The 114,045-nt window shown below is 67.2% G+C and carries 104 protein-coding genes, 3 tRNA genes and 3 pseudogenes (2 of these 110 running past the window's edge); 54 read left to right on the top strand and 56 right to left on the bottom strand.

Translation table 11 applies throughout. The annotated features are described in order from the left end of the window. Positions 1-541: the 3' portion of a group III truncated hemoglobin gene (locus GEM_RS07830; protein ID WP_014896874.1), read on the top strand. The gene continues 20 nt to the left of window position 1, outside the view; the window shows 541 of its 561 coding nt (coding positions 21-561); its start codon lies off the left edge, out of view; its stop codon occupies positions 539-541. A 51-nt stretch (positions 542-592) separates the two neighbouring features. Here GEM_RS07830 and GEM_RS07825 read toward each other — a convergent pair whose 3' ends face one another. The 6 genes from GEM_RS07825 to GEM_RS07800 all read right to left on the bottom strand — a co-directional run bounded on the left by GEM_RS07825 (position 593) and on the right by GEM_RS07800 (position 6,959). After that, positions 593-1,069, bottom strand: a complete 477-nt coding sequence (locus tag GEM_RS07825) for a molybdenum cofactor biosynthesis protein MoaE (RefSeq protein ID WP_014896873.1) — start codon at positions 1,067-1,069, stop codon at positions 593-595. Between the two features lie 10 nt (positions 1,070-1,079). Further along, positions 1,080-1,337, bottom strand: coding sequence for a molybdopterin converting factor subunit 1 (gene moaD / locus GEM_RS07820; RefSeq protein WP_014896872.1), 258 nt, complete (start codon positions 1,335-1,337; stop codon positions 1,080-1,082). A gap of 19 nt (positions 1,338-1,356) precedes the next feature. Further along, entirely contained in the window at positions 1,357-2,604 is a 1,248-nt protein-coding gene (gene glp / locus GEM_RS07815) for a gephyrin-like molybdotransferase Glp (RefSeq protein ID WP_014896871.1), read from the bottom strand. Positions 2,605-2,872: 268 nt separating this feature from the next. Continuing rightward, positions 2,873-4,324 (bottom strand): threonine synthase, encoded by a 1,452-nt coding sequence (thrC, locus tag GEM_RS07810; RefSeq protein ID WP_014896870.1) that lies wholly within the window; start codon positions 4,322-4,324, stop codon positions 2,873-2,875. A 14-nt stretch (positions 4,325-4,338) separates the two neighbouring features. After that, a complete protein-coding gene (locus tag GEM_RS07805) occupies positions 4,339-5,667 on the bottom strand; it encodes a homoserine dehydrogenase (protein WP_014896869.1) in 1,329 nt (442 codons plus the stop codon). Between the two features lie 53 nt (positions 5,668-5,720). After that, positions 5,721-6,959, bottom strand: a complete 1,239-nt coding sequence (locus GEM_RS07800) for a pyridoxal phosphate-dependent aminotransferase (RefSeq protein WP_014896868.1) — start codon at positions 6,957-6,959, stop codon at positions 5,721-5,723. Between the two features lie 316 nt (positions 6,960-7,275). Between GEM_RS07800 and GEM_RS07795 the strand changes: the two genes are divergently transcribed. From GEM_RS07795 to GEM_RS07755, 9 genes are all read left to right on the top strand, one after another. Beyond that, positions 7,276-7,650, top strand: coding sequence for an Mth938-like domain-containing protein (locus GEM_RS07795; RefSeq protein ID WP_014896867.1), 375 nt, complete (start codon positions 7,276-7,278; stop codon positions 7,648-7,650). A 124-nt stretch (positions 7,651-7,774) separates the two neighbouring features. Beyond that, complete coding sequence (locus tag GEM_RS07790; protein WP_014896866.1) at positions 7,775-9,451, top strand: glycosyltransferase family 39 protein; 1,677 nt, start codon at positions 7,775-7,777, stop codon at positions 9,449-9,451. Positions 9,452-9,464: 13 nt separating this feature from the next. Further along, positions 9,465-9,836 carry an EamA family transporter gene (locus GEM_RS07785; protein ID WP_014896865.1) on the top strand — a complete coding sequence of 124 codons (372 nt, stop codon included), beginning with the start codon at positions 9,465-9,467 and terminating at the stop codon, positions 9,834-9,836. Between the two features lie 138 nt (positions 9,837-9,974). Further along, on the top strand, positions 9,975-11,126 hold the full coding sequence (locus GEM_RS07780) for a DegT/DnrJ/EryC1/StrS family aminotransferase (RefSeq protein ID WP_014896864.1): 1,152 nt from the start codon (positions 9,975-9,977) through the stop codon (positions 11,124-11,126). A 6-nt stretch (positions 11,127-11,132) separates the two neighbouring features. After that, a complete protein-coding gene (locus tag GEM_RS07775) occupies positions 11,133-12,170 on the top strand; it encodes a glycosyltransferase (RefSeq protein WP_014896863.1) in 1,038 nt (345 codons plus the stop codon). Next, positions 12,167-13,114, top strand: coding sequence for a formyltransferase (locus tag GEM_RS07770; protein WP_014896862.1), 948 nt, complete (start codon positions 12,167-12,169; stop codon positions 13,112-13,114). Before GEM_RS07775 ends, GEM_RS07770 begins: the two co-directional genes overlap by 4 nt. Next, complete coding sequence (locus GEM_RS30900; protein WP_014896861.1) at positions 13,111-14,166, top strand: bifunctional UDP-4-keto-pentose/UDP-xylose synthase; 1,056 nt, start codon at positions 13,111-13,113, stop codon at positions 14,164-14,166. The genes GEM_RS07770 and GEM_RS30900 overlap by 4 nt, the downstream gene beginning before the upstream one ends. 12 nt (positions 14,167-14,178) lie before the next feature. Then, complete coding sequence (locus tag GEM_RS30895; RefSeq protein ID WP_014896860.1) at positions 14,179-15,075, top strand: polysaccharide deacetylase family protein; 897 nt, start codon at positions 14,179-14,181, stop codon at positions 15,073-15,075. 107 nt (positions 15,076-15,182) lie between these two features. After that, positions 15,183-15,644 (top strand): peroxiredoxin, encoded by a 462-nt coding sequence (locus GEM_RS07755; protein ID WP_014896859.1) that lies wholly within the window; start codon positions 15,183-15,185, stop codon positions 15,642-15,644. A gap of 192 nt (positions 15,645-15,836) precedes the next feature. On the opposite strand, the pseudogene GEM_RS32500 reads toward GEM_RS07755, so the two are convergent. Next, positions 15,837-16,081: pseudogene (locus tag GEM_RS32500) on the bottom strand (hypothetical protein); the annotation flags it as partial. Here GEM_RS32500 and GEM_RS07750 point away from each other — a divergent pair. Beyond that, complete coding sequence (locus GEM_RS07750) at positions 15,977-17,788, top strand: PhoH family protein (protein ID WP_014896858.1); 1,812 nt, start codon at positions 15,977-15,979, stop codon at positions 17,786-17,788. The pseudogene GEM_RS32500 and the gene GEM_RS07750 overlap by 105 nt on opposite strands. 235 nt (positions 17,789-18,023) lie before the next feature. Further along, a complete protein-coding gene (locus tag GEM_RS07745; protein WP_014896857.1) occupies positions 18,024-19,085 on the top strand; it encodes a C40 family peptidase in 1,062 nt (353 codons plus the stop codon). Positions 19,086-19,203: 118 nt separating this feature from the next. Here GEM_RS07745 and GEM_RS07740 read toward each other — a convergent pair whose 3' ends face one another. From GEM_RS07740 to GEM_RS07695, 10 genes are all read right to left on the bottom strand, one after another. After that, the gene (locus tag GEM_RS07740) at positions 19,204-20,214 is read right to left on the bottom strand and encodes an inorganic phosphate transporter (RefSeq protein ID WP_014896856.1); all 1,011 of its coding nucleotides are present in this window, start codon (positions 20,212-20,214) and stop codon (positions 19,204-19,206) included. A gap of 10 nt (positions 20,215-20,224) precedes the next feature. Then, the gene (locus tag GEM_RS07735; protein ID WP_014896855.1) at positions 20,225-20,851 is read right to left on the bottom strand and encodes a DUF47 domain-containing protein; all 627 of its coding nucleotides are present in this window, start codon (positions 20,849-20,851) and stop codon (positions 20,225-20,227) included. A 138-nt stretch (positions 20,852-20,989) separates the two neighbouring features. Continuing rightward, complete coding sequence (locus GEM_RS07730; protein WP_014896854.1) at positions 20,990-22,372, bottom strand: replicative DNA helicase; 1,383 nt, start codon at positions 22,370-22,372, stop codon at positions 20,990-20,992. A gap of 139 nt (positions 22,373-22,511) precedes the next feature. Continuing rightward, positions 22,512-22,964, bottom strand: a complete 453-nt coding sequence (rplI, locus tag GEM_RS07725) for a 50S ribosomal protein L9 (protein WP_014896853.1) — start codon at positions 22,962-22,964, stop codon at positions 22,512-22,514. Between the two features lie 27 nt (positions 22,965-22,991). Next, complete coding sequence (gene rpsR, locus GEM_RS07720) at positions 22,992-23,267, bottom strand: 30S ribosomal protein S18 (RefSeq protein ID WP_006486248.1); 276 nt, start codon at positions 23,265-23,267, stop codon at positions 22,992-22,994. Positions 23,268-23,271: 4 nt separating this feature from the next. Then, positions 23,272-23,571 (bottom strand): primosomal replication protein N, encoded by a 300-nt coding sequence (priB, locus tag GEM_RS07715; RefSeq protein WP_014896852.1) that lies wholly within the window; start codon positions 23,569-23,571, stop codon positions 23,272-23,274. A gap of 40 nt (positions 23,572-23,611) precedes the next feature. Next, complete coding sequence (gene rpsF, locus GEM_RS07710) at positions 23,612-23,986, bottom strand: 30S ribosomal protein S6 (RefSeq protein WP_006755436.1); 375 nt, start codon at positions 23,984-23,986, stop codon at positions 23,612-23,614. Positions 23,987-24,235: 249 nt separating this feature from the next. Beyond that, on the bottom strand, positions 24,236-25,129 hold the full coding sequence (locus GEM_RS07705) for an anti-sigma factor family protein (protein WP_014896851.1): 894 nt from the start codon (positions 25,127-25,129) through the stop codon (positions 24,236-24,238). Continuing rightward, entirely contained in the window at positions 25,119-25,760 is a 642-nt protein-coding gene (locus GEM_RS07700; RefSeq protein WP_014896850.1) for an RNA polymerase sigma factor, read from the bottom strand. The genes GEM_RS07705 and GEM_RS07700 overlap by 11 nt, the downstream gene beginning before the upstream one ends. 161 nt (positions 25,761-25,921) lie before the next feature. Further along, a complete protein-coding gene (locus tag GEM_RS07695; protein ID WP_014896849.1) occupies positions 25,922-26,833 on the bottom strand; it encodes a LysR family transcriptional regulator in 912 nt (303 codons plus the stop codon). 171 nt (positions 26,834-27,004) lie between these two features. On the opposite strand from GEM_RS07695, the gene gcl reads away from it, so the two are divergent. The 5 genes from gcl (at position 27,005) to lysM (ending at position 31,469) form a co-directional block, all read left to right on the top strand. After that, entirely contained in the window at positions 27,005-28,780 is a 1,776-nt protein-coding gene (gene gcl / locus GEM_RS07690) for a glyoxylate carboligase (RefSeq protein WP_014896848.1), read from the top strand. Positions 28,781-28,823: 43 nt separating this feature from the next. Next, entirely contained in the window at positions 28,824-29,633 is an 810-nt protein-coding gene (hyi, locus tag GEM_RS07685) for a hydroxypyruvate isomerase (RefSeq protein ID WP_011657073.1), read from the top strand. 42 nt (positions 29,634-29,675) lie between these two features. Continuing rightward, positions 29,676-30,569: a 2-hydroxy-3-oxopropionate reductase gene (locus GEM_RS07680; protein WP_014896847.1), complete on the top strand. Its 894-nt coding sequence runs from the start codon at positions 29,676-29,678 to the stop codon at positions 30,567-30,569. Between the two features lie 292 nt (positions 30,570-30,861). Then, a complete protein-coding gene (locus GEM_RS32160) occupies positions 30,862-30,987 on the top strand; it encodes a hypothetical protein (protein WP_272148369.1) in 126 nt (41 codons plus the stop codon). Positions 30,988-30,998: 11 nt separating this feature from the next. Continuing rightward, complete coding sequence (gene lysM / locus GEM_RS07675) at positions 30,999-31,469, top strand: peptidoglycan-binding protein LysM (protein WP_014896846.1); 471 nt, start codon at positions 30,999-31,001, stop codon at positions 31,467-31,469. An 89-nt stretch (positions 31,470-31,558) separates the two neighbouring features. Here the strand turns inward: lysM and GEM_RS07670 are convergent, their stop codons facing one another. Then, positions 31,559-32,581 (bottom strand): asparaginase, encoded by a 1,023-nt coding sequence (locus GEM_RS07670; protein WP_014896845.1) that lies wholly within the window; start codon positions 32,579-32,581, stop codon positions 31,559-31,561. Positions 32,582-32,853: 272 nt separating this feature from the next. Between GEM_RS07670 and GEM_RS07665 the strand changes: the two genes are divergently transcribed. From GEM_RS07665 to GEM_RS07655, 3 genes are all read left to right on the top strand, one after another. Then, positions 32,854-33,144, top strand: a complete 291-nt coding sequence (locus GEM_RS07665) for a PsiF family protein (RefSeq protein ID WP_014896844.1) — start codon at positions 32,854-32,856, stop codon at positions 33,142-33,144. A 332-nt stretch (positions 33,145-33,476) separates the two neighbouring features. Next, positions 33,477-33,926, top strand: a complete 450-nt coding sequence (locus GEM_RS07660) for a membrane protein (protein ID WP_014896843.1) — start codon at positions 33,477-33,479, stop codon at positions 33,924-33,926. A gap of 229 nt (positions 33,927-34,155) precedes the next feature. Beyond that, a complete protein-coding gene (locus tag GEM_RS07655) occupies positions 34,156-34,743 on the top strand; it encodes a YSC84-related protein (protein ID WP_014896842.1) in 588 nt (195 codons plus the stop codon). Positions 34,744-34,842: 99 nt separating this feature from the next. Here GEM_RS07655 and GEM_RS07650 read toward each other — a convergent pair whose 3' ends face one another. From GEM_RS07650 to mltG, 9 genes are all read right to left on the bottom strand, one after another. After that, complete coding sequence (locus tag GEM_RS07650) at positions 34,843-35,907, bottom strand: glycosyltransferase family 4 protein (protein ID WP_014896841.1); 1,065 nt, start codon at positions 35,905-35,907, stop codon at positions 34,843-34,845. A 244-nt stretch (positions 35,908-36,151) separates the two neighbouring features. After that, positions 36,152-37,330: an AAA family ATPase gene (locus tag GEM_RS07645; RefSeq protein ID WP_014896840.1), complete on the bottom strand. Its 1,179-nt coding sequence runs from the start codon at positions 37,328-37,330 to the stop codon at positions 36,152-36,154. Between the two features lie 33 nt (positions 37,331-37,363). Next, positions 37,364-38,536 carry a mechanosensitive ion channel family protein gene (locus GEM_RS07640; protein WP_014896839.1) on the bottom strand — a complete coding sequence of 391 codons (1,173 nt, stop codon included), beginning with the start codon at positions 38,534-38,536 and terminating at the stop codon, positions 37,364-37,366. A 96-nt stretch (positions 38,537-38,632) separates the two neighbouring features. Continuing rightward, entirely contained in the window at positions 38,633-38,989 is a 357-nt protein-coding gene (locus GEM_RS07635; protein WP_014896838.1) for a Rap1a/Tai family immunity protein, read from the bottom strand. 88 nt (positions 38,990-39,077) lie between these two features. Continuing rightward, on the bottom strand, positions 39,078-39,785 hold the full coding sequence (locus GEM_RS07630; RefSeq protein WP_014896837.1) for an ankyrin repeat domain-containing protein: 708 nt from the start codon (positions 39,783-39,785) through the stop codon (positions 39,078-39,080). Positions 39,786-39,829: 44 nt separating this feature from the next. Further along, complete coding sequence (locus GEM_RS07625) at positions 39,830-40,609, bottom strand: TatD family hydrolase (RefSeq protein WP_014896836.1); 780 nt, start codon at positions 40,607-40,609, stop codon at positions 39,830-39,832. Positions 40,610-40,688: 79 nt separating this feature from the next. Beyond that, entirely contained in the window at positions 40,689-41,717 is a 1,029-nt protein-coding gene (locus tag GEM_RS07620) for a DNA polymerase III subunit delta' (RefSeq protein WP_014896835.1), read from the bottom strand. A gap of 19 nt (positions 41,718-41,736) precedes the next feature. After that, positions 41,737-42,357, bottom strand: coding sequence for a dTMP kinase (gene tmk / locus GEM_RS07615; RefSeq protein ID WP_014896834.1), 621 nt, complete (start codon positions 42,355-42,357; stop codon positions 41,737-41,739). Beyond that, positions 42,357-43,376 carry an endolytic transglycosylase MltG gene (mltG, locus tag GEM_RS07610; RefSeq protein ID WP_014896833.1) on the bottom strand — a complete coding sequence of 340 codons (1,020 nt, stop codon included), beginning with the start codon at positions 43,374-43,376 and terminating at the stop codon, positions 42,357-42,359. The genes tmk and mltG overlap by 1 nt, the downstream gene beginning before the upstream one ends. 77 nt (positions 43,377-43,453) lie before the next feature. Between mltG and GEM_RS07605 the strand changes: the two genes are divergently transcribed. Together GEM_RS07605 and GEM_RS07600 are read left to right on the top strand one after the other, a co-directional pair. Next, a complete protein-coding gene (locus GEM_RS07605; protein WP_014896832.1) occupies positions 43,454-44,488 on the top strand; it encodes a YgfZ/GcvT domain-containing protein in 1,035 nt (344 codons plus the stop codon). A 76-nt stretch (positions 44,489-44,564) separates the two neighbouring features. Further along, positions 44,565-45,410: an NRDE family protein gene (locus GEM_RS07600; RefSeq protein ID WP_014896831.1), complete on the top strand. Its 846-nt coding sequence runs from the start codon at positions 44,565-44,567 to the stop codon at positions 45,408-45,410. A gap of 16 nt (positions 45,411-45,426) precedes the next feature. Here GEM_RS07600 and GEM_RS07595 read toward each other — a convergent pair whose 3' ends face one another. The 4 genes from GEM_RS07595 to GEM_RS07580 form a co-directional block, all read right to left on the bottom strand. Beyond that, positions 45,427-45,867: a GNAT family N-acetyltransferase gene (locus GEM_RS07595; RefSeq protein WP_014896830.1), complete on the bottom strand. Its 441-nt coding sequence runs from the start codon at positions 45,865-45,867 to the stop codon at positions 45,427-45,429. Positions 45,868-45,901: 34 nt separating this feature from the next. Next, entirely contained in the window at positions 45,902-46,861 is a 960-nt protein-coding gene (locus GEM_RS07590) for an alpha/beta hydrolase (protein WP_014896829.1), read from the bottom strand. A gap of 147 nt (positions 46,862-47,008) precedes the next feature. Continuing rightward, positions 47,009-47,488 (bottom strand): PaaI family thioesterase, encoded by a 480-nt coding sequence (locus tag GEM_RS07585; protein ID WP_014896828.1) that lies wholly within the window; start codon positions 47,486-47,488, stop codon positions 47,009-47,011. After that, the gene (locus GEM_RS07580) at positions 47,485-47,799 is read right to left on the bottom strand and encodes a Dabb family protein (RefSeq protein WP_014896827.1); all 315 of its coding nucleotides are present in this window, start codon (positions 47,797-47,799) and stop codon (positions 47,485-47,487) included. The genes GEM_RS07585 and GEM_RS07580 overlap by 4 nt, the downstream gene beginning before the upstream one ends. Positions 47,800-48,052: 253 nt before the next feature. Between GEM_RS07580 and GEM_RS32155 the strand changes: the two are divergent. Continuing rightward, positions 48,053-48,388: pseudogene (locus tag GEM_RS32155) on the top strand (hypothetical protein); the annotation flags it as partial. 113 nt (positions 48,389-48,501) lie between these two features. Here the strand turns inward: GEM_RS32155 and GEM_RS07575 are convergent. The 5 genes from GEM_RS07575 to GEM_RS07555 form a co-directional block, all read right to left on the bottom strand. Continuing rightward, the gene (locus GEM_RS07575; RefSeq protein ID WP_014896826.1) at positions 48,502-49,902 is read right to left on the bottom strand and encodes a GGDEF domain-containing protein; all 1,401 of its coding nucleotides are present in this window, start codon (positions 49,900-49,902) and stop codon (positions 48,502-48,504) included. A gap of 315 nt (positions 49,903-50,217) precedes the next feature. Then, positions 50,218-51,396 (bottom strand): acetyl-CoA C-acyltransferase, encoded by a 1,179-nt coding sequence (locus tag GEM_RS07570; protein ID WP_014896825.1) that lies wholly within the window; start codon positions 51,394-51,396, stop codon positions 50,218-50,220. Positions 51,397-51,445: 49 nt separating this feature from the next. Further along, on the bottom strand, positions 51,446-52,078 hold the full coding sequence (gene pncA / locus GEM_RS07565; protein ID WP_014896824.1) for a bifunctional nicotinamidase/pyrazinamidase: 633 nt from the start codon (positions 52,076-52,078) through the stop codon (positions 51,446-51,448). Positions 52,079-52,121: 43 nt separating this feature from the next. After that, positions 52,122-54,206, bottom strand: a complete 2,085-nt coding sequence (locus tag GEM_RS07560) for a 3-hydroxyacyl-CoA dehydrogenase NAD-binding domain-containing protein (protein WP_014896823.1) — start codon at positions 54,204-54,206, stop codon at positions 52,122-52,124. A 182-nt stretch (positions 54,207-54,388) separates the two neighbouring features. Next, positions 54,389-56,032, bottom strand: a complete 1,644-nt coding sequence (locus GEM_RS07555) for a 3-(methylthio)propionyl-CoA ligase (protein ID WP_014896822.1) — start codon at positions 56,030-56,032, stop codon at positions 54,389-54,391. A 153-nt stretch (positions 56,033-56,185) separates the two neighbouring features. Between GEM_RS07555 and GEM_RS07550 the strand changes: the two genes are divergently transcribed. From GEM_RS07550 to GEM_RS07530, 5 genes are all read left to right on the top strand, one after another. Next, entirely contained in the window at positions 56,186-57,754 is a 1,569-nt protein-coding gene (locus GEM_RS07550) for a protein adenylyltransferase SelO (protein ID WP_014896821.1), read from the top strand. A 38-nt stretch (positions 57,755-57,792) separates the two neighbouring features. Beyond that, positions 57,793-58,224 carry a peptide-methionine (R)-S-oxide reductase MsrB gene (msrB, locus tag GEM_RS07545; RefSeq protein WP_014896820.1) on the top strand — a complete coding sequence of 144 codons (432 nt, stop codon included), beginning with the start codon at positions 57,793-57,795 and terminating at the stop codon, positions 58,222-58,224. Between the two features lie 124 nt (positions 58,225-58,348). Next, positions 58,349-58,879, top strand: a complete 531-nt coding sequence (locus GEM_RS07540) for a septation protein A (protein WP_014896819.1) — start codon at positions 58,349-58,351, stop codon at positions 58,877-58,879. Position 58,880: 1 nt separating this feature from the next. Beyond that, entirely contained in the window at positions 58,881-59,189 is a 309-nt protein-coding gene (locus GEM_RS07535) for a BolA family protein (protein ID WP_014896818.1), read from the top strand. Between the two features lie 18 nt (positions 59,190-59,207). Next, the gene (locus tag GEM_RS07530; protein WP_014896817.1) at positions 59,208-59,990 is read left to right on the top strand and encodes a peptidylprolyl isomerase; all 783 of its coding nucleotides are present in this window, start codon (positions 59,208-59,210) and stop codon (positions 59,988-59,990) included. A gap of 204 nt (positions 59,991-60,194) precedes the next feature. Here GEM_RS07530 and GEM_RS07525 read toward each other — a convergent pair whose 3' ends face one another. Together GEM_RS07525 and purL are read right to left on the bottom strand one after the other, a co-directional pair. Next, a complete protein-coding gene (locus tag GEM_RS07525) occupies positions 60,195-60,734 on the bottom strand; it encodes a GNAT family N-acetyltransferase (protein WP_014896816.1) in 540 nt (179 codons plus the stop codon). Continuing rightward, positions 60,734-64,798, bottom strand: coding sequence for a phosphoribosylformylglycinamidine synthase (purL, locus tag GEM_RS07520; RefSeq protein WP_014896815.1), 4,065 nt, complete (start codon positions 64,796-64,798; stop codon positions 60,734-60,736). The genes GEM_RS07525 and purL overlap by 1 nt, the downstream gene beginning before the upstream one ends. A gap of 329 nt (positions 64,799-65,127) precedes the next feature. Here purL and GEM_RS07515 point away from each other — a divergent pair, with 329 nt between their 5' ends. The 3 genes from GEM_RS07515 to pgi all read left to right on the top strand — a co-directional run bounded on the left by GEM_RS07515 (position 65,128) and on the right by pgi (position 69,763). Beyond that, complete coding sequence (locus GEM_RS07515; RefSeq protein ID WP_014896814.1) at positions 65,128-66,432, top strand: FAD-dependent oxidoreductase; 1,305 nt, start codon at positions 65,128-65,130, stop codon at positions 66,430-66,432. 52 nt (positions 66,433-66,484) lie between these two features. After that, a complete protein-coding gene (locus tag GEM_RS07510) occupies positions 66,485-68,029 on the top strand; it encodes an NAD(P)H-hydrate dehydratase (RefSeq protein ID WP_014896813.1) in 1,545 nt (514 codons plus the stop codon). Positions 68,030-68,140: 111 nt separating this feature from the next. Beyond that, positions 68,141-69,763: a glucose-6-phosphate isomerase gene (gene pgi, locus GEM_RS07505; RefSeq protein WP_014896812.1), complete on the top strand. Its 1,623-nt coding sequence runs from the start codon at positions 68,141-68,143 to the stop codon at positions 69,761-69,763. A gap of 76 nt (positions 69,764-69,839) precedes the next feature. Here the strand turns inward: pgi and GEM_RS07500 are convergent, their stop codons facing one another. Further along, positions 69,840-70,541, bottom strand: a complete 702-nt coding sequence (locus tag GEM_RS07500; protein WP_014896811.1) for an ABC transporter ATP-binding protein — start codon at positions 70,539-70,541, stop codon at positions 69,840-69,842. Here GEM_RS07500 and GEM_RS07495 point away from each other — a divergent pair. Further along, a complete protein-coding gene (locus GEM_RS07495) occupies positions 70,540-71,214 on the top strand; it encodes an arylesterase (protein WP_041490478.1) in 675 nt (224 codons plus the stop codon). The two genes, GEM_RS07500 and GEM_RS07495, sit on opposite strands and share 2 nt — an antisense overlap. Before the next feature lie 81 nt (positions 71,215-71,295). Here GEM_RS07495 and GEM_RS07490 read toward each other — a convergent pair whose 3' ends face one another. The 7 genes from GEM_RS07490 to tig all read right to left on the bottom strand — a co-directional run bounded on the left by GEM_RS07490 (position 71,296) and on the right by tig (position 80,129). Continuing rightward, positions 71,296-73,230: a SurA N-terminal domain-containing protein gene (locus tag GEM_RS07490; RefSeq protein WP_014896809.1), complete on the bottom strand. Its 1,935-nt coding sequence runs from the start codon at positions 73,228-73,230 to the stop codon at positions 71,296-71,298. Between the two features lie 321 nt (positions 73,231-73,551). Continuing rightward, a tRNA-Asp gene (locus GEM_RS07485) sits at positions 73,552-73,628 on the bottom strand. A gap of 23 nt (positions 73,629-73,651) precedes the next feature. After that, a tRNA-Val gene (locus GEM_RS07480) sits at positions 73,652-73,727 on the bottom strand. A gap of 204 nt (positions 73,728-73,931) precedes the next feature. Next, positions 73,932-76,355, bottom strand: coding sequence for an endopeptidase La (gene lon / locus GEM_RS07475; protein WP_014896808.1), 2,424 nt, complete (start codon positions 76,353-76,355; stop codon positions 73,932-73,934). Positions 76,356-76,552: 197 nt separating this feature from the next. Continuing rightward, positions 76,553-77,824 (bottom strand): ATP-dependent Clp protease ATP-binding subunit ClpX, encoded by a 1,272-nt coding sequence (gene clpX / locus GEM_RS07470; RefSeq protein WP_014896807.1) that lies wholly within the window; start codon positions 77,822-77,824, stop codon positions 76,553-76,555. Positions 77,825-77,988: 164 nt separating this feature from the next. Then, positions 77,989-78,642, bottom strand: coding sequence for an ATP-dependent Clp endopeptidase proteolytic subunit ClpP (gene clpP / locus GEM_RS07465; RefSeq protein ID WP_006496351.1), 654 nt, complete (start codon positions 78,640-78,642; stop codon positions 77,989-77,991). A gap of 140 nt (positions 78,643-78,782) precedes the next feature. Beyond that, positions 78,783-80,129, bottom strand: a complete 1,347-nt coding sequence (gene tig, locus GEM_RS07460; RefSeq protein WP_014896806.1) for a trigger factor — start codon at positions 80,127-80,129, stop codon at positions 78,783-78,785. A gap of 401 nt (positions 80,130-80,530) precedes the next feature. Between tig and GEM_RS07455 the strand changes: the two genes are divergently transcribed. Together GEM_RS07455 and GEM_RS07450 are read left to right on the top strand one after the other, a co-directional pair. Further along, positions 80,531-81,676 carry a glycerate kinase gene (locus tag GEM_RS07455; RefSeq protein ID WP_014896805.1) on the top strand — a complete coding sequence of 382 codons (1,146 nt, stop codon included), beginning with the start codon at positions 80,531-80,533 and terminating at the stop codon, positions 81,674-81,676. Between the two features lie 62 nt (positions 81,677-81,738). Next, complete coding sequence (locus tag GEM_RS07450; RefSeq protein WP_014896804.1) at positions 81,739-82,188, top strand: MarR family winged helix-turn-helix transcriptional regulator; 450 nt, start codon at positions 81,739-81,741, stop codon at positions 82,186-82,188. Positions 82,189-82,408: 220 nt separating this feature from the next. Here the strand turns inward: GEM_RS07450 and GEM_RS07445 are convergent, their stop codons facing one another. Together GEM_RS07445 and GEM_RS07440 are read right to left on the bottom strand one after the other, a co-directional pair. Then, complete coding sequence (locus GEM_RS07445; RefSeq protein ID WP_014896803.1) at positions 82,409-83,407, bottom strand: 2-dehydropantoate 2-reductase; 999 nt, start codon at positions 83,405-83,407, stop codon at positions 82,409-82,411. A 100-nt stretch (positions 83,408-83,507) separates the two neighbouring features. Next, the gene (locus GEM_RS07440; RefSeq protein WP_014896802.1) at positions 83,508-84,653 is read right to left on the bottom strand and encodes a helix-turn-helix transcriptional regulator; all 1,146 of its coding nucleotides are present in this window, start codon (positions 84,651-84,653) and stop codon (positions 83,508-83,510) included. A gap of 303 nt (positions 84,654-84,956) precedes the next feature. Here GEM_RS07440 and GEM_RS07435 point away from each other — a divergent pair, with 303 nt between their 5' ends. The 5 genes from GEM_RS07435 to GEM_RS31775 all read left to right on the top strand — a co-directional run bounded on the left by GEM_RS07435 (position 84,957) and on the right by GEM_RS31775 (position 89,099). Continuing rightward, positions 84,957-86,003, top strand: coding sequence for a porin (locus tag GEM_RS07435; protein ID WP_014896801.1), 1,047 nt, complete (start codon positions 84,957-84,959; stop codon positions 86,001-86,003). Between the two features lie 22 nt (positions 86,004-86,025). Next, a complete protein-coding gene (locus tag GEM_RS07430) occupies positions 86,026-87,243 on the top strand; it encodes an MFS transporter (RefSeq protein ID WP_014896800.1) in 1,218 nt (405 codons plus the stop codon). A 22-nt stretch (positions 87,244-87,265) separates the two neighbouring features. Beyond that, positions 87,266-88,375, top strand: coding sequence for a class II histone deacetylase (locus GEM_RS07425; RefSeq protein WP_041490631.1), 1,110 nt, complete (start codon positions 87,266-87,268; stop codon positions 88,373-88,375). Between the two features lie 101 nt (positions 88,376-88,476). Continuing rightward, positions 88,477-88,707, top strand: a complete 231-nt coding sequence (locus GEM_RS07420; protein ID WP_014896798.1) for a hypothetical protein — start codon at positions 88,477-88,479, stop codon at positions 88,705-88,707. 116 nt (positions 88,708-88,823) lie between these two features. Then, a complete protein-coding gene (locus GEM_RS31775) occupies positions 88,824-89,099 on the top strand; it encodes a hypothetical protein (RefSeq protein ID WP_014896797.1) in 276 nt (91 codons plus the stop codon). Between the two features lie 166 nt (positions 89,100-89,265). On the opposite strand, the gene GEM_RS07410 is transcribed toward GEM_RS31775, so the two are convergent. Further along, positions 89,266-89,352, bottom strand: a tRNA-Leu gene (locus GEM_RS07410). 238 nt (positions 89,353-89,590) lie between these two features. Between GEM_RS07410 and hpnD the strand changes: the two genes are divergently transcribed. Then, on the top strand, positions 89,591-90,424 hold the full coding sequence (hpnD, locus tag GEM_RS07405; protein ID WP_014896796.1) for a presqualene diphosphate synthase HpnD: 834 nt from the start codon (positions 89,591-89,593) through the stop codon (positions 90,422-90,424). Positions 90,425-90,448: 24 nt separating this feature from the next. On the opposite strand, the gene GEM_RS07400 is transcribed toward hpnD, so the two are convergent. From GEM_RS07400 to GEM_RS07390, 3 genes are all read right to left on the bottom strand, one after another. Next, positions 90,449-91,669 carry a DUF1501 domain-containing protein gene (locus GEM_RS07400; RefSeq protein ID WP_014896795.1) on the bottom strand — a complete coding sequence of 407 codons (1,221 nt, stop codon included), beginning with the start codon at positions 91,667-91,669 and terminating at the stop codon, positions 90,449-90,451. Positions 91,670-91,736: 67 nt separating this feature from the next. Next, complete coding sequence (locus GEM_RS07395; protein ID WP_014896794.1) at positions 91,737-93,239, bottom strand: DUF1800 domain-containing protein; 1,503 nt, start codon at positions 93,237-93,239, stop codon at positions 91,737-91,739. Positions 93,240-93,372: 133 nt separating this feature from the next. Next, positions 93,373-93,651, bottom strand: a complete 279-nt coding sequence (locus tag GEM_RS07390) for a hypothetical protein (RefSeq protein WP_014896793.1) — start codon at positions 93,649-93,651, stop codon at positions 93,373-93,375. Between the two features lie 258 nt (positions 93,652-93,909). Between GEM_RS07390 and ompR the strand changes: the two genes are divergently transcribed. The 4 genes from ompR (at position 93,910) to GEM_RS07370 (ending at position 97,388) form a co-directional block, all read left to right on the top strand. Beyond that, positions 93,910-94,644 carry a two-component system response regulator OmpR gene (gene ompR / locus GEM_RS07385; protein WP_004192636.1) on the top strand — a complete coding sequence of 245 codons (735 nt, stop codon included), beginning with the start codon at positions 93,910-93,912 and terminating at the stop codon, positions 94,642-94,644. A 40-nt stretch (positions 94,645-94,684) separates the two neighbouring features. Further along, positions 94,685-96,046 (top strand): ATP-binding protein, encoded by a 1,362-nt coding sequence (locus GEM_RS07380; protein ID WP_014896792.1) that lies wholly within the window; start codon positions 94,685-94,687, stop codon positions 96,044-96,046. A gap of 189 nt (positions 96,047-96,235) precedes the next feature. Continuing rightward, positions 96,236-96,784, top strand: a complete 549-nt coding sequence (locus GEM_RS07375) for a peroxiredoxin (protein ID WP_014896791.1) — start codon at positions 96,236-96,238, stop codon at positions 96,782-96,784. Positions 96,785-96,860: 76 nt separating this feature from the next. Next, entirely contained in the window at positions 96,861-97,388 is a 528-nt protein-coding gene (locus GEM_RS07370; RefSeq protein WP_014896790.1) for a carboxymuconolactone decarboxylase family protein, read from the top strand. Between the two features lie 176 nt (positions 97,389-97,564). Here the strand turns inward: GEM_RS07370 and ispF are convergent, their stop codons facing one another. Continuing rightward, positions 97,565-98,050, bottom strand: a complete 486-nt coding sequence (gene ispF / locus GEM_RS07365; RefSeq protein ID WP_014896789.1) for a 2-C-methyl-D-erythritol 2,4-cyclodiphosphate synthase — start codon at positions 98,048-98,050, stop codon at positions 97,565-97,567. A gap of 28 nt (positions 98,051-98,078) precedes the next feature. Next, positions 98,079-98,789 carry a 2-C-methyl-D-erythritol 4-phosphate cytidylyltransferase gene (gene ispD / locus GEM_RS07360; RefSeq protein WP_041490477.1) on the bottom strand — a complete coding sequence of 237 codons (711 nt, stop codon included), beginning with the start codon at positions 98,787-98,789 and terminating at the stop codon, positions 98,079-98,081. A 108-nt stretch (positions 98,790-98,897) separates the two neighbouring features. Here ispD and mfd point away from each other — a divergent pair, with 108 nt between their 5' ends. The 4 genes and pseudogenes from mfd to GEM_RS07340 all read left to right on the top strand — a co-directional run bounded on the left by mfd (position 98,898) and on the right by GEM_RS07340 (position 105,371). Then, positions 98,898-102,368: a transcription-repair coupling factor gene (gene mfd, locus GEM_RS07355; protein WP_014896787.1), complete on the top strand. Its 3,471-nt coding sequence runs from the start codon at positions 98,898-98,900 to the stop codon at positions 102,366-102,368. Between the two features lie 96 nt (positions 102,369-102,464). Further along, positions 102,465-103,685 (top strand): acetylornithine deacetylase, encoded by a 1,221-nt coding sequence (gene argE / locus GEM_RS07350; protein WP_014896786.1) that lies wholly within the window; start codon positions 102,465-102,467, stop codon positions 103,683-103,685. 60 nt (positions 103,686-103,745) lie between these two features. Then, positions 103,746-104,765: a threonine/serine dehydratase gene (locus GEM_RS07345; protein WP_014896785.1), complete on the top strand. Its 1,020-nt coding sequence runs from the start codon at positions 103,746-103,748 to the stop codon at positions 104,763-104,765. A gap of 184 nt (positions 104,766-104,949) precedes the next feature. Beyond that, positions 104,950-105,371, top strand: a pseudogene (locus tag GEM_RS07340) (DUF3574 domain-containing protein). Positions 105,372-105,457: 86 nt separating this feature from the next. On the opposite strand, the gene GEM_RS07335 reads toward GEM_RS07340, so the two are convergent. Beyond that, entirely contained in the window at positions 105,458-107,977 is a 2,520-nt protein-coding gene (locus tag GEM_RS07335) for a penicillin-binding protein 1A (RefSeq protein ID WP_014896783.1), read from the bottom strand. A 441-nt stretch (positions 107,978-108,418) separates the two neighbouring features. Between GEM_RS07335 and GEM_RS07330 the strand changes: the two genes are divergently transcribed. From GEM_RS07330 to GEM_RS07315, 4 genes are all read left to right on the top strand, one after another. Next, a complete protein-coding gene (locus GEM_RS07330; RefSeq protein ID WP_014896782.1) occupies positions 108,419-109,099 on the top strand; it encodes a PspA/IM30 family protein in 681 nt (226 codons plus the stop codon). A gap of 78 nt (positions 109,100-109,177) precedes the next feature. After that, positions 109,178-110,350 (top strand): tetratricopeptide repeat protein, encoded by a 1,173-nt coding sequence (locus GEM_RS07325; RefSeq protein ID WP_014896781.1) that lies wholly within the window; start codon positions 109,178-109,180, stop codon positions 110,348-110,350. A gap of 230 nt (positions 110,351-110,580) precedes the next feature. Next, positions 110,581-111,012: a large conductance mechanosensitive channel protein MscL gene (mscL, locus tag GEM_RS07320; protein ID WP_014896780.1), complete on the top strand. Its 432-nt coding sequence runs from the start codon at positions 110,581-110,583 to the stop codon at positions 111,010-111,012. 342 nt (positions 111,013-111,354) lie between these two features. Then, entirely contained in the window at positions 111,355-111,801 is a 447-nt protein-coding gene (locus GEM_RS07315) for a hypothetical protein (protein WP_027784713.1), read from the top strand. A 77-nt stretch (positions 111,802-111,878) separates the two neighbouring features. Here the strand turns inward: GEM_RS07315 and GEM_RS07310 are convergent, their stop codons facing one another. Beyond that, positions 111,879-112,772: an NAD(P)-dependent oxidoreductase gene (locus tag GEM_RS07310; RefSeq protein WP_041490476.1), complete on the bottom strand. Its 894-nt coding sequence runs from the start codon at positions 112,770-112,772 to the stop codon at positions 111,879-111,881. A 131-nt stretch (positions 112,773-112,903) separates the two neighbouring features. On the opposite strand from GEM_RS07310, the gene GEM_RS07305 reads away from it, so the two are divergent. After that, positions 112,904-113,113 carry a dodecin gene (locus tag GEM_RS07305; protein ID WP_014896778.1) on the top strand — a complete coding sequence of 70 codons (210 nt, stop codon included), beginning with the start codon at positions 112,904-112,906 and terminating at the stop codon, positions 113,111-113,113. Between the two features lie 215 nt (positions 113,114-113,328). Further along, positions 113,329-114,045 carry the 5' portion of a LysR substrate-binding domain-containing protein gene (locus GEM_RS07300; RefSeq protein WP_006490213.1) on the top strand. The gene runs 213 nt beyond the window's last position, so only the first 717 of its 930 coding nucleotides appear in the window; the start codon lies at positions 113,329-113,331; its stop codon lies off the right edge, out of view.

The following is a 114,045-nucleotide window of genomic DNA, read 5'->3' as shown; positions in this document are numbered from 1 at the left end:
GCCCGATACCGCGCCGGCCCGCCCGCGCGACGCCGAACCGACCGAAGACAACATCCGCGACCTCGTCTACGCGTTCTACGATCGGGTGCGCGCCGATCCGCTGCTCGGGCCCGTGTTCGACGCGAAGCTGGACGGCCGCTGGGACGACCATTTGCCGAAGATGGTCAGCTTCTGGTCGAGCCTCGTGCTCGGCACCAAGGGCTATCGCGGCAACGTGCAGCAGGCGCACCAGCCGCTCGACGGGGTCGAGCCCGCGCATTTCAGCCGCTGGCTGTCGCTGTTCCTAAAGACCGTCGAGGCGCGCTACACGCCGCCCGCGGCCATCCGCTTCATGGAACCGGCGCTGCGGATCGCGCAGAGCCTGCAGTTGAGCCGCTTCGGCTGGGATTATCAGGTTCCGCCCGAGCAGCAGGCACTGCTCGATGCGATCGCGCCGCGCCGCCGCGACGCGGGCGACGATCCGCACGCGCTGCCGTCACGCGCCCGCGGCGAACCGTTTCCGACCCGGATCATCGGGCGCAGCACCGATCCGGACGCCTGACGCGACGATCAGGCGCCTGCGGCACATCGCCGCATGCGCCGAACGCCGTGCTCAACGCGGCGTGTTGCCGGATTCGATGCCCCAGCGCGCGAGCGCGGCATCGTCGGTGCTGCGAGCGTCGACCCAGCGCTCGCCGTCCGGCGTCGTTTCCTTCTTCCAGAACGGCGCCTCGGTCTTCAGGTAATCCATCACGAACTCGCACGACGCGAACGCGTCGCCGCGATGCGACGCGACCGTCGCGACCATCACGATCTGGTCGAGCGGCAGCAGCCTGCCGACGCGATGCACGATCGCGACGTCGATGCCGGGCCAGCGGCGGCCAGCCTCGACGGCGATCTTCTCGAGCGCCTTCTCGGTCATCCCCGGATAGTGCTCGAGCTCCATCGCGGCGACGGAATCGCCTTCGTTCAGGTCGCGCACCGTGCCGACGAAGCACGCGACCGCGCCGATCCTGGGATTGCGCGCGCGCAATGCCGCCACTTCGGCGTTCAGGTCGAAGTCGTCGGTCTGGATTCGTATTGTCGCCATCGCCCGGCCCTCAACCGCCCGTCACCGGCGGAAAGAACGCGACCTCGCAGCCGTCGGTAAGCCGCGTGCCGGGGTCGGTCATCTCGTGATTGCACGCCATCCGCAACGCGCGCCCTTCGGCGAGCGTCTCGGCCCACGCGCCGCCGCGCAGGCGCAGCCACGCGCGCACGTCGCCGACGGTCGTCACGCCGTCCGGCACGTCGGCCTGCTCGTCGGACACGCCCAGCGCCTCGCGCACGCTTGCAAAGAACTTCAGCTGAATCTTCATAGGTCGGGAAGCCGTCGCGTTACGACAGCAGTTCGGAAAACGGAATGAAACGCACGGTCTCGCCTGCGCTGATCGCGTGCTGCGGCGGATTGTCGATCAGGCCGTCGCCCCACACCGTCGACGTCAGCACCGCCGAGCTCTGGTTCGGGAACAGATCCAGGCCGCCGGCCGCATTGACGCGCGCCCGCAGAAATTCGTTGCGCCGGTCGCCCTTGCTTTGCGAAAAGTCCGCGCGCAGCGACAGCGCGCGCGGCGCGACGTCGCGCACGCCGGACAGGCGCAGCAGGAACGGCCGCACGAACAGCAGGAACGTGACGAAGCTCGACACGGGATTGCCGGGCAGCCCGATGAAATGCGCGTCGGGGCGCTCGTCGCCGCGGCGCACCGCGCCGAATGCGAGCGGCTTGCCGGGCTTCATCGCGATCTGCCACAGCGCGAGCCGCCCTTCGGCCTCGACGGCCGGCTTCACGTGATCCTCGTCGCCGACCGATACGCCGCCGCTCGTCAGGATCACGTCGTGATCGCGCGCGGCCTCGCGCAGCGTGTCGCGGGTCGCGGCAAGCGAGTCGGGCACGATGCCGTAGTCGGTCACGTGGCAGCCGAGCCGCTCCAGCAGCCCGCGCAGCGTGAAGCGGTTCGAGTTGTAGATCGCGCCAGGCTTCAGCGGCTCGCCCGGCATCGTCAGTTCGTCGCCGGTGAAGAACACCGCGACGCGCAGCCGCCGCGCGACCGCCAGCTGCGCACAACCGACCGACGCGGCGAGGCCGAGCGCCTGCGGCGTGAGCCGCGTGCCGGCCGGCAGGATCACCGAACCCTGGCGGATGTCCGCGCCCTGCGCGGTGATCCATTCACCGGCTTTCGGCGTATGCAGGATCTCGACCGCGTCGCCATCGGCCGACGTCTGCTCCTGCATCACCACGGCATCCGCGCCGGGCGGCACCGTCGCGCCGGTAAAGATCCGCGCGGCCGTGCCCGCCGCGAGCGGCGCGGCCGGATGGCCGGCCGGGATCCGCTGCGACACGGGCAGGCGCCGCTCGCCGTGCAGCAGGTCGGCGACGCGCACCGCATAGCCGTCCATCGCGCTCGTATGCATCGGCGGCACGTCGAGCGACGAACTCACGTCGGCCGCCAGCACGCGGCCGAGCGCATCCAGCGTGGCGACGGTTTCGGCGCCGGGCAGCGGCTTCGCGGCGTCGAGCAGTGCGGCGAGCGCTTCGGCGGTCGACAGCATCGGCGCGCGCGGCGCCGCGGGATTCGGGTTCGACATCGATGGAATCGGGGATCGTTGGATTCAATACGTCATTGTAGCGACGCCGTCGCGCGGACGCGCGATATGACCGACATGCGAAAACTGTGATCGGCGCGAACGCACGGCACTGGCACTTGTTTCGCAGGGCATCGGACGGCAGGCGGAACGCAGGCGCGCGCCAGGCCGCCGCCGCGGCCGCCACCAAACAAAACGGCCGGAACCCCGATCCGTGCGACGAATCGGCATTCCGGCCGTCCTGTGACACCGGGCGTGGCCCGGCGCTACGTTACGCGCCCGTATGCGCGGCGATGAAGTCCTTCACCTGCTGCGCGTCGGCCTTCACGACCTCGAAACGCTGCGGCAGCGCCTCGAGCCCGTCGAATGCGGCCGGCCGCTCGGCTTCGCGATCGAGCGCTTCGCGGATCGTCTCGCCGAACTTGATCGGCTGGGCCGTCTCGAGCACCACCATCGGCACACCCGCGTCGAGATGCTCGCGCGCGACCTTCACGCCGTCGGCGGTATGGGTATCGATCATCGTGCTGTAGCGCGCGAACACGTCGCGGATCGTCGCGATGCGGTCCGTGTGGCTGCTGCGACCCGACACGAAGCCGAATTCGGCCACGCGCGCGAAATCGCCGCTCGCCGCGAGGTCGAAGCCGCCCTTCTCCTCGACGTCGCGGAACAACTGCATCACGCGGGCCGGATCGCGTCCGAGCAGGTCGAACACGAAGCGCTCGAAGTTCGACGCCTTCGAGATGTCCATGCTCGGGCTGCTCGTGTGATACGTGTTTTCGGCGCTGCGCACGCGATACGCGCCGGTGCGGAAGAACTCGTCGAGCACGTCGTTCTCGTTGGTCGCGACCACCAGCTTCGCGATCGGCAGCCCCATCATCCGCGCGATGTGGCCCGCGCAGACGTTGCCGAAGTTGCCCGACGGCACCGTGAACGACACGCGCTCGTCGTTCGACTGCGTCGCCGCGAAATAGCCCTTGAAGTAGTACACGACCTGCGCGACGACGCGCGCCCAGTTGATCGAGTTGACGGTGCCGATCTTCTGCTGCGCCTTGTACGCGTGATCGTTCGAGACGGCCTTCACGATGTCCTGGCAGTCGTCGAACACGCCTTCGACCGCGAGGTTGAAGATGTTCGGATCCTGCAGGCTGAACATCTGGGCCGTCTGGAACGCGCTCATCTTCTGGTGCGGCGACAGCATGAACACGCGCACGCCGGCCTTGCCGCGCATCGCGTACTCGGCCGCGCTGCCCGTGTCGCCCGACGTCGCGCCGAGGATGTTCAGCGCTTCGCCGTGCTTCGCGAGCGTGTACTCGAACAGGTTGCCGAGCAGCTGCATCGCCATGTCCTTGAACGCGAGCGTCGGGCCGTTCGACAGTTCGAGCAGCGACAGCGCCGCGCCGTTTTCGGTGCCGAGCGTTTTCAGCGGCGTGATGTCGGACGCGTTCTCGCCGTGGCGCGTGTTGCTGTACACGGCAGCCGTGTACGTGCGGCGCGTGATCGCGCGCAGGTCGTCGGCCGGCACGTCGTCGCAGAACTTCGACAGGATCTCGAAGGCGAGATCCGCGTACGACAGCGCGCGCCAGCGCGCGAGCTCGTCGGCGGAAACCTTCGGATACTCGGCCGGCAGGTACAGCCCGCCGTCCTTCGCGAGACCGCCGAGCAGGATGTCGGAGAACGTATGGCGCTCGCCGATGCCGGCGCCGCGCGTGGAGATGTAGTTCATGTCGTTCCTGGTCCTCAGTTCAGCGCTTCCATGCGCAGCTTCGTCACCTTCGAGACCACCGTCGGCAGGCTCTCGATCTGCGCGATCGCCGCGTTGACGCGCTTCTCGAGCGTCTCGTGCGTGATCAGGATGATGTCGGTTTCGCCGTTCGCGTCGTCGACCTGCTCCGATTCCTTCTGCAGCAGCGCGTCGATCGAGATGCCCGTTTCGGCGAGGATGCGCGTGATGTCGGCGAGCACGCCCGTCTGATCGGCCACGCGCAGGCGCAGGTAGTAGCCGCTCGTCACTTCCTCGATCGGCAGGATCGGCGTGTTCGACAGGCTGTCGGGCTGGAATGCGAGATGCGGCACGCGATGCTCGGGGTCGGCCGTATGCAGGCGCGTGACGTCGACGAGATCCGCGACGACCGCCGACGCGGTCGGTTCCGCGCCCGCGCCCTTGCCGTAGTACAGCGTCGTGCCGACCGCGTCGCCGTGCACGACGACCGCGTTCATCGCGCCCTCGACATTCGCGAGCAGGCGCTTCTCGGGAATCAGCGTCGGGTGCACGCGCAGCTCGATGCCGTTCTCGGCGCGGCGCGTGATGCCGAGCAGCTTGATCCGGTAGCCGAGCTCTTCCGCGTAGCGGAGGTCAGTCGCGTCGAGCTTGCTGATGCCTTCGACGTACGCGCGGTCGAACTGGACCGGCACGCCGAACGCGATCGCGCTCATGATGGTCGCCTTGTGCGCGGCGTCGACGCCTTCGATGTCGAAGGTCGGATCGGCTTCCGCATAGCCGAGCTCCTGCGCGGCCTTCAGCGCGGTCGCGAAGTCGAGCCCGCGGTCGCGCATTTCCGACAGGATGTAGTTCGTCGTGCCGTTGATGATGCCCGCGATGTACTGGATGCGGTTCGCGGTCAGGCCTTCGCGCAGCGCCTTGATGATCGGGATGCCGCCGGCGACGGCCGCCTCGAACGCGACCATCACGCCTTTTTCGCGCGCGGCCTCGAAGATCTCGGTGCCGTGCACCGCGAGCAGCGCCTTGTTCGCGGTCACGACGTGCTTGCCGTTCGCGATCGCGCGCAGCACGAGCTCGCGCGCGATGCCCGTGCCGCCGATCATCTCGGCGATGATCGAGATCGACGGATCGTCGACGACCGCATTGAAATCGTCGGTGATCTGCGCGGCGCCGGCGTCACCGCCGAGCGCAGCCTGCGCCTTGGCCGGGTTGCGCACTGCAATGCGCGCCACCTCGATGCCGCGCCCCGCGCGTCGCTTGATTTCTTCCTGGTTGCGGCGCAGCACCGTGAAGGTGCCGCTGCCGACGGTGCCGAAGCCCAACAGGCCAACTTTGATCGGTTCCATGCTGCGTGTGATCGATGAGTAAGAATGAATGAATGCCGTGTGATCCTGCCCGCTCAGACCGAATGGCGCTTGCGGTAGCCGTCGAGGAAGCGCGCGATCCGGTTGATCGAATCGGTCAGGTCGTCGAGGTTTGGCAGGAACACCACGCGGAAGTGATCCGGTGCCGCCCAGTTGAAACCCGTGCCCTGCACGAGCAGCACGCGCTCCTCGAGCAACAGGTCGAGGATGAACTGCTGGTCGTTCTGGATCGGGTAGAGCTTCGGGTCGAGGCGCGGGAACATGTACAGCGCGGCCTGCGGCTTCACGCAGGTCACGCCGGGAATCGACGTAAGCATGTCATACGCGAGTTCGCGCTGCTTGTACAGGCGCCCGCTCGGCACGATCAACTCGTTGATGCTCTGGTAGCCGCCAAGCGCCGTCTGGATCGCGAACTGCCCCGGCACGTTCGCGCACAGGCGCATCGACGACAGGATCCCGAGCCCCTCGAGGTAATCCTTCGCGCGCCGGCGGTTGTCGCCGCCGAGGCCCGATACCGCCATCCAGCCCGCGCGATAGCCGCACGAGCGATAGCTCTTCGACAGGCTGTTGAACGTGACGGTGATCACGTCCTCCGACAGCGAACCCAGCGCCGTGTGCTCGAGCCCGTCATAGACGATCTTGTCGTAGACCTCGTCGGCGAACACGATCAGCCCGTACTCGCGCGCGATTCCGAGCAACTCGAGCAGTAATTCGTCGGAATAAAGCGCGCCGGTCGGGTTGTTCGGGTTGATCACGACGATCGCCTTGGTGTTCGGCGTGATCTTGCGGCGGATGTCGTCGAGGTCGGGCATCCACGCGTTCTGCTCGTCGCACACGTAATGCACGGGCGTGCCGCCCGACAGGCTCACGGCGGCCGTCCACAGCGGGTAGTCCGGCGCCGGCAGCAGCACCTCGTCGCCGTCGTTCAGCAGCGCCTGGGTCGCCATCACGATCAGCTCGGACGCGCCGTTGCCGATGTAGATGTCGTCGAGGCCGACGCCGACGACACCCTTTTCCTGCGTGTAGTGCATCACGGCCTTGCGGGCCGAGAACACGCCTTTCGAATCCGAATAGCCCGACGACGACGGCAGATTGCGGATCATGTCCTGGATGATCTCGTCCGGCGCGTCGAAACCGAACGGCGCGAGGTTGCCGATGTTCAGCTTGATGATGCGGTGGCCTTCTTCCTCGAGGCGCTTCGCGTGCTCGAGCACCGGGCCACGGATGTCGTAGCAGACGTTGAGCAGCTTGTTCGACTTCTGAATCGGTTTCACGACGACACGGTTCCTGGGTTGGCCTTGCGGCCGGGGGGACGGGATCAAAACTGGAGAGCGGCCGGTCTGTGCGCGCTGTCTAGACTGGGAAAAAGCGGGCGGTCGGACGCGGCTTGTGGCGACGCACGACGCAAGTGGCGCCCGGGGGCGACCAAAAAGTTATAATTTAGCGGATTTTGGCCGACTTTCGCAATGCACCATAGCCGCTCCGGGCCTGCGCCGTCAGGCGTCCCGCGCGCGCCGGTCGCGAAACCGGCCACCCGGGCCCGTGCGGCCCTTGCCAGACCTTCCCCCTACGGAACCGCGGAATACCGATTTGAAACTGCACCAGGACGCGAGCGGCGCGCTCAACACCGTCACCGGCTACGGCCCCGATTATGTCGACGTCAACCTCCAACGCCACGAAGGGAGCGTCATCGTGCTGCCCGGCGCACCGGTGCAGGACTGGCCCGTGTCGTCGTTCGACGCGCTCACGCCCGAGCATTTCGCGATGCTGCTCGACCCGGCGCCCGAACTCGTGATCTTCGGCAGCGGCGCGCGGCTGCGCTTCCCGCACCCGCGGCTCCTCGCCGCACTCACGGCCAAGCGGATCGGCGTCGAGACGATGGACTTCCAGGCCGCCTGCCGCACCTACAACATCCTGATGGCCGAGGGCCGCAAAGTCGCCGCCGCGCTCTTAATTGAACGTTAATCCCCGATGCGGTAAAAACTCGGGCCGGCGCACCGGGTCGATCCCCGGATCGACACCCGGCAGCCCGCCCGGCCCCGGCGCAACCCGCCGGCGGCTCTCACAACAACCAACAGGCTGAAAATCCATGAACGATACGCCGTCGAGGCTACCGGTCAATCGCATCACGCTCGTCCTCCTGCTCGTCGCGCTCGCGATCGTCTGGTTCGCGCCGCTCGGGCTGCGCCACCTGATCCCGAGCGACGAAGGCCGCTACGCGGAGATGGCGCGGGAAATGTTCGTCACCGGCGACTGGATCACGCCGCGCTACAACGGCTACAAATACTTCGAGAAGCCGCCGCTGCAGACCTGGCTGAACGCGCTGACGTTCGCGTGGTTCGGTGTCGGCGAGTGGCAGGCCCGCCTCTACACAGGGCTCGCCAGCTTCGCCGGCGTGCTGCTGGTCGGCTTCACCGGCGCCCGCCTGTTCAACCCGCTGTCCGGCTTCCTCGCGGCCGTCGTGCTCGCGTGCTCGCCGTACTGGAACCTGATGGGCCACTTCAACGCGCTCGACATGGGGCTCGCGTTCTGGATGGCGCTGTCGCTGTGCTCGCTGCTGCTCGCGCAGCGGCCCGGGCTGCGCGCGAGCGCGGTGCGCGGCTGGATGTGGGCGTGCTGGGCCGCGATGGCGTTCGCCGTGCTGTCCAAGGGCCTCGTCGGCCTGATCCTGCCGGGCGCGGTGCTGGTGCTCTATACGCTGATCGCCCGCGACTGGGCCCTGTGGAAGCGGCTGTACCTGGTCAGCGGCCTCGTGATCTTCTTCGCGATCGTCACGCCGTGGTTCGTGCTCGTCCAGCAGCGCAACCCCGAGTTCTTCAACTTCTTCTTCATCGTCCAGCAGTTCCGCCGGTACCTGACCCCGGAACAGAACCGCCCGGGCCCGTTCTACTATTTCGTGCCGGTTCTGCTGGTCGGCTTCCTGCCGTGGCTGTCGGTCGCGTGGCAGAGCATCCGCCATGCGCTGCGCATGCCGCGCCAGCCGAACGGCTTCTCCCCGATGCTCGTGCTGCTGATCTGGAGCGCGTTCATCTTCCTGTTCTTCAGCGCGTCGCATTCGAAGCTGCTCTCGTACGTGCTGCCGATCGCGCCGGCGCTCGCGCTGATGATCGGCGCGTACCTGCCGCTGATGACCGCCGACCGGTTCCGCCGTCACTTGCTCGGCTACCTCGTGTTCGTCGTGGTCGCCGCGTTCGGGATCATCTTCCTCGCCTACCTGGGCGACGCCCGCACGCCGAACGCGCTGTACCGCGCATTCCAGATGTGGCTGTATGCAGGCCTCGCAGTTGCGGGCGCGCTGACGCTCGCGGCAGCCTGGCTGAACCGCCGCGCAGGCGTCGCGGCCGCGATCACCGCGTTCGGCGCCGCGTGGCTCGCGTTCGGCACGATCGGCGGCACGGGCCACGACGAATTCGGCCGCTACAGCTCCGGCGCGCTGCTCGCGCCCGCCGTGCGCGCCGAACTGGCGAAACTGCCGGCCGACACGCCGTTCTACTCGATCGAGATGCTCGATCACACGTTCCCGTTCTATATGGGCCACACGACCATCATGGTCCATCGTCAGGACGAGCTCTCGTTCGGAATCTCGGTCGAGCCGGACAAATGGATCCCGACCGTCGACCAATGGATCGCGCGCTGGCAACAGGAAACTCATGCGCTCGCGATCATGCCGCCCGGCCAGTACGACACGCTGGTCAAGCAAGGCGTGCCGATGCGCGTGATCGCGCGCGACAACCGCCGCGTGATCGTCGAGAAACCGCAATCGTAAGGACGCCCACCGCATGAATCCCGTTTCGTTCGTCTGCATCATCACCGGCGTGATGCTCAACGCCTGTGCGCAACTTCTGCTGAAAGCCGGCGTCAATGCCGTCGGGCACTTCGAATTCAGCCGCGCGAACATCATCCCGGTCGGCCTGAAGATCGCGACCCAGCTGCCGATCATCGGCGGCCTCGGCTGCTACGTGCTGAGCGTCGTCGTCTGGATTCTCGGGCTGTCGCGGGTCGACGTGTCGATCGCCTACCCGATGCTGTCGCTCGGCTACGTGGTCAACGCGTTCGCGGCCTGGTACCTGTTCGGCGAGGTGCTGTCGGTCCAGCGGCTCGTCGGCATCGGCATCATCCTGATCGGCGTGCTCGTGCTTGCGCGCAGTTGAGCGCGCCCGGCAGGCCCGACGAGCATTAAGCGTCCGCCTACAAAAAATCACGGTGCGAATCCGCCAACCGGTGTTTAATGCCGGTTTCGGGCGGATCGCCCGACCCTTTATTACCAGCCATTACAGGCCAACGCGTTCATGAGCCAGACTACCGCCCCGTTTCTGCCGTTCACCCGCCCCGAGATCGATGAGGAAACCATCCAGGGCGTCGTCGAAGTGCTGCGCTCGGGCTGGATCACCACCGGCCCGCAGAGCCAGAAGTTCGAAGCCGCCCTGTCCGAGTACTGCGGCGGCCGTCCGGTCCGAGCGTTCAACTCGGGCACCTGCACGCTCGAGATCGGCCTGCGCATCGCGGGCGTCGGCCCCGGCGACGAAGTCATCACCACGCCGGCATCGTGGGTGTCGACCAGCAACGTGATTCTCGAGACCGGCGCGACGCCCGTGTTCGCCGACATCGACCCCGTCACGCGCAACATCGACCTCGACAAGCTCGAGCAGGCGATCACGCCGCGCACGAAGGCGATCATCCCGGTCTACCTGTCCGGCCTGCCGGTCGACATGGACCGCCTGTACGCGATCGCGCGCGCGCACAACCTGCGCGTGATCGAGGACGCCGCGCAGGCGCTCGGCTCGACGTGGAAAGGCAAGCGCATCGGCGCGTTCGGCGACATCGTGTCGTTCAGCTTCCACGCGAACAAGAACCTGACGACGATCGAAGGCGGCGCACTCGTGCTGAACAACGAGGACGAGGCGACGCTCGCGCAGAAGTACCGGCTGCAGGGCATCACGCGCACCGGCTTCGACGGAATGGACTGCGACGTGCTCGGCGGCAAGTACAACCTGACCGACGTCGCCGCACGCGTCGGTCTCGGCCAGCTGCCTCACCTCGAGCGCTTCACCGCGCAGCGCCGCGCACTCGTGCGCGCGTATTTCGCCGCGCTCGACGGCGGCCCGGCCGTGAAGCTCGGGCTCGGCCTGCCCGTCGCCGATTTCGAGAACAGCAACTGGCACATGTTCCAGGTCACGCTGCCGCTCGACCGGCTGTCGATCTCGCGCGCCGATTTCATGGCGCAGATGAAGGAGCGCGGCATCGGCACGGGCGTCCACTACCCGGCCATCCATCTTTTCACGCTGTATCGTGCACGCGGCTTCAAGGAGGGCATGTTCCCCCACGCCGAACGGTACGGCGCGTCGACCGTCACGCTGCCGCTGTTCACGCAGATGACGGAAGACGACGTGCGTCGCGTCGCCGACGCCATCAACCAGATTTGCGAACAATACGGAAATTAAGCGTACATGAATCACCTTGAAGCACGCGCCGGGCATCCGGGGGCCGGCCATCCGGGTGCCGCGAACCCGGAAGTATCGATCATCATCCCCGTGTACAACGAGGAAGATGGCCTGGCCGCGCTGTTCGCGCGGCTGTACCCGGCACTCGACGCACTCGGCACGTCGTACGAAGTGATCCTGATCAACGACGGCAGCCGCGACCGCTCGGCCGCGATGCTGGCAGACCAGTTCCATGTGCGCCCTGATACGACGCGCGTCGTGCTGCTCAACGGCAACTACGGCCAGCACATGGCGATCCTCGCGGGCTTCGCGCAGTCGCGCGGCGAGATCGTCATCACGCTCGACGCCGACCTGCAGAACCCGCCCGAGGAAATCGGCAAGCTGATCGTGAAGATGCGCGAGGGCTACGACTACGTCGGCTCGATCCGCAAGCAGCGGCAGGACAGCCTGTGGCGGCGCAAGGCGTCGCAGGTGATGAACCGGCTGCGCGAGCGCATCACGCGGATCAAGATGACCGACCAGGGCTGCATGCTGCGCGCGTACAGCCGCCGCATCATCGACACGATCAACGTGTGCGGAGAAGTCAACACGTTCATCCCCGCGCTGGCCTACACGTTCGCGCAGAAACCGACCGAAATCGAGGTCGCGCACGAGGAACGCTTCGCGGGCGAGTCGAAGTACTCGCTGTACAGCCTGATCCGGCTGAACTTCGACCTCGTGACGGGCTTCTCGGTCGTGCCGCTGCAGTGGCTGTCGTTCATCGGCGTGATCCTGTCGCTCGGCTCCGCCGCACTGTTCGTGCTGCTGCTGGTGCGCCGCTTCATCGTCGGCGCGGAAGTGCAAGGCGTGTTCACGCTGTTCGCGATCACGTTCTTCCTGCTCGGCGTGATCATCTTCGCGCTCGGCCTGCTCGGCGAATACGTCGGCCGCATCTACCAGCAGGTGCGTGCGCGGCCGCGCTACCTGATCCAGGCCGTGCTCGAACAGCACGAAGGCGTGCCGGCGGTGCCGGCCGGCGCGAACCGCACGGGGGCCGAGCAATGAAGCCGCGCGCCGTCGTCTTCGCGTATCACAACGTCGGCGTGCGCTGCCTGCAGGTGCTGCTGGCACGCGGCGTCGACGTCGCGCTCGTCGTCACGCACGAGGACAACCCGAGCGAGAACATCTGGTTCGGCAGCGTCGCGTCGGTCGCCGCCGAGCACGGGATCCCGGTCGTCACGCCGGCCGACCCCGCCGATCCGGCGCTGCGCAGCGCGGTGACGGATGCGCAGCCCGAGTTCATTTTCTCGTTCTACTACCGTCACATGCTGCCGGTGGACCTGCTCGCGATCGCGCCGCGCGGCGCGTACAACATGCACGGTTCGCTGCTGCCGAAATACCGGGGTCGGGTTCCGACCAACTGGGCCGTGCTGAACGGCGAAACGGAAACCGGCGCCACGCTGCACGAGATGGCCGCGAAACCGGACGCCGGCGCGATCATCGGCCAGACCGCGGTGCCGATCCTGCCGGACGATACGGCCACGCAGGTATTCGACAAGGTCACGGTGGCCGCCGAGCAGACGCTCTGGCGCGTGCTGCCCGCGCTGCTCGCGGGCGATGCGCCGCACCTGCCGAACGATCTCGCAAGCGGCAGCTACTACGGCGGGCGCAAGCCGGAGGACGGCCGCGTCGACTGGTCGAAGCCGGCCGCGCAGGTCTACAACCTGGTGCGCGCGGTCGCGCCCCCGTATCCGGGTGCGTTCACCGACGTCGGCGCCACGCGCTTCGTCATTGCCCGCGCGCGCCTCGCGGCGCCCGGCAGCGCGATCGCCGCGGCGGCGGCGGATTTGCCGCCCGGCCTGCACGTAAGCGATAATGCGCTATTCGGCGTCTGCGGCGACAGCCGCGCCCTATCCATTCTCGAGCTGTGGCAGCAGCGCGACGGCAGCGATACCGTCGTGACGCCCGCGGAATTCGCGCAGTTCATTCATTCTTCCCGTCATTCATGAAAGCAAAAAAAGTCCTGATCCTGGGTGTGAACGGCTTCATCGGCCATCACCTGTCGAAGCGCATTCTTGAAACCACCGATTGGGAAGTGTTCGGCATGGACATGCAGACCGATCGACTGGGCGACCTCGTCAACCACGAGCGGATGCACTTCTTCGAAGGCGACATCACGATCAACAAGGAGTGGGTCGAGTATCACGTGAAGAAGTGCGACGTGATCCTGCCGCTCGTCGCGATCGCGACGCCCGCCACCTACGTCCAGCAGCCGCTGCGCGTGTTCGAGCTCGACTTCGAGGCGAACTTGCCGATCGTGCGTTCGGCCGTCAAGTACGGCAAGCACCTCGTGTTCCCGTCGACCTCCGAGGTCTACGGCATGTGCTCGGACGAGCAGTTCGACCCGGACGCATCGGCGCTCACCTACGGCCCGATCAACAAGCCGCGCTGGATCTACGCGTGCTCGAAGCAGCTGATGGACCGCGTGATCTGGGGCTACGGGATGGAAGGCCTGAACTTCACGCTGTTCCGCCCGTTCAACTGGATCGGCCCGGGCCTCGACTCGATCTACACGCCGAAGGAAGGCAGCTCGCGCGTCGTCACGCAGTTCCTCGGCCACATCGTGCGCGGCGAGAACATCAGCCTCGTCGACGGCGGCTCGCAGAAGCGCGCGTTCACCGACATCGACGACGGCATCAGCGCGCTGATGAAGATCATCGAGAACAAGAACGGCGTCGCGTCGGGCAAGATCTACAACATCGGGAATCCGAAGAATAACTTCTCGGTTCGCGAGCTCGCGCACAAGATGCTCGAACTGGCCGCCGAATACCCGGAATACGCCGGCTTCGCGAAGCAGGTGCAGCTCGTCGAAACGACGTCGGGCGCGTACTACGGCAACGGCTACCAGGACGTGCAGAACCGCGTGCCGAAGATCGACAACACGATGCAGGAGCTCGCATGGGCGCCGCAATCGACGTTCGACGACGCACTGCGCAAGATCTTCGAAGCGTATCGCGGCCATGTCGCCGACGCGCGCGCGCTGGTCGAGCAGCAGAACTGACGGGACGCTCGCTTGGCTCGTATCGTCCTCAAGATCGACGTCGACACGCTGCGCGGCACGCGCGAAGGCGTGCCGAACCTCGCGCGCATCTTCGACCGCTTCAATGCGCGCGCGACCTTCCTCTTCAGCCTCGGGCCCGATCACACGGGCTGGGCGCTGCGGCGCGTGTTCCGCCCGGGCTTCCTGAAGAAGGTGTCGCGCACGTCGGTGGTCGAGCATTACGGCGTGAAGCAGCTGATGTACGGCGTGCTGCTGCCGGGCCCCGACATCGGCCGCCGCGCGATCGCCGACATGCGCGCGATCCACGAGGCCGGCTTCGAATGCGGGATCCATACGTGGGATCACGTGTACTGGCAGGACAACGTCCGGGTGCGTGATCGCGACTGGACCGCGCGTGAAATGCAGAAGAGCCACGCGCGCTTCGTCGACGTCTTCGGCGCGCCGCCCGTCACGCACGGCGCGGCCGGCTGGCAGATGAACGACGCGGCGTTCGAGCAGATCGATGCATGGGGGATGCGCTACGCATCCGACGGTCGCGGCCATTCGCCGTACCTGCCCGTGGTCGGCGGCCGCACGCTGTCGCACGTGCAGATCCCGACCACGCTGCCGACCCTCGACGAATTGCTCGGCATCGACGGCATCGACACGCACAACGTCGCCGCACACATCCTGCAGTTCACCGCAACCAATCCGCACGACCAGGTGTTCACGCTGCATGCGGAACTGGAAGGCCAGAAGCTCGCACCGGTGTTCGAGCAGTTGCTCGCCGGCTGGCGCGCCCAGGGCCACACGTTTGCGACGATGGGCGATTACCACGCGACGCTGGACCGCGACTCGCTGCCATCGTACCCTGTCACGTGGGGCGAGATCCCCGGCCGCTCCGGCGAACTGATCGTCCAGCCCGACTGAGTTCGCGCGCGCCGGCGCCGCCTGCGGCGCCCTTGCGGCGTGCCGCCGCGACGCCCCTCCGAACGCGCCGCCCGAGCGGCGCCTTTCCATAACAACAGGAGAAACACGTGTCCGTCGAAGTTGACCGTCAAGTTCCCGATTTCACCGCACCGGCTACGGGCGGCGACATTTCGCTGTCCGACCTGAAGGGCAAGAAGCTCGTTCTGTATTTCTATCCGAAGGACAACACGCCGGGCTGCACGACCGAAGGCCTGCAGTTCCGCGATCTCTATCCGAAGTTCAAGAAAGCCGGCGCCGAAGTGATCGGCGTGTCGCGCGACAGCCTGCGCTCGCATGACAATTTCAAGGCGAAGCTCGAACTGCCGTTCCCGCTGATTTCCGATGCCGACGAAGCGCTGTGCGCGCTGTTCGATGTCATCAAGATGAAGAAAATGTATGGCAAGGAAGTGCGCGGAATCGAGCGTTCGACGTTCCTGATCGACGCCGACGGCGTGCTTCGCCACGCATGGCGCGGCATCAAGGTGCCCGGTCACGTGGACGACGTTCTAAGTGCTGTACAAGCGCTTTGAGCCGCGCTATATTGGGCCGCAATGAATGCCAGTTCGCCCCATATTTCTCGTAGCTGCGCCGGTGCCCGTTGCGATGCTTCCCGGCACCTGACGCGCATCACGACGGTATCAGCCGAGCCGCATGTCCCGGTCCACGGGGCAGCGGCTTTTTTTATGGACTGCGCGCCGGCTCTCGGTCCGGCCCTCACCTCGTCAAGGAGCTGACCGACACTTAGGCGAACCGGCTAGACGAAATTCCTGTGCGCCACCGCGCGCAAACTGCATGCGTCTACGTCACGCAGGATGCGATCAGCGGCGCACTTCATGCGACACGATTCCTCCCGAGGGACACCATGCCTTTGCCTACCCCCCCCAGCAAGCTCGGCAGCCTGCTGCCGCCCGACGAATACAAGGCGAAAGCGCGGCCCGCGAAAGCCGCGAAGAAATCCGCCGAAGGGGACGCATCCACAGCCGGTGACTATGGTCCGGCTAGCGTGGCCCAACCGATGACCGAAGCCGCGAACACGGCCGCGCCGCTGCGCGCCGTCGCGGCGCCGGCGCAAGAAGCCGCGGGCACGCCCGCACGCGGCCGCAAGACCAAACAGACCGCAGCGCTGCTGCAGCCGATGCAGGCGCCGGCCGAACCCGCAGCGCCCGCCGCCCCGATCGTCGCGCGCAGCGACAAGCCCGCCGCCGGAAAACCGGCCGCGGCGCCCGCGCGCGATGCCGGTGCCGCGACGAAGTCGCGCAGCCGCAAGCCGGCCGAGGTCGAACAGCAGAAGCTGTTCGTACTCGACACCAACGTGCTGATGCACGACCCGAGCAGCCTCTTCCGCTTCGAGGAACACGACGTCTATCTGCCGATGATGACGCTCGAGGAACTCGACAACCACAAGAAGGGCATGTCCGAAGTCGCGCGCAACGCGCGCCAGGTCAGCCGCACGCTCGACGCGCTGGTCGCCGACGTCGGCCCGATCTCGGCCGGCATTCCGTTGTCGCGCCTCGGCAGCCGCGAGGCGCTCGGCCGCCTGTACTTCCAGACGAAGCTCACCGACATCGCGCCGGTCGAAGGCCTGCCCGAAGGCAAGGCCGACAACCAGATCCTCGGCGTGGTGCGCGCGCTGCAGCGCGACCGGCCGGACCGTCAGGTCGTGCTGGTGTCGAAAGACATCAACATGCGGATCAAGGCGCATGCGCTCGGCCTGCCCGCGGAAGACTACTTCAACGACCAGGTACTCGAGGACAAGGATCTCCTCTATACCGGCGTGCGCGAACTGCCGCAGGACTTCTGGACCAAGCACGCGAAGGGGATGGAGAGCTGGCAGGACACGAAGACGGGCACCACGTACTACCGCGTGACGGGCCCGCTCGTCGCGTCGATGCTCGTCAACGAGTTCGCCTACCTCGAGCCGCAGAACGGCGAACCGACGTTCCATGCGATCGTGCGCGAGCTGAACGGCAAGACGGCGCTGCTGCAGACGCTGCGCGACTACAGCCACCACAAGAACAACGTGTGGGGCATTACCGCGCGCAACCGCGAGCAGAACTTCGCGCTGAACCTGCTGATGAATCCCGAGATCGATTTCGTCACGCTGCTCGGCCAGGCCGGTACCGGCAAGACGCTCGTCGCGCTCGCAGCCGGCCTCGCGCAGGTGCTCGACGACAAGCGCTACAACGAGATCATCGTGACGCGCGCGACCGTGCCCGTCGGCGAGGACATCGGGTTCCTGCCCGGTACCGAGGAAGAGAAGATGCAGCCGTGGATGGGCGCATTCGACGACAACCTCGAAGTGCTGCAGAAGACCGACGACGCAGCCGGCGAATGGGGCCGTGCGGCGACGCAGGAACTGATCCGTTCGCGCCTGAAGGTGAAGAGCATGAACTTCATGCGCGGCCGTACGTTCGTCGACAAGTACCTGATCATCGACGAAGCGCAGAACCTGACGCCGAAACAGATGAAGACGCTCGTGACGCGCGCGGGCCCCGGCACGAAGATCGTGTGCCTCGGCAACATCGCGCAGATCGACACGCCTTACCTGACCGAAGGCAGCTCGGGCCTGACCTACGTCGTCGACCGCTTCAAGGGCTGGGGCCACAGCGGCCACGTGACGCTCGCGCGCGGCGAACGCTCGCGGCTCGCCGACTACGCGTCGGACATCCTTTAACGCGGCACGCCGGCCGCTCGCCGGCATGCGACGCCTGCGGCGCTCCGTTTCCGGAGCGCCGTTTTTATTTTTGGGGTCGGAAACGTTGGTCACGCTTCGTTACGCAACAACCCCACTTACGCGCGAAACTTCAAGTAAATTCTCAGGAATGGTTGCTTAAGCCCCGCCGGAGCGTCTACCATCGGGTCTGTCTGTTGTCATACGATTCGCGCGCACCGCGCTCGTCCGCCTTGTCATGCTTCGAATCTGGGTTCCCGTCGCCGTCGTTTCACTGCTCGCGGCCTGCTCCAGCGTGCCGCCGCAGTCGGCATCGCGCACGTCGGGCATGACGATCACGACGCCGCGCGCGTTCCCGGCGCCCGCCAATTTCCCGAAATTCGTCGACCACAGCGTCGGCCAGGAGGAAATCTCGATCCAGGCGATGAGCCTCGTCGGCGTGCCGTATCGCTGGGGCGGCAACACGCCCACCAGCGGCTTCGACTGCAGCGGGCTCGTGCGTTACGTGATCGGGCGCGCGGCCGACGTCAACCTGCCGCGCACGACCTCGGACATGAGCAGCCGCGGCGTATCGATCGACCCCGACCAGGTCGCGCCGGGCGACCTGATCTTCTTCAACACGACCGGCCGCCCGCATTCGCACGTCGGCATCTATGTCGGCAAGCTGCGCTTCGTCAATGCGCCGTCGACGGGCGGCACCGTGCGCCTCGACTATCTGACGAACCCGTACTGGGCCAAGCGCTTCGACGGCATTCGCCGCGTCGCGCCGCCGCGCGGGACGCCGGCGCCGTTCGATGCGCCGACCTACGAGGCACGGCGCGACGCGCCGGCGGCCGCCCCCGTCGTCGCTGCCGCCGCCTCGCGGCAGCCCGCCTATGCTTCGTCTCAGGCCAGCGTAGCGCCGTCGCCCGCGCTGGTCATGCAAGCCGCACCGGTCGTATCGGCCGTGGCGGTTGCTCCGGCAGCCGCGCCCGCCAGCGATCCGTACGAACCGCCGCCGTCGCGCATGCAGGCGGCGCAGCAGCAGGCAACCCCCGCGAATGGCGACCTGACCGCCATGACGGCGAATGCAGCGCCGGCCGGCCCGACCGAGACCGGTACGCAGATTCCGACCACTGCGCTGACGGCCGCCCAGGCTGCTTCGTTCGATGCGGAACCGCCACCCTCGGCCGCCGCGCCGTCACCGCGCAACACCGAACCGGTGCAGGTGTTGCGTGCGTCGACGCAATCCGCGCCGGTCAGCCCGCGCACCGGCACCGCGGACGATCCGATCGCCCGCTTCGCGAACGGCAGTTACTGACCGGCTTCATCCGCGGCGAGGGTCCCGCCATTCGCCGCACCTTTCCCGACCACCAAAGAAAATGCGCCGCAACCTGTCGGTTTGCGGCGCATTGCGTGTCGATCCGGCAGCGTCGGAATCAGAAGATCTGGTGTCCGAGCCACCATCCGCCGGCCGCGAACAACGCGGACGCCGGCAGCGTCAGCACCCAGGCCCAGACGATGTTGCCGGCGACGCCCCAGCGCACGGCCGACAGCTTCTGCGTCGCGCCGACACCGACGATCGCACCGGTGATCGTGTGCGTGGTCGACACCGGAATGCCGAGGAACGACGCGATGAACAGCGTGATCGCCCCGCCGCTTTCGGCACAGAAACCGCCGACCGGCTTGAGCTTCGTGATCTTCTGGCCCATCGTGCGCACGATGCGCCAGCCGCCGAACAGCGTGCCGAGACCCATCGACAAGTAGCATGCGCCGATCACCCATGCCGGCGGCGCATCGGCGGTTGCCGACGCGTAGCCACTCGCGATCAGCAGCATCCAGATGATGCCGATCGTCTTCTGCGCGTCGTTACCGCCGTGGCCCAGGCTGTACAGGCCAGCCGACAGCAGCTGCAGCCGGCGGAAGCGCCGGTCGACCTTGCTGGGCGCGGTACGGAAGTACAGCCACGACACGCCGAGCATGAACAGCGAACCGAGGATGAAACCGAGCAGCGGCGAAATGAAGATGAACGCAATCGTCTTCAGCAGCCCGTCGATGTTCAGCGAGCTCCAGCCCGACTTCGCGAGCGCCGCGCCGACGAGGCCGCCGATCAGCGCGTGCGACGAGCTCGACGGGATCCCATAGTACCAGGTGATCACGTTCCAGCCGATCGCACCGACCAGCGCGCCGAACACGACATAGTGGTCGACGATCTCGGGATCGATCGTGCCTTTGCCGACCGTCTGTGCAACCTTCAGGTGGAAGATGAAATACGCGATGACGTTGAACGCGGCCGCGAACACCACGGCCTGCTGGGGCTTCAGCACCCCGGTCGACACGACGGTGGCGATCGAGTTCGCTGCGTCGTGAAAGCCGTTCATGAAGTCGAATACGAGCGCGACGAGCACCAGCGTCGCGACCATCCATAGGGCGAGTTGTATCGAATGCATCGTGATCCGCTCAGGCGTTTTCCAGCACGATGCCTTCGATGATGTTCGCGACGTCCTCGCACTTGTCGGTGATCTCTTCGAGCAGCTCGTAGATCGCCTTCAGCTTGATGAGCGTCTTCACGTCGTCTTCCTCGCGGAACAGCTTCGACATCGCCGCGCGCAGCACGCGATCGGCCTCCGACTCCCAGCGGTCGATCTCCTCGCACTGCTTGAGGATTTGCGCCGACTGCTTCATGTCGGACAGCAACCCGACGGCCTGCTGCACGTGTTGCGCCGACTGCGTGACGATGTGCGCGAGCTGGCTCGCCTCGGACGTGACGGACTGCACGTCGTACAGCGACACCGCCGTCGCGACGTCTTCCATCAGGTCGAGGATGTCGTCCATCGTCGTGATCAGCTTGTGGATCTCGTCGCGATCGAGCGGCGTGATGAAAGTCTTGTGCAGCAGATCGATCGCTTCATGCGTGAGCTTGTCAGCGGCCTTCTCGGCGGTTTGCACATTTTGCTTGTGAATCTCGGCGTCGGCGAGATTGTCGATTAGCAGTTCGAGCTCGCGACCACCGGAAACGATGTACTTCGCGTGCGCATTGAAAAGTTCAAAGAACTTGCCCTCGGTGGGCATGAATCGACCGAACATGGGATTCCTGAGAGATTGTCAAACTACTGTCACGAAAACGGGCGACATTGTACCGTTTTCGGTCGCGACGCGACGCGCGCACGTGCGCGCGCCGGGATTGGATACAACGTTTGGCGATTTAGGGCTTTACAACCGGCGTTACTCGCCGTAGAACGTCTGCGCCCCCGCAAAATTGTCGAACTTCGTGAATTGCCCCAGGAACGTGAGCCGAACGGGGCCGATCGGACCGTTACGCTGCTTGCCGATGATGATTTCGGCCGTGCCCTTGTCGGGGCTGTCCGGGTTGTAGACTTCGTCGCGGTAGATGAACAGGATCACGTCCGCATCCTGTTCGATTGCGCCCGATTCACGCAAGTCCGACATCACCGGACGTTTGTTCGGACGCTGTTCGAGGCCGCGGTTCAGCTGCGACAGCGCGATCACCGGCACGTCGAGTTCCTTCGCGAGGCTCTTCAGCGATCGCGAGATTTCCGAGATTTCGGTCGCGCGGTTCTCGCCCTGCGACGAACCCGACATCAGCTGCAGGTAGTCGACGATGATCAGGCCGAGCTTGCCGCACTGGCGCGCCAGACGGCGCGCGCGCGAGCGCAATTCCATCGGGTTCAGGCCGCCCGTCTCGTCGATGAACAGCTGCGCCTCGCTCATCTTCTGCACCGCATGCGTCAGCTTCGGCCAGTCCTCGTCCGTCAGGCGGCCGGTACGCATCCGGTGCTGGTCGAGCCGGCCGATCGAGCCGAGCATACGCATCACGAGCTGGGTGCCCGGCATTTCCATCGAGAACACCGCGACCGGCAGCCCGTACTCGACCGCAACGTATTCGCCGATGTTCATCGAGAACGCCGTCTTACCCATCGACGGGCGCCCTGCGACGATGATCAGTTCGCCGCCGTGCATCCCGGACGTCATCCGGTCGAGGTCGACGAAGCCAGTCGGCGTGCCCGTGACGTCGCTCGGGTTCGCGGTGTGGTACAGCGTGTCGATGCGCTCGACGACCTGCGTGAGCAGCGGGCCGATCTCGAGGAAGCCCTGGTTGCCGCGCGCGCCCTCTTCGGCGATCGAGAACACCTTCGACTCGGCCTCGTCGAGCAGCTGGCGGACTTCCTTGCCCTGCGGATTGAACGCGTCGGCCGAGATTTCGTCGGCGACCGACACGAGCCGGCGCAGCACCGCGCGGTCGCGCACGATTTCCGCATAGCGCCGGATGTTCGCGGCGCTCGGCGTGTTCTGTGCGAGTGCGTTCAGGTATGCGAGCCCGCCGACGTCGTCGGCCTTGCCGGACGTGGTCAGCGCTTCGTATACGGTCACGACGTCGGCCGGGCGCGTCGACGAGATCAGCCGGCCGATGTGCTCGTAGATGATCCGGTGGTCGTAACGGTAGAAGTCGCCCTGCGACAGGAAGTCGGCAATCCGGTCCCATGCCGCGTTGTCGAGCAACAGGCCGCCGAGCACCGACTGTTCGGCTTCGACCGAATGCGGCGGGACTTTCAGCGATTCGATTTGAGGATCTTGCGGCGCGTTCATGGGTTGGGATTATCGCGAATTACACAGGACGGCGCCATACCGCTCGCCGGCGATCGGGCAATAAAAAAGGCAGGCCCCGGTTGCCCGGGCGCCTGCCCTTGTCCGGACAGCGGAAGCCGCCCGGCAAGCTTGCGTACGCTTACGCGTGGTCGCCAATCACGTTGATCGTGACGTCGACGACGACGTCCGTGTGCAGCGCGACTTGAACGACGTGCTCGCCGATCATCTTCAGCGGGCCTTCCGGCATGCGAACTTGCAGCTTCTCGACTTCGAAACCTGCCTTCTTCAGCAGTTCCGCGACGTCGCCGTTCGTGACCGAGCCGAACAGACGGCCGTCAACGCCCGACTTCTGCGTGATTTCGAACGACTGGCCGTTCAGCTTCTCGCCAACTACCTGCGATGCTGCCAGCTTTTCAGCTGCGATCTTTTCGAGTTCAGCGCGGCGAACTTCGAATTCGGCGATCGCTTCCTTCGTTGCACGGCGAGCCTTGCGGTTCGGGATCAGGAAGTTGCGAGCGTAACCGTCCTTGACCTTGACGATATCGCCGAGGTTGCCCAGATTGGCGACTTTTTCCAACAGAATGATTTGCATTCGAATTCTCCTTATGGCGTCGCCGAGTTACGCCTTGTGCTGATCGGTGTACGGCAGCAGCGCGAGGAAACGCGCACGCTTGATTGCCGTGTCGAGCTGACGCTGATAGTGCGCCTTCGTACCCGTCAGACGAGCCGGCGTGATCTTGCCGTTTTCGCCGATGAAGTCCTTCAGCGTTTCCGTGTCCTTGTAGTCGATCTGCTCGACGCCGGCAGCCGTGAAACGGCAGAACTTCTTGCGCTTGAAGAGCGGGTTTTGTTGCTGACGACGCTTGTCGAATTTCTTACCAGTCGGGCGGGGCATGATTTCAGTCCTTTCCAATGTCCTGCAATGCTGTGATGTGAAACACCAAGGTTCTCGCGTTGCGGCTTTTCTTTGCCAGGAAGCCCGTGAACAGCGTTTCGACGCCCATTTCACGGCTTTCCAGCCTGCCGCTCGCCTCACCGGCCGCCACCGCCTCGATCGTCATTTCGACCTGACGGGGAATGCCTGCTTCGACGACTTCCGTGCGGTGATGCAACGTGGCGCTTGCGATCGGAACACCCGCCGGCGTATATCGCACCGGGGCGCGTTCGACGACGCTCGCCTTCAATTGCAACCTGTTCACGGGAGTGACGCGCTCCTTGATGGCTTAATGAATGACGAACTTAAGCCTGCGCTTCGGTCGGCTGAGCTGCGGCCGCCTTCTTGGCTTCTTCGCGCTGAACTTCCTTCATCATCGGCGACGGGCCGGTCTCGGCCTTCTTCATCTTGACGATGAGGTGACGCAGCACGGCGTCGTTGAACTTGAACGCGTGTTCGAGTTCGTCGAGCGTCGTCTGGTCGCACTCGATGTTCATGCAGACGTAGTGAGCCTTCGCGAGTTTCTCGATCATGTAGGCCAGTTGGCGACGGCCCCAGTCTTCGACACGGTGGATCTGACCGCCGTGCGTCGTGATCGTGGTCTTGTAACGCTCGATCATCGCGGGCACTTGCTCGCTCTGATCGGGGTGCACGATGAATACGATTTCGTAATGACGCATTACACACTCCTTGTGGATTGAAGCCACCCGGGCGTCTGAACCGGTGTGGCAAGTGAGAAGCCGAAGATTCTAACCCGGATACGGGCCGCACGCAACACCGATCGACGATTTCCGACCGGATTCGGCCATGTTTTCAAAGACTTGAATGGTGCCGCGGTGCCGCGTGCGCGAACGACGCCCCTGCGGCCGCTCCGGAATCGGGGGCGGACTATCACGCGCATCGCCGCGGCACGGCGGCAGGGCCTGCCGTCACTCGCGGCGCGCCCCGCCCAGCCGCGCATCGAGCGCCGTCCTGAACGCGGCCAGCGCCGACGGCTCGGCGTCGGTCACGGCCCACCATGTCATCCCGGCCGCGTCCCAGCGGTCGAGCGCGTAGCCCTGCGACACGGTCGCATAGGGCCCGGCCTCCCGCCCTTCCCCGGCCGGCCGCACGTACACGTCGATCACGTGCTGCCGGTAGCGATAGACGAGCACCGCGACGCGGCGGCGCCCGACGTAGTCGAGCCGCCCGCCCGCGAGCGGGAAGCCGCTCGCCGACAGGTCCTCGACCGGCGGCGCATAGTCGAGCCGGCCGTTGAACCACGGCTTGACCGTATGACGGTCGGTCGAGATCACGTCGATGTCGCGCGCCGACAGCCCGGCCCGCACGTGGCTCGCGACCAGTTCGTCGACCGTCTGGCCGGTTTCGGCATGGCGGGCGGACAGCGTCATCCCGCCCGCCGCGGCAAGCGCGACCAGCAGCGCCACGCCCCAGCCGAGCCCGGGCAGCGCGGCGACGCGCGGCCCCGCTCCTGCAGGTGCCGGACGTGTCGCCACGCCGCTGCCGCCCGGCCAGGAGAACCAGCGGCGACCGCGCGGCCGAGGCCGCGGCGCGGCCTCAGGTTGCGGCTCCGCGCGGGCTTGCCCGCGCTCCCGCACGTCGCCTGCCGCCGGCAGCCCCGCGAGGACACTCGCCCGCAGCGCATCCGGCGCCCGGTAATAGTCGGCCTGGCGCACGACCCGCCCCAGCGCGACGATCCGCTCGCGCTCGCGACGGCACGAGTCGCACCCTTCGACATGCCGCTGGACGCGCAACGCATCGGGCGCCGACAGTTCGCGGTCGACGTCCGCGTCCAGCAACGCGCGTGCTTCGTTACAGTCCATCGATCGCCTCCGATGCGGTTCCGCCAGTCGATGCACGCCCGGCTGGGCGTTCCGGCGCCGGCGCCTGCGTGTCGCCCAGCAGCACGGCGAGCCGGCGCCGGCCGCGCGCGAGCCGCGACATCACGGTGCCGACCGGCACGTCCGCGATCGCCGCGATCTCGCGGTAGCTCAAATCCTCCATCTCGCGCAGCACGAGCACCTCGCGGTATTCGGGCGGCAGCTTCGCGAGCGCCGCATTCACGAGCCGCACGCTCTCGCCGCGCAGCAGCTGCGCGAGCGGATCCTCGGTCGCCGGCTGCCAGTCGTCGGGCACGTCCGTGTCGTCGAGCGTGTCGGGCAGCGCAACCTCGTGCGCGTGGGTACGCCGGCGCCACTCGGTGTACCAGGTGTGGCGCACGATCGTCAGCAGCCACGGCCGCGCGTTGTCGCCACGGCACGAATCGACGAAGCGCAGCGCACGCATGCACGCGTCCTGGACGACGTCGTCCGCGTCACCCGCGTTCCCGCTCAGCCAGCGCGCGAGGTTGTACGCGGCATCGAGGTGCGGCAACACGAGTGCGCGAAACCGCTCGCCGCGCGCCGCCGCGTCGTCCTCTGCCTGCTCGCCGACCGCCTGTCCGGCTTGCCCCACATGGCCTCCCTGGTCCCGGCGGCCGAAGCCGCGCCCGTTCCGCGCCCGGCGCCCGGGCAGACCGGCAGCGTGCGCGCTCGATGACATTACCGCCGCTGCGTCGAGTTTATTCCCGCGTGAAGCCGATGAAACGCAAAAAATGCCGGGACGTGCCGCGCCCGTTACGGCGTGCTGCTCCAGTAGCCGGGGCGCGCATACGCCGCGCGCAGGTAGTCGATGAAATAGCGCACGCGCGCGGGCACGTAGCGTTGCTGCGGATAGACCGCGAGGATGTCGTAGTCCGGCAGCGCATAGTCGTCGAGCACCGTCTCGAGTTCGCCGGTTTCGAGCTGCGCGGCGATTTCCCAGGTCGAGCGCCAGCCGAGCCCGAGGCTTTCGACCACCCAGCGGTGCAGCAGCTCGCCGTCGTTGCAGTCGAGATTGCCGGCCACCCGCATCGTCACGATCTTGCCGTGGCGCTGGAAATACCAGCCGCGGTTCTGCCCACCCTGCAGGTTGAACGCGAGGCAGTTGTGCTTCAGCAGGTCGTCGAGCGACTTCGGCCGCCCGTGTCGGCGGAAATACTCGGGCGTGCCGCACACGACGCGCCGGTTCGACGCAAGCTTCACCGCGACGAAGTTCGGGTCGACCGAGCCGCCGATACGGATCGACAGGTCGTAGCCTTCGCGCACGAGATCGACGACGCGATCGGTCAGGTTGAAGGACAGCTGCATTTCGGGCTTGTCGGCCAGGAAATCGGGCGCGTGCGGCGCGACATGCTTGCGGCCGAACGCGGCCGGCGCGGACACGATCAGGTGCCCGCTGACCGCGCGCCGCCCGGCTGCCAGCTCGTTCTCGGCCTGGTCCCATTCGGACAGCAGCCCGCGGCAGCGCTCAAGGAACGCGGCGCCCTCCTCGCTGACCACCAGCCGCCGCGTCGAGCGGTACATCAGCTTCACGCCGAGGCGCTGCTCGAGCGCGTCGATGCGCCGCCCGAGCACCACGGGCGACACGCCCTCCTCGAGCGCGGCCGCCGCGAGGCTGCCCGCGTCCGCGACCCGCACGAACGTCTCGATCTGCTTGAAGCGATCCATCTTTCGTCTCCGTCCCGGTTCCGACACCGGCGGGAAGCCCCGTCCGGCCGTCATTCCATACTTTTAGTTTCGAAATAAGCGACTTCGGCTGATCTTATCAAACCTTTCCTGCGTCCCTAAAGTGTTCCCAACAGACCGATTCGCAAGATCCGTACATTCAAGGAGACATTCATGGCCAAGATGAGAGCCGTCGACGCAGCCGTACTCGTGCTCGAGAAGGAAGGCATCCAGACCGCGTTCGGCGTGCCGGGCGCAGCAATCAACCCGTTCTATTCCGCGATGCGCAAGTCGGGCGGCATCAGCCACGTGCTGGCCCGCCACGTCGAAGGCGCGTCGCACATGGCCGAAGGCTTCACGCGTGCCGCGCCGGGCAACATCGGCGTGTGCATCGGCACGTCGGGCCCCGCCGGCACCGACATGATCACCGGCCTCTACTCCGCATCGGCCGACTCGATTCCGATCCTCGCGATCACGGGCCAGGCACCGCGTGCGCGCCTGTACAAGGAAGACTTCCAGGCCGTCGACATCGAGTCGATCGCGAAGCCCGTCACCAAGTGGGCCGTCACCGTGCGCGAACCCGCGCTGGTGCCGCGCGTGTTCCAGCAGGCGTTCCACCTGATGCGCTCGGGCCGTCCGGGCCCGGTGCTCGTCGACCTGCCGATCGACGTGCAGCTTGCCGAGATCGAATTCGACATCGACACGTATGAACCGCTGCCGGTCTACAAGCCCGCGGCCACCCGCGCGCAGATCGAGAAGGCGCTCGCGATGCTCAACGATGCGGACAAGCCCCTGATCGTGTCGGGCGGCGGCGTGCTCAACGCAGCGGCCGAAGACCTGCTCGTCCAGTTCGCCGAAACGATCGGCGTGCCGGTGATCCCGACGCTGATGTCGTGGGGCGCGATTCCGGACGACCACCCGCTGATGGCCGGCATGGTCGGCCTGCAGACGTCGCACCGCTACGGCAACGCGACGATGCTCGCCTCCGACTTCGTGCTCGGGATCGGCAACCGCTGGGCGAACCGCCACACCGGTAGCGTCGAGGTCTATACGAAGGGTCGCAAGTTCGTGCACGTCGACATCGAGCCGACCCAGATCGGCCGCGTGTTCGGCCCGGATCTCGGCATCGTGTCCGACGCGAAAGCCGCACTCGAGCTGTTCGTCGCAGTCGCGCAGGAATGGAAGGCCGCCGGCAAGCTGAAGGACCGCAGCGCGTGGGTCTCCGAGTGCCAGGCGCGCAAGCGCACGCTGCAGCGCAAGACCCACTTCGACAACGTGCCGGTCAAGCCGCAGCGCGTGTACGAAGAGATGAACAAGGTGTTCGGCCGCGATACGTGCTACGTCAGCACGATCGGCCTGTCGCAGATCGCCGCCGCGCAGTTCCTGCACGTGTTCAAGGCCCGCAACTGGATCAACTGCGGCCAGGCCGGCCCGCTCGGCTGGACGATCCCCGCCGCGCTCGGCGTGCGTGCGGCCGACCCGCGCCGCCCGATCGTCGCGCTGTCCGGCGACTACGACTTCCAGTTCATGATCGAGGAACTGGCCGCCGGCGCGCAATTCAAGCTGCCGTACGTGCACGTCGTCGTGAACAACTCGTACCTCGGGCTGATCCGCCAGGCACAGCGTGCGTTCGACATGGACTACTGCGTGCAGCTCGCGTTCGACAACGTCAACGCACCGGAACTGAACGGCTATGGCGTCGATCACGTGGCGGTCGCGGAAGGCCTCGGCTGCAAGGCGCTGCGCGTGTTCAAGCCGGAAGAGATCGAGCCGGCACTGCGCCAGGCGCAATCGCTCGCGGAAGAGTTCAGCGTGCCGGTGGTCGTCGAAGTGATCCTCGAGCGCGTGACGAACATCTCGATGGGCACCGAAATCGACGCGATCAACGAATTCGAAGAACTCGCCGAGAAGGCCGAGCACGCACCGACCGCGATCTCGATGCTCGACTGATCCGCACGACATTTTTGACTGACCGACCGAAGAGGCTTAGCTCATGCCGAAGTTTGCTGCAAACCTGACCATGCTGTTCAACGAAGTGCCGTTCCTCGACCGCTTCAAGGCGGCCGCGGACGCGGGCTTCGACGCCGTCGAGTTCCTGTTCCCGTACCCGTACGCGAAAGAGGAACTCGCCGAGCGGCTCGAGACGCACCGCCTGCGCCTCGTGCTGCACAACCTGCCGGCCGGCAACTGGGATCAGGGCGAGCGCGGTATCGCGTGCCTGCCCGATCGCGTCGGCGAGTTCCAGGAAGGCGTCGGCCGTGCGATCGAGTACGCGAAGGCGCTGAAGGTGCCGCAACTGAACTGCCTGGTCGGCATCCCGTCGGCGAGCACCGCGCGCGACAAGACCTTCGTCACGATCGTCGACAACCTGCGCTTCGCCGCCGACGCGCTGAAGCGCGAAGGCATCCGCCTGCTGGTCGAGCCGTGCAACAGCTTCGACATCCCGGGCTTCGCGCTGAACCGCTCGTCCGAAGGGCTCGACGTGATCCGCGCGGTCGGCTCGGACAACCTGTTCCTGCAGTACGACATCTATCACATGCAGCGCATGGAAGGCGAACTGGCCGCGACGATCGAACGCAACCTCGCGTCGATCGGCCACGTCCAGCTCGCGGACAACCCGGGCCGCAACGAGCCGGGTACGGGCGAGATCAACTACGCGTTCCTGTTCGCGCTGCTCGACCGGCTCGGCTATGCCGGCTACGTCGGCTGCGAATACAAGCCGCGCACCACCACGACGGAAGGGCTCGGCTGGCTGCAAAGCGTCGCCGGCTGCGCACCGGGCTCGGCGCGTCGCGCCGCCTGAGATCCGCCCTTCCCGCATACGCCCCTACAAGGAGACTTTCACATGGCAACCATCGGTTTCATCGGCCTCGGCATCATGGGCGCGCACATGGCGCGCAACCTGCTCAAGGGCGATCACCAGCTCGTCGTGAACGGTGCGTTCCCGATCCCGGACGACCTGCGCGCCAGCGCGAAGGTCGTCGCGAACTCGACCGAAGTCGCGCAGAACGCGGACATCATCATCTCGATGGTGCCGGACACGCCCGACGTGCGTAACGTGCTGTTCGCCGACGACGGCGTCGCGAAGGGCCTGACGGCCGGCAAGCTCGTGATCGACATGAGCTCGATCTCGCCGCTCGACACGCAGGAATTCGCGAAGCAGATCAACGCGCTCGGCTGCGACTACCTCGACGCGCCGGTGTCCGGCGGCGAAGTCGGCGCGCGCGAAGCGACGCTGACGATCATGGTCGGCGGCCCGGAGCAGGCGTTCGAGCGCGCGAAGCCGCTGTTCGAGAAGATGGGCAAGAACATCACGCTCGTCGGCGACAACGGCGCGGGCCAGACCTGCAAGGTCGCGAACCAGATCATCGTCGCGCTGAACATCGAAGCGGTCGGCGAAGCACTGCTGTTCGCCGCGCGCTCGGGTGCCGATCCGGAGCGTGTGCGCCAGGCGCTGATGGGCGGCTTCGCCGCATCGCGCATCCTCGAAGTGCACGGCGCGCGCATGACCAAGCGCACGTTCGATCCGGGCTTCCGCATCGAGCTGCACCAGAAGGACCTGAACCTCGCGCTCGACGGCGCACGCAAGCTCGGCCTCGCGCTGCCGCACACGGCGAGCGCGCAGCAACTGTTCAGCGTGTGCGCCTCGCACGGTGGCAAGGCATGGGATCACTCGGCGCTGGTGCGTGCGCTCGAGATTATGTCGAACTTCGAAATCGGCCAGACGCCGGCCGCATAACGCGGATGTCACGACGCGCGTTTCGCTGCAACGGCGAACGCGCGAAGCATACCTGCGCGACACCGTCGCGCATCACGGTGGGGCGCCCCGCCGCGCATCGCTGAAACGCGTGCGCGACGGGGCGAAAAACGCCGCTCTGGGCTGAGAGCGGCGTGGTGGGGTCCGCAGCGGCACCCGGCGGCGCCGGGGAAGCCTTGGTCGGTCAGACGTCGTCGTTGGGTGTCCGCCTGTCGGATTTCGCGTATTACATTTCTTTACGTTCACACGTACGATTTTTCATGCAATCGTCGCGATGAACGCCTACACTTTCGCCACGCCTTTCGAGAAAACCGCCGCGCTTGCGCCCGCCTTCGGCGGCCGCGTTCAGCGCGGTGTTTTTTTCGCCACTTCACGGCGCGTCTTCTTTTCAACCACCTAGGGAGTGCAGCGATGGGTCTTCTTTCGTTTATCAAAGAGGCGGGTGAAAAACTGCTGGGTCACGCTGACGCGCAAGCAGCGGAAGATCCGAATGCCGCGAACCAGACCGCGGCCGACGCAATCAAGAACTACATCAGCACGCAAGGTCTCGACACGTCGAACCTGACCGTCGCGTTCGACGGCGCATCGCGCACCGTCACGCTGTCGGGCAGCGTCGCCGATCTCGACACGAAGGCGAAGGTCAAGGTCGCGGCCGGCAACGTGCAAGGCGTCGCGGGCGTGAACGACGACGATCTGCAGCCGGACGATCCGGAAGTGCAGTACCACGATGTCAAGTCGGGCGACACGCTGTCGGCGATCGCCCAGGAAGTGTATGGCGACGCGAACAAGTACCCGGCGATCTTCGAGGCGAACAAGCCGATGCTGTCGAGCCCGGACCGGATCTACCCGGGCCAGAAGCTCGTGATTCCGCCGCAGTCCTGAGCATTCGCGCAGCACTGACGCAAAAAAGGCAGGCCATTGGCCTGCCTTTTTTCATCTGCGCTGCGCGCCGCCCGCTCGGCGGGTGTCGGTCACAGCGTGTCGAATGCGCGTTGCAGCGCGTCGCGCCCCTGAATGCCGTTCGCGAGCGCGAGCATCAGCAGCACGCGCGCCTTGAACGGGCTCAGCGACCCGGCGCTCACGAAACCGAGCGCATCGTCGTTCGCGGCGCCGTTGTGCATCACGTGCCCTGAGCCGACGCGCGACGCGCGCACCACGGCGACACCCGCGCTCACCGCGTCGGCGAGCGCCGCCTGCAGCGTGGCATGGATCGACCCGTTGCCGGTGCCCGCGACGACGAGGCCGCGCACGCCGGCCGCGACGAGCGCGTCGACGGCCGTGCGCGTCACGCCCGCATAGCTCGCGACGACTTCCACCGGCGGCCACGCGGCGGCGATCGACAGTTGCGCATCGCGCGAGCGCGTCGCGCGGCGCGCGAATTCGACGCGGCCGTCCTGCACCCAGCCGAGTGCGCCCAGCTCCGGCGTCTGGAATGCGTCGACCGCGTAGGTGCTCGACTTCACGACGTCGCGCGCGCCATGGATCCGGTTGTTGAACGCGACGAGCACGCCCTGCCCGCGCGCGGCCGGATGGCCCGCGACCGTCACCGCGTTCAGCAGGTTCAGCGGGCCGTCGGACGACAGCGCGGTGGCCGGCCGCATCGCGGCGGTCAGCACCACCGGCTTGTCGCCGGTCACGACCAGATGCAGCGCGTACGCGGTTTCCTCGAGCGTGTCGGTGCCGTGGGTGATCACGATGCCGTCGATCGCCGGATCGGCCATCAGCGCGTCGATGCGCGCGGCGAGCGTGTTCCACAGCGGCAGCGCGAGATCCTTGCTGTCGATGCTGGCGATCTGCTCGGCATCGATGCGCGCGACCGACGCGAGCGCCGGCACCGCGTCGAGCAGGAAATTGACGCCGAGCGCGCCGGCCTGATAGCCGGCCGTGCTGGCCGCGTCCGGCGCGGCGCCGGCGATCGTGCCGCCGGTGGCGAGTACGGCGATGCGCGGCAGCGCCGGCGCGGACGAAGGGGATGCGGGGTTCGGAGTATTCATGGCCGCGATTGTAATGGCTCGCGGCCGGCATCCGGTAGGTCCCGCTCGCACGGCCGGGGCCAGCCGCCCCGCGTCATGGTTTGTCCCGATCGCCGGCGCGCGCGCGTCGTCAACGGCCACGCCGTCCGCCGCGTTATAGGTATGCCGTTTTGGTGTTTTCACATTGATTTGCCATAATCGGACCGCGTGGCGCGATGCGACCCTGTTCACGTCGCGCCGGGCTTCGTGACGGCGTCGATATAAAACGCAATTCACCCCATGGGAGTGTCGAAATGAAAATCCAATCGCTCGTAGCCGCAGTGCTTCTCGGCGGCGTGCTGGCTTCCCCCGCTTTCGCGGCGAACAGCCAGCAGGACAAGATGAAGGCCTGCAACACCCAGGCCGCTGGCAAGACGGGCGACGAACGCAAGGCGTTCATGAAGGACTGCCTGTCGGCCAAGCCCGCGAAGAAGATGTCGCAGCAGGAAAAGATGAAGGCCTGCAACACCCAGGCCGCCGACAAGAAGGGCGACGACCGCAAGGCGTTCATGAAGAGCTGCCTGAGCAGCCAGCCGGCCGCCTGAGTTCCGGCGCTCCCGCGCAAATGCCGCGCACCGCTTCGGCGGGCGCGGCATTTTTGTTTTCGTTGCACGCGCATCGACGTGCATCGACACGCGACACCGCCGGATAGGTCGCCGCGCCATCCGGCTCCTGCCGAGCGCGCCCGCGCCGCCGCGCTGCGTCCCGCGCCTTCCCCGCCCTCTTTTCGGGCGCATCGTGCGAATGCCGTCACATGGTGCGGCAATTCGCCGCGATTTCTTCTATGATGGCTGCAACGCGGCCCATCCAAGTACAAGAAGCGCCATCGGGCCGCCCTCGAGACAGACGCGTACGCCGCGTCAAACGGAGGCATTGGATGGCATGGAGACAACACCGCTGGTTCCGCCGCTGGCTGATCGTGATCGTGTTCTGGGCCGTGCCCGTCGCGATCGTCGCCGTGCGCGAGATCCGCGAGGAAATGGCGTACAACAAGGCCGATCTGCAGCTTGCGCTGACCACCTGGCAGCTCACCGACGCGCAGCAGGCGGCCGGCGCCGCCGCGAAGTGCCACGGGGATCCTGACGCGGCGCGCGCGTCCGGCTGCCCGGCCGACGTGCTGGCCGCCAACGCGCCGCGCCAGCAGGCGGCCCGCGACGAATACGTGGTGCGCCGCAATACGCTCGCCGGCTACCTGTGGCACGCATTCGTCGGCTACTGGGTCGTGCCGGCCGCGTTCCTGTTCGCGTGCGGCGTCGTGATCGCGCTGATCCGCCGCGCGCTGCGGCGGCCGCCGATCAAGCCCCCCGTTCCGCCGGTCACGCACTGACGCGGCCCGCCGCGCCGGCTTCCCGCTTTTCCGCCCGCCGTCGACTGCGCGCACGCCGCGCCGGCGTGCGCGCGCCGATCCGTCCGTTGGCGCGCCGCGACACCCCAAACGATTTGACGCTTTTTCAAGCCGCGACGAAAAGAGGCTGTAATCCGCTGTGATATAACTGCCGACGTGATCTGCTCCTTGAGCGAGACTCACTCCGAACGTCATCCGATGGAGAAGAACGATGCAAAAACGGAATCTTGTGCTGAAAGCCGCCGCCGCGCTCATCGTCGGCAGCCTCGCGCTCACCGGTTGTACCACCACCCCGGACAAGCCGGACAACGCCGCGACCAACGCGTCGAAGCGCCAGTCGATCGACGCGAGCGTCGACGCCACGCTGTCGCGCATGTACTCCACGGTCAAGGGTTCGCGTGAACTCGTCGCGAAATCGCGCGGCGTGCTGGTCTTCCCCGAAGTGATCCAGGCCGGCTTCATCGTCGGCGGCCAGTCCGGCAACGGCGCACTGCGCGTCGGCGGCAGCACGGTCGGCTACTACAACACGTCGTCGCTATCGGTCGGCCTGCAGGCCGGCGCGCAATCGAAGGCAATCGTGTTCCTGTTCATGACGCAGGAAGCGCTCGACGAATTCCGCGGCTCGGACGGCTGGGCAGCCGGCGCCGGCGCATCGGTCGCGCTCGTGAAGATGGGCGCGAACGGCGCGGTCGACACGACCACCGCCACCGCACCGGTCCAGGTCATCGTGCTGACGAACGCGGGCCTGATGGGCGACGTGTCGATCAACGGCACGAAGGTCACGAAGCTCAAGATCTGACGCTGCGATACGCGCGCCCGTGCGTATCGCGCGCAGGTGACGTGCAAACGGCGATGTCCGCGAGGACATCGCCGTTTTTTTGTCCGCGCGCGTCGCGTATCAGGTCGTCGAATCGATCACCTTGAAGCGCGAGCGCTTCTGCGCGCGTATCAGCGACTGGTAGACGTCGACGTACTGCTGCGCCATCCGCCGCGACGTGAAGCGCTCCTCGAAGCGCTGCCGCACGCGTGCGCGCGGCAGCAGGTGCAGCCGGTTCACGGCGGCCACCGCGCTGATCTCGTCCTCGACGATGAAGCCCGACACGCCCTCGTCCAGCACTTCCGGCACCGCGCCGCGATTGAACGCGATCACCGGCGTGCCGCATGACATCGCCTCGATCATCACCAGCCCGAACGGTTCCGGCCAGTCGATCGGGAACAGCAGCGCATGCGCGCCCGACAGGAATTCGGCCTTCTGGTGATCGGCGATCTCACCGATGTATTCGACGTGCGGCAGCGCGAAGAGCGGCTTGATCTCCCGGTCGAAGTATTCCTGGTCGGCCGCGTCGATCTTCGCGGCGATCCGGATCGGCAGCCCGCACTGGCGCGCGATGCGAATCGCCGTATCGACGCGCTTTTCCGGAGAGATGCGGCCGAGGAACGCGAGATAGCGCGGCTCGACCGGCTGCGGCAGGTACATCGTCTCGGGCAGCCCGTGATACACGGTCGTCAGCCATTTCGCCTGCGGCAGCGGCTGGCGCTGCGAATTCGAGATCGAGATCACCGGCGCGGTGTTGAACGTGTCGAACACCGGCTGCTGCTCGGGCAGGTCGAGCCGGCCGTGCAGCGTCGTCACGAACGGCGTGTCCTGCCGGTTGAACACCGAAAACGAGTAGTAGTCCATGTGGAAATGGAGCACGTCGAAGTCCTTCGCACGGCGCGCGACGGTCTCCATCAGCAGCATGTGCGGCGCGACCCGGTCCCGGATCGACGAGTCGAGCCGCAGCGCGCGCGGCCATACGGGTTCCAGCTTCGCGCGGGTCGTCGAATCACCGCTCGCGAACAGAGTCACGTCATGGCCGAGATCGACGAGTGCCTCGGTGATGTAGGACACGACGCGCTCCGTGCCGCCGTACAGCTTCGGCGGCACGGATTCGGTCAGTGGGGCGATCTGGGCAATTCTCATGGTCCACGTCTCCTGTGTCCTCGGTCGGCCTGTGTCCTTGGTCGGCCGGCGTCGCGCCGGCGCAATATCTCATTATTATTCGCGATCCCGATGCCCGGAAGCGCCGTCCTTTCATTTTATGGGCGTTGTTACAGACCGGATACATTCCGCCGCGGGCGCGTTCGCACCGCATCGGTGCAACCGGACCGCCGCTACCTTCCGCCGCGCCCCCCACCCACGGGCCGCACGTGTGCCGTCCCGCCGCTCAGCGCGACGGCCACTTCCACGGCGGCAGGTCGCGCGTGTCCGCATCGACGAGCACGGTCGCGCCGAGCTGCTTGTCGAGCACCAGCGACGCGCAGCCGGCCTCGCGTTCGAGCGTCACGATGAGCCGCGCCGCATGCGACACGACCAGCACCTGCGAACGCTGGGCGGCCTGCGCGATCAGGCGGCCGAGCGCCGGCAGCAGATCGGGGTGCAGGCTCGTTTCCGGTTCGTTCAGCACCATCAGCGCGGGAGGCCGCGGCGTCAACAACGCGGCCGCCAGCAGCAGGTAGCGCAGCGTGCCGTCCGACAGCTCGGCCGCCGCGAGCGGCCGCAACAGCCCCGGCTGACGCATCACCACGTCGAAGCGGCCGCGGCCGCCCGGATTGTCGATCTCGATCGACGCGCCGGGAAACGCATCGTCGATCGCCGCATCGAGCGCCGCGGCGTCGCCGATCTCGCGGATCGTCTGCAGCGCGGCGGCCAGATCGGCGCCGTCGTCCGCCAGCACCGGCGTGTGGGTGCCGATGTGCGACTGCCGCGCGGGCGCCTGCGCGTCGGTCCGGAAATGATCGTAGAAGCGCCACGACCGGATCCGCTCGCGCACCGCGATCATTTCCGGCGCGCCGGTCGGATCGGCGAACTCGGTCATCATGCTGTCGAAGCTCGCGACCGGCTGCGGCACCGTCTGCCAGTCGCCCGACCCGGTGCGCGCGCGAATCTGCGCGCCCTGCCGGTCGACCAGCAGCGTCGACGGGCGCAGCATCACGCCGCCCCAGATGCATTCGCGCTTCACGACGGGATCCAGGCGAAACATCGACGCGTCGTTCTTCACCGGCAGCCCGAGATCGATCGAATAACCGAAATCGTCGCACGCGAAGCCGAGCTTCAGGCTCACCGGTCCGTTGCGCACCGTGCCCGTCACCGGCGTGTCGCCGGCCAGCATCGAACGCGAAAAGCGCTCGGGGCCGGCCCACAGCGTCGACGGCAACCCGCCTTCGCGCGCGAGCGACGGGATCACGCGGCCCTGCGCGGTGTCGGCAAGCAGTCGCAGCGCGCGGTACACGCTCGACTTGCCGCTGCCGTTCGGCCCGGTGACGACGTTGAGCGCCGCGAGCGGCACGATCAGCTCGCGCAGCGAGCGGTAATTGGCGATGGCGAGCGTCTTCAGCGCGGTCATGGACGGGAGCGGGAGGCGGGTACAGGCGCGCGTTCAGCGGCGCTCGGCGGCCTTCGGATCGGCCGCGGTGTTGGCCGCCGTGCTGGCAGCCGGCGGCCGCGCGTGCGGCCGTTCGAGGTTCGGCTCGTCCGGCGCGGATTCGTCCGGATACAGCTCCATCCGGCTGCGCGGCAGGCATTGCGGAAAGCGCGCCTGCAGGTACGCGATCAACCCTTCGCGCACGCGGCAGCGCAGGTCCCAGCACGCCGACGAATCGACCGAGCTGACGAGCGCGCGCAACTGCATCGTGCGCTCGGTCGCGTCGGTCACCTGCAGCACCTGCACGCGGCCGTCCCACTCGGGCGCCGCGTGGACGAGCCGCGCGAGCTCCTCGCGCAGCGGCGCGAGCGGCGTGCGGTAGTCGACCGACAGGTACACCGTGCCGATGATCTCCGAGCTGCTGCGCGTCCAGTTCGTAAACGGGTTTTCGATGATCCACTGCAGCGGGACGACGAGCCGCCGCTGGTCCCACAGCCGCACCGACACGAACGAACCGGTGATTTCCTCGATGCGGCCCCACTCGCCCTGGATCACGACGACGTCGTCGAGCCGGATCGGCTGCGTGAGCGCGATCTGCAACCCGGCGATCAGGTTGCCGAGCACCGGCCGCGCGGCGATACCGGCGACGAGGCCCGCGACGCCGGCCGACGCCAGCAGGCTCGCGCCGACCTGCCGCACGTTCGGGAACGTCATCAGCGCGGCACCCGTGCCGATGATCACGATCAGCACCATGACGGTCCGCACGAGCACCCTGGCCTGCGTGTGAATGCCCCGCGCGTGGAGGTTGTCGGCCGTATCGATCGGATAGGCCCGGATGATCGCGTCGCCGACGCCGGCCGCGAGCCGCACCAGCAGCCAGGTCAACGACACGATGGAGCCGACCGCGGCCGCGGTGCGCATGCCGCTCACGAACGACATGCTCTCGTCCGCCTGGATCCACAGGAATTCGAGCACGAGCAGCGCGAGCGTGACGAGCGACGGTTTGTCGATGTAGCGCAGGATCGCGCTCATCAGCGGATACGGCTGCGCGACGCGCTTGACGATGCGTGCGCCGAGACGGTGCACGATCACGACGACGAGTATGACGATGACCGACACGCACAGCGTGCCGAGCCACGTATGCAGCGGCGCATCGGCGATGCGCTGCACTTCCTCGATTGAAATCATCGGCGCCCGGGATGCTTCGGTTATGAGACGCAGCGGCCTCGTCCTGGATGCGTCGGCGACGTCCGAGCGACGCGCACGCCCGGACCCGGCGTCAAATCAGTTGCCGCCCCGGCACGGAAACGCCTTGCCGAGACCGAGCGACACCGCGGTGCTCGCGTTGTAGTCGGCCAGCTTCGGGTTCTCCGCGATGTACTTGCGTACCGCGTCGGTCATCTGTTGCGTCCGGATGTCCGGCGGCAGGCAGAAATACTGCCCGACGCGCGGCCCGGTGGTGCCGCCGATCGCGTCGATGGTGTTGTAGACGCCATCGGCGGCGCCTTCGATGTAGGCCGCGCACGACGCCCGCGACTTGACGTCCGTCTTCGCGCACAGCCGGTCGAGATCCGCGCCCGTGAAAGCCGCCGCGGACAACGGCACGGCAAACGCCGCGGCACAAAACATAGCCCGCAACATGGTGCTCCTTATGTCTATGCGGCCCGCGGGCCGCGCACTGCGCTGACCGGTGCGGCGGCCGGACGCCCGGCCACCGCACCGAAAACCGTCATTTTGCACTCTTTTGAGCATCTGCCGGCGCCGATGCGCCGACACGCACCGTCCGCTTGCTCAGGATGTCGATCGCGTCCGGTGCCTTGTAGTGCTTCGCGAACTCGAGCGCGGTGATGCCGAGCTGGTTCTTCACCTGCGGGTCGGCGCCCTGGTCGAGCAGCAGGTTGACCGTCGATGCATGGTTGCCGCGCGCGGCCATCATCAGCGGCGTCGTGCCGTTCGGCGACGCGGTGTCGATGTACGCGTCGTGGTCGAGGAGGACCTTGACGACCGAGTCCTGGCCGTTGGTCGCCGCGTAGTGCAGCGGTGCCCAGCCCTTCTTGCTGACTTCCGCGCCCTTGTCGATCAGCAGCTTGACGAGGCCGACATCGCCGTTCAGCGACGCGAGCATCAGCGCGTTCTCGCCGGCCTTGTCTTCCTTCTCGAGATCGACGTTCGGCGTCGCGGCGAGCGCCGCCGCGACCTTGTCGGACTTCTCGCGCGCGGCGATCACGAGCAGCGGATCGCCGTTCGGCGCGAGCGTGTTCGGGTCGAGGCCATTCTTCAGCTGTTTGCCGATATCGGCGATATCGTCGAACTTGACCGCCTTCACGATCGCGTCGAGCGACTCGGCATGCGCGCCGGCGGCGGCAAACAGCCCGCTCGCGACCAGCGCGGCGGCCACGAGTGCGCGTTTGGGCAGGTATTTGGTCGGCATCGTCATTGTTGTGGGCTCCTTCCCTGGGTTGTCGGCTGGGCCGCGCGTCATCAGCGGGCGATCTTGAACAGCCGGAAAAAGTTCTGTGTCGTCGCATCGGCGAGCGCCTCGACGGCGATCCCGCGTTCGGATGCGATAAAGCGTCCGACATGGCTGACGTACGCAGGTTCATTCGGCTTGCCGCGATACGGCACCGGCGCGAGGTACGGCGAGTCGGTCTCGATCAGCAGCCGGTCGAGCGGCACGCGCCGCGCGACGTCCTGCACGTCGGTCGCGTTCTTGAACGTGACGATGCCCGACAGCGAAATATGGAAGTTCTGCGCGAGCGCCTGCTCGGCGACGGGCCACGGCTCGGTGAAGCAGTGCATCACGCCGCCCGGCACGTCCGCACGCTCCTCGGCCATGATCCGCAGCGTGTCTTCCGACGACGAGCGCGTATGGATGATCAGCGGCTTCATCGTCGCGGTCGCCGCGCGAATATGCGTCCGAAAGCGTTCGCGCTGCCATTCCATGTCGGCGATCGAGCGGCCCTCGAGCCGGTAGTAGTCGAGGCCCGTCTCGCCGATCGCCACGACCTTCGGGTGCGCGGCCAGCTCGACCAGTTCCGCGAGCGTCGGCTCCCGTGCGTCCTCGTGATCCGGGTGCACGCCGACCGACGCGTAGACGTTGTCGTGCGCCTGCGCGATCGCGAGCACGTCGGGCAGCGTCTCGAAGTCGACCGACACGCACAGCGCGTGCGTGACGTCGTGCTCGCGCATGTTCTCCAGCACGGCAGGCAGGCGGTCGGCGAGACCCTTGAAATTGATGTGGCAATGCGAATCGACGAACATCGTGTTTCCTGAATACGTAAGGCGGGCGCTCACGCGCTCGCCGGCAATCGGTTCCCTACCCGACGACAACCGTCCGCGCTCACCCGAACATGTCCCGATAGCCGAGAAACAGCTCCTCGAATACGAGCCGCGCATTGAGCGGATGGTTCTCGACCGTCCGCTGGCGCGTCACGGCCTTCATGAAGCGCGCGAACGCATTCGCGTCGACCGCGTCCGCGCAGCGCGCGAGCGCGGCCGCGTGCATCGGGAAGTAGCGCGGCGCGCCCGCCATCCGCTGCGCAAGCAAATCGTACAGCCAGCGCTGCAGCCAGCCGAGCACCAGCGGCACCGGCAGCTTCTGCAGTGTCTCGCCGCACGCGAACGGATCGCACGCGGCGCCGGCCGCGAGCTGGCCGAGCGTGAAATCGCGCAGCGGGCGGTTCTCGTCGCTCGCGAGCGCCAGCGCCGCGAGCGGCGCGCCGCCGGCTTCCGCGAGCAAGGCGCGCGCATCGTCGACGCCCTGCGCCGCGAGCCACGCTTCGGCCGCCTCGGGTGCCGGCACGGTCATCGGCCACTGCCGGCAACGGCTGATGATGGTCGGCAGCAGCCGGTCGATGCGCGCCGACACCAGCAGGAACACGACGCCGGACGGCGGCTCCTCCAGGGTCTTCAGCAGCGCGTTGGACGCGGCGACGTTCAGCGCCTCGGCCGGATACAGCACGACGACGCGCGCGCCGCCGCGGTGCGAACCCACGCCGCAGAAATCCAGCAACGCGCGCACCTGCTCGATCTTGATTTCCTTGCTCGGCGTGCGCGTCTTCTTGCCGCCTTCGTCGGCGTCGGCCGGCTTCGCGTCGTCGGCGGCGCCCGGCGCTTCGCCCGCGAGCGCCTCGGGCAGCACGATCCGGTAATCCGGATGGTTGCCCTGTGCGAACCACGTACAGGCCGCGCAGGTGCCGCACGGCTCGCCGTTCGGCCGCGGCGCCTCGCACAGGAAGCCCTGCGCGAGATGCTGCGCGAACTGCAGCTTGCCGATCCCGGCCTGGCCATGCAGCAGCAGCGCGTGGGGCCACTGCGCACGCAGTTGCTGCAGGCGGTTCCAGTCGTCGGTCTGCCACGGATAGATCATGTGGTGCGTTCCTTGCGTGTTACAGCGCGGCGAGCACGCGTTCGAGCTGCTGGCGGATCTCGGGAATCGACTGCGTCGCGTCGATGATCGCGAAGCGGTGCGGCGCCTCTTCCGCGCGCCTCAGGTATTCGCCGCGGGTGCGCGAGAAAAACGCGTCCGACTCGCTTTCGAACTTGTCGGGCATGCGCACCGCGCCGCGGCGCTCGCTCGCCACCTGCGGCGCAACGTCGAACAGCACCGTCAGGTCGGGCTGAAAACCGCCCTGCACCCAGCGCTCGAGCGTCTCGAGCTTGTCGCGCGGCAGCCCGCGGCCGCCGCCCTGGTACGCGAACGTCGCGTCGGTGAAGCGATCGGACACGACCCAGTCGCCACGCACGAGCGCCGGCTCGATCACGAGCGCGAGGTGCTCGCGGCGCGCGGCGAACATCAGCAACGCCTCGGTCTCGAGATCCATCGGCTGGTTCAGCAGGATCTCGCGCAGCTTCTCGCCGAGCTGTGTGCCGCCCGGCTCGCGGGTGACGACGACCTGCCGGCCGGTCGCGGCCAGCTTGGCCTGGAGGCGTTCGCAGAACCATTGCAGGTGGGTGGTCTTGCCCGCCCCGTCGATGCCCTCGAACGTGATGAATTTACCGCTCGCCATTATTGACCTCGTATGTACTTGTCCACGGCCTTGTTGTGATCGCCGAGCGTGTCCGAGAACACGCTCGTGCCGTCGCCCTTCGCGACGAAATAGAGCGCGCTCGTCTGGGCCGGATTGATCGCCGCCTGCAGCGAGGCGACGCCCGGCAGGGCGATCGGCGTCGGCGGCAGCCCGCGGCGCGTATAGGTATTGTAGGGAGTGTCCGCCTGCAGGTCGCGCTTGCGCAGGCGGCCGTCGTACGCGTCGCCGAGGCCGTAGATCACCGACGGATCGGTTTGCAGCGGCATCCCGATGCGCAGCCGGTTCGCGAACACGGCCGCGACGAACGCGCGATCGGCCGCGTGGCCCGTTTCCTTTTCGACGATCGACGCGATCGTCAGCGCTTCGTAAGGCGACTTGTACGGCAGCCCCGGCGCGCGCGCGGCCCATGCCTCGTCGAGGCGCGTCTCCATCAGGTGATAGGCGCGCCGGTAGATGTTCAGATCGCTCGTGCCCTTGTCGAACAGGTAGGTGTCGGGGAAGAACAGCCCCTCGCCGCTGCCCCGCAGGATCGCGCTGTCCGGTGCGCCGATCGCGCGCAGCAGCTCGGCGTCGCTCATGCCGGCCGTCGCGTGCCCGAGATCGGGATTGCCGTCGAGTTCCGCGCGCATCCGCTTGAAGGTCCAGCCCTCGATCACCGTTGCGACGAACTCGTTCACGTCGCCGCGCGCGATCTTCTGCAGCACGTCGTACGGCGTGATGCCGGTCTTGAATTCGTAGTTGCCGGACTTGAGCCGGCTCGACAGCCCGAGCAGGCGCGTCATCGCGACGAAGCCGAGCGGCTCGACCGGCACGCCCGCGCGCTTGAGCTGCAGCGCGACGCTCTTCACGCTGCTGCGCGGCTTGATCGTGACGTCGAGCGACGCGGCGCCCAGCAGCAGCGGCCGGGTCGCCCAGTAATACCCGCCACCCGCGCCGGCAGCGGCCACAACGACGGCCAGCGCCACGACCGTCGCGGCGCATTTCTTCAGTAGGGACATGGAAACGAGACTCAGGTAAGACCCATATAATACTTGCTCGCCTTCGTCAAAGTCAGGGTTGACTGTTCCCTCATTCCATGAGCACACCGTTCGCATCACCGGCTGCCCAGGCCGCATCCGCCTCGCTCCCCGTGTTCCCCCGCCCGTCCGCCGCCGATTTCGATGCGCCGGGCGCCTGCATGCCGCTTGAACAATTCGGCGTGATCGACGTGGCCGGCGACGACGCCGCGACGTTCCTGCACAGCCAGCTCACCAACGACATCGAGCATCTCGATGCCGCCAGCGCGCGCCTGTCCGGCTATTGCTCGCCGAAGGGCCGCCTGCTTGCATCGTTCCTCGCGTGGCGCGCCGGTCACGGCGTGCGCCTGCTGGTCTCGAAGGACGTGCAGGCCGCCGTGCAGAAACGGCTGTCGATGTTCGTGCTGCGCTCGAAGGCCAAGCTCACGGACGCGAGCGACGCGCTCGCGGTCGTCGGCTTCGCGGGCGACGTGCGCGACGCGCTGTCGGGTATCTTCGACGCACTGCCGGACGGCGTGCACGTAAAGGTCGACGGCCCGGCCGGGACGCTGATCCGCGTGCCGGACGCGGCCGGCCGCAAGCGCTACCTGTGGATCGGCCCGCGCGCGGAAGTCGACGCGCGTCTCGCCGCGCTCGCCGGCGCGCTGCCGGTCGTGTCGCCGGCCGTTTGGGACTGGCTCGACGTTCGCGCGGGCGAGCCGCGCATCACGCAGCCGGCCGTCGAACAGTTCGTGCCGCAGATGGTCAACTTCGACGTGATCGGCGCCGTTAACTTCAGGAAGGGGTGCTACCCGGGCCAGGAAATCGTCGCGCGCAGCCAGTATCGCGGGACGATCAAGCGCCGCACCGCGCTCGCGCACGTCGCCGGCGAGACCGACACCGTGCATGCCGGCGTCGAGCTGTTCCACAGCGACGACCCGGGCCAGCCGTGCGGCATGATCGTCAACGCGGCAGCCGCGCCCGCGGGCGGCGTCGACGCGCTCGTCGAGATCAAGCTGGCCGCGCTCGACAGCGGCACGGTGCACCTCGGTTCGGCCGATGGTCCGGCGCTCGCGTTCGACGCGCTGCCGTACGCGTGGCCGACGGAAGCGTGACGCACTGACAACCCGTTCGCGCGCCGGTTCGCACATTGCAGCCGGCGCCCGATGTTTCCTGCGAGAGATTCGCCCGATGTGTCTGATTGCCTTCGACTGGCAGCCCGATGCCGCCGCCGGTCCCGTCTTTACCCTGACCGCCAACCGCGACGAATTCTTTCGCCGTACGAGTGCACCGCTTTCCTGGTGGGAGGACGTGCCGGGCGTGCTGGCCGGCCGCGATCTCGAAGCGGGCGGCACGTGGCTCGGCGTCTCGCGCGACGGCCGCTTCGCGGCGCTGACGAACTACCGCGCGCCGTTCGACATTCGCGCGGGCGCGCCGACCCGCGGCAAGCTCGTCTCCGACTTCCTCGGCGGCCGGTCCGTCGCGCCGCTCGATTACCTCGGCGCACTGGCCGAGCACGCGGCCGTGTACAACGGCTTCAACCTGCTCGTCGGCGACTGGAAGCGGCGCGAGCTCGCGTGGTTCTGCAATCGTGCGGCCGAGGGTGAGGCCGGCGTCGCCGCGCCGGTCGCGATCAGCGCCGGCGTGCATGCACTGTCGAATGGGCGGCTCGACACGCCCTGGCCGAAAGTCGTGCGCAAGCGTGCGGAACTCGGCACGCTGCTGACCGACAACCCGACGCCGTCGCTCGACGAGCTGATCGAGCTGATGCGCGATCCACATGTCGCGGACGACGCTGCGCTGCCGCACACCGGCATTCCGATCGAGCGCGAGCGTGCGCTGTCGGCCGCGTTCATCGAGACGCCCGAATACGGTACGCGCGGCACGACCGCGCTGCGCGTGTCGATGAAGGAAGGCGTGCGGCTGACGGTCGACATCAAGGAACGCTGCGACGACGACGGCTCGCACCGCACCGTCCGGCCGGGCACGTTCGAGCGCGCGTTCACGTTCGACGTCGACGCAACGCGGCCGCGCTGAGCCTGCGCGTGCCGCGCTACGGCGCGCGCGCCATCTCGACGTGCGGCACGCCCACTTCGACGAACGGTTCGCCGACCGCCGCGAAGCCGTGCCGCACATAGAACGACACCGCGGCATCCAGCGCGTAGAGCCGCACGATCGGCTCGCCGCGGTGCCGCGCGGCGTCCAGCAACGCGTGCAGCACGGCCGATCCAGCCCCCTGCCTGCGCACGTCGGCCAGCACCGCGACACGACCGATCGTGCCGGAGCGCAGCAGCCGCCCCGTCGCGATCGCACGGCGTGCGCCGGTCGCCGCATCGAACCGGTAGGCAACCGCATGCAGCGACAGCGGATCCTCGTCGTCGAGCTCCCATTCCGGCGGAATCCGCTGCTCGCGCACGAACACCGCGTCGCGAATCCGCGCAGCATCGCCGCCCAGCACCGTCCAGTCGCCCGTTTCCACCAAGCCGTCCGTCATCGCTTCCTCCGTGCGGCGTCGGGCGCCGCCGCCGTCACACGTCGTCGAATGCGGCCTTGAGCGCTGCCACCGCGTCGGCATGCGCGGCACGCACCTCGGGGACGTAGCCGCCCATCTTGAAGAATTCGTGGATCATGCCCGGATAGCGGACCAGCGTGACCCTGTTGCCGGCCGCGCGCAGCTTGTCCGCGTACGCGGCGCCCTCGTCGCTCAGCGGATCGTATTCGGCGGTCGCGATCCAAGCCGGCGCGACGCCGGCGAACGACGGCGCGTCGCGCGTGCCGTCGAGCGGCGCGAAGCGCCAGTCGTCGCGGTCCGACCGATCGCGCACGTAATGGGTGAAGAACCACTGAATCGTGTCCTGCGTCAGCAGGTAGCCGGTCGCGAACCGCGCGTGCGACGCGGTGTCCTGGTGGCCCGTCACGCCCGGATAGATCAGCATCTGCAGCGCAAGCGCGATGCCGGCATCGCGCGCGAGCACCGCGCAGACGGTCGCGAGCGTGCCGCCCGCGCTGTCGCCGCCAACCGCGAGCCGCGCGGCGTCGATGCCGAATGCGGCGGCCTCGCGATGCAGCCAGCGCAACGCGTCGTCGGCGTCGTCCACCGCAGTCGGAAACCGGTGTTCGGGCGCGAGCCGGTAGTCGACCGATAACACCGCGCACCGCGCGTCCTGCGCGAACATCCGGCACAGCGCGTCGTGCGTATCGATGCTGCCGACCGTGAAGCCGCCGCCGTGGTAGTAGACGAGCGCCGGCAGCGGTTCGGCGAGGCTCGGCTGGACCGGCAGGTACAGCCGAGCGCCGATCGTACGGCCGTCGCGCGTCGGCACGACACAGGCCTCGACCGAATGCATCGGCGCCGGCGCGACGTCGAGGATCGGCGCGCTCTTCTCGTACGCGGCGCGCGCCTGCTGCGCCGTCTGGTGGTGATAGGACGGACGTTTCGCGCGCTCGACCATGTCGAGCACCTGGGCGATCTTCGGATTCAGCGGCATCGGTGAGGACGGCGCGCGCGGCGCCGTGAACGGACAAGCGTCACATGATGCCATGCCCGCGTCAGGCGCGCGGTGCGCCGGAATCCCGTGCCGTCAAACAAAACGGCCCTGCCTGTGGAGAGGCAGGGCCGCCGTGCGTCCGGGCGCTTACGCGTCGCTCGGGCCGGGTTGGGCGTCCGGCACCGTGCGCGAGCGTTGCCGCTTGATGTCGCGGCCCACCGCGAGTCGCCGCATGTACTTGAACGTACCGAGCGCCTTCGCGACGAAATTGCCGTCGCTGTCGCGCACTTCGCCTTCGCAGTAGGCCATCGTCGTCGAGCGATGCATCACGCGCCCGTAGGCGCGCAGTTCACCGCGGCCCGGCTGCATGAAGTTCACCTTCATCTCGACCGTGACGACGCCGACGCCGTCGTCGGTCAGGCTGCGCGCCGCCATCGCGAGCGCGATGTCCGCGAGCGTCATCGTCACGCCGCCGTGCGCGATGCTCCACGTGTTCATGTGCCGCTCCTCGAGCGGCAGCACGATCTCGCTCGCCCCGTCTTTCGCGGACACGAGCTGCACGCCGAGCAGGTCGACGAACGGGCTTTCGATCGACGGGCCGTCCGTCGGGGATGCCGCGTCGCTCATCGTGCGCTGTCGACGATGTAGTCGACACACTCGCGCGATTCGGCCACCGCGGCGACGAACTTCTTCAATTCCTGGTGAACCGGGTGCACCTGGTACGCGTCGAGCGCGGCCTTGTCCGTGAAATCGGACACGAGCACGATGTCGGAGGTCGCATCGAGGCCGGGCGTCGCCACGCCGACGTCGATCTGCAGGATGCCCGGCACGAGGTCGCGGCAGCCTTCGAGCTTTTCCTTCAGCTTCAGCGCGTTCTGCGCGCGCGTCGCGCCTTCCGCCGATTCCTTCAATTTCCACATGACGATATGTCTGATCACTTCGTTCGCTCCAGTTCGTGTTGGTTCGGCGATTTGCCTGTCACCCTTGCCAGTCGGACACTGTCCGCCCTTCCACCGTTCGCTTGCGTTCGCTCGAAATCGCACTTGGCCGGGCAAGCAAGCAGGTACCCCTTCAATTCACGAAAGACGATACCCGCTTTTTCACCGTGCCACGTGCCGCCTCAAGACCCGGCCACCGAAGACAGGCGACAAGCCTACCAAACTTGCCGGCGTGAATGGACTGCAATCTGATGTGTCGAAAGTCCACCGGCGGCCGCTCTTTACGCCTGCTCGCCCGGGTCCTCATGCGCCAGCTGCTCTCGCCGGCAACGACGACGACGTCCGGTCGGGCGCTACTCCGCCCGCTTCCAGCGCCGCACTGTCGTTCCGCAGGGACACCGGCAGGCAGATCAATGCGTTCTACCGGCAGGACTCGGTCGCCGCGCACCTGCTGGCTCGCTCGTCGACGAAGCCGCGCCTGCTCGTCGTGTTTCCTGCCGGCACCAGCGGTACCGGGCTGCGATTCAACGATACCGCGCAGCCGGTGAACGGGAGTCTCGGATGGCGGGCCAGTAAAACGAAAGCCCCGCAGTTGTGTCCGCCTGCGGGGCTTCATTCAGTATCCGCGCGAAACCGGGGGCGCATCGCGCCATGACGGCGCCTCCGCGCATATCACCTTGCCGAATCCGCGGCGCACGCTCGTCAATGCGCAACCACGCGATTGCGCCCGTCCCGCTTTGCCTGATACAGCCGTTCGTCGACCGCCCGCAGCAATGCATCGACCGTGCTCCCGTCGACGCCGTACTGCGCGACGCCGACGCTGACCGTCACCTGCACGCGCTTGAAATCCAGCCCGAACGGCGAACTCGCGATCGACGAACGCACGCGCTCGGCCGTCATCCGGGCGCCTTCGAGCGGCATCTCGGGCAACAGTGCCATGAACTCCTCGCCACCGACCCGCGCGAGCGCACCGGCCGGACGGATCGCCTCGAGGCACTGGCGCACGACGCCGCGCAGCACCTCGTCGCCGATCTGGTGCCCGTACGCGTCGTTGATGTTCTTGAAGTTGTCGAGATCGAGCGCCAGCAGGCAAAACGGCGTGCCGTCGCGCTCCGCCCGCACGATCTCGCGCTCGACCTGCGCGATGAACTGGCGGCGGTTCGACGCGCCCGTCATCGGATCGGTCGCGGCCATGTATTCGAGCTTCTGGTTCGTGCGCCGCAACTCCTGCAGCGCGCTCTCGGCGCGCGCCATCGATTCCGACAGGCGGCTCATCAGGTCTTCCTGGCTGTAGATCGCGGAGAACGAGCGTGTCGTCTGCAGCGCCTGCACGACGCCGTAGCTGAGGAGGAAGAACCCGCCCGCGAAGATCGCATGCGCGAGCCACCACATGTGGTTCCACGGCTTGCCGAGCATGAACGCGAGCGACGACAGCGCGAACGCCATGATCGACACGCCGTAGATCACCATCAGCGGCGAACGGATCCGCCGCGCGAGCAGCATGCCGACGTTCAACAGCGAAAACACGAGCGCGCCGCCTTCCATCGACATCCGCGTGCCCACCGCGCCGGCGATCGGCGAATATGCGATGTAGGCGACCGCCACGTTGATGATCGCGAACAACGCGATCCACGGCAGCCACGTTCGCACGCGCGTGCGCTTCTCGGCGCGATCGGGCGGTTGCGAATACGACAGCAGGCCCGTCAGCAGCAGGATCGACATCACGAGCCGCGACGCGGGCCCGTACAGCAGGAACAGCCAGATATTGTGGTGCGCCATCCCGGTGAAGAGGCCGTGCAGCGCATAGATCATCGCGAAGCCGAGAAAGCCAAGCGTCAGCCAGCGCAGCAGCGGCTCGCCAGACGACCGGTAGCAGACCCATGTCACATAGGTGACGAATGCGCCCTCGAGGGTCGCGGCGGCGATCGCGATTTCATGGAATGCGTGGCTCTCGAACACGACGTGCGGGTCGCTGAAAAACCACAGATAGGCAATGAGATAGGCCGGCAGCAATGCGAATCCGACCAGCAGGCACTTTGCGTAGAGCCTCGCGGCCGCGCTGACGACGCGCGGCGGCTCCCCGGTTGTATAGGTCGTGCTCAATTTGGTCCCCGTTCGGTCTGCTGCGTCGTTTGAACGTCAACGGTACCGGAACCGCACGATGCATCGTCCGCACCGGCTACCCTAGACGCGCCGCGCGCGTCGGTGCGACACACGCACTGGCCCATCTCGCCGAAAGGCAAATGTCAGAGCAAGTATAGGTGCGGCAATTCGTTTGACAAGTAAGGGGAAACGGCAGCATTGAACGCACGCCGTTTGCTTCCCCATTTTTACGAATCGCGTTCGGATAGCGCCGATTTTGACTTCGCGGCCGCCGCTTCCGCCCAATCAGGCCACGGCGGCCAGCACGCAACAAAATCAGATGATTTCGAACAGGCCGGCCGCGCCCTGCCCGCCGCCGATGCACATCGTGACGACCACGTATTTCACGCCGCGCCGCTTGCCTTCGATCAGCGCATGGCCGGTCAGGCGCGCGCCCGACACGCCATATGGATGGCCGACCGCGATCGCGCCGCCGTTCACGTTCAGGCGGTCGTCAGGAATCCCGAGCGTATCGCGGCAGTACAGCACCTGCACCGCGAATGCTTCGTTCAGCTCCCACAGGCCGATGTCGTCGACCTTCAGCCCCGCCTGCTTCAACAGCTTCGGCACCGCGAACACCGGGCCGATCCCCATCTCGTCCGGTTCGCAACCGGCCACCGCGAAGCCGCGGAACACGCCGAGCGGCTGCAGCCCTTCGCGCTGCGCGACGTCCGCGTTCATCACCACGCACGCCGACGCACCGTCCGAGAACTGGCTCGCGTTGCCCGCGGTGATCACGCCGCCCGGCACGGCCGAACGGATCTTCGACACGCCCTCGAGCGTCGTGTCGGGCCGGATGCCCTCGTCGGCGGACACCGTCACGTCCTGCGTGAACAAGCGGCCCGTCGCCTTGTCGGCGATGCCCGCGCGCACGGTGATCGGCACGATCTCGTCGCGGAAGCGCCCGGCTTCCTGCGCGGCCGCGGCCCGCAGCTGCGACTGCACGCCGTACGCGTCCTGCCGCTCCTTCGGGATTCCATAGCGCTTCGCGACGTTCTCGGCCGTCTGCAGCATGTTCCAGTAGATCTCCGGCTTGTGCTCGACGAGCCAGCCTTCCTGGATCATGTGGCGGTTCATCTCGTTCTGCACGCACGAGATCGATTCGACACCGCCCGCAACATACACGTCGCCCTCGCCGGCGATGATCCGCTGTGCGGCCAGCGCGATCGTCTGCAGCCCGGACGAACAGAAACGGTTCACCGTCATCCCCGGCACGGTCACCGGCAGCCCCGCGCGCAGCGCGATCTGCCTTGCGATGTTGGCGCCGGTCGCGCCTTCGGGGTTCGCGCAGCCCATGATCACGTCCTCGATGCGCGCCGGATCCAGCTTCGCGCGTTCGAGCGCGGCCGCGACCACGTGGCCGCCGAGCGTCGCGCCGTGCGTCATGTTGAATGCGCCGCGCCACGATTTCGCCAGAGGCGTGCGTGCGGTCGATACGATTACGGCTTCGGTCATGCGAGTCTCCTTCGGTCCTGCTTCATGTCCTGCATCGAATGGGAATGCGCTACGCCGTCGGGCGCGCGCCGGCGGACGTCACATGTGTGACGCCCGCCGCCTGCATCTGCTGCCATGCGTGCGCGAGCGACCCGTTCAGGTCGATCGCACGGCACGCGTCGTTGATCACGACGGCCTCGAAGCCCGCCGCGCGCGCATCGAGCGCGGACCACGCGACGCAATAGTCGGTCGCGAGCCCGCAACACCACACGCGCTTCGCGCCGAGCTCGCGCAGATAGCCGGCGAGTCCCGTGCGCGTCGTGCGATCGGCTTCGACGAACGCGGAATAGCTGTCGACCTGCGCGTCGCCGCCCTTGCGGATCACGAGCCGTGCGTGCGGGATGTCCAGGTCGCGATGCAGCGCCGCGCCTTCAGTGTCCTGCACGCAGTGCACGGGCCACAGCACCTGCTCGCCATACGGCAGCGCGAGCGTCGAGAACGGCTTGCGCCCCGGATGGTTCGCTGCGAACGACACGTGCTCGCGCGGGTGCCAGTCCTGCGTCAGCACGACCTGGTCGAAGCGTTGCGCGAGCGCGTTGATCACCGGCACGACCGCGTCGCCGTCCGGCACCGCGAGTGCGCCGCCCGGCATGAAGTCGTACTGCACGTCGATCACGAGCAGCACGTCGTCAGTGCGTTTCATTGCGTTTCTCCTTGCAGGCCCGATCGTGCTGTCACGCGCGCCGTCAGCCGTTGAATCCGCGTCCAGCCTTTGCCAGTTCGACGATCGACGGCGCGAGCTGCCATGCGTCGCCGTTCGGCGCGGCCGCATAGCGGCGGATCGCCCGCTCGACGTTGTAAAGACCGACCATGTCCGCGTACAGCATCGGGCCGCCACGCCACAGCGGGAAGCCATAGCCCGTCAGATAGACCATGTCGATGTCGGACGCCTTCGACGCGATCTTCTCCTCGAGAATCTTCGCGCCTTCGTTGACGAGCGCGAATACGAGCCGCTCGACGATCTCGTCGTCGCCGATCTTGCGCCGCTCGACGCCGCGCTCCTTCGAATACGCGACGACCATCTCGTCGACGAGCGCCGACGGCTTCGCCTTGCGCTCGCCCGGCACGTAGTCGTACCAGCCGCCGCCCGTCTTCTGGCCGAAGCGGCCCTGCTCGCACAGGCGGTCGGCGATCTTCGAGTACTGCAGATCGGGCTGCTCGACATAGCGGCGCTTGCGGATCGCCCAGCCGATGTCGTTGCCGGCGAGGTCGCTCATCCGGAACGGGCCCATCGCGAAACCGAACTTCTCGATCGCGCGATCGACCTGCGCGGGCAGCGCGCCTTCCTCGAGCATGAAGAGCGCCTGGCGGATGTACTGCTCGATCATCCGGTTACCGATGAAGCCGTCGCACACGCCTGACACGACCGCCGTCTTGCGAATCTTCTTGGCCACCGCCATCACGGTCGCGAGCACGTCCTTCGCGGTCTGCGCACCGCGCACGACCTCGAGCAGCTTCATCACGTTCGCGGGGCTGAAGAAGTGCATGCCGACCACGTCCTGCGGACGCTTCGTGAACGCGGCGATCTTGTCGACGTCGAGCGTCGACGTGTTCGACGCGAGGATCGCGCCCGGCTTCGCCACGGCGTCGAGCCGGCCGAACACTTGCTCCTTCACGCCGAGTTCCTCGAACACGGCCTCGACGATCAGGTCGGCATCCTTCAGGTCATCATAGGACAGCGTCGGCGTGATCAACGCCATGCGCGCATCGAGCTTCTGCTGCGTGAGCTTGCCCTTCTTCACCTGCGCGTCGTAGTTCTTGCGGATTGTCGCGAGCCCGCGGTCGAGCGCGTCCTGCTTCGTCTCGAGCAGCGTGACGGGCAGGCCCGCGTTGACGAAGTTCATCGCGATCCCGCCGCCCATCGTGCCGGCGCCGATCACGCCGACGCGACGAATCTCGCGCACCGGCGTATCGGCCGGCACGTCGGGAATCTTGCTCGCCGCGCGCTCGCCGAAGAACGCATGCCGCAGTGCACGGCTTTCCGGCGTCATCATCAGCGCCACGAAGCCGTCGCGTTCGGCGACGCTGCCCTTGTCGAAGCCGTTCAGCACGCCGGCCTCGATCGCGTCGATGCACTTGTGCGGTGCGGGGAAATTCGGCGCGGCGGCCTGCGCGGAATTGCGCGCGAACTGGATGAAGCCCGCGGCATTCTCGTGGACGATCTTGCGATCGCGCACGCGCGGATGCGGCCCCTTCTGCGTGCCGACCTTGCGCGCAAATGCGACGGCCGCGTCGAGCAGGTCGCCGTCTGCCATTTCGTCGAACAGCCCGCTGCTGGCGAGTTGCTCGGACGGTACCGGCGCGCCCGACACGATCATGTTCAGCGCGGTTTCGAGTCCCACCGCGCGCGGCAGCCGCTGCGTGCCGCCCGCGCCCGGCAACAGGCCGAGCTTCACTTCCGGCAGCGCGACCTGCGCACCCGGCGCCGCGATGCGATAGTGCGCGCCGAGCGCAAGCTCCAGCCCGCCACCCATCACGACGCTGTGCAGCGCCGCGACGACCGGCTTCGCGCTCGCCTCCACCGCGCGGATCACGGTGTGCAGCGTGGGCTCCTGCAGGGCCTTCGGGGTATTGAATTCGGTGATGTCGGCGCCGCCCGAGAACGCGCGGCCCGCGCCGGTCAGCACGATCGCCGTGACCGACGGATCCTGCGCGGCGCGATCGAGCGCGTCCATGACGCCCTGGCGCGTCGACAGGCCGAGCCCGTTGACGGGCGGATTGTTGAGCGTGATGACGGCCACGCCGTCGCGAGTCGAGTAATCCACTGCCATCTGCCTGCCTCCATGCATCGCGCGCCGGGGTGGCTGCGCTTCATTGTGCGCGGTCGAACGGCCGCATGTCCGGATCGAACGGAGGCAGCATACAACGAAAAAGCACGATCGTTCAATTTGAATTTTCCCGATCCGGGGGCCGGATCGGGCGATCGTGCTGCGGGCCGTCGCCGGCCTCGCGCTTACGGCTCGCAGACCGCCGTCGGCAGCACGTAGTCGCGGAACGTCTCGCGCAGCTTCAGCTTCTGCAGCTTGCCGGTCGCGGTGTGCGGCAGCGATTCGACGAACACGACGTCGTCGGGCACCCACCACTTCGCGACCTTGCCCTCGTAGAACGCGAGCAGCACGTCGCGGCTCAGGTTCGCGCCCTCGCGCGGCACCACGACGAGCAGCGGACGTTCGGTCCATTTCGGGTGTGCGCACGCGATGCACGCGGCCTCGGCGACGCCCGGGTGCGCGATCGCGACGTTCTCGATGTCGATCGAGCTGATCCACTCGCCGCCCGACTTGATCACGTCCTTGCTGCGGTCGGTGATCTGCAGGAAGCCGTCGGGGTCGATCGTCGCGACGTCGCCGGTCGGGAACCAGCCGTCCGACAGCGGCGACGTATCGCTCTTGAAGTAGTGATCGATCACCCACGGCCCACGCACCTGCAGTTCGCCGAACGCGACGCCATCCCACGCCAGCTCGCGCCCGTCGTCGCCCACGATCCGCATGTCGACGCCGCAGATCACGCGCCCCTGCTTCTCCAGCAGCCTGCGCTGCGCGTCGAGCGGCCGCTGCGACTGCGCCCAGTTGAGCTTCGCGAGCGTGCCGAGTGGCGACAGCTCGGTCATCCCCCACGCGTGGATCACGCGCACGCCGTATTCGTCCTCGAACGTGCGCAGCATCGCGGGCGGGCACGCGGAGCCGCCGATCACCGTACGGTTCAGCGTCGAGAAACGCACGCCGGCCTCACGCATGTAGTTCAGCAGGCCAAGCCACACGGTCGGCACGCCCGCGGAAAACGTCACGCGTTCGGCCTCCATCAGTTCGTACAGCGACTTGCCGTCGAGATCCTTGCCGGGCAGCACGAGCTTGCCGCCCGTGAGCGGCACCGCGTACGGCAGCCCCCACGCGTTCACATGGAACATCGGCACGACGGGCAGCACGGCGTCCAGCGCCGACAGGTTCATCGCGTCGGGCAGCGCGGCGCCGTAGGCGTGCAGCACGGTCGAGCGATGCGAATACAGCACGCCCTTCGGATTGCCGGTCGTGCCCGACGTGTAGCACAGGCCCGACGCCTGCAGCTCGTCGAGGCGCGGCCAGTCATAGCGGCCGTCCTCCGCTTCGACGAGCGTTTCGTAGCACCGGTACGGCGTCGCGCCGGACGGCAGGTGCGCGGCGTCCGTCATCGCGATCCAGCCCTGCACGTGCGGGCACTGCGGCGCGATCGCGTCGACGAGCGGCGCGAAATTGAGGTCGAAGAAGACGTAGCGGTCTTCCGCGTGATTGATGATGTACGCGATCTGCTCGGGAAACAGACGCGGGTTGATCGTGTGGCACACGGCGCCCATCCCGCCGATCCCGTAATACGCCTCCAGGTGCCGGTAGCCGTTCCAGGCCAGCGTGCCGACGCGGTCGCCGGATTCGACGCCGAGCCGGGCGAGCGCCTGCGCGAGCCGCTTTGCGCGTTGCTCGCAGTCGCGGTACGTGTAGCGATGCAGGTCGCCTTCCACGCGCTTCGACACGATCTCCGTGTCGCCCGCATAACGCGCGGCATGCGCGATCAGCGACGACACCAGCAACGGCATGTCCATCATCTGGCCCAGCAACGGCTTACCCATCGTCTTGTTCTCCCTGAAGGACGCGAATCGGTGACCAGCCTGCGAGCGGCGCGCCTGTCCACGGCCCGGACAGCTGTGGCGCACGGCGCGCGGGCCGCCATGCGGGCGGCGCGGCGCCGCCTTACAATATCGGCTTACCCAGAGGCGCTCAACATGTCGTTTTCCCGAAGCGCAGCCGCTATGGCTGACACCCTCCCCGACCTCGCCGCCACGCTCGGCGCGCCAGCCGAAGGCGCGTTCGTGCAGCTCGGCGATGCGTTTCATACGCGGCTGCCGGCCGCGCCGCTACCCGCGCCGTACGTGGTCGGCTTTTCCGACGAAGTCGCGCAGTTGCTCGGACTACCGGCATCGCTCGCGGCACAACCCGGATTCGCCGAGCTGTTCGCCGGCAACCCGACGCGCGACTGGCCCGCGCACGCGATGCCGTATGCGTCGGTGTATTCCGGTCACCAGTTCGGCGTGTGGGCCGGCCAGCTCGGCGATGGCCGCGCGCTGACGATCGGCGAACTGTCCGGCGCCGACGGCCAGCGCTACGAACTGCAACTCAAGGGCGGTGGCCGCACGCCGTATTCGCGAATGGGCGACGGCCGCGCGGTGCTGCGTTCGTCGATCCGCGAATTCCTGTGCTCGGAAGCGATGCATCACCTCGGCATTCCGACCACGCGCGCGCTCACGGTGATCGGCTCCGACCAGCCGGTGGTGCGCGAGGAGATCGAGACGTCGGCCGTCGTCACGCGCGTGTCGGAGAGCTTCGTGCGCTTCGGCCACTTCGAGCACTTCTTCTCGAACGATCGCCCCGACCTGCTGCGCCAGCTCGCCGATCACGTGATCGACCGCTTCTATCCGGCATGCCGCGACGCCGACGATCCGTACCTCGCGCTGCTCGAAGCCGCGACGCTGCGCACGGCCGACCTCGTTGCGCAATGGCAGGCGGTGGGCTTCTGCCACGGCGTGATGAACACCGACAACATGTCGATCCTCGGCATGACGATCGACTACGGCCCGTTCGGCTTCGTCGATGCGTTCGATGCGAACCACATCTGCAACCACTCCGACACGAGCGGCCGCTACGCGTACCGGATGCAGCCGCGCATCGCACACTGGAACTGCTACTGCCTCGCGCAGGCGCTGCTGCCGCTGATCGGGCTGCAGCACGGGATCGCCGACGACGATGCGCGCGCCGAGCGCGCGGTCGAGGACGCGCAGGCCGTGCTCGCGAAGTTTCCGGAACGCTTCGGCCCCGCGCTCGAGCGCGCGATGCGCGCGAAGCTCGGCCTCGAGCTCGAACGCGAGAACGACGCGGAGCTCGCGAACAAGCTGCTCGAAACGATGCATGCGAGCCGTGCCGACTTCACGCTGACGTTCCGCCGGCTCGCGCAGCTGTCGAAGCACGACGCGAGCCGCGACGCGCCGGTGCGCGACCTGTTCATCGATCGCGACGCGTTCGACGCGTGGGCGAACCTCTACCGCGCGCGGCTGTCCGAGGAAACACGCGACGACGTGGCCCGTGCCACCGCGATGAACCGCGTGAACCCGAAATACGTGCTGCGCAACCATCTGGCCGAAGTCGCGATCCGGCGCGCGAAGGAAAAGGATTTTTCCGAAGTCGAGCGACTCGCGCAGGTACTGCGCCGGCCGTTCGACGAACAACCGGAACATGAAGCGTATGCGGCATTGCCGCCCGACTGGGCCGGGTCGCTCGAAGTGAGCTGCTCGTCGTGACCCGCACGACCCGACCGACCGATCAGGAGAACCCCCACATGTCACACGATTCCGACGACAAGACCTTTCCGTACCGGAAGGACGACGCCGAACTCCGCAGCCGGCTCACGCCGATGCAATACGAGGTCACGCAGCATGCGGCGACCGAGCGCGCGTTCACCGGCGAATACACCGACACCGAAGACGCCGGCATCTACAAATGCATCGTCTGCAGCACGCCGCTGTTCGAATCCGGCGCCAAGTTCCACTCGGGCTGCGGCTGGCCCAGCTACTTCAAGCCGCTGAACGGCGAGGTGATCGACGAGAAGCTCGACCGCTCGCACGGCATGGTGCGCGTCGAGGTCCGCTGCAACCATTGCGGCGCGCATCTCGGCCACGTGTTCGAGGACGGCCCGCGCGACCAGACCGGATTGCGGTACTGCATCAATTCGGCTGCGTTAAACTTCGAGTCCCGACCCGAAAACGAATGAGCGGCACCGGACGGATCGGTCGGCCAGCCTCCCCGGCTGCCCCGATCCCGGACGGTGGCGCCTGGCGGGTCCCTACAACGGTGAAAGGCCGCGCGATGCGGCCTTTCACGCAGCTGCGAGCGCCATGAAATTCCTGTTCGATCTGTTTCCGATCATCCTGTTTTTCGCCGCCTTCAAGGTCTGGGGCATCTTCACCGCCACCGCCGTCGCGATCGTCGCGACGCTGGCCCAGGTCGCCTGGGTCGCCTTCCGGCACCGGAAGGTCGACACGATGCTGTGGGTCAGTCTCGGCGTGATCGTCGTCTTCGGTGGCGCCACCCTCGTCCTGCATGACGAAAAATTCATTCAATGGAAACCGACTGTGCTGTACTGGCTGTTTGCGGTCGGGTTGCTCGCCGCGCGCTATGCGTTCGGCAACAACCTGATCGAGAAGATGATGGGCAAGCAGCTCACGCTGCCGCACCCCGTGTGGGACAAGCTGAACGTCGCCTGGGCGCTGTTCTTCGCGGTGCTCGGCGTCGCGAACCTGTACGTGGTGCACAACTACACCGAATCGCAGTGGGTGAACTTCAAGCTGTTCGGCACGACGGGGGCGATGGTCGTGTTCATCATCCTGCAGAGCCTGTGGCTCACGAAGTACCTGAAGGACGAATGACATGACCGACACCTTTCTCGACGCGTCGCCCGACGAACGCATCGCGCTGATCGAAGCGCGCCTGACCGCGGCGCTCGCACCGCTGTCGCTCGCCGTGCGCGACGACAGCGCGCAGCACGCAGGCCACGCCGGCGCGGCCGCCGGCGGCCACTACACGGTGACGATCGTGTCGGCCGCCTTCGCGGGCAAGCCGCGCGTCGCACGGCACCGCCTGGTGTATGATGCGCTCGCTGATGCGATGCAGCGCGGCATTCACGCGCTCGCGATCGTGGCTTACACGCCCGAAGAATTCAACGAATCTTCAATCTAGTCTCAACAGGAATTCCCGATGATCCTGAAATCCCCCCGCCTGTGGGTCGCGGCGGCTGCTGTTGCAGCGGCACCGGCATTCGCCCAGAACATCGCCGTCGTCAACGGCACGCCAATTCCGAAGTCGCGCGCCGATGCGATGGTTGCGCAGCTCGTCCAGCAAGGCCAGACCGACAGCCCGCAACTGCAGCAGGCCGTGCGCCAGGAACTCGTGAACCGCGAAATCCTGATGCAGGAAGCGATCCGCGAAGGCATCCCGAACCGCCCGGACGTGAAGGCACAGGTTGCCGTCGCTCAGCAGACGGTCGTGCTGCGCTCGATGATCGAGAGCTTCCTGAAGAAGAACCAGCCGACCGACGCCGAAGTGAAGGCGCGCTATGACGACCTGGTGAAGGGTGCCGGCGGCAACCGCGAGTACCACCTGCACCACATCCTCGTCGACAGCGAACAGCAGGCGAAGGACCTGATCGCGAAGATCAAGGCCGGCGCGAAGTTCGAGGATCTGGCGAAGCAGTACTCGAAGGATCCGGGCTCGGGCAAGAACGGCGGCGACCTCGACTGGTCCGACCCGAAGGCGTATGTGCCGGAATTCGCGGCGGCCGCGCAGCAGCTGCAGAAAGGCCAGATGACCGACCAGCCGGTGAAGACGCAGTTCGGCTGGCACATCATCCGTGTCGACGACATCCGCGACATCGCCCCGCCGCCGTTCGACCAGGTGAAGGCGCAGATCGCGCAGCAGCTCGTGCAGCAGAAGCTGCAGGCGTTCGAGGAAGGTCTGCGCCAGCACGCGAAGATCCAGTAACGTCGGCTCGCCCACGCAAAGGCCGCTCCATGGAGCGGCCTTTTTCATGCGCGCTTGCGGTCCGGCTTCGTCTCGATCCAGCGCGTCGACGCGGACACGGTCGCAAAACCGCAGCCGATTCATCGCGGCGACTGCGCAAAAAAAGCCGCTTGAATGCGGCTTTTTCAGGACTGCAGGATCACGTGCGAGCGGCGCAGCGAACCACTATGCCGGATGAAACACGTCGTGATAGCGCACCTCGCCCGACGGCGGTGCGGCTTCGTCGAACGCCAGCGCGAGAAAATACCCGGGCGGCGCAGCCGGGAACACGAGATCGCCGGACGGCACGAAGCCGAAACGCGCGTAGTACGCGGGATCGCCGAGCACGACGCAGCCGCGCGCGCCGAGCCGGCGCAACGCGTCGAGCCCGGTGCGCACGAGCCCCGCACCGATGCTCAGGCGCCGGCATTCGGGCCGCACCGCGAGCGGCGCGAGCCCGTACCATTGCTGGCTGCCGGCCGGCTCACCGCCGATCGAGACCGGCGAAAACGCGACGTGACCAATCAGGCGCTCGTCACGCTCCGCGACGAGTGACACGCTGAGCACGCCATCCACGCGCAGCGCATCAACGATCTGCCGCTCGAACTGCCCGTGCTGCGGCTCGTCCGCGAACGCGGCCACGATCACGCGACCGATCGCATCGACGTCGCTGGCGCGTTCGCCGCGCAGCGTGACGACGTCGACCGGTGCGTGCGGATCGAACATCAGCCGATCCAGCGGCGTGCGTTGCGGAACACGCGCATCCACGGGCTCGCTTCGTCCCAGTCTTCCGGATGCCAGCTCATCGTGACCGTGCGATGGACGCGCTCCATGTGCGGCATCAGCACCGAGAAACGGCCGTCGGCCGTCGTGACCGACGTGATGCCGGCCGGCGACCCGTTCGGGTTGAACGGATAGCGCTCGGTCGCTTCGCCGCGGTGGTCGACGTAGCGCATCGCGACCGCGACGCGATCGATGTCGCCCTGCTGCGAGAAGTCCGCATAGCCTTCGCCGTGCGCGACCGCCACCGGAATCCGCGAGCCTTCCATGCCCGCGAAGAAGATCGACGGCGACTTCTCCACTTCGACGAACGAGAAGCGCGCTTCGAATTGCTCGGACTTGTTGCGCGTGAACTTCGGCCACGCTTCCGCGCCCGGGATCATCGACGCGATGCTCGACAGCATCTGGCAGCCGTTGCAGATGCCGAGGGCGAACGTGTCCGGACGCGCGAAGAACGCCGAGAACATGTCGGCGAGGTTCGCGTTGAAGCGGATCGTCTTCGCCCAGCCTTCGCCCGCGCCCAGCACGTCGCCGTACGAGAAGCCGCCGCATGCGACCGCACCCGCGAAATCGGCAAGATTCGCGCGACCGGCGAGCAGGTCGCTCATGTGCACGTCGTGTGCATCGAAGCCCGCGCGATCGAATGCGTAGGCCGTTTCCAGGTGCGAGTTCACGCCCTGCTCGCGCAGGATCGCGACGCGCGGCCGTGCGCCGGTCGCGATGAACGGCGCGGCGATGTCGTCGGCCGGATCGAAGCTCAGCACCGGCGAGATGCCCGGATCGGCCGCGTCGAGCAGCGCGTCGTATTCGGCATCAGCGCATGCGGGGTTGTCGCGCAGGCGCGCGATGCGCCAGCTCACTTCGCCCCACGCGCGATGGAGTTCGGTACGCGGTGCGTCGAAGATCTTCTTCGCGTCGCGGTACACCTCGATCACGTCGCGGTCGTTGACCGAGCCGATCACGTGCGAGCACGCCGACAGGCCGAACTCGCGCAGCGCGCCGAGCACCGCGTCACGGTCGGTCGCACGCACCTGCACGACGGCGCCGAGTTCTTCCGAGAACAGCGCGCGCAGCGTGCGGTCGTCACGACGGCCGCTCGTCTGCTTCGCCCAGTCCTTCGCGTCGCCGTAGTCGGATTCGTGGTTCGGGTCGAGCGTCAGCATGTCGACGTTCAGCGACACGCCGGCATGGCCCGCGAACGCCATTTCGCACACCGTCGCCCACAGGCCGCCGTCCGAGCGGTCGTGGTACGCAAGCAGCTTGTCCTGCGCATTGAGCGACTGGATCGCGTTGAAGAAGCGCTTCAGGTCTTCCGCGTCGTCGACGTCCGGCGTCGTGTCGCCGACCTGCTGCGTCACTTGCGCGAAGATGCTGCCGCCCATCCGGTTCTTGCCGCGGCCGAGATCGATCGCGATCAGCACGCTGTCGCCCGCATCGGCGACGCGGCGCAGTTGCGGCGTCAGGTGACGGCGCACGTCCTCGACCGGCGCGAACGCGGAGATGATCAGCGACACCGGCGACACCACTTCCTTCGCGACGCCCTGCTCGTCCCACTTCGTTTTCATCGACAGCGAGTCCTTGCCGACCGGGATGCCGATCCCGAGGGCCGGGCACAGCTCCATGCCGATCGCCTTGACCGTGTCGAACAGCGCGGCGTCCTCGCCGGCCGTGCCGCACGCAGCCATCCAGTTCGCCGACAGCTTCAGCTTGTCGAGCGATGCGATCGGCGCACTCGCGATGTTCGTGATCGCCTCGCCGACGGCCATGCGGCCCGATGCGGGTGCATCGATCACCGCGAGCGGCGTGCGCTCGGCCATCGTCATCGCCTCGCCCTTGAAGCCCGCGTAGTCGAGCGCGGTGACCGCGCAGTCGGCCACCGGCACCTGCCACGGGCCGACCATCTGGTCGCGCACCGACGTGCCGCCGACCGAACGGTCGCCGATCGTGATCAGGAACGACTTGCTGCCGACCGTCGGGTGCTTCAGCACGTCGACCGCCACTTCCGACAGCGCGATGCCCGTCACGTCGACCGGCGTGCGCTCGGTCGCGACGCGCGCGACGTCGCGATGCATGCGCGGCGGCTTGCCGAGCAGCACTTCCATCGGCATGTCGACCGGGAATTCATCCGTGCCCGTCGCTTCGTCGTCGACGAGCTGCAGCTCGCGCTCGTCGGTGGCCACGCCGACCACCGCGAACGGGCAGCGCTCACGTGCGCAGATTGCCTCGAAGCGCGGCAGGTCGGCCGGCGCGATCGCCAGCACGTAGCGCTCCTGCGCTTCGTTCGACCAGATTTCGCGCGGCGACAGGCCCGATTCCTCGAGCGCAACCTTGCGCAGTTCGAAGCGCGCGCCCTTGCCCGCGCCGTCGACGATTTCCGGGAACGCGTTCGACAGGCCGCCCGCACCGACGTCATGGATGCTCAGGATCGGGTTTTCCGCGCCGAGCTGCCAGCAGCCGTTGATCACTTCCTGCGCGCGTCGCTCGATTTCCGGGTTGCCGCGCTGCACCGAGTCGAAGTCGAGCTCGGCCGTGTTCGCGCCGGTCGCCATCGAGCTCGCCGCGCCGCCGCCCATGCCGATCCGCATGCCGGGGCCGCCGATCTGGATCAGCAGCGAGCCGGCCGGCACGTCGTGCTTGTGCGTATGCTGATCGGCGATGTTGCCGAGGCCGCCCGCGATCATGATCGGCTTGTGATAGCCGTGCACCTTCCCGCCGACGTTCTGCTCGTACACGCGGAAATAGCCGCCGAGGTTCGGGCGGCCGAATTCGTTGTTGAACGCGGCGCCGCCGAGCGGGCCGTCGATCATGATCTGCAGCGGCGACGCGATGCGGTCCGGGCGGCCGTACGGGCCGTGCGCGTCGTTCGGGTTGCGCTCGCCGACCGGCTGCGCCGCGTCGCGTGCGTTTTCCCACGACTGGCGTGCCTCGGGCAGGTCGAGGTTCGACACCGTGAAGCCCGTGAGGCCGGCCTTCGGACGCGCGCCGCGGCCCGTCGCGCCCTCGTCGCGGATCTCGCCGCCCGCGCCGGTCGCCGCGCCCGGGAACGGCGAGATCGCCGTCGGGTGGTTGTGCGTCTCGACCTTCATCAGCGTGTGCGTGAGCTCGGTGTGGCGGCCATAACGCTCACCCGGCTCGCCGGCCGCGCCTGCGTTGCGCGGGAACCAGCGCTCGGCTTCGGCACCCACCATGATCGACGAGTTGTCCGAATACGCGACGATCGTGCCCTGCGGATTCAGCTTCTCGGTGTTGCGGATCATCGCGAACAGCGACATGTCCTGCGCTTCGCCGTCGATCGTCCACTGCGCGTTGAAGATCTTGTGGCGGCAGTGCTCGCTGTTCGCCTGCGCGAACATCATCAGCTCGACGTCGGTCGGGTTGCGTTCGAGCTTGCGGAACGCGTCGACCAGGTAGTCGATCTCGTCGTCGGCGAGCGCGAGGCCCAGCTCGACGTTCGCGCGCTCGAGCGCGCCGCGGCCGACGCCCAGCACGTCGACGGTCGCGAGCGGCTTGGCCGGCAGTTCGTCGAACAGGTGCTTCGCGTCGTCGCGCGCGGCGACCACGCTTTCGGTCATCCGGTCATGCAGCGCGGCCGCAACCGCTGCGCGCGCGTCGTCGGACAGCGCCTTCTTGCCGCCGAGCAGGCCCGACTTCAGCGTGACCGTGAATTCGACGCCGCGCTCGATGCGGCGCACCTGCGTGAGGCCGCAGTGCTGCGCGATGTCGGTCGCCTTGCTCGCCCACGGCGAGACCGTGCCGAAGCGCGGCAGCACGACGAAGGTCTCGGCCGTCCCTTTCTCGGCCGCCGGCACGAACGGCGCGCCGTAGTGCATCAGCGCGCCGATGCGCACGCTGTCGTCGGCCGACAGCGGCTCGGCCGCATTGACGAAGTGCAGGAACTGGCCGCGCACCGCGACGATGTTGGCGTCGATTTGCCTGAGCGTGTCGAGCAGACGGGTTTGACGGAAATCGGAGAGGGCCGAAGCGCCGGGAAAACACGAGAAGTGAGCCATGGGCTGGACTGACGTCGATGAGTCGCGCGAGGTGGCGACGTGGGGCGAAAGGAAGGCCGCAATTATACCCGGAAGTCGGTCATCCCAGACCGGCCGATCGGCACCCGTCGTGCACCGCGACGGTGCACCGGCACCCGCCGCACGCGGCCGCACGCCGGGCCGCCTCGCCCGGCCCCGGCAGCCGGCGACCGCACGACGGCGGAATAGGATGGGGTCGCGTGACGTCGGTTTCCGCGATTTTGGCGCTATCATTCCCGGTTCACCGGGCCGGGGCCCGTCAGCGAATCCTCACCGGGCGGCGTGCGCGCCGCCCGTCATCGAAGCAATCCATGGATGTCATCGTCATCGGCGGCGGAATCAGCGGCGTCGCCACCGCCTACCAGCTGCGCGCGGCCGGCCATCGCGTGTGCGTGGTCGAACGCCACGCGACCGTCGCGCAGGGCGCGACCTACGGCGACGGCGGCACGCTGCTGCCGAGCCCGCTCGACGTCTGGTTCGGCCCGACCTTCATGCGCCAGCGCCAGTCGCGCGACACCGGCATCGTCTACAAGCCGGGCTTCAACGGCGGCGTACGCCGCTTCGTCAAGCAGCTCACCGCGCTGCACGAGCCCGATGCATTCACCGCGCAGTACGCACGGCTGCACCCGCTGATCGACGCGTCGCGCGAAACCCTCGCCGATATCGAGGCGCGCTTCGAACTCGAATTCGAGCAGAAACCCGGGATCCTGCACGTCGTGCGCGACCCGCGCGACTGGGAAGCGCTGCAGCCGGCGCTCGACCTGCTGCGCACGCTCGACCAGCCGTACCGCGTGCTGAGCGCCGCAGAATGCGCGGCACTCGAGCCGTCGGTGCCGGCCGAGCCCGGCTTCGCCGGCGGCGTGCTGCTCGAGACCGAGCGCACCGGGAACTGCCCGCTGTTCGCGAAACTGGTCAAGCAGGCGCTCGACGAGCACGGCGTGCAGTTCCGCTTCGGCGCAGACGTCACCGCGATCCGCATCGACACCGGCCGCGCCGCGGTCGAGCTCGCACCGTCGGGCAGCGGACGGCACGCGACGAAGGCGCGCGAGGTCGACGTGATTTCGGCCGACGCGATCGTGGTCGCCGCCGGCGCCGGCAGCCTGACGCTGCTCGAACGGCTCGGATGGCGGCTGCCGCTGCATCCGGTCCGCACCCACACGCTGACCGCGCCGGTCGCGTACGAAGAGCATGCGCCGCACCTGAACGTCGTCGATTCGATCAAGCGGATCTCGATCACCCGCACCCATCAGCGACTGCGCGTGGGCGGCGGCGCGGTGCTGCAGAGCCTCGCCGACACGGCGAAACCGCTATCCGAGCCGCTGTCCGAGGCCGCGCTCGCGCTGCTCGGCCAGGCCGTCCACGACTGGGTGCCGGGCGCGGCGAAGATTTCCGCCGCCCTGTCGTGGCAAGGCATGCAACTGCTGTCGCCGGACGGCCTGCCGGTCGTCGGCCCGACCCCGCATCCGCGCGTATTCGTCAATTTCGGCCACGGCCCGGCCGGTTGGGGCCTCGCGTGCGGGTCTGCTAAAGTGGTGACCGATTACCTCGGCGGCAACACGCAGCAGTGGCCCGCCGACACGCTCTCCGCGCTGAACGCCGCGCGCTTCACGACCTGACCGCCGCGGGCCCGTCCCGGGGCGGCCACCGCCCCGCCGCCATGACCCCGCGATGACGATTGCCCGCCTGCTCCCCGACTCCGCCCCGCTCGCGCTGCTGCGCGTTGCCGACCTGCGCGCGGCCGAAGCCGCCGCGACCGCCGAACTGCCGCCGCACACGCTGATGGGCCGCGCGGGCGCCGCCGCCGCGCGCTGGCTGTCCGAACGGGTCGCCGGCGACGCGCGTCCGGTCTGGTTCGCGGTCGGCCCCGGCAACAACGGCGGCGACGCGCTGGTGGCCGCCGCACAGCTCCAGCAGCTCGGCGTCGCGACACAGGCGTGGCTGCCCGTGCCGGTCAAGCCGGACGACGCGCAATGGGCGCTCGGCCTCGCGCGCGCGGCCGGCGTGCCGCTATCGGCCGACCCGCCCGCATCGCTCGACGGCTATGCGTGGGTCGTCGACGGATTGTTCGGAATCGGCCTCGGTCGCGCACTCGACGGCCGGTTCGCCGCGCAGGCAGCGCGCATCGCCGCGCACGCCCGCAGCGGCGGCCGCGTGCTCGCGCTCGACGTGCCGAGCGGACTGGACAGCGACACGGGCCGGATCGTCGGCGCGGGCGTCGCCGTCGCCGCGACGCATACGCTCACCTTCATCGGCGCGAAGCCGGGCCTTTACACCGGCGACGGCCGCGACCTTGCCGGCGAGATCGACATCGCATCGCTCGACGTCGCGCCGCCCGCCGAGCCGGCCATCGTGCTGAACGAGCCGGCGCGGTTCGCCGCCGCGTTGCCCGCGCGCGCGTTCGCGTCGCACAAGGGCACGTTCGGCAGCCTCGCGGTGCTCGGCGGCGACACCGGCATGTGCGGCGCGCCGATCCTCGCCGCGCGCGCCGCGCTGTTCGCAGGCGCCGGCAAGGTGCACGTCGGCTTTCTCGGCGCCGGCGCGCCGCCGTACGATCCGCCATTCCCCGAGCTGATGCTGCATCCGGCGGACAACCTCGACCTCGATGCGATGTCCGCGATCGCGGCCGGCTGCGGCCTGGGCACACGCGAGGCCGCGGCCACCCTCGTGCGCAGCATGCTTGCGCACGACGCCGCGACGCTGCTCGACGCCGACGCACTCAACCTCGTCGCGACACACGCCGATCTCGCGGCCGCCGTGGCCGCCCGCGGCGCGCGCGGCCATGCATGCGTGCTGACGCCGCATCCGCTCGAGGCAGCCCGACTGCTCGGCAGCGACACCGCGACGGTGCAGCACGATCGGCTGGCCGCGGCACAGGCGCTTGCCGCCCGCTACGCGAGCATCGTCGTGCTGAAGGGCTCGGGCACGGTGATTGCGGCTCCCGACGGCCGCCTGACGATCAACCCGACCGGCAATGCCGCGCTCGCCACCGGCGGCACCGGCGACGTGCTCGGTGGCCTGATCGGCGCGTTGCTCGCGCAGCGTGTCACGCCGTATGAAGCCGCGCTCGCGGGTGTCTACCTGCACGGCCTCGCGGCCGACACGCTGACCGCGAGCGGCACGGGGCCGGCCGGTCTCACCGCGGGCGAACTCGCACCGATGGTGCGCACGCTGATCAATCGCCTTTTTTACCCGTCGCCGCGCGCCGACATATAACGCCGCTATACTGAGTGCCCCGCCGCACGGCGGGCCCGCTCGTCCGCCGGCCTTCCGATCCCGATGCGCCGGCGCGGCATTCCTCCCGATTCACGCTTCACTCGAACCGCCATGACGCTGAATTCGCTCCCCGCCTGGACTGCCCTTCAATCCCACTTCGAACAAATCCGCCATGCACGGCTGCGCGACTGGTTCACGCCGGAAAACGACCGCGCACCGACTCGCGCCGAACGCTTCACGATCCCGGGCGGCGGCCTCGCGGCCGATTTCTCGAAGAACCGCATCAACGACGAAACGCTGCGCCTGCTCGTGCAGTTGGCCCGCGAAGCGGGCGTCGAAGCGCGCCGCGACGCGATGTTCGCCGGCGAGATCGTCAACCCGACCGAAGGCCGCGCCGCGCTGCACACGGCACTGCGCGCGACCGACCCGCATGCGCCGTTCCATCCGCAGGTCAGCGCCGAGCGCGCCAAGATGGCGAGCTTCGCGCGCGCCGTGCGCGACGGCGCGTGGACGGGCTACACCGGCAAGCGCATCCGCCACGTGATCAACATCGGCATCGGCGGCTCGGATCTCGGGCCGAAGATGGTCACGCACGCGCTGCACCATGTCGCGACGCCGGACATCTCGACTCACTTCGTGTCGAACGTCGACGGCGCCGATCTCGCGCGCGTGCTCGAACAGGTCGACCCGGAAGAAACGCTTGCGATCATCGTGTCGAAGACGTTCACGACGCTCGAGACGATGACGAATGCACGCTCGCTGCGCGACTGGTTCATCGCGCGCGGCTGCCCCGAGGACGCGCTCGCGAAGCACTTCGTCGGCGTGTCGGCGAACCCGGCCGAAGTCGTGAAGTTCGGCATCTCCGCCGACAACGTGTTCGAAATGTGGGACTGGGTCGGCGGCCGCTATTCGCTGTGGTCGGCGGTCGGCCTGTCGATCATGATCGCGATCGGGCCCGAGCAGTTCGACGAACTGCTCGCCGGCGCGAACGACATGGACCGCCATTTCCGCGAAGCGCCGCTCGAGCGCAACCTGCCGGTGCTGCTCGGCCTGATCGGCATCTGGTACCGCAACTTCTTCGGCTCGCAAAGCTACCTCGTCGCGCCGTATTCGGAAGCCCTGCACTACCTGCCGTCGTATCTGCAGCAGCTCGAGATGGAAAGCAACGGCAAGTCAGCGCGCCTGGACGGTACGTTCGTCGACTACCCGACGTCGGCCGTCACGTGGGGCGAGCCGGGCACCAACGGCCAGCACGCGTTTTTCCAGATGCTGCACCAGGGCCCGACGATCGTGCCGATCGACTTCGTCGCGGTGCTGACGCCAGAGCATCCGCTCGCGAGCCATCATCCGAAGCTGCTCGCGAACTGCTTCGCGCAGAGTGAAGCATTGATGCTCGGCCGCACGCTCGACGAAGCGCGCAAGGTCGCCGGCCCCGGCAAGGAAGCGCTCGCGCCGCACCTGACCTTCCCCGGCAATCGCCCGACGACGACGCTGCTCGTCGATGCGCTGACGCCGCGCACGCTCGGCGCGCTGATCGCACTCTACGAGCACAAGGTGCTGGTGCAGGCGACGGTGTGGGACATCAATCCGTTCGACCAGTGGGGCGTCGAGCTCGGCAAGATTCTCGGCAAGGTCGTCGAAGCCGACCTGTCGGCCGAGTCGGTCGATCCCGCGAAGCACGATTCGTCGACCACCGCGCTGATCGAACGCGCGCGCGCAGCACTCAAGCGCTGACGCGACAGCGTCATGCGCATGCCGGACGCACAGGGCGATCGACCTTGCGCGTCCGGCAAGAAAATTCAGCGTCGCGCTACATCGCGTGCGGTGCGACGATGCGTCCGGCGTCGATCGTCACCGTCGTCGCGCAGCGCCGCGCGAGTTCGGCATCATGCGTGACGAGCACGAGCGTCGCGCCGTGCGTGCGATTCAACTCGAACATCAGGTCGATGACCGCATGGCCCGTGGCTGCGTCGAGGCTGCCGGTCGGCTCATCGGCGAACAGGATCGCCGGGTGCGTGACGAATGCACGCGCGAGCGCGACACGCTGCTGCTCACCACCCGACAGCAGCTTCGGATAATGCGCGGTGCGCTCGCCGAGACCGACCTGCACGAGCAGCGCGCGGGCACGATCGGCCGCGTCACGCGCACTGATGCCGCCCTGCAGCTCGAGCGGCAACATCACGTTTTCAAGCGCCGTCAGATGCGGCATCAACTGGAACGACTGGAACACGAACCCGACCGCGCCGTTGCGCAGCGCGGCGCGCTCGTCCTCGTCGAGCTGATCCAGCGCGCGGCCGAGCAAGCGAACCGTACCGCTCGTCGCGCTGTCCAACCCGGCAAGCAGGCCGAGCAACGTCGATTTGCCCGACCCCGATGCACCGACGATCGCGAGGCTGCTGCCGGGCTGCACGGCGAGCGTGATGCCGTCGAGGATCGTCAGCTCGCCGGTTGCATCGGCGACCCGCTTGCACACGTCATGGACTTCGATGATCGGATCGGTAATCTTGAACATGGACACGACATTCCGCTGGAGAAGACGCGCGGCGCTCGCCGCGCTGCTGGGTACCCTGGTCGCATCAACCGTGCCCGCACGCGCTGCGACGGCTGCGACCCCGACATCGGGCCAGCCCGCGCTCGTCGTGCTCGGCGACAGCCTGTCAGCCGAATACGGGCTGCCGCGCGACACCGGCTGGGTTGCGCTGCTGCGGCAACGGCTCGCAACCGAGCGAATCGATTATAGCGTCGCGAACGCGAGCGTCAGCGGCGACACCACGAGCGGCGGCCGCGCGCGGCTGCCCGCGGTGCTGCAGCGGCTCAAGCCGTCGATCGTCGTCGTCGAGCTCGGCGCAAACGATGCGCTGCGCGGCGTGCCGCTCGCGACGACCGAGCAGAACCTGCGCGACATCATCGCCGATGCGCGTCAGGCACGAGCGAAGGTCGTGCTGGTCGGCATGTACGTGCCGCCCAACTACGGCCCCGACTACACGCAAAAATTCCACGCGGTCTATACGCGGCTCTCCAAGGAGCTCGGCGTACCACTCGTGCCGTTCCTGCTGGCCGGGATCGAAAACAAGCCGGAGATGTTCCAGTCCGACCAGATGCATCCCGCGCAGCAGGCGCAGGGCATCCTGCTCGATAACGTGTGGCCGGCGCTGAAGCCGCTGCTCGGCAGGCCGCGCGGCTGACGACTCGCCCCGCGCCGGAAAGCAAAAAGCCCCGCTCGAAGCGGGGCTTTTCGTTGTTGCGTGCGAAACCGTGAACGGCGCTTAGTTGCCGCCGTCCTGCGACTGGCTCGGTGCCGTTCCGTACAGCTTCACCTTCGAGCGATCGCGCAGCGCGGTGAGATACGCTTCGCCTTCGCTTTGGGCTTCGACCTGCGCCATCTGCTGCTGCGCGGCCGCGAGCTGCTGCGGATCGACCGCCGAACCCGCGATCACCGCGTTCACGCGATAGATCGCGTAGCCGTCCGCACCGAGATCGACACCGACGTAGGCCGGCAGCGTCTTTGCATCGACCTTGTAGACGGCGCTCAGCGCCGCCGGCGTCAGGCCCTGCGATTGCGTGCGCGACACCTTCTGCGCCGCCGTGAAGCCATCGGCCGACTTCGACTTCTGCAGCTCGGCCAGCTTCGCCGCTCCGTCCTTCTTCGCGAGTTCCGCGGCCTGCTCGGCGACGACCTTCTGACGCACGACGTCCTTGATCGCGTCGAGCGCCGGCACGGCAGCCGACTTGTGGTCGGTGACGCGCGCCGAGATCAGCGTGTTGTTGCCCACGTCGATCGCCTGCGTGTTGTTCTGGCTCTTCACCGAGTCGTTCGCGAACACGGCGGCAAGGAACTTCGGATTGTTCAACGGGCTCGTCGGCGGCAGCTGCGGGTTCGGCGTCGGCATGACGCTGGCCGTCTGGATCGTCAGCTTGTACTTGTCGGCGGCCGGCTGCAGCGTCTTCGCCTTTTCGTAGACGGTCGACGTGAAGCCTTCCGCGTTGTCCGAGAACGCCTTCGCTGCGTACTGCTGCTTCAGCTCGACTGCGATCTGGTCCTTCACGTCCGCGAACGACTTGATCACCGACGGCTTCACTTCGGTCGCCTTCAGGATGTGGAAGCCGAGATCCGATTGCACGATACCGCTCACGTCGCCCTGCTTCAGCGCGAATGCGGCGTCGTCGAATGCCTTGCCGCCCGCCGTCGAGCCGCGCGTGATGAAGCCGAGGTCGCCGCCCTTCGCTGCCGACGGCGCGTCCTGCGAGCTCTTCTGCGCGATCTGCGCGAACTGGTCCGGATGCGCCTTCACGTCGGCCAGCAGTTGCTCGGCCTTCGCCTTCGCGGCCGCTTTGTCGGCCGCGCTTGCATTGCTCGCCGCGGCGATGAAGATGTGGCTCACGCGCACCTGCGCTTCCGAGCGGAAGTGCGTCGGGTTGTCGTCGTAGAACTTCTTGATGTCCGCATCGGTCGGCTGTGCGCTCGCGGCGGCCGCCGCCGGCGAATAGACGAGATACTGGATCGTCGCGGTCTCCGGCGTCGCGAAGCTCTGCTTGTGCGCGTCGTAGTACGCGGCGAGCTGCGCGTCGGTCGGCTGCACCTTCGCGGCATAGTCGCCCGTCTTCAGCACGAGCGCCTGCACTTCACGCTGCTGCGCGGCCAGCCCCGACAGACGTTCCGCGAGGCTCTTCGGCGTAAACGCGCTCGACACGATGCTTGCCGGAATCTGCTGCAGCGCGAGGCTGTAGCGCACGCGCTCCTGGTACTGCTCGGGCGTCATCCCCTGGAACGACAGCAGCTGCGCATAGCGTTCGACGTCGATCGAACCGTCGGGCTTCTTCAGCGACGCGATCATCGGGTCGCTCATCAGCGCGTCGCGCACTGCGTTGTCGGACGCGGTCAGGTGCAGACGCTGCGTCTCGTCGGCCAGCACGCGTTGCTGGATCAGGCCATCGAGCACCTGCTTGCGATGGTCGGGCGTGTCGAACGCCTTGATGTCGAACTGCCCGCCAAGCGCCTGGCGCGCCTGGTCGATCTGCTGGCGGAACGCGCCGTCGAATTCGACCCGCGTGATCTTGTGCCCGTTGATCGCCGCGACGTTCGCACTGTCGTCGAAGAAGCCGCGGAAACCTTGGATCCCGACGAAACCCAGCCCCGGCAATACGATCAGGAGCAGGAGCGCCATCATCAGGCGCTGGTGATTACGGAAGAAATCGAGCATGCGTGACGGGAAAATTGGACAAAACGACCGATATTACAACATACGGGGTGGGACGGGAAAAAAGCAGGCGCGCAACGAGCGGTCGCAACCGGCGACGCAAATGAAAAAGCCCGCACAAGGCGGGCTTTCTCATTTTCTGGCGGAGCGGACGGGACTCGCCTACATCCTGCAGGCCGCGGCTGCGCTTGCAAGCGCAGCCCTTCGCGTCCCGCCGGAAGCCGCGCAGGCGGCTTCCTCCGCGCCGCAGTCACGCGCCCGCAAGCGGGCGCGATCAACGATACAAATGAAAAAGCCCGCACAAGGCGGGCTTTTTCATTTTTTTGGCGGAGCGGACGGGACTCGAACCCGCGACCCCCGGCGTGACAGGCCGGTATTCTAACCGACTGAACTACCGCTCCTTGGTCTGGCTGAATCAGGAAACTGGTGGGTGCTGAGGGGTTCGAACCCCCGACCTACGCCTTGTAAGGGCGCCGCTCTACCAGCTGAGCTAAGCACCCGTTTCCGATTCGTTCTGGCTGCGATCTGCGTTTCGGCATCAACAACCAGCGAGCCCGCAAGTTTAATTCATCCCCGATCATTTTGCAAAGCCCTGGCGCGAATATTTTTAACGCTCGCGCGCACGATTCCGATACGCATAAAAAAACCCGCGGCTACGCCGCGGGTTTCGTGAACAACCGTCAGGAAGAACGGTGTCGCGATGCTTAGTGCTTGACGAATTCCGTCGAGCCGGCATCCTTCGCCGCATCGGCGACCGGTGCCGCCGCCTTCGCCTCTTCTTCCGGCGGCAGCGGGGTCGGCGAACGCTCGAGCGCGAGTTCCAGCACCTTGTCGATCCAGCGGACCGGCACGATCTCGATCGCGTTCTTCACGTTGTCCGGAATCTCGGCGAGATCCTTCACGTTCTCTTCCGGGATCAGCACGAGCTTGATGCCGCCGCGATGCGCTGCGAGCAGCTTTTCCTTCAGCCCGCCGATCGGCAGCACTTCGCCACGCAGCGTGATCTCGCCCGTCATCGCGACATCGGCACGCACCGGGATACCCGTCAGCACCGATACCAGCGCGGTCGTCATCGCACCGCCGGCGGACGGACCGTCCTTCGGCGTCGCGCCTTCCGGCACGTGGATGTGGATATCCTGCTTCTCGAACGCTTCGTCCTTGATACCCAGACGGCGCGAACGCGAACGCACGACCGAACGCGCAGCTTCGACCGACTCCTTCATCACGTCGCCGAGCGAACCCGTACGAATTACATTGCCCTTGCCCGGCATCACCGCGGCTTCGATCGTCAGCAGGTCGCCGCCGACTTCCGTCCACGCGAGGCCCGTCACCTGACCGACCTGGTTTTCCTTCGCCGCGAGGCCGAAGTCGTACTTGCGCACGCCGAGGAACGTATCGAGGTTCTCGCCATCGACCTTGATCGCGCCCGATGCCTTCTTCAGCAGCAGCATCTTCACGACCTTGCGGCAGATCTTCGACACTTCCCGCTCGAGCGAACGCACACCGGCTTCGCGCGTGTAGTAGCGGATGATGTCGCGGATCGCCTGCTCGGTGACTTCGATCTCGCCTTCCTTCAGACCGTTGTTCTTCTTCTGCTTCGGCAGCAGGTAACGCTGGGCGATGCTGACCTTCTCGTCTTCCGTGTAACCCGACAGACGGATCACTTCCATCCGGTCGAGCAGCGGCGGCGGGATGTTCAGCGAGTTCGACGTCGCGACGAACATCACGTCCGACAGGTCGAAGTCGACTTCGATGTAGTGGTCGGCGAACGTGTGGTTCTGTTCCGGATCGAGCACTTCGAGCAGCGCCGACGACGGATCGCCGCGGAAATCCATGCCCATCTTGTCGACTTCGTCGAGCAGGAAGAGCGGATTGCGCACGCCGACCTTCGTGAGGCTTTGCAGGATCTTGCCCGGCATCGAGCCGATGTACGTACGGCGGTGGCCGCGGATCTCGGCTTCGTCACGCACGCCGCCCAGCGCCATGCGCACGAACTTGCGGTTCGTCGCACGGGCGATCGACTGGCCGAGCGAGGTCTTGCCGACGCCCGGGGGCCCGACGAGGCACAGGATCGGCGCCTTGACCTTGTCCACGCGCTGTTGCACCGCGAGATACTCGAGGATCCGTTCCTTCACCTTTTCGAGGCCGAAGTGATCCTCGTCGAGCACCTGTTCGGCGTTCGACAGATCGTTGTTGACCTTGCTCTTCTTGCGCCACGGCAGGCCGATCAGCGTGTCGATGTAGTTGCGCACGACGGTCGCTTCCGCCGACATCGGCGACATCAGCTTCAGCTTCTTGAGCTCGGCATCGGCCTTCTTCTTCGCGTCCTTCGGCATGCGCGCGGCGTTGATGCGCTTCTCGAGTTCCTCGAGATCCGCACCCTCTTCGCCTTCGCCCAGTTCCTTCTGGATCGCCTTGACCTGTTCGTTCAGGTAGTACTCGCGCTGGCTCTTTTCCATCTGGCGCTTCACGCGCCCGCGGATGCGCTTTTCGACCTGCAGGATGTCGATCTCGGCTTCGAGCTGCGCGAGCAGGTGCTCGAGGCGCTCGATGACCGGGAACATCTCGAGGATGTGCTGCTTCTGGTCGAGCTTCAGCGGCAGACGCTCGGCGATCATGTCGGCGAGGCGACCGGCTTCATCGATGCCCGACAGCGACGTGAGGATCTCCGGCGGGATCTTCTTGTTCAGCTTCACGTACTGGTCGAACTGCGACACGATGGCGCGGCGCAGCGCTTCCGTTTCCGCGCTGTCGGCGTGATCGGGCTCGAGCGGCATCACTTCGCAGGAGAATTGCGTCTCCTGCTCTTCGATCGACAATGCCTTCGCACGCTGGAGGCCCTCGACGAGCACCTTCACGGTGCCGTCCGGCAGCTTCAGCATCTGCAGGATATTGGCGATACAACCGACCTCGTACATGTCCTTTTCGGTCGGTTCGTCCTTGGCTGCAGTTTTCTGGGCGACGAGCATGATGTGCTTGCCGCCTTCCATCGCTGCTTCGAGGGCCTTGATCGATTTCGGCCGGCCTACGAAGAGCGGAATGACCATGTGCGGGAAAACGACGACGTCCCGCAGCGGCAGCAGCGGGAGCGTGATGCGTTCCGGCGGGAGAAGTTGGGTGCCTGACATTTCATTTCCCCATGAGTGGAATCAATTGTTCGGTAATTGAGGCCGCCACAACGAATTGCAAGCCTTCAAGTGCGGGAAATATTCGGTAAGAAAGTAACCACCGCGTTTCGAGTCAGAGTTACCCACAAGATAAACGAAAAAAAGCCGCCCACGGTCTCATGAACGGCCTTTTTCGCAGAACATCGTCGGCAAGCCGGTCAGTTCGAACCCGCCACCTTCGGCGCGTCCTCATAGATCAGCAGGGGCTTGCCGTCGCCATCGATGACGTTCTCGTCGATGATGACCTTGCTGACCCCTTTCATCGCCGGCAGCTCGTACATCACGTCGAGCAGCGCCTGTTCGATGATCGAACGCAAACCGCGCGCGCCGGTCTTGCGGCGGATCGCCTTGCGGGCGACTGCCTGCAACGCGCCCGGCCGGATTTCCAGCTCGACGCGCTCCATCGCGAACAGCTTGTGATACTGCTTGACGAGCGCGTTCTTCGGCTCGACGAGGATCTTCATCAGTGCGGCTTCATCGAGCTTGCCGAGCGTCGCGACCACCGGCAGACGGCCGATCAATTCGGGGATCAGACCGAATTTGATCAAGTCTTCCGGTTCCGTTTCGCGCAGCACTTCGCCCGCGTCGCGTTCCTGCTTGCTCTTGACCGTCGCGCCGAAGCCGATGCCGGTTTTTTCGGTGCGGTCGGTGATCACCTTCTCGAGACCGTCGAACGCGCCGCCGCAAATGAACAGGATGTTGGTCGTGTCGACCTGGATGAAATCCTGGTTCGGGTGCTTGCGGCCACCCTGCGGCGGCACCGACGCCATCGTGCCTTCGACGAGCTTCAGCAGTGCCTGCTGGACGCCCTCGCCCGACACGTCGCGCGTGATCGACGGGTTGTCCGACTTGCGGCTGATCTTGTCGATTTCGTCGATGTAGACGATCCCGCGCTGAGCCTTGTCGACCTCGTAGTTGCAGTTCTGCAACAGCTTCTGGATGATGTTCTCGACGTCCTCGCCGACGTAGCCGGCTTCGGTCAGCGTCGTCGCATCGGCGATCACGAACGGCACGTTCAGCAACCGCGCGAGCGTCTGCGCAAGCAGCGTCTTGCCGGAGCCCGTCGGGCCGATCAGCAGGATGTTGCTCTTCGACAGCTCGACGTCGTCCTTCTTGTCGAGGTGCTTCAAGCGCTTGTAGTGGTTGTACACGGCCACCGCGAGGATCTTCTTCGCGCGCTCCTGGCCGATCACGTACTGATCGAGGATGTCGCGAATTTCCTGCGGGCTCGGCAGATCCGACCGGGACAGGCTGGCCTCGACGCCGGCGGCAGCCGCCTCGTCGCGAATGATCTCGTTGCAGAGGTCGATGCACTCATCGCAGATGAATACCGACGGGCCCGCGATGAGTTTCTTCACCTCATGCTGGCTCTTCCCGCAAAACGAGCAATACAACAGCTTCTCGCTGTTCGAACCTTTTTTGTCCGCCATGAATGTAGAGCCTCCGGACAGGTAGATGACATGATACGCCGAATGCTCCGAACGCCGCGCCTAGGGCGCGACCGGAGCCGGCTGGATGCGCTTGCCGCAGATGCTCAAGGCACTCGGGACGTGGCCGGGGCGCCGCGCAAATCGGGGCGGCACCCCACTTAAACTTACGGGCGCTTCAACAGCACCTGATCGATCAGCCCGTACGCCTTCGCGTCCTCGCTCGACATGAAGTTATCACGGTCGGTGTCGCGCGCGATGCGCTCGACGTCCTGGCCCGTGTGCTGCGCGAGCAGGTTGTTCAGCCGCTCCTTCAGGTAGAGGATTTCGCGCGCCTGGATCTCGATGTCGGAAGCCTGGCCGCGTGCGCCGCCGAGCGGCTGGTGAATCATCACGCGCGAGTTCGGCAGCGCGAAGCGCTTGCCCTTCGCACCCGATGCGAGCAGGAACGCGCCCATGCTGGCCGCGAGGCCCATGCAGAGGGTCGATACGTCCGGCTTGATGAACTGCATCGTGTCGTAGATCGCCATGCCGGCCGACACCGAGCCGCCCGGGCTGTTGATGTAGAGGCTGATGTCCTTGTCGGGATTCTCGCTCTCGAGGAACAGCAGTTGCGCGACCACGAGGTTGGCGGTCTGGTCGTTCACTTCGCCGACCATGAACACCAGGCGCTCCTTCAGGAGACGCGAATAGATATCGTACGAACGCTCGCCGCGGCCGCTCGTTTCGACGACGATCGGCACCAGCCCCAGCGCTTGCGCCTCGAAACCCTGCGGCGCGTTCGAAGCAAGCATGTCCAGCAATTCAGCGCGAGTGATCATTCAATGAACCTTGTTCGAATGGAAAATTGAACGGAGGGAAGCCGCCCGCTCAATCGCCATATTAATGGCAACCGTGCGCTTGACGTAAAAACGGCGTGCGGGCCGTCGCTCCGACAGCCGGCACGCCGCTAGAGCGACACTTACGCTTGCGCCGATGCGCTCGCGAGTGCCTCGAAGCTCACTTCCTTGTCCGTCACCTTTGCCTTGCCCAGCACGAAGTCGACGACGTTGCTTTCAACGACGAACGCTTCCATCTCGGCGAGGCGCTGCTGGTTGGAATAATACCAGCGGACCACTTCCTTCGGGTCTTCGTAGCTCTTCGCGAACTCGTCGACTTCCGCGCGGATCTGCTCCGGCTTCGCTTCGAGGCTGTTCGACTTCACGAGCTCGGCCAGCACGAGGCCCAGCTTCACGCGACGCTCTGCCTGCTCGGCGAACATCTCGGCCGGGATCGGTGCGTCCTTCGCGTTCGGCACGCCGCGCTGCGCCAGATCCTGGCGAGCCATTTCGACGAGGCGTTGCTGGTCCTGCTCGATCAGCGCCTTCGGCACGTCGAGTTCGGAAATCTTCAGCAGCGCGTCCATCACCTGGTTCTTGACGATCGACTGCGTGCGACGCTTCGCTTCGCGCTCGAGGTTGTCCTTGATCTCGCCGCGCATCTTCGTCAGGTCGCCGTCTTCGATGCCGAGCGACTTCGCGAATTCGCCGTCGATTTCCGGCAGGTGCGGCCACTCGATCTTCTTCATCGTGACCGTGAATTGCGCCGTCTTGCCCGCCACGTCCTTGCCGTGGTAGTCATCCGGGAACTTCAGGTCGAACGTGCGTGCTTCGCCGGCCTTCAGGCCGAGTGCTGCCGTTTCGAATTCCGGCAGCATGCGGCCTTCGCCGAGCACGAACGGGAAGTCTTCGGCCGTGCCGCCCTGGAACGCGACGTCGTCGATCTTGCCGACGAAGTCGACCGTCACGCGGTCGCCGTTCTTCGCTGCGGTGTCCGCGCCGCCGTCGCCGTGTTCGCCGGCTTCGCCGCGTGCGTGGAAGTGCACGCGCTGCTTGCGCAGGATGTCCAGCGTGCGATCGATTTCGGCGTCGCCGATCGACGTCGTCGAGCGCTCGACTTCAGCCGTCGCCAGATCGCCGATCTTCACTTCCGGGTAGACCTCGAACGTCGCGTCGAACGCGTACGCATCTTCTGCCTGCTCCTGCTTCGGCTCGAAGCTCGGCTGGCCGGCCACGCGCAGGTTTTCCGCGCGGCTGATCGTGAAGAATTCCTGGCCGATCTTGTCGCTCAGCACTTCCGCTTCGACCTGACCCGAGTACTGCTGGGCGACCATCTTCAGCGGCACCTTGCCCGGGCGGAAACCCGGCATGCGAACGTTCTTCGCGAGTTTCTGGATACGGGCGTCGATTTCCTTCTGCACGGTGTCTTTCGGCAGGGAAATCGTCACGCGGCGTTCAAGCTTGCCGAGGTTCTCAACAACGTTAGCCATGGCTTCAATCGTCCTAAAATTATTCGAGCGAATCGGGTTTTCCTTGCCGTGCCTGCCTGCGGCGTGAGTTGCGTCGCATGAGTTGCGTCGGATCCACACGCCGCGCCGGAGCGCCACGCCATCCCTGCACGCGCCGGATGGCTAGCGCAAGCGGCTCGGAGCACGGCTTTGGCCGGAAGAATCGACTATTCTAGCAAACAATCTTCCTGATACCGCCAGATCGGCGCGACATAGGTGCCCACCCGCCGTACCCGCCCGCTCCCCTGCAGGGTTGTGGACGCGGATCGTCGCTATGCCGAACGCCGTATCCACCACGGGGCCACCATCCTGTAAGCTGCAATTGAGGTGCGCCGCGGTCGCGGCCCCGATTCCTCACACCAATTACGCCTTCCGGAGACACCATGCCGCAACCCCCGTCCGCGCCTGTCGTCGTCATCGCGCCCGATTCGTTCAAAGGCTCGCTTTCCGCCGAGCAGGTCGCGGACGCGATCGCCACCGGCATCCGCCGTGCCCGGCCCGATGCGGTCGTGCGCTGCTGCCCGATGGCCGACGGCGGTGAGGGCACGCTCGACGCGATGCTGGCGGGCGGCGGCACGCGGCGCGCGCTGCGGGTCGCCGGCGCGTCGCTCGCGGCCCGCGACGCGGCAGTCGGCGTGATCGACGCGCGCACCGCGATCGTCGAGACGGCCGAGATCGTCGGCATCACCGACGCCGTCGGCATGAGCGTGCCGGTCGATGCGCGCAGCACGCGCGGGATGGGCGAAGCGATCCGCACGCTGCTCGACGAAGGCGTACGCCGCTTCTTCGTCGCGCTCGGCGGCAGCAGCACCAACGACGCGGGCGCCGGGCTGCTCGCGGGCCTCGGCCTGCAGTGCTTCGACGCGGCCGGCCAGCCGGTCGAACCCGTCCCGGCGCGACTCGCCGACATCGCGCGAATCGACGCGTCGGGGCTCGACGCGCGCCTGAAGGAAGCCGAATTCATCGGCATGTCCGACGTCGACAACCCGCTCACGGGCCCGCATGGCGCGACCGCGGTGTTCGGCCCGCAAAAGGGTGTGACGCCCGAGCAGGTCGCCACCCTCGATGCCGCACTCGCCGGCTTCGCCGACCTGCTCGAGGCAGCGCTCGACCGCCGGAGCCGCGACCTGCCGGGTGCCGGCGCCGCGGGCGGCCTCGGTTTCGCGCTGCACATGCTGGGCGCGCAGTTCGAAGCCGGCGCGGAAGTCGTCGCACGACAGGTCGGGCTCGATGCGGCGCTCGCCGGCGCCGACTGGCTGATCACCGGCGAAGGCCGTTCCGACGTGCAGACGCTGCACGGCAAGGCGCCGTTCATCGCCTGCCGTCATGCACGGGTCGCCGGCGTGCCCGCGTCGCTGCTGTCGGGCGCGGTCGACCCGGCCGCGCTGCCGCGCCTGGCCGAACACTTTTCCGGCTGCTTCTCGCCCGCGCCCGGTCCGATCACGCTCGACGTCGCGATCCGCGACGCGGCCAACCTGCTCGCAAACGAGGCCGAGCAGTTGACACGGCTGAAGTACGGCGCACACTGACCGTTGACCCGAGCGCGCGATACAGGAACAATCGGGCCCGCCCTTTTTTTTCAGGATTCGACATGAAAGGCCGTCAAGCCGGGCTCGATCAGTTTCTGACCTATCGCCTCCATGCGCTCACGAAGCGATCCGACCGCGGGATCGCCGAGGTGTACCGGCACAAGCTGGACATCTCGCTGCCCGAGGCGCGCGTGATCGCCGCCGTCGGCGCCTTCGGTCCGTTTTCGATCATGGATCTCGCGCGCCACACCAATCTCGACAAGAGCCAGGCGAGCCGCGCGGCGGAAGCGCTGCTGCGCCAGGGGCTGCTCGAGCGCAGCGCGAGCGAGGAAGACGGCCGAATCGTGCTGATCGCACTGACCACCGACGGCCGCGCGCTGCATCGCAAGATCATGCCGATCGTGCGCAAGTGGAATGAAGGCCTGCTCGCGTGCCTGTCCGACAGCGAGCGCCAGACGTTCGAGCGACTGCTCGACAAGGTGGTCGCGACCGCCGCCGAACGGGACGACTGAGTCGCGGCGCGAGGCCAATCCCGCACCGCGCCCGCATCGTGACGGCCGCACCAACCCATCACCAGCGATCCGGCGCGCCCGGTTTTATTCCGACGAATTCGGCGGGCCGCCCGGGTTGCGCGAGTGCCGGGGCTGCGCGCCGGATTACCCCCCGCCGGGCACGCACCGGGCGACTTCCCGTCGCACTTCATCACACTGCGCGTGCCCGCACACCGTTGCGCTATAACCCGCTGTTCGCCGCGCGCTGACGCAGCAACCCGAGCACCGCGTCGCAATACGGCGTCGGCACGTCGAGCTTGCGGCCCAGTTCCGGAAACACGCCGAGGATCGGCCCGGTCTCGAGCGGTCGCCCGGCCTCGAAATCCTGCAGCATCGATGTCTTGAACGCGCCGAGCCTGCGCGTGACCGCGATCCGCTCCGGCCCGCTCATCCCGGTGTACAGGCCGAGCTTCGCGCCGATCGCGGCAGCCTCCTCCATCATCCGCAACGCGAGATCCTGCGTGAACGGATCGTCGAGCAGTTGCTCGGCGGTCGAGCCCGTCAGCGCGCTCAGCGGATTCATGTTCATGTTGCCCCACAGCTTCGCCCATATCTCGGTGCGGATCGCCGGCGTCGACTCGACGTCGAAGCCGCCCGCGGCGAGCGCTGCCGCGAACCGCGCGGTCGGCGCGTCGAGCCGCGGATCGGGCGAGCCGATGATCAGCCGATTGCCGCGTCCGCGGCGCACGATACCCGGCGCGTCGGTGCTCGACGACAGGTGCACGACGCAGCCGATCGCCTGCGCGGGCGGCAGCGCCGCCGACACCGCGCCGGCCGGATCGACCGCGTCGAGCGGCACGCCGTCGATCGGCCCCGCGAGCCCGTGCGTGAACCACCACGGCAGCCCGTTCATCGCGGCGACGATCACCGTGTCGGGCCCGACCAGCGGCGCGATGCGCGCGGCCAGCGCCGGCAACGCCTGTGCCTTCAGCGCGATCACCACGTAGTCCTGCACGCCGAGCGCGGCTGCGTCGTCGCTCGCACGCACCGGCACCGACGACACGGCGCCCGTCTCGTCGATCACGCGCACGCCGTGCGCGTTCAGCGCGTCGAGGGTCACGCCGCGCGCGTATGCGCTCACGGTCATGCCGGCGCGCGACAGCGCGGCCGCGAGCAACCCGCCGATCGCGCCGACGCCGACCACCGCCGCGCGCACCGACCCTGAATTCGTGTCGTTCATGATGGGATTCCGTCTGCTGGGAGCTGACGAGCATAACGCTCAATGGTTGCGGACACAACCATGTGTGCGAGCGCCCGCGGCACGTGCGCGCATGAGCGATTCAACGCGGCGCACCGCTCGCCTCTGCCGGCTCGTCGTCGGACGCGCTGCCCGTCGCACCCAGCACGCCGGCAATCTGGCTCTTGTCATGCATGCCGAGCTTGCGGTACGCGCAGCGCAGGTAGTGGCGCACCGTCGTCGGCGAAATCGCCATCTGCTGCGCGACCTCCTTGTGCGAACGCCCGGCGCCGTAAAAGCGGATCGCTGCCAGCTCGCGCGGGCTCAGCCGGTCGAGCAGCGAGCGCGGCCGCGCCTCGATCTGGAACAACCCCGCGACGGGCACGCACTGGATGCGCAACGCATCGCCGATGAACGGCTGGCCCGCCTGGCGCCGCACATGCGCGACCAGCGGCGCCGGCACGCGCGGGCCCGTCCACGCCGGCCATTCGGTCCGCAGCACGTCGTCGAAGCCGTGATCGGCGTGATGCAGCACGCCGAAGTTGTCGCACAGCGCACGCGCCGCCGGCGCCACCGCATCGCCGCGCTCGCGCGTGAGCTGCGCGGCGCGATTAATCGTGAGCGCGGCCGCGAGATGCGGAATCACTTCCTCGAAGCGGCTCGCGTCGTCGTCGCTGAACGGGCGATTCAGGCCCTGGCGGTAGATCGACATGAACGTCGTCAGCCCGAAGCGGCGATCGAGCGTGCACACGCACATCAACTGCGCCAGCCCGTACTTCACGCACCAGTCGCGAAACCGCGCGTCGAACCCCGGTTCGACGACCGACAGTCGGACCGCGCGGCCGTGCGCGCCGAGCAGCGTGCGATGCGCGAGCGGATCGCAGTCGCGCACGCGTTTCCAGTCGCCGAAAAACGCATGCGGGAGACGGTACAGGAAACTGTTGTGCATCACCGGGCCGGTCGCCGCGTGCGTCGCGACGCCGGTCCATGCGGCGTCGAACGGGATGAGCGCCTGCAGCAGCGAAAAAAAACGGCCCTCGAACTCACCGATGCCCGACTGCGCGGCCACCGCATACAGATCGAGCAACATCAGGCCGAGTTCGCGCCGCGATGCGTCACCGCGCGTGACGCCGTCGAAATCGGCACGGCGGGGCGGCAGCGGCCGCCATGCGGATTCGTCGAGCACGATCGCGGCCGGCACGTCGCGCAGCGCGTCGAGATCCTGCCCGATATCCGTCGTGATCCTCACCTTCCGCTCCCCTGCCCGATCGGGCCGCTGATGCGCGCAACGCAGACCGGCCGATTATAGCGACCGGCATTTTTGGCGGGTCCCGCTACCGGACCCCGCGGCAACCCCATCCATTTGAACGGTGCGCGACGCGTTGCTGCTGCGCAGCACGCCGCGCTGCGGCGTGGCGGCACGTCCATGCCGCTCACCGCGGGTTTTCCATACCGTTCATCTGCACGACTGTTCGGCGGCTTTCCCGCTACGGACACTGCGTCGCGACAACACCAACGACAAACCGATGCAGGACGGTATGGAGAACCCGACGTGACGAAACCCCGCTTGATCCGTGCGGCCGCGGCCGCCGCGACGCTCGCCGCGTGCAGCGCTGCCGCGCACGCGCAATCGACGCTCACGCTGTACGGCGCGCTCGACGCCGGCGTGCAGTATCTGACGCATGCCGACGGACGGCACGCGGCCGTGCAGTTGCAGAACTACGGCATCCTGCCGTCGCAGATCGGCCTCAAGGGTCACGAGGATCTCGGCGGCGGCTGGCGCGCGCTGTTCAGGCTCGAACAGGGCCTCAACGTCAACGACGGCACCGCGACCGTCCCCGGCTTTGCATTCTTCCGCGGCGCGTACGTGGGTGTCGCGGGCCCGGTCGGCACCGTCACGCTCGGCCGGCAGTTCAGCGTGCTGTTCGACAAGACGCTGTTCTACGACCCGCTGTGGTACGCGTCGTACAGCGGCCAGGGCGTGATCGTGCCGATCACGGCGAACTTCATCGACCACTCGGTCAAGTACCAGTCGCCGACGTTCGCCGGCTTCGACGTCGAGGCGCTCGCCGCGACGGCCGGCGTCGCCGGCAATACCCGCGCCGGACGCGTGCTCGAACTCGGTGGCCAGTACACGAGCAACGGCCTGTCGGTCAGCGCGGTACTGCATCAGGCGCACGGCGACGCATCGGCAGCCGACGACGCGTCCGCACGCCGCCGCGAACTCGGCACGCTCGCCGCGCGTTACGCCTTTGCGACGCTGCCGCTCACCGTCTACGCGGGCGTGGAGCGCCTGACAGGTGACCTCGACGCGGCACGCACGATCGTCTGGGGCGGCGCCCGGTATCTGACGGCGGGTGGAATCGGGCTGAACGCGGGCGTCTATCACACCAATTCGCACACGCCGGCGATCGGCCATCCGACGCTGTTCATTGCGAGCACCACCTATGCGCTGTCGAAACGCACCGTCGCGTACGTGAACCTCGGCTATGCGCGCAACAGCGGCCAGAGCTCGCAGACCGTCTACGAATACGACCCGACGCCGCTCGCCGGTGCGTCCCAGTTCGGCGCGATGGTCGGCATGTACCACCTGTTCTGATTCCCTCCAGCGAGATCCCGCCATGAAAACCCTTTGCTCCGATGCCGCGCTGCCGTCCGACGGCCGCGCGTCGACTTTCGCACGCTCGACGCTCGTCGCGCTCGTCGTGTTCGCGGCCATCACGCCGCTCTTGCTGCTCGTCGCGCCGGCCGTCGCCGGTCAGCTCGCGACACAGCTCGGGCTGTCAGCGTCGCAGATCGGCACTTACTTCTTCGTCGAACTCGGCGCGTTCAGCCTCGCGACCGTACCGTCGTACCTGTGGCTCGGCCGCGTCGACGCGCGTCGCGTCGCCGCATGCGCAATTGCGCTGTTCGGCGCGGGCAACCTGCTGACCGCGCTGTGGATGCCGGGTTTCGTCGCGCTGCTCGCGCTGCGCGCCGTCACCGCGCTCGGCGGCGGCTCGCTGATGGTGCTCTGCATGACCAGCGCGGCCACGAGCGAGAACAGCGACCGCGTGTACGGGCTGTGGGTCGTCGGCCAGTTGATCGCAGGTGCGATCGGCCTGTTCGTGCTGCCTCACGTGTTCGCCGCGTTCGGGCTGCGTGCGCTGTATGTCGCGCTGGCTGCGCTCGCGCTGCTTGCGGCACCGCTGTCGCGCGGCTTTCCGGCGACGCTCGGTGCACGGACCGTGTCGGTACAAGCCGCGCGCGGCGCCGCGACGCATACGCCGCGACACTTCGTGGCGCTCGCGATCGGCGCGGTGCTGACGTTCTATCTCGCGATCGGCAGCGTGTGGACCTTCGCGAGCCGCGCCGCAGCCGAGGCCGGACTCGATCCGCAGTCGACCGGCAACGTGCTCGCGATCGCGAGCGTGATGGGGATCGCCGGCGCGGCCCTCGCGTCGTGTGCGGGCGGCCGGCTTGCGCGGCGCGCGATGCTGGCCGCCGGTTACGCGCTGCTCGCGGCGGCGCTGGTTGCGCTCGCCGCGATGTCGCATGCGAGCGGCTACAGCGCCGCGATCTTCGCGTTCAAGTTCGCGTGGACCTTCGTGCTGCCGTTCATTCTCGCGACCGTCGCGCAGATCGACACGTCCGGGCGTCTCGTCGCGACGCTCAATTTCGTGATCGGCGCGGGCCTCGCGGCCGGCCCGCTGCTCGCCGGGCTGATGCTCGATGCCGGCGGCACGATGCATGCGCTGTTCGCGGCCGCGACGGCCGTCGCGATCGCGTCGTTCGCCGCACTGCGCCATATCGATCGCCGCGCGCGTACTGTCGCGGCTTCCGTTTCCTCCCAACCGTGACAGGTCCAGCACATCCATGAATCTGAATCGCACTGCCTTCTTCACCGACGAACGCACCTTCTGGCACACCGGCGGCACGCACGCGCTGTTCTTCCCGGTCGGCGGCTGGGTCCAGCCGCCGTCGAGCGCCGGCTACGCGGAATCGCCCGATTCGAAGCGCCGCCTCCTGTCGCTCGTTCAGGCGTCGGGGCTCGCCGCGCAACTCGACATGCGCGGCGCAGCGCCGGCCACGACCGGCGATCTGCTGCGCATTCATCCTGCGAGCTATCTCGACGCCTTTCGCGCGCTCAGCGACGCGAACGGCGGCGATCTCGGCGATCTCGCGCCGTTCGGCAAGGGCAGCTACGAGATCGCCGCGCTGTCCGCGGGCCTTGCGATCGCGGCGGTCGATGCGGTCGTCACGGAACGCGCGGCCAACGCGTTCTCGCTATCGCGGCCGCCCGGTCATCACTGCCTGCGCGATCGCCCGATGGGCTTCTGCCTGCTCGCGAACATCCCGATCGCGATCGAGGCCGCGCGCGCGCAGCATGGCATCGACCGCGTCGCGGTGATCGACTGGGACGTGCACCACGGCAACGGAACGCAATCGATCTACTATGACGATCCTGACACGCTCACGATCTCGCTGCATCAGGACCGCTGCTTCCCGCCCGGCTACAGCGGCGGCGGCGACCGCGGCGAAGGCGCGGGCGTCGGTGCGAACCTGAACGTGCCGCTGCTCGCGGGCAGCGGCGACGACGCATACCGCTACGCATTCGAGCGGATCGTGCTGCCGGCGCTGGAACAGTTCCGCCCGGAGCTGATCATCGTCGCGAGCGGCCTCGATGCGAGCGCGGTCGATCCGCTCGCGCGCATGCAACTCCATACCGACAGCTACCGGTTCATGACGCGCGCGGTGAAGAAGGCCGCGCAGCGCCACTGCGGCGGGCGGCTCGTGATCGTTCACGAAGGCGGCTATTCGGAGGCCTATGTGCCGTTCTGCGGGCTCGCGATCGTCGAGGAACTGGCCGGCCTGCGCACCGAGGTTGCCGATCCGATGCTCGACCTCGCGATCGCGCAGCAGCCGGGCGAGCGGTTCGTCACGTTCCAGCGCGAACTGCTCGACGAACTGGCCGTGTCGTTCGGGTTGTAACGCGCGCTGACAAACGATACCGGGCCGGCGTGCGCCGGCCCTTGCGCGATCGGTGCGGATGGGGTTTCCTGTGCTTTTACACCTGCCAGGCCTCTCTTCAGATGAAATCGTCTCCGCGCGAACCCGACACCAACGACAAAGCGCGCCGCCAGCCCTCAAAGCTGGCACTGAACATCGCCGCCGTGCTGGTCGGCCTCGTCACGTTCGCGATCGGCGCGGCGTGGGTGATCTATAGCTGGATCGTCGATCGCGAAGCGCAGTATTTCGCGATTCCGCTGGTGTTTTCGGTACCGGTGATCGTGGCGGTCGCAGTGAGGAGTTTCTGGGATTAGGCGCGCCTGAAACGACAAAGCGCCGCGGTCGGTCGACGCGCGGCGCTTGCTTGTCGAACGACGCAGCGCTCATCTACGAGCCATTTGCAGGCCGGCATGCGTTCGCGGATTGTTGCATGCTGCCCTTCGATACAACACTGAGCGCGGAAACAGCCAGCACCGTACCGACCGATTTCAGCACCGATTCCGTGGAAGGACGCTCACCGCCCGCGATCCGCCACCCCGCAGAAGTGGCAGTGGAACAGTCCAGCGGCTTCCGGGTGGTCGGCTCGGGCCTTGCGCTCCACGCGACGTTGTCGGCGGGCGTGGCCGCGACAGCCGGCATTGCCAGCATCAGCGCCAGAACGGCGATCGACATGCGGATGGTGTTGGTCATCGACGGCCCCGGTTGAACAGCCCGCGTGTATGAAAGGCATTGTTCATATTATACGTAGCCGGTTTACCGTGCCAGCGCGAACGGCATCATCCCGGCTGAAGGCCATCAACGAAAAAGCGCTGCGGGTCAGCCGACCGGCAGCGCTTGTTCGGGAACGGCCGTCAGGCGGCACGTTCGACTTCTGGTGCGTGAGGCCGGACTCGAACCGGCACACCCTTGCGGGCGTCAGGACCTAAACCTGGTGCGTCTACCAATTTCGCCACTCACGCGTATTTCCGTCACCTGACCGCGCGGCACGCAAGATGCGTTATCCACGCGCCCGGGCACTCTTCATGCCGGCTCGCGGCCGGCACGCCCGATCAGGCGAGCGCGAGATTCTACCCGATCTGCGCAGCATTGTCTCGCCCCGCCGGCGCCCGTCGGAGAGCGGTGCTAGAATGCCGCGCTCGACGTGCCGGCCACGCGCCGGCGCCCGCCCCCGAACCCGCCTCCGCCACGCTCCCACCCGTGAACTTCGACGACTACTGTCAGCAAAAGGCCGCCCCCGCGGGCTCCAGCGTCTACTACGCGCTGCGTCAGGCACCGCTCGCCGCCGAACCGCGCCTGACGGCCCTGTTCGCGCTGCGCCGCGAACTCGAGGAAACCGTCAAGGAAACCAGCGACCCGACCGTCGGACACACGAAGCTCGCGTGGTGGCACAAGGAACTCGCGGCACTCGCCGCCGGCGAGCCGTCGCACCCGGTCACGAAGGCACTCGCGCAACATCATCCGTCGATCGCGGCCGAAGCCGAACCGCTGCGCACGCTCGTCAACGGTTACGGGATGGACCTCGAACAGGCGCGCTACCTGGATTTCACGAACCTGCAGCGCTACATCGCGCAAGTCGGCGGCACCTTCGCATCGCTGGTCGCACGTGCGAGCGCCGCGAATCGGGCCGACCCGCAACCGTGGGCCGCGGACGCAGGCCGCGCGCTGATGCTCGCGCAGTTCGTGCAGGAACTCGGCAACGACGCGCGCCACGGCCGCATCTATCTGCCGATCGACGAACTGCAGCGCTACAACGTGACCGCGGCCGATCTGCTGAACGGCCGCTACAGCCCGGCCTTCACCGAGCTGCTGCAGTTTCAGACGGCCCGCGCACGCGAAGCGCTCACGGCCGCCGATGCGGCGATCCCCGCATCGGAACGTCGCGCGCAGCGCACGCTGCGAGCGCAGCTCGCACTGGCCGGTGCGCTGCTCGACGAAATCGAGCGTGACGGCTACCAGGTGTTGCACCAGCGCATCGCGCTGACGCCGATCCGCAAGCTGTGGATCGCGTGGCGCGCCGCGCGCCGCCGCTGACCTGCCCCGCAACCCACGCACACATCACGCCTTCAGCAACGGCAGCGTGTCGAAGCGCTGCTGGAGCACGCGCGTCGCATCGAGCCCCCACCACGGGCCGAGCACGGTCGCATACAGCTGGCGGAAATCGACCGCGACCGACAGGTTGCCGTTGCCGTCCAGCCGCCCGAGTGCCGGCGCCGCGCCGTACAGCCCGCCGGCCACGCGGCCGCCCATCACGAAATGCGGCGCGGCGGTGCCGTGATCGGTGCCGTTGCTCTGGTTCTCGCGCACGCGCCGCCCGAATTCCGCATACGTCATCACCAGCGTCTGGTTCCAGCGCCCGAGTTCGATCAGCGCGCCGCGCATCGCGCTCATCCCTTCCGCGAACTGCTTGAGCAGCGCGGCCTGCTGGCCCGGCTGGTTCTGATGCGTATCGAAACCGTTGAGCGTGAGCCGCAGCACCGCGACGCCGTCCTGCGCACCGGGCCCGGACGCTTCGCATGCGGCGAGCACCTGCATCGCGGTCTTCACCGAGGTACCGAACGCACCGGCCGGAAATGCCGTCCTGAACTCGCGCATCCCGCCGCGCGGGCGCAGCCGGTCGGCCGCCTTCACGATGTCGTTCTCGACGTCGATGATGTGCGCGAGCGCCGGGTTCTGCTCGCGCAGCGACGACGGCTCGGCAAGCCGCGCCGCACGGATGAACTGCGCGGGATTGACGAGCGCGATCGCACGCGCGCCGTTCGCGAGCGGCCCCATCTCGGCGCTGCCCAGCACGACGCCGTCCGCCGCGAAGCCGGGCGGCACCGGCGCCTGCGCAAACGTGCGCGTGAGCCAGCCTTCGTGCAGGTACTGGTCCGAGCGCGACGCGGTATCCCAGATCTCGATCGAGCGGAAATGCGACAGGTTCGGCTGCGGATAGCCGACGCCCTGCACGATCGCGACCTGTCCGTCGCGCCACAGCGGCATCAGCGGCGCGAGCGACGGATGCAGCCCCGTATGCGCGTCGAGCTGCAGCACCTGCTCGCGCTTGATGCCGATGCTGCGGCGGAACTGGTAGTAGAGCGGATCCGCATACGGCACCACCGTATTGAGACCGTCGTTGCCGCCCTTCAGCTCGATGAGGATCAGCACGTTCGCGTAGCCGGCCGCCGGTTGCCGCCCTGCCGCCGCCACCGATGCCGCCTCCACGGGCGGCTGCCACAACGACACGCCCGCCGCAGCCGCGGCGCCCGTCAGCGTCAGAAAATCACGTCGGTTCATCGCGCATCCTTTGGTTCACCGCCCGGCACCTGTGCCGCGCCGCCAACCCGATTCGGGTTCGTTTGAATCACTTCAGTTGATAGGCCGGATCCATCAGCAGCGCCTCGAGATACGCGCTGCCGGTCGAGTCCGTGTCGATTGCCGCGACCGGCGACACCGGCAGCACCGCGTGCTGCAGCTGAAGCTCGGCCGACAGTCCCGCGATCGCCTGCGGCCGCGTCCGGAACTGCGCGAGCCAGCGTTCGAGGTCGAACCGCAAGCCGCCGCGCGCGGGCTTGGCCGGCGCGCCGCGCATGCCGGCCGCGGACGCCGTGTCCGCCACCGGCATCGCTTGCGCACCGGCACTCGACGACGGCGGCGCCATCGCGTGCACGGGCTGCCGCATGCCGGCCGTCTCGGTCGCACGGAACAATTGCTCGACGAACTGCTTGCGCGCAAGCAGCGTCGTGCTGTTGATCCACAGCGCGCCACCCGGCCAGCCCTTCACGTTCGGCGGATAGAACAGGTTCTGCCCGAGCGTGCGCACGGTGTTCGCGAGCATCTGCGGATCGCTGTACGCGACATCGAACAGCCGCACCGACCCGACGACGAATTCGGCCGGCGACTTCACGAGCACGCCGCGGTTGCGCGGATCCCAGAACGCGTCGGTCGACCATAGCGCGGCGAGCGCCGCGCGTATGTCGTAGCCGCTCGCGCGAAACCGTTCAGCCACCGCATCGAGTGCGCCAGCGTCAGGCACATCGGACACGAACTCGCGCCACAGCTTGCCCGCGATGAAGCGTGCGGTGTCAGGCCGCTTCAGCAGGATGTCGAGAAAACCGTCGCCGTCGAACGGCCCCGTCTCGCCGAGAATCGTCTTGTCGCCCGCATCGTGCCATTCGGGCCGCACCGCGAAGCGCAGCGTATCGGGATCGACGCTCCAGCCAGTCATCGCGCGCGCGGCCTCGGTCACGTCGTGCTGCGTGTAATGCCCTTCGCCGAGCGTGAACAGCTCCATCACCTCGCGCGCGAAATTCTCGTTCGGGCGCTCCTTGCGATTGCTCGCGCCGTCGAGATACTGGAGCATCGCCGGATCCTTCGCGACCGCATGCAGCAGCACGCCGAAGTTGCCGAGCGCCTCGCGGCGGAACAGCGCGTTCTGCGCGGCCATCGTCTGCGGATACGGGACCTTGTCCTGCCCCGACGTGAAGTGCGCGTGCCAGAACAGCGTCATGCGCTCGGTAAGCGGCGACGGCGTCGTGACCATCTCGTTGATCCACGCCGCGCGCAACGCATCGTAGCGGCGATTGCGTTCACGCTGCTCGTCGCGCCGCATGTCGGGCGTCAGCGCCTGGCGCTGCGCACGAGTCGGCGGCAGCTCGGCGAGCCAGTCGGGCCAGGTCGTCACGGGTTCGCGGCGCACGTTGCCGAGCGCCTCGGCCACGACTTGCGCGCGCGTCATGCCGACGACGCGGGCGACCTCGGCCGGCGCGGGAGAAAAGCCGGTACGGCTCAGGAAGAACAGTGCATCGTCGGCGTCGAGCGGCGCCTGCATCGCGGGCGATGCCGGTGCGGCAGCGTTCGCTTTCATCGTCGTGGACTCCCGGAACGCACCGGTGGTGCGGATGCCGGTTCAACGGCAGGACGCGTGCGAAAGTTGACGGAAAAATTGCTACGGAATCTTTCCGCATGATGCGAAAGACCGCGCGTGTCAGCGCCTGGTGTCAGCGCTTGTACAACTCGCGAACGGCGTCCTCGATGTGCTGGCGCAGCAGGTGGCGTTCCTCGGGCGTCATGTGCCCGTCGCGGCGGTGCTGTTCGAGATCGGGAGGCACGGCGGAACGGACCACCATGTCGGCGGCGCGATCGGACTGCGGCGCTTTGCCGCGCGGCAGCTTGCGCGACGATGCGCCCTGCTCGGGGCGCTGCGCATACGCGAAGTTCGACGCATATGGACCGGCAAGTGCGATCGTCAGCATCAGTGCAATCCGGGCAGATCGCATGACCGTCCTCGCTTCTTTGGTCGATTTGTTCCCTTCGTCACGCGGCAACCGGTTACCTCTGGTACTTGAAAAACCCTGCGGAATTCGGGTGTACAAAGATGAAAGATGGAGTGCAGGGGAGTATCTACCGAATTTCGGCTTCGAGTAAAGGAATCTCTATAGCCTGCCTTTACTCCGCGCGACACTACGGGTAAATTTTGTAACGGACTGTAACGCATGAAATTGCGCGACCGTGTGTGATTTGCCATTCGCGATAAGATGCCACTCATGGAAACGAAAAACCCCTCCAAGATTCTCGTCGTCGACGACGACCCGCGCCTGCGCGATCTGCTGCGCCGCTATCTCGGCGAGCAGGGTTTCAACGTGTACGTCGCGGAGAACGCGACCGCGATGAACAAGCTCTGGGTGCGCGAGCGCTTCGACCTGCTCGTGCTCGACCTGATGCTGCCGGGCGAAGACGGCCTGTCGATCTGCCGCCGCCTGCGCGGCAGCAACGACCGCACGCCGATCATCATGCTCACCGCGAAGGGAGAGGATGTCGATCGTATCGTCGGCCTGGAGATGGGCGCCGACGACTACCTGCCGAAGCCGTTCAACCCGCGCGAACTCGTCGCGCGCATCCACGCGGTGCTGCGCCGCCAGGCGCCGGCCGAACTACCGGGCGCGCCGTCGGAAACCACCGAGGTATTCGAGTTCGGCGAGTTCTCGCTGAACCTCGCGACGCGCACGCTGACGAAGTCCGGCCAGGAAATTCCGCTGACCACCGGCGAATTCTCGGTGCTGAAGGTGTTCGCGCGTCATCCGCGCCAGCCGCTGTCGCGCGAGAAGCTGATGGAGCTCGCACGCGGCCGCGAATACGAAGTGTTCGACCGCAGCCTCGACGTGCAGATCTCGCGCCTGCGCAAGCTGATCGAACCGGATCCGGGCAGCCCGCGTTTCATCCAGACCGTCTGGGGCCTCGGCTACGTGTTCATCCCTGACGGCGCCGCCTGATCTTTTTCCTTTCCGGTTTCGCCCGTCCACGGCCCGTCCCATGCGTATCGACCGGCGCCTCCTGCAGCTCGCGTTCGGCGGGCTGTTCTGGCGCACCTTCCTGCTGATCGCGCTGCTGATCTCGGTCAGTCTCGCCGCGTGGTTCCAGAGCTTTCGCGTGATCGAGCGCGAGCCGCGCGCGCAGCGTGTCGCGCTCCAGCTCGTCGCGATCGTGAAGCTCACGCGCACCGCCCTGCTCTATTCCGATCCCGATTTGCGGCGCGCATTGCTGCAGGATCTCGAGAGCAACGAGGGCGTGCGCGTCTACCCGCGCGAAAAAACCGACAAGTTCAAGCTGCAGCCCGACGAATCGCTGAACCGCCTGATCGAACACGACATCCGCAGCCGTCTCGGCGACGATACCGTGATCGCGCAGTCGGTCAACGACATCCCGGGCGTGTGGATCAGCTTCAAGATCGACGACGACGATTACTGGGTCGCGCTGGACCGCGACCAGCTCGACAGCGTCACGGGCCTGCAATGGGCCGGCTGGGGCCTGTTCGCGCTCGCGCTGTCATTGTTCGGCTCGGCGTTCATCACGAGCCTCGTGAACCGGCCGTTCTCGCGGCTCGCGCTCGCCGCACGGCAGATCGGCTCGGGCCAGACACCCGAGCTGCTGCCCGAGCGCGGGATGGGCGTCGCGGCCGACACCAACCGCAGCTTCAACCAGATGGTGCGCGACCTCGAACAGCTCGAGGCCGATCGTGCGCTGATGCTCGCGGGCATCTCGCACGACCTGCGCACGCCGCTCGCGCGACTGCGACTCGAAACCGAGATGAGTCCGTCCGACCAGGCGACCAAGGACGCGATGGTCGACGACATCGAGCAGATGGACCGCATCATCGCGGCCTTCATCGACTATGCGCGCCCGACGCAGCGCAAGCCCGAGCCGGTCGACCTGTCGTCGATCGTGCAGGAAGTCGCTGCACGCGTAGCGGGCGAAGACGGCGTCGAGATTCGCACGCAGCTCGCGCCGACCGCCGTGATCGAAGCCGACGAAACCGACATGCGCCGCGTGATCGGCAACCTCGTCGAGAACGCGCGCAAATACGGGCAGAGCCGGCACGACGGCGTGTCGCGCATCACGCTCGAGACGCGCGTGACGCATGCGCGCGTCGAGCTGTCGGTGAGCGACGAGGGTCCCGGCATCCCCGAGGACCAGCTGCCGCTCGTGATGCGGCCGTTCTACCGCGTCGACACGGCGCGCACCAAGGCGGACGGCACGGGCCTCGGCATGGCGATCGTGCTGCGCCTCGTCGGCCGCTATCGCGGCGCGCTGCGCCTGCGCAACCGCAGCCCCGAAGCGGGCCTCGAAGTCACCCTCGAATTCCCCGGCGCCGGCAAGGCGCGTGCGACGGCGTGACGCGTTCGCGCACGGCTCGTGCGCGTCACACTATCGCCGCGGTTGAAAAAAACTATGGGAACCGTTAGCCAAAATCTATTGAAGCGCATTGCTAATAGTGTTATAGTGTTTCCCATGCTGTCACATCAACGTTGCAGCACCGAGGTAGCTTGACTCAGTCTTCTTCCCAACTCATACAGGAGTATCCGCATGAAAACCGTGGGCGATAAACTCGAAGCATTCACCGTCGTAGCCGCGAAGCCGGGCTTCAACAATCACGAGGAAAACGGCCAGTCGGCGTTCGAGACCATCACCGAAGCGTCGTTCCCGGGCAAGTGGAAGATCATCTACTTCTATCCGAAGGATTTCACGTTCGTGTGCCCGACGGAAATCGTCGAGTTCGCAAAGCTGACGAAGCAGTTCGAAGAGCGCGATGCCATCCTGCTCGGCGGCAGCTCGGACAACGAATTCGTGAAGCTCGCATGGCGCCGTGAGCACAAGGACCTGAACAAGCTGAACCATTACTCGTTCGGCGACGTCAAGGGCGAGCTGATCGACCAGCTCGGCGTGCGCGACAAGGAAGCCGGCGTGGCCCTGCGCGCGACGTTCATCGTCGATCCGGACAACACGATCCAGCACGTTTCGATCAACAACCTGAACGTCGGTCGTAACACGGACGAAATCCTGCGCATTCTGGACGGCCTGCAAACGGACGAACTGTGCCCGTGCAACCGCTCTGTCGGCGGCGCAACGCTGTAAGCGCATCGATGCACGAAGCCCGCGGCGCACGTCCTGCCTGCGGGCTTTTTTAACGGCCAACCCATAGGAGATATCAATGGAATTCATCGACTCGATTAAGGCACGTATCCCCGACTACGCGAAGGACATTCGCCTGAACCTCGACGGCACGATCTCGCGCTCGTCGCTCGAAGGCACCGATGCGGTCGGCGTCGCGCTGGCGGCGGCGGTCGCGGCCAAGAGCACGGTGCTCGTGAAGACGATCCGTGAAGCCGGCGTGCTGTCGCCCGAAGAGACGAACGCCGTGCTGACGGCGGCCGCGCTGATGGGGATGAACAACACCTGGTATCCGTATGTCGAGATGGCCGATGACGCCGACCTGAAGACGCAGCGCGCCGAGCTGCGGATGGGCGCGTATGCGTCGCACGGCGGTGTCGACAAGCGCCGGTTCGAGATGTACGCGCTCGCCGCGTCGATCGTCGGCAAGTGCCACTTCTGCGTGAAGTCGCACTATGCGCTGCTGAAGGACGAGCAAGGGATGACGACGACGCAGCTGCGTGACGTCGGCCGCATCGCGTCGGTGATCAACGCCGCCGCGCAGGTGATCGCCGCCGAAGGCGCGTAACCGGCGGCAGCGGCGGCAGCACGGCGCGGCGCGGCAGCCGATCGACGCCGCGCTGCACCGCTCCGGGCCGCAAAACGAAAATGCCACGCAAGCGCGTGGCATTTTTCATTCCGGCGGCGCAACCTGCGCGCCGGTTCGCGCCGGCATCAAACCGGCGTCGCACCAGCATCAAGCGCTCAAGCGCCCTGCTTCACCAGCAGCGCGGCGGCCTGCGCCTCGATGCCGTCGCCGCGGCCGAGATAGCCGAGCTTCTCGTTGGTCTTCGCCTTCACGTTCACGCGCTCGAGCGGCAGCCCGAGATCGGCCGCGATGTTCGCGCGCATCCCGTCGATATGCGGCGCCAGCTTCGGCGCCTGCGCGATCACGGTGCTGTCGACGTTCTGGATCGTGAAGCCGGCCGCCTTCACGCGGGCGACGCACTCGCGCAGCAGCACGCGGCTGTCCGCGCCCTTGAACGCCGCGTCGGTGTCGGAGAAATGACGACCGATGTCGCCGAGCGCCGCCGCGCCGAACAGCGCGTCGGTGATCGCGTGCAGCAGCACGTCCGCGTCCGAGTGGCCGAGCAGGCCGCGCTCGTACGGAATCGTCACGCCGCCGATGATGAGGGGGCGCCCCGGGACGAGCTTGTGCACGTCGTAGCCTTGTCCGATTCTGAAATCCATGCGTATTCCGGTTGAGATGAGGTGAAAGTCAGGAAGCGTTCGCGGGGCGCGCGAGGATCGCCTCCGCGAGCGCGAAATCTTCCGGGTACGTGACCTTGAAGTTGCGCAGGCTGCCCTGCACGACGCGCGGCGTATGGCCGGCCCATTCGATCGCGCTGGCCTCGTCGGTCAGGTCGTGCCCTTCCCGCTGCGCGCGCAGGATCGCGTCGCGCAGCATGCCGATGCGGAACATCTGCGGCGTCTGCGCCTGCCACAGCGCGTCGCGCGACTCGGTGCGCGCGATCGCATCGCCGCCGGCCGGCACGCGCTTGAGGGTATCGGCCACCGGCAGCGCGACGATGCCGCCCACCGGGTCGTCCTTCAGCGTCGCGACCAGGGTGCGGATCAGCTCCGGCGTGATACCGGGGCGCGCGGCGTCGTGCACGAGCACCCAGTCGTGGTCGGTCGCGCCGAATTCGGCCAGTTCGAGCAGCCCGTTCAGCACCGACGCCTGGCGCGAGCCGCCGCCGCAGCGGCGCACCGCGAAGCGCAGGCCCGCGAAGCGGCGCGCGTCGAAGTGCGTGTCGTCGGGCGCGAGGACGACGAGCGTCTGCGCGAATTCGCTGCACGCGTCGAACGCGGCGAGCGTGTAATGCAGGAGCGCGCGGCCGGCCAGCGTGCGGTATTGCTTCGGCACGGCCGAACCGGAACGGCTGCCCGTGCCGGCGCAAGGAATCAGGGCGAAAAGTCGGGGAGTCACGAAAGGGAAACGCCGGAAAGATGAAATCGAGAAGCGGATTTTATAATAGGTCTTTCGTCTCGACCGACGCACCGCGATGCGCCCGTGCCCGCCACCCCTGCCGTCCCTATGCCAGACAACGCTTCCACCCCGTTCGCCTCGCCCGTCGCCCGCGTCAAACCGGGCCAGCGGTTCGCCTTCGACGGCGCGCACGGCTCCGCCGACGCACTCGCCATCGCCCGCTATCTCGCCGACCACCGCGACGCGGTCCCGCTCCTTGCGGTGATCTGCGCGAACGCGGTCGACGCGCAGCGGCTGTCGCAGGAAATCCGCTACTTCTCCCCGAATGCGCGCGTGCGCCTGCTGCCGGACTGGGAAACGCTGCCGTACGACACTTTCTCGCCGCACCAGGATCTCGTCTCCGAGCGCCTGGCGACGCTGCACGACCTCGGCGAGGGCCGCTGCGACATCCTGCTGGTGCCCGCGACCACCGCGCTGTACCGGATGCCGCCCGCGTCGTTCATGGCCGCGTACACCTTCGCGTTCGCGCAGGGCGAACGGCTCGACGAGGCGAAGCTGAAGGCGCAGCTCACGCTGGCCGGCTACGAGCACGTGAGCCAGGTCGTGCGGCCCGGCGAATACTGCGTGCGCGGCTCGCTGATCGACCTGTACCCGATGGGCTCGCCGCTGCCGTACCGGATCGACCTGTTCGACGACCAGGTCGACTCGATCCGCGCGTTCGATCCCGATACGCAGCGCAGCCTCTACCCGGTGCGCGACGTGCGCCTGTTGCCCGGCCGCGAGTTTCCGTTCGACGAAGCCGCGCGCACGGCCTTCCGCAGCCGCTGGCGCGAAACCTTCGAAGGCGACCCGAGCCGCGCGCCGATCTACAAGGACATCGGCAACGGCGTGCCGTCGGCCGGCATCGAGTATTACCTGCCGCTGTTCTTCGACGAGACGGCCACGCTGTTCCACTACCTGCCACAGGACGCGCACCTCGTGTTCGCCGGCGATCTCGAGACTTCGATCCGCCGCTTCACGGCCGATACGAAGCAGCGCCACGCGTTCCTCGCGCACGATCGCGAGCGGCCGATCCTCGAGCCGGAGCGCCTGTTCCTGTCCGACGAGGATTTCTTCGCGTTCGCGAAGCCGTTCGCGCGCGTCGTGCTGCCCGCGCAGCCGGCCGGCGGTTGGGCGACGGGCCTGCCCGAACTCACGGTCGATCGCCATGCCGACGATCCGCTCGCTGCGCTGCGCACGTTCGTCGAAACGTCGGGCAAGCGCGTGCTGCTGACCGTCGAATCGGCCGGCCGCCGCGAAACGATCCTGCAGCTGCTCGCCGAACATCACCTGCGGCCCACGTCGAACGACCATTTCGCGGGCTGGCTCGAGAGCGATGCGCGCTTCGCGCTCGGCGTCGCGCCGCTCGCGAGCGGCTTCGCGGTGCCGGGCGAAGGCTACGCGCTCGTCACCGAAACCGAGCTGTACGGCGCGCTCGGCCGCCGTGCGGGGCGCCGCCGCCAGGAGCAGGCCAGCAACGTCGACGCGATGGTGCGCGACCTGTCGGAGCTGAAGGTCGGCGATCCGGTCGTCCATGCGCAGCACGGCATCGGCCGCTACATGGGCCTCGTGTCGATGGATCTCGGCGAAGGCGAGACCGAATTCCTGCATCTCGAATACGCGGGCGACAGCAAGCTCTACGTGCCGGTCGCGCAGTTGCACGTGATCTCGCGCTACAGCGGCGCCGATCCCGACAGCGCACCGCTGCACGCGCTCGGCTCGGGCCAGTGGGAACGTGCGAAGCGCAAGGCCGCGCAGCAGATCCGCGACACGGCCGCCGAGCTGCTGAACCTGTACGCGCGCCGCGCGGCCCGCGAAGGCCATGCGTTCGCGCTCGAGCCGCGCGACTACGTGAAGTTCGCGGAAAGCTTCGGCTTCGAGGAAACGCCCGACCAGGCCGCGGCGATCGCGGCCGTGATCGGCGACATGACGAGCGGCAAGCCAATGGACCGCCTCGTGTGCGGCGACGTCGGCTTCGGCAAGACCGAGGTCGCGCTGCGCGCCGCGTTCATCGCGGTGATGGGCGGCAAGCAGGTCGCGCTGCTGTCGCCGACCACGCTGCTCGCCGAGCAGCACACGCAGACCTTCGCCGACCGCTTCGCGGACTGGCCGGTGCGGATCGTCGAGCTGTCGCGCTTCAAGACCGCGAAGGAAGTGAATGCGGCGATCGCGCAGATCAACGAAGGCAGCGTCGACATCGTGATCGGCACGCACAAGCTGCTGTCGTCGGACGTGCAGTTCAAGCGCCTCGGCCTGGTAATCATCGACGAGGAGCACCGCTTCGGCGTGCGCCAGAAGGAAGCGCTGAAGGCGCTGCGCGCGGAAGTCGACGTGCTGACGCTCACCGCGACGCCGATCCCGCGTACGCTCGGGATGGCGCTCGAGGGGCTGCGCGACTTCTCGGTGATCGCGACCGCGCCGCAGAAGCGGCTCGCGATCAAGACCTTCGTGCGCCGCGAGGAAGAAAGCGTGATCCGCGAGGCGATGCTGCGCGAGCTGAAACGCGGCGGCCAGGTGTACTTCCTGCACAACGAGGTCGAGACGATCGAGAACCGCAAGGCGATGCTCGAGGAACTCGTGCCCGAGGCGCGCATCGCGATCGCGCACGGCCAGATGCACGAGCGCGAACTCGAACGCGTGATGCGGGATTTCGTCGCGCAGCGCGCGAACGTGCTGCTGTGCACGACCATCATCGAGACCGGCATCGACGTGCCGAGCGCGAACACGATCATCATGCATCGCTCCGACAAGTTCGGCCTCGCGCAGCTCCACCAGCTGCGCGGCCGCGTCGGCCGTTCGCACCACCAGGCCTATGCGTACCTGCTGGTCCACGATCCACAGTCGCTGACCAAGCAGGCCCAGCGCCGGCTCGAGGCGATCCAGCAGATGGAGGAACTCGGTTCGGGCTTCTATCTCGCGATGCACGACCTCGAGATCCGCGGCACCGGCGAAGTGCTCGGCGACAAGCAGTCGGGCGAGATCCACGAGATCGGCTTCCAGCTTTACACCGACATGCTGAACGACGCGGTGAAGGCGCTGAAGAACGGCAAGGAGCCCGACCTCACCGCGCCGCTCGCCGCGACGACGGAAATCAACCTGCATGCGCCCGCGATCCTGCCGGCCGACTACTGCGCGGACGTGCAGGAGCGGCTGTCGCTGTACAAGCGGCTCGCGAACTGCGAGCACGGCGACGCGATCGACGGCATCCAGGAGGAGCTGATCGACCGCTTCGGCAAGTTGCCGCCGCAGGCGCACGCGCTCGTCGAGACGCACCGGCTGCGGCTGGCCGCGAAGCCGCTCGGCATCGTCAAGATCGACGCGAGCGAAGTCGCGATCGGGCTGCAGTTCGAGCCGAACCCGCCGATCGATCCGATGCGGATCATCGAGATGGTGCAGAAGCACCGGCACATCAAGCTCGCGGGACAGGACAAGCTGCGCATCGAGACGCGCTCGCCCGACCTCGCGATCCGCGTATCGACGATCAAGGATACGCTGCGCGCGCTCGCGCCGCGTCCGGGCGCGACGAGCGCGGCACGCTGACGGCACGGCCGCGATGCTGCACCGCATCGCGGCCGGCGCAGGCGTGCCGACGCGTTTTTGAGTATGATTTTCCCATTCATCAGACGGAGTTTTGCCATGTCCACTCTCGACGCGACGGCGCCGTCCGCCGCCGACCAAGGCGACGCTTCGCTCGTCGGCCTGCCCTGGATCAAGCAGCTGGTGTCGATGGACACGACGAGCCGCGTGCCGAACCTCGGCCTGATCGAAACGGTGCGCGACGCGCTCGCCGCGCAGGGCATCGTGTCGACGCTTACGCACGATCCGCGCGAGGGCTGGGCGAACCTGTTCGCGACCGTGCCCGCGCACGACGGCTCGACCGACGGCGGCATCGTGCTGTCGGGGCACACCGACGTCGTGCCGGTCGACGGCCAGCAATGGGACAGCAACCCGTTCGCGCCGGAAATCCGCGACGGCCGCCTGTACGGCCGCGGCACGTGCGACATGAAGGGCTTCATCGGCACGGCGCTCGCGCTGTTGCCCGAGATGCAGGCGACGAAACTCGCGAAGCCGATCCATTTCGCGCTGTCCTACGACGAGGAAATCGGCTGCGCGGGCGCGCCGCTGATGATCGCCGATCTCGTCAAGCGCGGCGTGAAGCCGTCCGGCTGCATCGTCGGCGAGCCGACCAGCATGCGGCCGATCATCGCGCACAAGGGCATCAACGCATACCGCTGCTGCGTGCGCGGCCACGCGGCGCACTCGTCGCTGACGCCGAAGGGCCTGAACGCGATCGAATACGCGGCGCGCCTGATCTGCCACATCCGCGACATCGCCGACCGCTTCCGCGCCGAAGGCCCGTTCGACGATCTGTACGACGTACCGTTCACGACCGCGCAGACGAGCACGATCCAGGGTGGCAACGCGATCAACACCGTGCCGGCCGAATGCCGCTTCGACTTCGAGTTCCGCAACCTGCCGACGCTCGATCCCGAGCAGATCTTCACGCGCATCGAAGCGTATGCGCAGGAAACGCTGCTGCCGCAGATGCGTCGCGAGCATCCGAACGCGGCGATCGAGTTCTCGAAGATCGCCGCGGCCCCCGGGCTCGACGCGACCGAACAGGCTGCGATCACGCAGCTCGTGCGCGCGCTGACGGCCGACCAGGACAAGCGCAAGGTCGCGTACGGCACCGAGGCCGGCCTGTTTGAACGCGCGGGCATCCCGAGCATTGTCTGCGGGCCCGGCAACATCGAACAGGCGCACAAGCCGAACGAGTATGTCGAGCTCGCGCAGCTCGCCGGCTGCGAGCAGTTCCTGCGCAAGTTCATCCGCAGCATGTCGGTCGACGCGCACTGACTGCCCCCGCCACGCCGGCCCGCGTGTGCGGGCCAGCCCACTCCCGCCACCCGCCACGTCATGTCGACTGAATCACAGGGCCATGCCCATACGACGATCGACGGCGAGCCGATTCCGACGCTCGACGAAATCGCCGCGCAGCATTTCGCGTTGTCGCCGTGGGTCGCGCGCACACCGGTGTTCGAGCGCGCCGACCTGCCTTCCCTCGAAGGCACGCACGTCAACTTCAAGTTCGAGCTGCTGCAGGCGAGCGGCAGCTTCAAGGTACGCGGCGCGTTCACGAACCTGCTCGCGCTCGACGAGGCGCGCAAGAATGCCGGCGTCACCTGCGTGTCGGCCGGCAATCACGCGGCGGCCGTCGCGTATGCGGCGATGCGGCTCGGCAGCAGCGCGAAGGTCGTGATGTTCCATACCGCGAGCGCGACGCGCATCGCGCAGTGCAAGCAGTACCGCGCGGAAGTCGTGCTCGCCGGCAGCGCGTCGCAGGCATTCGACCTCGTGCGGCGGATCGAGGCCGAGGAAGGCCGCTTCTTCATTCATCCGTTCAACGGCTATCACACGATTCTCGGCACCGCGACGCTCGGCTACGAATGGGCGACGCAGACCCCCGATCTCGACGCGGTGATCGTGCCGATCGGCGGCGGCGGGCTCGCGGCCGGCATGGCGACCGCGCTGCGGCTCGCGAATCCGCGCGTGCACGTGTATGGCGTCGAACCCGAAGGCGCCGATGCGATGAGCCGCAGCTTCGCGGCCAATCACACGATCAAGATGAGCGCGATGCAGACGATCGCCGATTCGCTGATGGCGCCCCACACCGAGGAATACAGCTACCAGCTGTGCCGGCGCCACGTCGACCGCATCGTCACGGTGTCCGACGACGCGCTGCGTGCGGCGATGCTGTTCCTGTTCTCGCACCTGAAGCTGTCGGTCGAACCGGCGTGCGCGGCGCCGCTCGCGGCGCTGCTCGGCCCGCTGCGCGAAACGCTGCAGGGCAAGCGGGTCGGCGTGCTGCTATCGGGCACCAATACCGACCCCGCCACGCTCGGCATGCATCTCGCGCACGCGACGCTGCAGCGCTGAGCCTCAGCGGGGTACTCAGGGTTATCCCCAGTTTATGTTGACAGCCCTGTTGATAACCCGCCGAACAAACCCGCAAGTGGTTGAGCGCGCAGGGTTTTGTGCGCGCGAAGGGCCCCGGACGCGAAATAGGCAGATGCGGCCGCCGATCCCACGTGCCGCGACGTGGCGGCTGCCCGCACTGCCCATGATCGGCGCTGCCGCCATCGCGCTGCTGGCCGGTTGCGCGGCCCCGCCCTCGCCCGTCGTCGACGCTGCGGCGGCCTGCGTGCAGCCGGACGCGCACCGGATGCTGCAGGCCGACCTGCTGTTCGGGCGCGACATTGCGGGACGCGACCCCGTCACCGATGCGGAACGCGCGGCCTTCCTCGCCGACGTCGTCACGCCACGCTTTCCGGACAGCTTCACGTACTGAGACACACTCACGGCCAATGGCGCGACCGCGCCACCGGCCGGATCGTCCGCGAACCGGGCTTGATGATCCGTATCGTCGCCGACGATACCGCCGACACGCACGCGCGGCTCGCCGCAATCCGGCACGCGTACGGCGGGCGCTTCCGGCAGCAGTCGGTCGCCATCACACGCGTGCCGGCCGGTGCGCCGTTCTGACTCGCCTTCCACGGCTGTCGCGCGACAACGCAACGAAAAACGGGCGCCCGAAGGCGCCCGTTGCATGCGACAGATCCGCGTTTCGCTTACTTGCTCTCGAACATGTCCATGATCTGCTGCTTCTCCTGCTGCGTGACGGGCGGCGGTGCCAGCCCCGCCGCGCCGGCCGAGCCGAGCGCATCGTTCGCGCTGATCGCGTTCTCGACCGGGTTCATGTCGACGCTCGCAACGAAGCCGTTGCCCGGCGTGCGGTCGGCGTAGTACAGCTCGCCGTCGATCGACGTCAGGCCGTCAGGCATCGGCATCTGCTGCTCGGGCACGCCGTTCAGCGCGGTACGCATGTAGTTCACCCAGATCGGCAGCGCGAGCTGCGCGCCGAATTCGCGGCTGCCGAGGCTCTTCGGCTGGTCGAAGCCCATCCACGCGACTGCGACGAGCGACTGCTGGTAGCCGGCGAACCAGCCGTCCTTCGCATCGTTCGTCGTACCCGTCTTGCCCTGCAGGTCGCTGCGGCCGAGCGCATTGGTGCCCGCGCCCGTGCCGGCCGTCGCGACAGTGTGCAGCAGGCTGTTCATCACGTACGCGTTGCGGCCTTCGATCGTGCGCGGCGCCGTGCCGCCCGCGACCACCGGTTGCGACTTCTGCAGCGGCTGGCCGCGCGCGTCATCGACTTCGGCGATCAGGTACGGATCGACCTTGTAGCCGCCATTCGCGAACACCGCGTAGCCGGTCGCGAGCTGCAGCGGCGTCACGAGGCCGGCGCCGAGCGCCATCGGCAGGTAAGGCGGCGTCTTCGCCGGATCGAAGCCGAAGCGCTGCGTCACGTACTGCTGCGCATACTGCGTGCCGATCGATGCGAGGATCCGGATCGACACGAGGTTCTTCGAACGCTGCAGGCCGGTGCGCATCGCCATCGGGCCGTCAGGCTGGTCGTCGTCCTTCGGCTCCCACGCGGTGCCGCCCGGCACGCTCGGCGGGAAGTACAGCGGCGCATCGTTGATGATCGTCGCCGGCCCGAGGCCCTTGTCGAGCGACGCCGAGTAGATGAACGGCTTGAACGACGAACCCGGCTGGCGCCACGCTTGCGTCACGTGGTTGAACTTGCTCTTGTTGAAATCGAAACCGCCGACGAGCGAGCGGATCGCACCGTCCTGCGGCGCGATCGCGACCAGCGCGCCTTCGACCTGCGGCAGCTGCACGACCTGCCAGCCCGTCTTGCCGTCCTTCAGCACGCGCACGATCGAGCCCGGCTTGATCCGCAGCGCGGCGTTTGCGCGCGGACCCAGCGCGGCCGCCACGAAGCGCAGCCCGGCCGGGCCGAGCGTCGTCGTCGCACCGCCGACGAACTGCACCTCGAGCGCATTCGGCGCGGCCGACAGTACCACCGCCGACTGCAGGTCGCCGTTGTCCGGGTGATCCGCGAGCGCATCGTCAATCGCCTCGTCGCGGTCGTCGCCGGCCGCCGGCAGGTTGATCGAACCTTCCGGCCCGCGATAGCCGTGGCGGCGCTCGTAGTCGAGAATGCCGCGGCGCACGGCCTGGTATGCCGCTTCCTGGTCGGCCGAGTTGATCGTCGTCGTGACGGTCAGCCCACGCGTATAGGTCTCGTCCTTGTATTGCTGGTACATCATCTGCCGCACCATCTCCGCGACATATTCGCCGTGCACCGCGTACTGGTTGCCCGGCGTGCGCACGTGGATCTCTTCCTTCACCGCCTCGTCGTACTGCGGCTGCGTGATGTAGCCGATCTCGAGCATGCGCTTCAGGATGTATTCCTGACGGACCTTCGCGCGCTTCGGATTGACGACCGGGTTATACGCGGACGGCGCCTTCGGCAGCCCCGCGAGCATCGCCGCTTCCGCGAGCGTGATGTCCTTCAGGTCCTTGCCGAAATACACGCGCGCGGCGGCCGCGAAGCCGTACGAGCGCTGGCCGAGATAGATCTGGTTCATGTACAGCTCGAGGATCTGGTCCTTCGTCAGGGCCTTCTCGATCTTGTACGCGAGCAGCATCTCGTAGATCTTGCGCGTGTAGGTCTTTTCGCTCGACAGGAAGAAGTTGCGCGCGACCTGCATCGTGATCGTGCTCGCGCCCTGGCGCGCGCCACCGTGCATCAGGTCGGCCACGCCCGCGCGCAGGATGCCGAGGAAGTCGACGCCGCCGTGTTCGTAGAAGCGGTAGTCCTCGATCGCGAGCACCGCCTTCTTCATCACGTCCGGAATGTCCTGGAAGCGCACGAGGCTGCGGCGCTCCTCGCCGAATTCGCCGATCAGCACGTGATCGGCCGAGAACACGCGCAGCGGCACCTTCGGCTGGTAGTTGGTCAGCGCATCGAGCGACGGCAGTTGCGGCGCCATCACGACGAGTGCGTAGCCGACGATCAGCGCACCCACGATCGCGAGCGTCGCGAACAGGCCGACGAACCACAACGCGACGCGCGAACCGAACGAGCGGCGGCCTCCGCCCCCGCCTCCGCTGCGCGGCGCGCGGCGATCGTCGTCGCGGTTGTCGTCATCGGCGTAATAGGCTCCCGACGGCGAGCGGCGCAACGTGTAGTGGGGTTCGTTCCGGTCGGAAGAAGAAGACGGTCGTTTGATAATTGGCATGTCGGAATGGCGGGCGGACGTGGTGCCCTCGGACGCATGCGGAAATGCAAGCGGATGAATCAGAGTAGGTGCATCGTGGCAACTGTCACGTCGACAGACCCCGCCGCGCGGCGATCCGTTCCCGCGACGTGACAGCGCATTTTAATGAAATCGCCCGATTGACTTCGCGATTTTTTGTAAAAATTCCCGCATGCCCGTGAATTGCGGAACGTATTGGCGGCATGCTCCGCCTATCATGGACACGCAGCCCGGCGCGTGCCGCATGCATTTCTTTCAGGCGCGAAAGGTTCGGATGCTGCGCACGCGAGCCGCTTGAACTCCAGCGCTTAAGCCGTATTTAAGGGGCCGGCGGTGTAATATCCGCCAGCTCACGCGGGTCGGAACCGATTCGCAGCGGGCACGGCCGCGCTCACGCGGCACCTTTCAACCACGGAGGATTTCATGTCGCTTTTCGACTCTGTTTCGCGCACGATCAAAGGCCTGCTGAACGATGCGGCCGACTCGGTACAGGATCCGTCGCGCGACGCACGGCAGATCGTGCGGGAGCTCGACGACAGCATCGGCCGTGCCGAGAATTCGCTGATCGAGATCGAGGCACAAGTCGCGACCCAGCGCAGCAAGCGCGATGCGGCCGACGACAAGGTGAAGAAGTACGAGGACGGCGCGAAGCGCGCGCTGCAGGCCGGCGACGAAGCGCTCGCGCGCGAGGCGCTCGCCGCGCAGTCGAACGCGGAAGCCGAACGCAACGCACTCGCGGCCGAGTTGACGACGCTCGAACCGTCGGTCGACAAGCTGAAGGGGCAGATCACCGACATGCGTCAACGCCGCAACGACCTGAACGCACGCTCGAACATCCTGCAAGCCAAACAGGAAATCGCGCAGGCGAAGGACGTCGCGGCCAGCGCGCTGGGCGGCATCGGCGGCAAGAACCTGTCCGAGGATTTCCAGAAGCTCGAGGACAAGGTCGCGCTGCAGAACGCGCGCTCGGACGCACGCCTGAATTCGGCAGACACGTCGAGCGGCAAGGCGCTCGACGACAAGCTCGCCGCCTTGAACAAGGGCCCGTCGGTCGAGGATCGCCTCGCCGCGCTCAAGAAGCAGCTCGACACGCCCGCGCAGTAACGGCAATCGCGCCGCGGCCCGCCGGGCTCGCGGCGCGCACCGATCGTCAGGAGACGGGCGCTCGCGCCCGGTTCGACCATGAAGAAATCTCTCGCCGCACTCGGCCTCTCGCTGATGCTGCTGTCGTCCGCCGCATTTGCGGTACCGTCGCTGCAGCAAGTCCAGCAGTCGATCGCACAACGCGACTGGCAGCGCGCCGACACGCAGTTGTCGCAAGTCATCGACGCCCATCCGAACAACGCGCATGCGCACTACCTGTACGCACAGGTGCTGGATCGCGAAGGCCGCTCAGCCGACGCGCTCGCGCAACTGCAACAGGCGAAGTCGCTCGATCCGCAACTGCGCTTCACCGACGCATCGCATTTCGCGCAGACCGAATCGCGCATCCGCGCGGATGCCGCGCGCACGAGCGGCACCGCACCGTCGGCCACCCAGACCGGTTCATTGCAATCGTCGCTCGCGCCCGCCGCACCCGCCGCGAAACACGGTCCGTCGACCGGCATGTGGATCGGCCTCGGGCTGATCGTCGTGATCATCGCGCTGGTACTGCGCTGGACGCTGCGACGCGCGCGCTCGGCCGACGACAGCCGCGCCGACGACGAGCGCCGCACGCAGCTCAAGCGCGCGACCGACGTGCTGAACGACATCCGTCCGCTGAAACTCGACGCCAAGCTGTCGACGGCGCCCGGTGCTGCCGCGCTCACGGGTGAACTCGAAGGCATCGAGACGGATGCACGCTCGCTCGTCGAAGCGCTGTCGAACGGCAAGAACCCGGTGCCGCCCTATCGCATCGACGAACTCGAACAGCGTCATGCGAGCGTGAAGGCGCGCGTCGAAGGACGCCCCGACCCGAGCGCGCAACCCGCGGCGCCGGCGAACGGCAGCGGCTCGGTCTACGCGCAGGAAGCCGATCGCGTCACCGGCATGCAAGGCCAGCCGTATCAGCAGCAACCGTACCCGCCGCAACCGTATCCGCAACAACAGCCGCCCGTCGTGGTTCAGCAAGGCGGCGGTTTCGGCGGTGGAATGGGCGGGCTGCTGACCGGCGTGCTGCTCGGCGAAGCGATGTCCGGCGGCCGCGAGCGCGTGGTCGAACACGACGTGATCGTCGACGACCAGCGCCGCCGGCAAGGCGGCGACCCGGGCTTCGACCTCGGCCGTGGCGACAATTCGAACTGGAGCGACGGCAGTGGCGGCGGCGGTGTCGATCTCGGCAGTAACGACGACGGCTGGACCGACGACAACACCTGAGCATCGCGCGTGCGGGCGCGACGCATCGCGACGCCCGCACGCTGCCTTTCAGTTTTGCTCGCGCCGGTACGCGCATTTGTTAATCATTTCAAGATGGGCTACCGGCAATGGGGTACGTTCGCTATCATGCGGCCATCGGCGTGCCTCCGATCCCATCCGACCCATCAGACGCTTCGCAGCCCTGCGCGTCGCGGCACGCCTCCCCTCGCCCAACCAGGAGAAAGCCGCTCATGAGCATAATCAAGGAATTCAAGGAGTTCGCCGTCAAAGGCAACGTGATGGATCTCGCCGTCGGCGTGATCATCGGCGGCGCATTCTCGAAGATCGTCGACTCGGTTGTCAAAGACCTCATCATGCCGGTCATCGGCGTGCTGACGGGCGGTCTGGATTTCTCGAACAAGTTCGTTCTGCTCGGCACCATTCCCCCGACGTTCAAGGGTAATCCCGATTCGTTCAAGGACCTGCAGGCCGCGGGCATCGCCGCGTTCGGCTACGGCTCGTTCATCACGGTGGCGATCAACTTCATCATCCTGGCGTTCATCATTTTCCTGATGGTGAAATTCATCAACAAGCTGCGCAAGCCGGCAGAAGCCGCACCGGCCGCGACGCCGGAAGACACGGTGCTGCTGCGCGAGATCCGCGATTCGCTCAAGCAACGCTGAGCGCCGTGCCACGCCGCATCTGCCAGGCCCGCCATGTGCGGGCCTTTTTCATGCGCGCGCGCCGCGCACCGTCGCGCGAGGCCTATCGCACTTTTTTGTGACGACCGAATGCACGCGCGGGAAAAGCAGGTCTATGATGGAGACTAAACGACAGTACGGGCGCCAAGACGCTGGCTGTGTCGATCATCGTGGCATGCGGGTCGACGGGAGACATTGATCGTCGGTACCGCACGAGCGCAGCATTTTCGTGTGCTATAAAGGATCGACATGCGGCGTACATAGCCGGGAGTGGGTCGCATGAAAGTGCCGCATTTCTTGCAATTGTTTTTGAGGCGAGTGTTTATGTCCTTCCCGAAAAAACGTCGACGTGCGCAACAGGATGGCCAGGAGTCATTCCTTGCGGTATTGCGCCACTCGAAACCTTTCGCGCAACTCGACACCAAGATTGCCCGCGCCCGTGCGCAGGACGAACCCGTCCTCTACGCGCATGTGCTGCCCGGCCTCGACGTGCTCTTGTGCAGCGTGCGCGGCGCACAGCCGCCCTATCCGGCCATTGCCGAATTGCGCAAGCGCTGCATCGAATCGATCGCCAATGCGCTCGAACAGCCGCTCGACGGCCTCGAGAACGGCGGGTACTGGTACGAGGCGAACGGCTTCGGCTTCCTCGTGTTCGCGAGCCGCGCCCGTGCGCGCATCCTGCCCGAATTTGGTGCGGGCACGAAGGCGAGCCTGCGTGGCGGGCTCGGACGCCAGAACGCCGGCGACACGACGCCGCGCTCCCTCGGCTGAACCGACACCGACACGATGGGCCGCCTCCTGGCGGCCCATCGGTCATTCAGGCTTCCCGTTTCATCTTCACTGCGCGATCACTGCACCGTCCCGCGCCCGTTGCCGGGCCGGACGATGTCGATGAACGCGGCGAAATCGGCACCGGCCAGCCCCTGTGCGGCGCCGAGCCGCAGCACCTGTTGCACGGTGGCCGACACCGGCATCACGGCGCCCGTGTCGCGCGCCGCGTCGGCGATCGCATCGACATCCTTCTGGAACGTGGCGAGCGCGCCGATCGGCGCGTGACCGCCCGACGTCATGCGCGGCACGAACGTCTGCAGCAGCACCGAATCGGCCCACCCGCCGGCCAGCGCGTCCGCCAGACGCGCGGCATCGATGCCGCTCGCCTGCGCGAGGCCGACCGCCTCGGCAATCGCGGTCACCGTCGCGGTGACGATTGCCTGGTTGCACAGCTTCGCGGTCTGTCCCGCGCCCGCTTCGCCCATGTGCGTGATGCGCGACGCATACGTGTCGATCAATGGCCGCACCGTGTCGAGGTCGGCCGCGCCGCCACCCGCCATCACCGCGAGCGTGCCGGCCTGCGCGCCGGGCACGCCGCCCGACACGGGCGCATCGATCCAGCCTACGCCGAGCGCGGCCGCGCGCGCCGCATAGTCGCGCGTCGTGGCAGGCGGAATGCTCGAATGATCGACGATACGCCGCAAGCGGCGTGCATTCGCATCGCCGGCAAAGAGCCCGTGCTCGCCGAACGCGACATCGCCGACCGCACGACCGTCGAGCACGCACACGAACACCGTGTCGACCCGCTCGGCCAGTTCGCGCGGCGTGTCGACCACCTGCGCACCGTGCTGCTCGAGCGCCTCGGCCTTGCCGCGCGTCCGGTTCCATACGCTGACCCGGTGGCCCGCCGCCAGCAAATGCCGAATCATCGGCGCGCCCATCAATCCCGGTCCGCAAAATCCGACTTCCACGATGTTCCTCGTCTCCAATTGGGGTTGCACTTGCCGCCCATCATACCTATCACTCAAGAAGCCGGACACGCGCGGCACCGCTTCGGGCCCGCGGCTTGCGCCGGCCATACCGACGTCCCAGGGAGCGCATCATGAGCGACCACGTCTACAAGCTGATCGAACTGACCGGCTCGTCACAGCAATCGTGCGACGACGCCATCCGCAACGCGATCTCGAAAGCCGGCAAGACCCTGCACAACCTGCACTGGTTCCAGGTGACCGAAACGCGCGGGCACATCGAAGGCGACCAGGTCGTCCACTGGCAGGTCACGCTGAAAGTCGGCATGCGCATCGACGACTGACCCGTCACGCGCGGTGCCCTGACCACCGGATGCGTGCAACGCGCGTCCGCGCGGCACCGCGCACTCCAGCATTACACCCCGTTCGGCCCCCTTGTCGAGGCCCGGCCGGCGGGCGTCTGCGGGTATCCATCTCTTGACGCAGGCGTTGGTTCATATTAAAAATCATATACCCAACCCGCCCCTCGATCAGCCCAGACATATAAAACGGAGATATCATGAGTCAGCAACGCGAGGCGATCGACACGTACCTCTTGCGCGTCTTGCACACCTTGTTGATGGAGCGCAGCGTCACGCGTGCGGCCGTCAAACTGAACCAGTCGCAACCGGCGATCAGCGCCGCGCTGCGGCGCCTGCGCGACATCACCGGCGACCCGCTGCTGGTGCGCGGCAAGTCCGGCATGGTCCCGACCGAATACGGGCTGCGTCTGCTCGAGCCCGTGCAGAATGCGCTGCGTGAAATCGAGCGCATCAAGTTCCAGCAGCACAATTTCGACCCGGCCACATCGATCCGCTGCTACCGGATCGGCTGCCCCGACTACCTGAACGTGCTGTTCGTGCCGACCGTCGTCGAACGCTTCCGCCAGGCCGCGCCGAATGCAACGCTCGAGTTCCACTCGCTCGGCCCCGCGTTCGACTACGAGCTCGCGCTGGAAGACGGCAAGCTCGACATCGTCGTCGGCAACTGGCCCGAGCCGCCCGAGCAACTGCACCTGTCGAACCTGTTCGTCGACGAGATCGTCTGCCTGATGAGCAACACGCACCCGTTCGCGAAGCGCGGCGGGCTCACGCTCGACCAGTACCTGAACGCACCGCATCTCGCGCCGACGCCGTACTCGGTCGGCCAGCGCGGCGCGATCGACGTGCATCTCGCGCGCGAGCGGCTCAAGCGCCACGTGGTCGTCACGCTGCCGTACTTCAACCTCGCGCCGTAC

Origin of the sequence: Burkholderia cepacia GG4 (assembly GCF_000292915.1) — a bacterium.
Lineage (GTDB): Bacteria > Pseudomonadota > Gammaproteobacteria > Burkholderiales > Burkholderiaceae > Burkholderia > Burkholderia cepacia_D.
The sequence above is the reverse complement of the archived record's forward strand: the minus strand, read 5'-3'. Positions and strand labels throughout refer to the sequence as shown.

Excerpts from the sequence above, each read along its gene's own strand:
- GEM_RS07825 (WP_014896873.1), bottom strand. The coding sequence starts at position 1,069 with ATGGCGACAATACGAATCCAGACCGACGACTTCGACCTGAACGCCGAA.
- moaD (WP_014896872.1), bottom strand. The coding sequence starts at position 1,337 with ATGAAGATTCAGCTGAAGTTCTTTGCAAGCGTGCGCGAGGCGCTGGGC.
- glp (WP_014896871.1), bottom strand. The coding sequence starts at position 2,604 with ATGTCGAACCCGAATCCCGCGGCGCCGCGCGCGCCGATGCTGTCGACC.
- thrC (WP_014896870.1), bottom strand. The coding sequence starts at position 4,324 with ATGAACTACATCTCCACGCGCGGCGCCGGCATCGGCGAGCGCCATACG.
- GEM_RS07805 (WP_014896869.1), bottom strand. The coding sequence starts at position 5,667 with ATGGAACCGATCAAAGTTGGCCTGTTGGGCTTCGGCACCGTCGGCAGC.
- GEM_RS07790 (WP_014896866.1), top strand. The coding sequence starts at position 7,775 with ATGAACGATACGCCGTCGAGGCTACCGGTCAATCGCATCACGCTCGTC.
- GEM_RS07785 (WP_014896865.1), top strand. The coding sequence starts at position 9,465 with ATGAATCCCGTTTCGTTCGTCTGCATCATCACCGGCGTGATGCTCAAC.
- GEM_RS07780 (WP_014896864.1), top strand. The coding sequence starts at position 9,975 with ATGAGCCAGACTACCGCCCCGTTTCTGCCGTTCACCCGCCCCGAGATC.
- GEM_RS07775 (WP_014896863.1), top strand. The coding sequence starts at position 11,133 with ATGAATCACCTTGAAGCACGCGCCGGGCATCCGGGGGCCGGCCATCCG.
- GEM_RS07770 (WP_014896862.1), top strand. The coding sequence starts at position 12,167 with ATGAAGCCGCGCGCCGTCGTCTTCGCGTATCACAACGTCGGCGTGCGC.
- GEM_RS30900 (WP_014896861.1), top strand. The coding sequence starts at position 13,111 with ATGAAAGCAAAAAAAGTCCTGATCCTGGGTGTGAACGGCTTCATCGGC.
- GEM_RS07750 (WP_014896858.1), top strand. The coding sequence starts at position 15,977 with ATGCCTTTGCCTACCCCCCCCAGCAAGCTCGGCAGCCTGCTGCCGCCC.
- GEM_RS07745 (WP_014896857.1), top strand. The coding sequence starts at position 18,024 with ATGCTTCGAATCTGGGTTCCCGTCGCCGTCGTTTCACTGCTCGCGGCC.
- GEM_RS07740 (WP_014896856.1), bottom strand. The coding sequence starts at position 20,214 with ATGCATTCGATACAACTCGCCCTATGGATGGTCGCGACGCTGGTGCTC.
- GEM_RS07735 (WP_014896855.1), bottom strand. The coding sequence starts at position 20,851 with ATGTTCGGTCGATTCATGCCCACCGAGGGCAAGTTCTTTGAACTTTTC.
- GEM_RS07730 (WP_014896854.1), bottom strand. The coding sequence starts at position 22,372 with ATGAACGCGCCGCAAGATCCTCAAATCGAATCGCTGAAAGTCCCGCCG.
- rplI (WP_014896853.1), bottom strand. The coding sequence starts at position 22,964 with ATGCAAATCATTCTGTTGGAAAAAGTCGCCAATCTGGGCAACCTCGGC.
- rpsR (WP_006486248.1), bottom strand. The coding sequence starts at position 23,267 with ATGCCCCGCCCGACTGGTAAGAAATTCGACAAGCGTCGTCAGCAACAA.
- rpsF (WP_006755436.1), bottom strand. The coding sequence starts at position 23,986 with ATGCGTCATTACGAAATCGTATTCATCGTGCACCCCGATCAGAGCGAG.
- GEM_RS07705 (WP_014896851.1), bottom strand. The coding sequence starts at position 25,129 with ATGGACTGTAACGAAGCACGCGCGTTGCTGGACGCGGACGTCGACCGC.
- GEM_RS07695 (WP_014896849.1), bottom strand. The coding sequence starts at position 26,833 with ATGGATCGCTTCAAGCAGATCGAGACGTTCGTGCGGGTCGCGGACGCG.
- gcl (WP_014896848.1), top strand. The coding sequence starts at position 27,005 with ATGGCCAAGATGAGAGCCGTCGACGCAGCCGTACTCGTGCTCGAGAAG.
- hyi (WP_011657073.1), top strand. The coding sequence starts at position 28,824 with ATGCCGAAGTTTGCTGCAAACCTGACCATGCTGTTCAACGAAGTGCCG.
- GEM_RS07680 (WP_014896847.1), top strand. The coding sequence starts at position 29,676 with ATGGCAACCATCGGTTTCATCGGCCTCGGCATCATGGGCGCGCACATG.
- GEM_RS32160 (WP_272148369.1), top strand. The coding sequence starts at position 30,862 with ATGAACGCCTACACTTTCGCCACGCCTTTCGAGAAAACCGCCGCGCTT.
- lysM (WP_014896846.1), top strand. The coding sequence starts at position 30,999 with ATGGGTCTTCTTTCGTTTATCAAAGAGGCGGGTGAAAAACTGCTGGGT.
- GEM_RS07670 (WP_014896845.1), bottom strand. The coding sequence starts at position 32,581 with ATGAATACTCCGAACCCCGCATCCCCTTCGTCCGCGCCGGCGCTGCCG.
- GEM_RS07665 (WP_014896844.1), top strand. The coding sequence starts at position 32,854 with ATGAAAATCCAATCGCTCGTAGCCGCAGTGCTTCTCGGCGGCGTGCTG.
- GEM_RS07660 (WP_014896843.1), top strand. The coding sequence starts at position 33,477 with ATGGCATGGAGACAACACCGCTGGTTCCGCCGCTGGCTGATCGTGATC.
- GEM_RS07655 (WP_014896842.1), top strand. The coding sequence starts at position 34,156 with ATGCAAAAACGGAATCTTGTGCTGAAAGCCGCCGCCGCGCTCATCGTC.
- GEM_RS07650 (WP_014896841.1), bottom strand. The coding sequence starts at position 35,907 with ATGAGAATTGCCCAGATCGCCCCACTGACCGAATCCGTGCCGCCGAAG.
- GEM_RS07645 (WP_014896840.1), bottom strand. The coding sequence starts at position 37,330 with ATGACCGCGCTGAAGACGCTCGCCATCGCCAATTACCGCTCGCTGCGC.
- GEM_RS07640 (WP_014896839.1), bottom strand. The coding sequence starts at position 38,536 with ATGATTTCAATCGAGGAAGTGCAGCGCATCGCCGATGCGCCGCTGCAT.
- GEM_RS07635 (WP_014896838.1), bottom strand. The coding sequence starts at position 38,989 with ATGTTGCGGGCTATGTTTTGTGCCGCGGCGTTTGCCGTGCCGTTGTCC.
- GEM_RS07630 (WP_014896837.1), bottom strand. The coding sequence starts at position 39,785 with ATGACGATGCCGACCAAATACCTGCCCAAACGCGCACTCGTGGCCGCC.
- GEM_RS07625 (WP_014896836.1), bottom strand. The coding sequence starts at position 40,609 with ATGTTCGTCGATTCGCATTGCCACATCAATTTCAAGGGTCTCGCCGAC.
- GEM_RS07620 (WP_014896835.1), bottom strand. The coding sequence starts at position 41,717 with ATGATCTATCCGTGGCAGACCGACGACTGGAACCGCCTGCAGCAACTG.
- tmk (WP_014896834.1), bottom strand. The coding sequence starts at position 42,357 with ATGGCGAGCGGTAAATTCATCACGTTCGAGGGCATCGACGGGGCGGGC.
- mltG (WP_014896833.1), bottom strand. The coding sequence starts at position 43,376 with ATGTCCCTACTGAAGAAATGCGCCGCGACGGTCGTGGCGCTGGCCGTC.
- GEM_RS07605 (WP_014896832.1), top strand. The coding sequence starts at position 43,454 with ATGAGCACACCGTTCGCATCACCGGCTGCCCAGGCCGCATCCGCCTCG.
- GEM_RS07600 (WP_014896831.1), top strand. The coding sequence starts at position 44,565 with ATGTGTCTGATTGCCTTCGACTGGCAGCCCGATGCCGCCGCCGGTCCC.
- GEM_RS07595 (WP_014896830.1), bottom strand. The coding sequence starts at position 45,867 with ATGACGGACGGCTTGGTGGAAACGGGCGACTGGACGGTGCTGGGCGGC.
- GEM_RS07590 (WP_014896829.1), bottom strand. The coding sequence starts at position 46,861 with ATGCCGCTGAATCCGAAGATCGCCCAGGTGCTCGACATGGTCGAGCGC.
- GEM_RS07585 (WP_014896828.1), bottom strand. The coding sequence starts at position 47,488 with ATGAGCGACGCGGCATCCCCGACGGACGGCCCGTCGATCGAAAGCCCG.
- GEM_RS07570 (WP_014896825.1), bottom strand. The coding sequence starts at position 51,396 with ATGACCGAAGCCGTAATCGTATCGACCGCACGCACGCCTCTGGCGAAA.
- pncA (WP_014896824.1), bottom strand. The coding sequence starts at position 52,078 with ATGAAACGCACTGACGACGTGCTGCTCGTGATCGACGTGCAGTACGAC.
- GEM_RS07560 (WP_014896823.1), bottom strand. The coding sequence starts at position 54,206 with ATGGCAGTGGATTACTCGACTCGCGACGGCGTGGCCGTCATCACGCTC.
- GEM_RS07555 (WP_014896822.1), bottom strand. The coding sequence starts at position 56,032 with ATGGGTAAGCCGTTGCTGGGCCAGATGATGGACATGCCGTTGCTGGTG.
- GEM_RS07550 (WP_014896821.1), top strand. The coding sequence starts at position 56,186 with ATGTCGTTTTCCCGAAGCGCAGCCGCTATGGCTGACACCCTCCCCGAC.
- msrB (WP_014896820.1), top strand. The coding sequence starts at position 57,793 with ATGTCACACGATTCCGACGACAAGACCTTTCCGTACCGGAAGGACGAC.
- GEM_RS07540 (WP_014896819.1), top strand. The coding sequence starts at position 58,349 with ATGAAATTCCTGTTCGATCTGTTTCCGATCATCCTGTTTTTCGCCGCC.
- GEM_RS07535 (WP_014896818.1), top strand. The coding sequence starts at position 58,881 with ATGACCGACACCTTTCTCGACGCGTCGCCCGACGAACGCATCGCGCTG.
- GEM_RS07530 (WP_014896817.1), top strand. The coding sequence starts at position 59,208 with ATGATCCTGAAATCCCCCCGCCTGTGGGTCGCGGCGGCTGCTGTTGCA.
- GEM_RS07525 (WP_014896816.1), bottom strand. The coding sequence starts at position 60,734 with ATGTTCGATCCGCACGCACCGGTCGACGTCGTCACGCTGCGCGGCGAA.
- purL (WP_014896815.1), bottom strand. The coding sequence starts at position 64,798 with ATGGCTCACTTCTCGTGTTTTCCCGGCGCTTCGGCCCTCTCCGATTTC.
- GEM_RS07515 (WP_014896814.1), top strand. The coding sequence starts at position 65,128 with ATGGATGTCATCGTCATCGGCGGCGGAATCAGCGGCGTCGCCACCGCC.
- GEM_RS07510 (WP_014896813.1), top strand. The coding sequence starts at position 66,485 with ATGACGATTGCCCGCCTGCTCCCCGACTCCGCCCCGCTCGCGCTGCTG.
- pgi (WP_014896812.1), top strand. The coding sequence starts at position 68,141 with ATGACGCTGAATTCGCTCCCCGCCTGGACTGCCCTTCAATCCCACTTC.
- GEM_RS07495 (WP_041490478.1), top strand. The coding sequence starts at position 70,540 with ATGGACACGACATTCCGCTGGAGAAGACGCGCGGCGCTCGCCGCGCTG.
- GEM_RS07500 (WP_014896811.1), bottom strand. The coding sequence starts at position 70,541 with ATGTTCAAGATTACCGATCCGATCATCGAAGTCCATGACGTGTGCAAG.
- GEM_RS07490 (WP_014896809.1), bottom strand. The coding sequence starts at position 73,230 with ATGCTCGATTTCTTCCGTAATCACCAGCGCCTGATGATGGCGCTCCTG.
- lon (WP_014896808.1), bottom strand. The coding sequence starts at position 76,355 with ATGTCAGGCACCCAACTTCTCCCGCCGGAACGCATCACGCTCCCGCTG.
- clpX (WP_014896807.1), bottom strand. The coding sequence starts at position 77,824 with ATGGCGGACAAAAAAGGTTCGAACAGCGAGAAGCTGTTGTATTGCTCG.
- clpP (WP_006496351.1), bottom strand. The coding sequence starts at position 78,642 with ATGATCACTCGCGCTGAATTGCTGGACATGCTTGCTTCGAACGCGCCG.
- tig (WP_014896806.1), bottom strand. The coding sequence starts at position 80,129 with ATGGCTAACGTTGTTGAGAACCTCGGCAAGCTTGAACGCCGCGTGACG.
- GEM_RS07455 (WP_014896805.1), top strand. The coding sequence starts at position 80,531 with ATGCCGCAACCCCCGTCCGCGCCTGTCGTCGTCATCGCGCCCGATTCG.
- GEM_RS07450 (WP_014896804.1), top strand. The coding sequence starts at position 81,739 with ATGAAAGGCCGTCAAGCCGGGCTCGATCAGTTTCTGACCTATCGCCTC.
- GEM_RS07445 (WP_014896803.1), bottom strand. The coding sequence starts at position 83,407 with ATGAACGACACGAATTCAGGGTCGGTGCGCGCGGCGGTGGTCGGCGTC.
- GEM_RS07430 (WP_014896800.1), top strand. The coding sequence starts at position 86,026 with ATGAAAACCCTTTGCTCCGATGCCGCGCTGCCGTCCGACGGCCGCGCG.
- GEM_RS07420 (WP_014896798.1), top strand. The coding sequence starts at position 88,477 with ATGAAATCGTCTCCGCGCGAACCCGACACCAACGACAAAGCGCGCCGC.
- GEM_RS31775 (WP_014896797.1), top strand. The coding sequence starts at position 88,824 with ATGCTGCCCTTCGATACAACACTGAGCGCGGAAACAGCCAGCACCGTA.
- GEM_RS07400 (WP_014896795.1), bottom strand. The coding sequence starts at position 91,669 with ATGAACCGACGTGATTTTCTGACGCTGACGGGCGCCGCGGCTGCGGCG.
- GEM_RS07395 (WP_014896794.1), bottom strand. The coding sequence starts at position 93,239 with ATGAAAGCGAACGCTGCCGCACCGGCATCGCCCGCGATGCAGGCGCCG.
- GEM_RS07390 (WP_014896793.1), bottom strand. The coding sequence starts at position 93,651 with ATGCGATCTGCCCGGATTGCACTGATGCTGACGATCGCACTTGCCGGT.
- ompR (WP_004192636.1), top strand. The coding sequence starts at position 93,910 with ATGCCACTCATGGAAACGAAAAACCCCTCCAAGATTCTCGTCGTCGAC.
- GEM_RS07380 (WP_014896792.1), top strand. The coding sequence starts at position 94,685 with ATGCGTATCGACCGGCGCCTCCTGCAGCTCGCGTTCGGCGGGCTGTTC.
- GEM_RS07375 (WP_014896791.1), top strand. The coding sequence starts at position 96,236 with ATGAAAACCGTGGGCGATAAACTCGAAGCATTCACCGTCGTAGCCGCG.
- GEM_RS07370 (WP_014896790.1), top strand. The coding sequence starts at position 96,861 with ATGGAATTCATCGACTCGATTAAGGCACGTATCCCCGACTACGCGAAG.
- ispF (WP_014896789.1), bottom strand. The coding sequence starts at position 98,050 with ATGGATTTCAGAATCGGACAAGGCTACGACGTGCACAAGCTCGTCCCG.
- mfd (WP_014896787.1), top strand. The coding sequence starts at position 98,898 with ATGCCAGACAACGCTTCCACCCCGTTCGCCTCGCCCGTCGCCCGCGTC.
- argE (WP_014896786.1), top strand. The coding sequence starts at position 102,465 with ATGTCCACTCTCGACGCGACGGCGCCGTCCGCCGCCGACCAAGGCGAC.
- GEM_RS07345 (WP_014896785.1), top strand. The coding sequence starts at position 103,746 with ATGTCGACTGAATCACAGGGCCATGCCCATACGACGATCGACGGCGAG.
- GEM_RS07335 (WP_014896783.1), bottom strand. The coding sequence starts at position 107,977 with ATGCCAATTATCAAACGACCGTCTTCTTCTTCCGACCGGAACGAACCC.
- GEM_RS07330 (WP_014896782.1), top strand. The coding sequence starts at position 108,419 with ATGTCGCTTTTCGACTCTGTTTCGCGCACGATCAAAGGCCTGCTGAAC.
- GEM_RS07325 (WP_014896781.1), top strand. The coding sequence starts at position 109,178 with ATGAAGAAATCTCTCGCCGCACTCGGCCTCTCGCTGATGCTGCTGTCG.
- mscL (WP_014896780.1), top strand. The coding sequence starts at position 110,581 with ATGAGCATAATCAAGGAATTCAAGGAGTTCGCCGTCAAAGGCAACGTG.
- GEM_RS07315 (WP_027784713.1), top strand. The coding sequence starts at position 111,355 with ATGTCCTTCCCGAAAAAACGTCGACGTGCGCAACAGGATGGCCAGGAG.
- GEM_RS07305 (WP_014896778.1), top strand. The coding sequence starts at position 112,904 with ATGAGCGACCACGTCTACAAGCTGATCGAACTGACCGGCTCGTCACAG.